The 108,888-nt window shown below is 33.1% G+C and carries 154 protein-coding genes, 1 tRNA gene and 1 pseudogene (1 of these 156 only partly in view); 22 read left to right on the forward strand and 134 right to left on the reverse strand.

The window, feature by feature from the left end; translation table 11 throughout:
- Positions 1 to 41: 41 nt before the first annotated feature.
- From IJE64_RS07290 to IJE64_RS07475, 38 genes are all read right to left on the reverse strand, one after another.
- Positions 42 to 449 carry a hypothetical protein gene (locus IJE64_RS07290; protein ID WP_292784132.1) on the reverse strand — a complete coding sequence of 136 codons (408 nt, stop codon included), beginning with the start codon at positions 447 to 449 and terminating at the stop codon, positions 42 to 44.
- A gap of 4 nt (positions 450 to 453) precedes the next feature.
- On the reverse strand, positions 454 to 1,542 hold the full coding sequence (locus IJE64_RS07295) for a hypothetical protein (RefSeq protein WP_292784134.1): 1,089 nt from the start codon (positions 1,540 to 1,542) through the stop codon (positions 454 to 456).
- 100 nt (positions 1,543 to 1,642) lie between these two features.
- Positions 1,643 to 1,891, reverse strand: coding sequence for a hypothetical protein (locus IJE64_RS07300; RefSeq protein ID WP_292784137.1), 249 nt, complete (start codon positions 1,889 to 1,891; stop codon positions 1,643 to 1,645).
- Entirely contained in the window at positions 1,888 to 2,502 is a 615-nt protein-coding gene (locus tag IJE64_RS07305) for a hypothetical protein (RefSeq protein WP_292784140.1), read from the reverse strand. Before IJE64_RS07305 ends, IJE64_RS07300 begins: the two co-directional genes overlap by 4 nt.
- A 25-nt stretch (positions 2,503 to 2,527) precedes the next feature.
- Entirely contained in the window at positions 2,528 to 2,944 is a 417-nt protein-coding gene (locus IJE64_RS07310) for an HK97-gp10 family putative phage morphogenesis protein (protein ID WP_292784143.1), read from the reverse strand.
- Between the two features lies 1 nt (position 2,945).
- Positions 2,946 to 3,287, reverse strand: coding sequence for a hypothetical protein (locus IJE64_RS07315; protein ID WP_292784145.1), 342 nt, complete (start codon positions 3,285 to 3,287; stop codon positions 2,946 to 2,948).
- Positions 3,288 to 3,290: 3 nt separating this feature from the next.
- Positions 3,291 to 3,863, reverse strand: a complete 573-nt coding sequence (locus tag IJE64_RS07320) for a hypothetical protein (RefSeq protein ID WP_292784147.1) — start codon at positions 3,861 to 3,863, stop codon at positions 3,291 to 3,293.
- A 61-nt stretch (positions 3,864 to 3,924) separates the two neighbouring features.
- On the reverse strand, positions 3,925 to 4,317 hold the full coding sequence (locus IJE64_RS07325; protein ID WP_292784148.1) for a hypothetical protein: 393 nt from the start codon (positions 4,315 to 4,317) through the stop codon (positions 3,925 to 3,927).
- 43 nt (positions 4,318 to 4,360) lie between these two features.
- A complete protein-coding gene (locus IJE64_RS07330; protein ID WP_292784150.1) occupies positions 4,361 to 5,443 on the reverse strand; it encodes a hypothetical protein in 1,083 nt (360 codons plus the stop codon).
- A gap of 97 nt (positions 5,444 to 5,540) precedes the next feature.
- Positions 5,541 to 6,749, reverse strand: coding sequence for a hypothetical protein (locus IJE64_RS07335; protein WP_292784152.1), 1,209 nt, complete (start codon positions 6,747 to 6,749; stop codon positions 5,541 to 5,543).
- Between the two features lie 1,034 nt (positions 6,750 to 7,783).
- Complete coding sequence (locus IJE64_RS07340) at positions 7,784 to 8,053, reverse strand: hypothetical protein (protein ID WP_292784154.1); 270 nt, start codon at positions 8,051 to 8,053, stop codon at positions 7,784 to 7,786.
- A gap of 56 nt (positions 8,054 to 8,109) precedes the next feature.
- On the reverse strand, positions 8,110 to 10,917 hold the full coding sequence (locus tag IJE64_RS07345; protein WP_292784156.1) for a phage minor head protein: 2,808 nt from the start codon (positions 10,915 to 10,917) through the stop codon (positions 8,110 to 8,112).
- Entirely contained in the window at positions 10,914 to 12,248 is a 1,335-nt protein-coding gene (locus tag IJE64_RS07350; protein ID WP_292784158.1) for a phage portal protein, read from the reverse strand. Before IJE64_RS07350 ends, IJE64_RS07345 begins: the two co-directional genes overlap by 4 nt.
- A gap of 15 nt (positions 12,249 to 12,263) precedes the next feature.
- Complete coding sequence (locus IJE64_RS07355) at positions 12,264 to 13,577, reverse strand: PBSX family phage terminase large subunit (RefSeq protein ID WP_292784160.1); 1,314 nt, start codon at positions 13,575 to 13,577, stop codon at positions 12,264 to 12,266.
- Positions 13,564 to 13,971 carry a hypothetical protein gene (locus IJE64_RS07360; protein ID WP_292784162.1) on the reverse strand — a complete coding sequence of 136 codons (408 nt, stop codon included), beginning with the start codon at positions 13,969 to 13,971 and terminating at the stop codon, positions 13,564 to 13,566. The genes IJE64_RS07355 and IJE64_RS07360 overlap by 14 nt, the downstream gene beginning before the upstream one ends.
- Before the next feature lie 63 nt (positions 13,972 to 14,034).
- Positions 14,035 to 15,012 (reverse strand): DNA cytosine methyltransferase, encoded by a 978-nt coding sequence (locus IJE64_RS07365; RefSeq protein WP_292784165.1) that lies wholly within the window; start codon positions 15,010 to 15,012, stop codon positions 14,035 to 14,037.
- Positions 14,978 to 15,619 carry a ParB N-terminal domain-containing protein gene (locus IJE64_RS07370; RefSeq protein ID WP_292784168.1) on the reverse strand — a complete coding sequence of 214 codons (642 nt, stop codon included), beginning with the start codon at positions 15,617 to 15,619 and terminating at the stop codon, positions 14,978 to 14,980. Before IJE64_RS07370 ends, IJE64_RS07365 begins: the two co-directional genes overlap by 35 nt.
- Positions 15,620 to 15,731: 112 nt before the next feature.
- Positions 15,732 to 16,157, reverse strand: coding sequence for a hypothetical protein (locus tag IJE64_RS07375; RefSeq protein WP_292784171.1), 426 nt, complete (start codon positions 16,155 to 16,157; stop codon positions 15,732 to 15,734).
- 77 nt (positions 16,158 to 16,234) lie between these two features.
- Positions 16,235 to 16,555, reverse strand: a complete 321-nt coding sequence (locus tag IJE64_RS07380) for a hypothetical protein (RefSeq protein ID WP_292784174.1) — start codon at positions 16,553 to 16,555, stop codon at positions 16,235 to 16,237.
- A 224-nt stretch (positions 16,556 to 16,779) separates the two neighbouring features.
- Positions 16,780 to 16,980 carry a hypothetical protein gene (locus IJE64_RS07385; protein ID WP_292784176.1) on the reverse strand — a complete coding sequence of 67 codons (201 nt, stop codon included), beginning with the start codon at positions 16,978 to 16,980 and terminating at the stop codon, positions 16,780 to 16,782.
- Positions 16,981 to 17,100: 120 nt separating this feature from the next.
- The gene (locus IJE64_RS07390; protein WP_292784180.1) at positions 17,101 to 17,394 is read right to left on the reverse strand and encodes a hypothetical protein; all 294 of its coding nucleotides are present in this window, start codon (positions 17,392 to 17,394) and stop codon (positions 17,101 to 17,103) included.
- A complete protein-coding gene (locus IJE64_RS07395) occupies positions 17,387 to 17,737 on the reverse strand; it encodes a hypothetical protein (RefSeq protein ID WP_292784183.1) in 351 nt (116 codons plus the stop codon). Before IJE64_RS07395 ends, IJE64_RS07390 begins: the two co-directional genes overlap by 8 nt.
- Complete coding sequence (locus IJE64_RS07400; protein WP_292784184.1) at positions 17,734 to 18,225, reverse strand: hypothetical protein; 492 nt, start codon at positions 18,223 to 18,225, stop codon at positions 17,734 to 17,736. Before IJE64_RS07400 ends, IJE64_RS07395 begins: the two co-directional genes overlap by 4 nt.
- Positions 18,226 to 18,236: 11 nt before the next feature.
- Positions 18,237 to 18,869 carry a hypothetical protein gene (locus IJE64_RS07405; protein WP_292784186.1) on the reverse strand — a complete coding sequence of 211 codons (633 nt, stop codon included), beginning with the start codon at positions 18,867 to 18,869 and terminating at the stop codon, positions 18,237 to 18,239.
- Between the two features lies 1 nt (position 18,870).
- A complete protein-coding gene (locus IJE64_RS07410; protein WP_292784188.1) occupies positions 18,871 to 19,164 on the reverse strand; it encodes a hypothetical protein in 294 nt (97 codons plus the stop codon).
- 1 nt (position 19,165) lies between these two features.
- Positions 19,166 to 19,336 carry a hypothetical protein gene (locus tag IJE64_RS07415; protein WP_292784191.1) on the reverse strand — a complete coding sequence of 57 codons (171 nt, stop codon included), beginning with the start codon at positions 19,334 to 19,336 and terminating at the stop codon, positions 19,166 to 19,168.
- Positions 19,329 to 19,655 (reverse strand): ASCH domain-containing protein, encoded by a 327-nt coding sequence (locus IJE64_RS07420; protein WP_292784194.1) that lies wholly within the window; start codon positions 19,653 to 19,655, stop codon positions 19,329 to 19,331. Before IJE64_RS07420 ends, IJE64_RS07415 begins: the two co-directional genes overlap by 8 nt.
- A gap of 3 nt (positions 19,656 to 19,658) precedes the next feature.
- Positions 19,659 to 19,877, reverse strand: a complete 219-nt coding sequence (locus IJE64_RS07425; RefSeq protein ID WP_292784197.1) for a hypothetical protein — start codon at positions 19,875 to 19,877, stop codon at positions 19,659 to 19,661.
- A 1-nt stretch (position 19,878) separates the two neighbouring features.
- Positions 19,879 to 20,061: a hypothetical protein gene (locus IJE64_RS07430; RefSeq protein WP_292784200.1), complete on the reverse strand. Its 183-nt coding sequence runs from the start codon at positions 20,059 to 20,061 to the stop codon at positions 19,879 to 19,881.
- The gene (locus IJE64_RS07435; protein ID WP_292784205.1) at positions 20,058 to 20,195 is read right to left on the reverse strand and encodes a hypothetical protein; all 138 of its coding nucleotides are present in this window, start codon (positions 20,193 to 20,195) and stop codon (positions 20,058 to 20,060) included. Before IJE64_RS07435 ends, IJE64_RS07430 begins: the two co-directional genes overlap by 4 nt.
- Positions 20,196 to 20,300: 105 nt before the next feature.
- Positions 20,301 to 20,936 carry a DUF3310 domain-containing protein gene (locus IJE64_RS07440; RefSeq protein ID WP_292784207.1) on the reverse strand — a complete coding sequence of 212 codons (636 nt, stop codon included), beginning with the start codon at positions 20,934 to 20,936 and terminating at the stop codon, positions 20,301 to 20,303.
- The gene (locus tag IJE64_RS07445) at positions 20,926 to 21,264 is read right to left on the reverse strand and encodes a hypothetical protein (RefSeq protein WP_292784209.1); all 339 of its coding nucleotides are present in this window, start codon (positions 21,262 to 21,264) and stop codon (positions 20,926 to 20,928) included. Before IJE64_RS07445 ends, IJE64_RS07440 begins: the two co-directional genes overlap by 11 nt.
- Position 21,265: 1 nt before the next feature.
- Entirely contained in the window at positions 21,266 to 21,553 is a 288-nt protein-coding gene (locus tag IJE64_RS07450) for a hypothetical protein (RefSeq protein ID WP_292784211.1), read from the reverse strand.
- A 2-nt stretch (positions 21,554 to 21,555) separates the two neighbouring features.
- Positions 21,556 to 22,230 carry an ERCC4 domain-containing protein gene (locus tag IJE64_RS07455; RefSeq protein WP_292784215.1) on the reverse strand — a complete coding sequence of 225 codons (675 nt, stop codon included), beginning with the start codon at positions 22,228 to 22,230 and terminating at the stop codon, positions 21,556 to 21,558.
- 112 nt (positions 22,231 to 22,342) lie between these two features.
- Positions 22,343 to 23,080: a proliferating cell nuclear antigen (pcna) gene (pcn, locus tag IJE64_RS07460; RefSeq protein ID WP_292784218.1), complete on the reverse strand. Its 738-nt coding sequence runs from the start codon at positions 23,078 to 23,080 to the stop codon at positions 22,343 to 22,345.
- Positions 23,080 to 23,379 (reverse strand): hypothetical protein, encoded by a 300-nt coding sequence (locus IJE64_RS07465; RefSeq protein WP_292784221.1) that lies wholly within the window; start codon positions 23,377 to 23,379, stop codon positions 23,080 to 23,082. The genes pcn and IJE64_RS07465 overlap by 1 nt, the downstream gene beginning before the upstream one ends.
- Positions 23,380 to 23,393: 14 nt before the next feature.
- On the reverse strand, positions 23,394 to 23,738 hold the full coding sequence (locus IJE64_RS07470) for a hypothetical protein (protein WP_292784223.1): 345 nt from the start codon (positions 23,736 to 23,738) through the stop codon (positions 23,394 to 23,396).
- Positions 23,735 to 23,941: a hypothetical protein gene (locus IJE64_RS07475; RefSeq protein WP_292784226.1), complete on the reverse strand. Its 207-nt coding sequence runs from the start codon at positions 23,939 to 23,941 to the stop codon at positions 23,735 to 23,737. Before IJE64_RS07475 ends, IJE64_RS07470 begins: the two co-directional genes overlap by 4 nt.
- A gap of 51 nt (positions 23,942 to 23,992) precedes the next feature.
- Here IJE64_RS07475 and IJE64_RS07480 point away from each other — a divergent pair, with 51 nt between their 5' ends.
- Positions 23,993 to 25,030, forward strand: a complete 1,038-nt coding sequence (locus tag IJE64_RS07480) for a phage integrase N-terminal SAM-like domain-containing protein (RefSeq protein ID WP_292784229.1) — start codon at positions 23,993 to 23,995, stop codon at positions 25,028 to 25,030.
- Between the two features lie 191 nt (positions 25,031 to 25,221).
- On the opposite strand, the gene IJE64_RS07485 is transcribed toward IJE64_RS07480, so the two are convergent.
- Positions 25,222 to 25,812 (reverse strand): hypothetical protein, encoded by a 591-nt coding sequence (locus IJE64_RS07485; protein WP_292784232.1) that lies wholly within the window; start codon positions 25,810 to 25,812, stop codon positions 25,222 to 25,224.
- Between the two features lie 279 nt (positions 25,813 to 26,091).
- Here IJE64_RS07485 and IJE64_RS07490 point away from each other — a divergent pair, with 279 nt between their 5' ends.
- A complete protein-coding gene (locus IJE64_RS07490) occupies positions 26,092 to 26,226 on the forward strand; it encodes a hypothetical protein (protein WP_292784235.1) in 135 nt (44 codons plus the stop codon).
- Between the two features lie 371 nt (positions 26,227 to 26,597).
- Here the strand turns inward: IJE64_RS07490 and IJE64_RS07495 are convergent, their stop codons facing one another.
- From IJE64_RS07495 to IJE64_RS07800, 62 genes are all read right to left on the reverse strand, one after another.
- Positions 26,598 to 27,161: an AP2 domain-containing protein gene (locus IJE64_RS07495; RefSeq protein WP_292784240.1), complete on the reverse strand. Its 564-nt coding sequence runs from the start codon at positions 27,159 to 27,161 to the stop codon at positions 26,598 to 26,600.
- Positions 27,145 to 27,369: a hypothetical protein gene (locus tag IJE64_RS07500; RefSeq protein ID WP_292784241.1), complete on the reverse strand. Its 225-nt coding sequence runs from the start codon at positions 27,367 to 27,369 to the stop codon at positions 27,145 to 27,147. The genes IJE64_RS07495 and IJE64_RS07500 overlap by 17 nt, the downstream gene beginning before the upstream one ends.
- Positions 27,370 to 27,969, reverse strand: coding sequence for an HNH endonuclease (locus IJE64_RS07505; protein WP_292784243.1), 600 nt, complete (start codon positions 27,967 to 27,969; stop codon positions 27,370 to 27,372).
- Positions 27,966 to 28,586 (reverse strand): hypothetical protein, encoded by a 621-nt coding sequence (locus IJE64_RS07510; RefSeq protein ID WP_292784245.1) that lies wholly within the window; start codon positions 28,584 to 28,586, stop codon positions 27,966 to 27,968. The genes IJE64_RS07505 and IJE64_RS07510 overlap by 4 nt, the downstream gene beginning before the upstream one ends.
- Positions 28,587 to 28,591: 5 nt before the next feature.
- Positions 28,592 to 28,999 carry a hypothetical protein gene (locus tag IJE64_RS07515; protein WP_292784247.1) on the reverse strand — a complete coding sequence of 136 codons (408 nt, stop codon included), beginning with the start codon at positions 28,997 to 28,999 and terminating at the stop codon, positions 28,592 to 28,594.
- Positions 28,999 to 29,505, reverse strand: a complete 507-nt coding sequence (locus tag IJE64_RS07520; protein WP_292784250.1) for a DUF5662 family protein — start codon at positions 29,503 to 29,505, stop codon at positions 28,999 to 29,001. The genes IJE64_RS07515 and IJE64_RS07520 overlap by 1 nt, the downstream gene beginning before the upstream one ends.
- 56 nt (positions 29,506 to 29,561) lie before the next feature.
- A complete protein-coding gene (locus IJE64_RS07525; RefSeq protein WP_292784253.1) occupies positions 29,562 to 29,858 on the reverse strand; it encodes a hypothetical protein in 297 nt (98 codons plus the stop codon).
- 6 nt (positions 29,859 to 29,864) lie between these two features.
- Positions 29,865 to 30,206 (reverse strand): hypothetical protein, encoded by a 342-nt coding sequence (locus IJE64_RS07530; protein WP_292784256.1) that lies wholly within the window; start codon positions 30,204 to 30,206, stop codon positions 29,865 to 29,867.
- Positions 30,207 to 30,220: 14 nt separating this feature from the next.
- A complete protein-coding gene (locus IJE64_RS07535; protein WP_292784259.1) occupies positions 30,221 to 30,655 on the reverse strand; it encodes a hypothetical protein in 435 nt (144 codons plus the stop codon).
- Positions 30,645 to 30,866 carry a hypothetical protein gene (locus IJE64_RS07540; protein ID WP_292784262.1) on the reverse strand — a complete coding sequence of 74 codons (222 nt, stop codon included), beginning with the start codon at positions 30,864 to 30,866 and terminating at the stop codon, positions 30,645 to 30,647. Before IJE64_RS07540 ends, IJE64_RS07535 begins: the two co-directional genes overlap by 11 nt.
- A gap of 14 nt (positions 30,867 to 30,880) precedes the next feature.
- Positions 30,881 to 31,051 (reverse strand): hypothetical protein, encoded by a 171-nt coding sequence (locus IJE64_RS07545; protein WP_292784265.1) that lies wholly within the window; start codon positions 31,049 to 31,051, stop codon positions 30,881 to 30,883.
- Between the two features lie 180 nt (positions 31,052 to 31,231).
- Positions 31,232 to 31,366 carry a hypothetical protein gene (locus IJE64_RS07550; protein WP_292784268.1) on the reverse strand — a complete coding sequence of 45 codons (135 nt, stop codon included), beginning with the start codon at positions 31,364 to 31,366 and terminating at the stop codon, positions 31,232 to 31,234.
- Positions 31,363 to 31,695: a DUF4406 domain-containing protein gene (locus IJE64_RS07555; protein ID WP_292784271.1), complete on the reverse strand. Its 333-nt coding sequence runs from the start codon at positions 31,693 to 31,695 to the stop codon at positions 31,363 to 31,365. The genes IJE64_RS07550 and IJE64_RS07555 overlap by 4 nt, the downstream gene beginning before the upstream one ends.
- A complete protein-coding gene (locus IJE64_RS07560; RefSeq protein ID WP_292784273.1) occupies positions 31,692 to 32,060 on the reverse strand; it encodes a hypothetical protein in 369 nt (122 codons plus the stop codon). Before IJE64_RS07560 ends, IJE64_RS07555 begins: the two co-directional genes overlap by 4 nt.
- Positions 32,057 to 32,683, reverse strand: coding sequence for a hypothetical protein (locus IJE64_RS07565; RefSeq protein WP_292784275.1), 627 nt, complete (start codon positions 32,681 to 32,683; stop codon positions 32,057 to 32,059). Before IJE64_RS07565 ends, IJE64_RS07560 begins: the two co-directional genes overlap by 4 nt.
- Positions 32,676 to 32,945: a hypothetical protein gene (locus IJE64_RS07570; protein WP_292784277.1), complete on the reverse strand. Its 270-nt coding sequence runs from the start codon at positions 32,943 to 32,945 to the stop codon at positions 32,676 to 32,678. Before IJE64_RS07570 ends, IJE64_RS07565 begins: the two co-directional genes overlap by 8 nt.
- Positions 32,942 to 33,244: an HNH endonuclease gene (locus IJE64_RS07575; protein ID WP_292784280.1), complete on the reverse strand. Its 303-nt coding sequence runs from the start codon at positions 33,242 to 33,244 to the stop codon at positions 32,942 to 32,944. Before IJE64_RS07575 ends, IJE64_RS07570 begins: the two co-directional genes overlap by 4 nt.
- Complete coding sequence (locus tag IJE64_RS07580) at positions 33,241 to 33,423, reverse strand: hypothetical protein (RefSeq protein WP_292784283.1); 183 nt, start codon at positions 33,421 to 33,423, stop codon at positions 33,241 to 33,243. The genes IJE64_RS07575 and IJE64_RS07580 overlap by 4 nt, the downstream gene beginning before the upstream one ends.
- The gene (locus tag IJE64_RS07585) at positions 33,420 to 33,812 is read right to left on the reverse strand and encodes a hypothetical protein (protein ID WP_292784286.1); all 393 of its coding nucleotides are present in this window, start codon (positions 33,810 to 33,812) and stop codon (positions 33,420 to 33,422) included. The genes IJE64_RS07580 and IJE64_RS07585 overlap by 4 nt, the downstream gene beginning before the upstream one ends.
- Positions 33,813 to 33,830: 18 nt before the next feature.
- Positions 33,831 to 34,034 carry a hypothetical protein gene (locus tag IJE64_RS07590; protein ID WP_292784289.1) on the reverse strand — a complete coding sequence of 68 codons (204 nt, stop codon included), beginning with the start codon at positions 34,032 to 34,034 and terminating at the stop codon, positions 33,831 to 33,833.
- 5 nt (positions 34,035 to 34,039) lie between these two features.
- Positions 34,040 to 34,405, reverse strand: coding sequence for a hypothetical protein (locus IJE64_RS07595; RefSeq protein ID WP_292784292.1), 366 nt, complete (start codon positions 34,403 to 34,405; stop codon positions 34,040 to 34,042).
- A gap of 66 nt (positions 34,406 to 34,471) precedes the next feature.
- Positions 34,472 to 34,639, reverse strand: a complete 168-nt coding sequence (locus IJE64_RS07600; RefSeq protein WP_292784294.1) for a hypothetical protein — start codon at positions 34,637 to 34,639, stop codon at positions 34,472 to 34,474.
- Complete coding sequence (locus tag IJE64_RS07605) at positions 34,632 to 34,817, reverse strand: hypothetical protein (RefSeq protein ID WP_292784296.1); 186 nt, start codon at positions 34,815 to 34,817, stop codon at positions 34,632 to 34,634. Before IJE64_RS07605 ends, IJE64_RS07600 begins: the two co-directional genes overlap by 8 nt.
- Complete coding sequence (locus tag IJE64_RS07610) at positions 34,814 to 35,182, reverse strand: hypothetical protein (RefSeq protein WP_292784298.1); 369 nt, start codon at positions 35,180 to 35,182, stop codon at positions 34,814 to 34,816. Before IJE64_RS07610 ends, IJE64_RS07605 begins: the two co-directional genes overlap by 4 nt.
- Positions 35,179 to 35,478, reverse strand: coding sequence for a hypothetical protein (locus IJE64_RS07615; RefSeq protein WP_292784301.1), 300 nt, complete (start codon positions 35,476 to 35,478; stop codon positions 35,179 to 35,181). Before IJE64_RS07615 ends, IJE64_RS07610 begins: the two co-directional genes overlap by 4 nt.
- A complete protein-coding gene (locus IJE64_RS07620; RefSeq protein ID WP_292784304.1) occupies positions 35,475 to 36,029 on the reverse strand; it encodes a hypothetical protein in 555 nt (184 codons plus the stop codon). Before IJE64_RS07620 ends, IJE64_RS07615 begins: the two co-directional genes overlap by 4 nt.
- Positions 36,026 to 36,370: a DUF4314 domain-containing protein gene (locus tag IJE64_RS07625; protein ID WP_292784306.1), complete on the reverse strand. Its 345-nt coding sequence runs from the start codon at positions 36,368 to 36,370 to the stop codon at positions 36,026 to 36,028. The genes IJE64_RS07620 and IJE64_RS07625 overlap by 4 nt, the downstream gene beginning before the upstream one ends.
- Positions 36,367 to 36,744, reverse strand: a complete 378-nt coding sequence (locus IJE64_RS07630; protein ID WP_292784308.1) for a hypothetical protein — start codon at positions 36,742 to 36,744, stop codon at positions 36,367 to 36,369. Before IJE64_RS07630 ends, IJE64_RS07625 begins: the two co-directional genes overlap by 4 nt.
- Positions 36,741 to 37,220, reverse strand: coding sequence for a hypothetical protein (locus IJE64_RS07635; protein WP_292784311.1), 480 nt, complete (start codon positions 37,218 to 37,220; stop codon positions 36,741 to 36,743). The genes IJE64_RS07630 and IJE64_RS07635 overlap by 4 nt, the downstream gene beginning before the upstream one ends.
- Positions 37,213 to 37,371 carry a hypothetical protein gene (locus IJE64_RS07640; RefSeq protein WP_292784314.1) on the reverse strand — a complete coding sequence of 53 codons (159 nt, stop codon included), beginning with the start codon at positions 37,369 to 37,371 and terminating at the stop codon, positions 37,213 to 37,215. The genes IJE64_RS07635 and IJE64_RS07640 overlap by 8 nt, the downstream gene beginning before the upstream one ends.
- Positions 37,368 to 37,946: a hypothetical protein gene (locus IJE64_RS07645; protein ID WP_292784315.1), complete on the reverse strand. Its 579-nt coding sequence runs from the start codon at positions 37,944 to 37,946 to the stop codon at positions 37,368 to 37,370. Before IJE64_RS07645 ends, IJE64_RS07640 begins: the two co-directional genes overlap by 4 nt.
- On the reverse strand, positions 37,943 to 38,125 hold the full coding sequence (locus tag IJE64_RS07650; protein ID WP_292784317.1) for a hypothetical protein: 183 nt from the start codon (positions 38,123 to 38,125) through the stop codon (positions 37,943 to 37,945). The genes IJE64_RS07645 and IJE64_RS07650 overlap by 4 nt, the downstream gene beginning before the upstream one ends.
- A 3-nt stretch (positions 38,126 to 38,128) precedes the next feature.
- A complete protein-coding gene (locus IJE64_RS07655; RefSeq protein ID WP_292784319.1) occupies positions 38,129 to 38,386 on the reverse strand; it encodes a hypothetical protein in 258 nt (85 codons plus the stop codon).
- On the reverse strand, positions 38,383 to 38,625 hold the full coding sequence (locus IJE64_RS07660) for a hypothetical protein (RefSeq protein ID WP_292784321.1): 243 nt from the start codon (positions 38,623 to 38,625) through the stop codon (positions 38,383 to 38,385). The genes IJE64_RS07655 and IJE64_RS07660 overlap by 4 nt, the downstream gene beginning before the upstream one ends.
- Positions 38,626 to 38,631: 6 nt before the next feature.
- On the reverse strand, positions 38,632 to 39,480 hold the full coding sequence (locus IJE64_RS07665) for an HNH endonuclease (RefSeq protein ID WP_292784323.1): 849 nt from the start codon (positions 39,478 to 39,480) through the stop codon (positions 38,632 to 38,634).
- Positions 39,477 to 39,656 (reverse strand): hypothetical protein, encoded by a 180-nt coding sequence (locus IJE64_RS07670; RefSeq protein ID WP_292784325.1) that lies wholly within the window; start codon positions 39,654 to 39,656, stop codon positions 39,477 to 39,479. The genes IJE64_RS07665 and IJE64_RS07670 overlap by 4 nt, the downstream gene beginning before the upstream one ends.
- Positions 39,653 to 40,378, reverse strand: coding sequence for a thymidylate synthase (locus tag IJE64_RS07675; protein WP_292784327.1), 726 nt, complete (start codon positions 40,376 to 40,378; stop codon positions 39,653 to 39,655). The genes IJE64_RS07670 and IJE64_RS07675 overlap by 4 nt, the downstream gene beginning before the upstream one ends.
- Positions 40,375 to 40,560 carry a hypothetical protein gene (locus IJE64_RS07680; RefSeq protein ID WP_292784329.1) on the reverse strand — a complete coding sequence of 62 codons (186 nt, stop codon included), beginning with the start codon at positions 40,558 to 40,560 and terminating at the stop codon, positions 40,375 to 40,377. The genes IJE64_RS07675 and IJE64_RS07680 overlap by 4 nt, the downstream gene beginning before the upstream one ends.
- Positions 40,557 to 40,916 (reverse strand): hypothetical protein, encoded by a 360-nt coding sequence (locus IJE64_RS07685; protein WP_292784331.1) that lies wholly within the window; start codon positions 40,914 to 40,916, stop codon positions 40,557 to 40,559. The genes IJE64_RS07680 and IJE64_RS07685 overlap by 4 nt, the downstream gene beginning before the upstream one ends.
- A gap of 12 nt (positions 40,917 to 40,928) precedes the next feature.
- Complete coding sequence (locus IJE64_RS07690) at positions 40,929 to 41,249, reverse strand: hypothetical protein (RefSeq protein WP_292784333.1); 321 nt, start codon at positions 41,247 to 41,249, stop codon at positions 40,929 to 40,931.
- Positions 41,246 to 41,572 (reverse strand): transcriptional regulator, encoded by a 327-nt coding sequence (locus tag IJE64_RS07695; RefSeq protein ID WP_292784336.1) that lies wholly within the window; start codon positions 41,570 to 41,572, stop codon positions 41,246 to 41,248. Before IJE64_RS07695 ends, IJE64_RS07690 begins: the two co-directional genes overlap by 4 nt.
- Position 41,573: 1 nt before the next feature.
- Positions 41,574 to 41,924, reverse strand: a complete 351-nt coding sequence (locus tag IJE64_RS07700) for a hypothetical protein (protein WP_292784338.1) — start codon at positions 41,922 to 41,924, stop codon at positions 41,574 to 41,576.
- Positions 41,918 to 42,052 (reverse strand): hypothetical protein, encoded by a 135-nt coding sequence (locus tag IJE64_RS07705; protein ID WP_292784341.1) that lies wholly within the window; start codon positions 42,050 to 42,052, stop codon positions 41,918 to 41,920. Before IJE64_RS07705 ends, IJE64_RS07700 begins: the two co-directional genes overlap by 7 nt.
- A gap of 8 nt (positions 42,053 to 42,060) precedes the next feature.
- Positions 42,061 to 42,396: a hypothetical protein gene (locus tag IJE64_RS07710; RefSeq protein ID WP_292784343.1), complete on the reverse strand. Its 336-nt coding sequence runs from the start codon at positions 42,394 to 42,396 to the stop codon at positions 42,061 to 42,063.
- A gap of 4 nt (positions 42,397 to 42,400) precedes the next feature.
- Positions 42,401 to 43,000, reverse strand: coding sequence for a hypothetical protein (locus tag IJE64_RS07715; RefSeq protein ID WP_292784346.1), 600 nt, complete (start codon positions 42,998 to 43,000; stop codon positions 42,401 to 42,403).
- Between the two features lie 43 nt (positions 43,001 to 43,043).
- Positions 43,044 to 43,166 carry a hypothetical protein gene (locus IJE64_RS07720; protein WP_292784349.1) on the reverse strand — a complete coding sequence of 41 codons (123 nt, stop codon included), beginning with the start codon at positions 43,164 to 43,166 and terminating at the stop codon, positions 43,044 to 43,046.
- A complete protein-coding gene (locus IJE64_RS07725; RefSeq protein WP_292784352.1) occupies positions 43,163 to 43,417 on the reverse strand; it encodes a hypothetical protein in 255 nt (84 codons plus the stop codon). The genes IJE64_RS07720 and IJE64_RS07725 overlap by 4 nt, the downstream gene beginning before the upstream one ends.
- On the reverse strand, positions 43,414 to 43,752 hold the full coding sequence (locus tag IJE64_RS07730; protein WP_292784355.1) for a hypothetical protein: 339 nt from the start codon (positions 43,750 to 43,752) through the stop codon (positions 43,414 to 43,416). The genes IJE64_RS07725 and IJE64_RS07730 overlap by 4 nt, the downstream gene beginning before the upstream one ends.
- Positions 43,753 to 44,259: a hypothetical protein gene (locus tag IJE64_RS07735; protein ID WP_292784358.1), complete on the reverse strand. Its 507-nt coding sequence runs from the start codon at positions 44,257 to 44,259 to the stop codon at positions 43,753 to 43,755.
- Positions 44,260 to 46,101 carry a helicase C-terminal domain-containing protein gene (locus IJE64_RS07740; RefSeq protein ID WP_292784361.1) on the reverse strand — a complete coding sequence of 614 codons (1,842 nt, stop codon included), beginning with the start codon at positions 46,099 to 46,101 and terminating at the stop codon, positions 44,260 to 44,262.
- On the reverse strand, positions 46,070 to 46,591 hold the full coding sequence (locus tag IJE64_RS07745) for a type II toxin-antitoxin system CcdA family antitoxin (RefSeq protein WP_292784363.1): 522 nt from the start codon (positions 46,589 to 46,591) through the stop codon (positions 46,070 to 46,072). Before IJE64_RS07745 ends, IJE64_RS07740 begins: the two co-directional genes overlap by 32 nt.
- A gap of 228 nt (positions 46,592 to 46,819) precedes the next feature.
- Positions 46,820 to 48,802: a minichromosome maintenance protein MCM gene (locus IJE64_RS07750; RefSeq protein WP_292784365.1), complete on the reverse strand. Its 1,983-nt coding sequence runs from the start codon at positions 48,800 to 48,802 to the stop codon at positions 46,820 to 46,822.
- A gap of 13 nt (positions 48,803 to 48,815) precedes the next feature.
- Positions 48,816 to 49,754: a hypothetical protein gene (locus IJE64_RS07755; protein WP_292784368.1), complete on the reverse strand. Its 939-nt coding sequence runs from the start codon at positions 49,752 to 49,754 to the stop codon at positions 48,816 to 48,818.
- Between the two features lie 17 nt (positions 49,755 to 49,771).
- Positions 49,772 to 50,125, reverse strand: coding sequence for a hypothetical protein (locus tag IJE64_RS07760; RefSeq protein ID WP_292784371.1), 354 nt, complete (start codon positions 50,123 to 50,125; stop codon positions 49,772 to 49,774).
- A 3-nt stretch (positions 50,126 to 50,128) separates the two neighbouring features.
- Positions 50,129 to 50,485, reverse strand: coding sequence for a hypothetical protein (locus tag IJE64_RS07765; protein ID WP_292784374.1), 357 nt, complete (start codon positions 50,483 to 50,485; stop codon positions 50,129 to 50,131).
- Positions 50,486 to 50,489: 4 nt separating this feature from the next.
- Positions 50,490 to 50,663, reverse strand: coding sequence for a hypothetical protein (locus IJE64_RS07770; protein ID WP_292784377.1), 174 nt, complete (start codon positions 50,661 to 50,663; stop codon positions 50,490 to 50,492).
- Between the two features lie 4 nt (positions 50,664 to 50,667).
- Positions 50,668 to 50,880: a hypothetical protein gene (locus IJE64_RS07775; RefSeq protein WP_292784380.1), complete on the reverse strand. Its 213-nt coding sequence runs from the start codon at positions 50,878 to 50,880 to the stop codon at positions 50,668 to 50,670.
- Between the two features lie 2 nt (positions 50,881 to 50,882).
- Positions 50,883 to 51,083 carry a hypothetical protein gene (locus IJE64_RS07780; protein ID WP_292784383.1) on the reverse strand — a complete coding sequence of 67 codons (201 nt, stop codon included), beginning with the start codon at positions 51,081 to 51,083 and terminating at the stop codon, positions 50,883 to 50,885.
- Complete coding sequence (locus IJE64_RS07785) at positions 51,080 to 51,700, reverse strand: hypothetical protein (RefSeq protein WP_292784386.1); 621 nt, start codon at positions 51,698 to 51,700, stop codon at positions 51,080 to 51,082. Before IJE64_RS07785 ends, IJE64_RS07780 begins: the two co-directional genes overlap by 4 nt.
- Positions 51,700 to 51,876, reverse strand: coding sequence for a hypothetical protein (locus IJE64_RS07790; RefSeq protein WP_292784388.1), 177 nt, complete (start codon positions 51,874 to 51,876; stop codon positions 51,700 to 51,702). The genes IJE64_RS07785 and IJE64_RS07790 overlap by 1 nt, the downstream gene beginning before the upstream one ends.
- A 2-nt stretch (positions 51,877 to 51,878) precedes the next feature.
- Positions 51,879 to 52,295, reverse strand: a complete 417-nt coding sequence (locus IJE64_RS07795) for a hypothetical protein (protein ID WP_292784391.1) — start codon at positions 52,293 to 52,295, stop codon at positions 51,879 to 51,881.
- Positions 52,295 to 52,441 carry a hypothetical protein gene (locus IJE64_RS07800; RefSeq protein WP_292784394.1) on the reverse strand — a complete coding sequence of 49 codons (147 nt, stop codon included), beginning with the start codon at positions 52,439 to 52,441 and terminating at the stop codon, positions 52,295 to 52,297. Before IJE64_RS07800 ends, IJE64_RS07795 begins: the two co-directional genes overlap by 1 nt.
- 220 nt (positions 52,442 to 52,661) lie before the next feature.
- Between IJE64_RS07800 and IJE64_RS07805 the strand changes: the two genes are divergently transcribed.
- Positions 52,662 to 52,805 carry a hypothetical protein gene (locus IJE64_RS07805; protein WP_292784397.1) on the forward strand — a complete coding sequence of 48 codons (144 nt, stop codon included), beginning with the start codon at positions 52,662 to 52,664 and terminating at the stop codon, positions 52,803 to 52,805.
- A 633-nt stretch (positions 52,806 to 53,438) separates the two neighbouring features.
- On the opposite strand, the gene IJE64_RS07810 is transcribed toward IJE64_RS07805, so the two are convergent.
- The 11 genes from IJE64_RS07810 to IJE64_RS07860 form a co-directional block, all read right to left on the reverse strand.
- Positions 53,439 to 55,040, reverse strand: a complete 1,602-nt coding sequence (locus IJE64_RS07810; RefSeq protein WP_292784400.1) for a DUF4041 domain-containing protein — start codon at positions 55,038 to 55,040, stop codon at positions 53,439 to 53,441.
- 26 nt (positions 55,041 to 55,066) lie between these two features.
- Positions 55,067 to 55,219, reverse strand: coding sequence for a hypothetical protein (locus IJE64_RS07815; RefSeq protein ID WP_292784403.1), 153 nt, complete (start codon positions 55,217 to 55,219; stop codon positions 55,067 to 55,069).
- A gap of 16 nt (positions 55,220 to 55,235) precedes the next feature.
- Complete coding sequence (locus tag IJE64_RS07820; RefSeq protein WP_292784405.1) at positions 55,236 to 56,249, reverse strand: Ig-like domain-containing protein; 1,014 nt, start codon at positions 56,247 to 56,249, stop codon at positions 55,236 to 55,238.
- A 322-nt stretch (positions 56,250 to 56,571) separates the two neighbouring features.
- Positions 56,572 to 57,759, reverse strand: a complete 1,188-nt coding sequence (locus IJE64_RS07825; RefSeq protein WP_292784409.1) for a site-specific integrase — start codon at positions 57,757 to 57,759, stop codon at positions 56,572 to 56,574.
- 158 nt (positions 57,760 to 57,917) lie between these two features.
- A complete protein-coding gene (cysK, locus tag IJE64_RS07830) occupies positions 57,918 to 58,865 on the reverse strand; it encodes a cysteine synthase A (protein ID WP_292784412.1) in 948 nt (315 codons plus the stop codon).
- A 140-nt stretch (positions 58,866 to 59,005) separates the two neighbouring features.
- Positions 59,006 to 59,635 carry an endonuclease III gene (gene nth, locus IJE64_RS07835; protein WP_292784415.1) on the reverse strand — a complete coding sequence of 210 codons (630 nt, stop codon included), beginning with the start codon at positions 59,633 to 59,635 and terminating at the stop codon, positions 59,006 to 59,008.
- Positions 59,632 to 60,951 (reverse strand): 3-phosphoshikimate 1-carboxyvinyltransferase, encoded by a 1,320-nt coding sequence (gene aroA, locus IJE64_RS07840; RefSeq protein ID WP_292784418.1) that lies wholly within the window; start codon positions 60,949 to 60,951, stop codon positions 59,632 to 59,634. Before aroA ends, nth begins: the two co-directional genes overlap by 4 nt.
- Before the next feature lie 108 nt (positions 60,952 to 61,059).
- On the reverse strand, positions 61,060 to 63,195 hold the full coding sequence (locus tag IJE64_RS07845) for a GH3 auxin-responsive promoter family protein (protein WP_292784421.1): 2,136 nt from the start codon (positions 63,193 to 63,195) through the stop codon (positions 61,060 to 61,062).
- Between the two features lie 14 nt (positions 63,196 to 63,209).
- Positions 63,210 to 63,506: an STAS domain-containing protein gene (locus tag IJE64_RS07850; RefSeq protein ID WP_292784424.1), complete on the reverse strand. Its 297-nt coding sequence runs from the start codon at positions 63,504 to 63,506 to the stop codon at positions 63,210 to 63,212.
- A gap of 11 nt (positions 63,507 to 63,517) precedes the next feature.
- On the reverse strand, positions 63,518 to 65,269 hold the full coding sequence (locus tag IJE64_RS07855) for an MATE family efflux transporter (protein WP_292784427.1): 1,752 nt from the start codon (positions 65,267 to 65,269) through the stop codon (positions 63,518 to 63,520).
- 76 nt (positions 65,270 to 65,345) lie between these two features.
- Positions 65,346 to 67,208, reverse strand: a complete 1,863-nt coding sequence (locus IJE64_RS07860) for a sensor histidine kinase (protein ID WP_292784430.1) — start codon at positions 67,206 to 67,208, stop codon at positions 65,346 to 65,348.
- Between the two features lie 108 nt (positions 67,209 to 67,316).
- Here IJE64_RS07860 and IJE64_RS07865 point away from each other — a divergent pair, with 108 nt between their 5' ends.
- The 4 genes from IJE64_RS07865 (at position 67,317) to IJE64_RS07880 (ending at position 72,415) form a co-directional block, all read left to right on the forward strand.
- Positions 67,317 to 69,254 (forward strand): SpoIIE family protein phosphatase, encoded by a 1,938-nt coding sequence (locus IJE64_RS07865; protein ID WP_292784433.1) that lies wholly within the window; start codon positions 67,317 to 67,319, stop codon positions 69,252 to 69,254.
- Positions 69,244 to 71,112: a PP2C family protein-serine/threonine phosphatase gene (locus IJE64_RS07870; protein WP_292784436.1), complete on the forward strand. Its 1,869-nt coding sequence runs from the start codon at positions 69,244 to 69,246 to the stop codon at positions 71,110 to 71,112. The genes IJE64_RS07865 and IJE64_RS07870 overlap by 11 nt, the downstream gene beginning before the upstream one ends.
- A gap of 194 nt (positions 71,113 to 71,306) precedes the next feature.
- The gene (locus tag IJE64_RS07875) at positions 71,307 to 71,987 is read left to right on the forward strand and encodes a DUF4013 domain-containing protein (protein ID WP_292784439.1); all 681 of its coding nucleotides are present in this window, start codon (positions 71,307 to 71,309) and stop codon (positions 71,985 to 71,987) included.
- Between the two features lie 161 nt (positions 71,988 to 72,148).
- Positions 72,149 to 72,415 (forward strand): DapH/DapD/GlmU-related protein, encoded by a 267-nt coding sequence (locus IJE64_RS07880; protein ID WP_292784442.1) that lies wholly within the window; start codon positions 72,149 to 72,151, stop codon positions 72,413 to 72,415.
- 242 nt (positions 72,416 to 72,657) lie between these two features.
- On the opposite strand, the gene IJE64_RS07885 is transcribed toward IJE64_RS07880, so the two are convergent.
- The gene (locus tag IJE64_RS07885; RefSeq protein ID WP_292784445.1) at positions 72,658 to 75,372 is read right to left on the reverse strand and encodes a valine--tRNA ligase; all 2,715 of its coding nucleotides are present in this window, start codon (positions 75,370 to 75,372) and stop codon (positions 72,658 to 72,660) included.
- A gap of 166 nt (positions 75,373 to 75,538) precedes the next feature.
- Here IJE64_RS07885 and IJE64_RS07890 point away from each other — a divergent pair, with 166 nt between their 5' ends.
- Both IJE64_RS07890 and pheT read left to right on the forward strand, forming a co-directional pair.
- Entirely contained in the window at positions 75,539 to 75,895 is a 357-nt protein-coding gene (locus IJE64_RS07890; protein ID WP_292784448.1) for a hypothetical protein, read from the forward strand.
- Positions 75,896 to 75,917: 22 nt separating this feature from the next.
- The gene (gene pheT, locus IJE64_RS07895) at positions 75,918 to 77,576 is read left to right on the forward strand and encodes a phenylalanine--tRNA ligase subunit beta (protein ID WP_292784451.1); all 1,659 of its coding nucleotides are present in this window, start codon (positions 75,918 to 75,920) and stop codon (positions 77,574 to 77,576) included.
- Between the two features lie 17 nt (positions 77,577 to 77,593).
- Here the strand turns inward: pheT and IJE64_RS07900 are convergent, their stop codons facing one another.
- The 3 genes from IJE64_RS07900 to IJE64_RS07910 are packed head-to-tail and all read right to left on the reverse strand — an operon-like array spanning position 77,594 to position 79,943.
- On the reverse strand, positions 77,594 to 77,734 hold the full coding sequence (locus IJE64_RS07900) for a hypothetical protein (protein WP_292784455.1): 141 nt from the start codon (positions 77,732 to 77,734) through the stop codon (positions 77,594 to 77,596).
- Positions 77,735 to 78,139: a secondary thiamine-phosphate synthase enzyme YjbQ gene (locus IJE64_RS07905; RefSeq protein WP_292784458.1), complete on the reverse strand. Its 405-nt coding sequence runs from the start codon at positions 78,137 to 78,139 to the stop codon at positions 77,735 to 77,737.
- A gap of 52 nt (positions 78,140 to 78,191) precedes the next feature.
- Complete coding sequence (locus IJE64_RS07910) at positions 78,192 to 79,943, reverse strand: right-handed parallel beta-helix repeat-containing protein (protein WP_292784460.1); 1,752 nt, start codon at positions 79,941 to 79,943, stop codon at positions 78,192 to 78,194.
- Between the two features lie 382 nt (positions 79,944 to 80,325).
- On the opposite strand from IJE64_RS07910, the gene IJE64_RS07915 reads away from it, so the two are divergent.
- Positions 80,326 to 84,684, forward strand: a complete 4,359-nt coding sequence (locus IJE64_RS07915) for a right-handed parallel beta-helix repeat-containing protein (RefSeq protein WP_292784463.1) — start codon at positions 80,326 to 80,328, stop codon at positions 84,682 to 84,684.
- Between the two features lie 71 nt (positions 84,685 to 84,755).
- On the opposite strand, the gene IJE64_RS07920 is transcribed toward IJE64_RS07915, so the two are convergent.
- Genes IJE64_RS07920 through IJE64_RS07935 form a run of 4 tightly spaced genes read right to left on the reverse strand, consistent with a single transcriptional unit; the run spans position 84,756 to position 87,151 of the window.
- The gene (locus IJE64_RS07920) at positions 84,756 to 84,974 is read right to left on the reverse strand and encodes a hypothetical protein (protein WP_292784466.1); all 219 of its coding nucleotides are present in this window, start codon (positions 84,972 to 84,974) and stop codon (positions 84,756 to 84,758) included.
- A gap of 8 nt (positions 84,975 to 84,982) precedes the next feature.
- Positions 84,983 to 85,669: a ribose-5-phosphate isomerase RpiA gene (gene rpiA / locus IJE64_RS07925; RefSeq protein ID WP_292784469.1), complete on the reverse strand. Its 687-nt coding sequence runs from the start codon at positions 85,667 to 85,669 to the stop codon at positions 84,983 to 84,985.
- On the reverse strand, positions 85,670 to 86,107 hold the full coding sequence (locus tag IJE64_RS07930) for a UPF0179 family protein (protein WP_292784472.1): 438 nt from the start codon (positions 86,105 to 86,107) through the stop codon (positions 85,670 to 85,672).
- Positions 86,108 to 87,151, reverse strand: coding sequence for an NAD(P)-dependent glycerol-1-phosphate dehydrogenase (locus IJE64_RS07935; protein WP_292784474.1), 1,044 nt, complete (start codon positions 87,149 to 87,151; stop codon positions 86,108 to 86,110). It abuts the gene before it with no gap.
- A 125-nt stretch (positions 87,152 to 87,276) separates the two neighbouring features.
- Here IJE64_RS07935 and proS point away from each other — a divergent pair, with 125 nt between their 5' ends.
- The 4 genes from proS (at position 87,277) to IJE64_RS07955 (ending at position 91,134) form a co-directional block, all read left to right on the forward strand.
- A complete protein-coding gene (gene proS, locus IJE64_RS07940) occupies positions 87,277 to 88,680 on the forward strand; it encodes a proline--tRNA ligase (RefSeq protein ID WP_292784477.1) in 1,404 nt (467 codons plus the stop codon).
- A gap of 7 nt (positions 88,681 to 88,687) precedes the next feature.
- Positions 88,688 to 89,362 (forward strand): 2-phospho-L-lactate guanylyltransferase, encoded by a 675-nt coding sequence (gene cofC / locus IJE64_RS07945; RefSeq protein WP_292784479.1) that lies wholly within the window; start codon positions 88,688 to 88,690, stop codon positions 89,360 to 89,362.
- Complete coding sequence (gene thiD / locus IJE64_RS07950) at positions 89,363 to 90,097, forward strand: bifunctional hydroxymethylpyrimidine kinase/phosphomethylpyrimidine kinase (protein WP_292784482.1); 735 nt, start codon at positions 89,363 to 89,365, stop codon at positions 90,095 to 90,097. It abuts the gene before it with no gap.
- A 104-nt stretch (positions 90,098 to 90,201) separates the two neighbouring features.
- A complete protein-coding gene (locus tag IJE64_RS07955) occupies positions 90,202 to 91,134 on the forward strand; it encodes a CPBP family intramembrane glutamic endopeptidase (RefSeq protein WP_292784485.1) in 933 nt (310 codons plus the stop codon).
- Between the two features lie 42 nt (positions 91,135 to 91,176).
- On the opposite strand, the gene IJE64_RS07960 is transcribed toward IJE64_RS07955, so the two are convergent.
- The 4 genes from IJE64_RS07960 to IJE64_RS07975 all read right to left on the reverse strand — a co-directional run bounded on the left by IJE64_RS07960 (position 91,177) and on the right by IJE64_RS07975 (position 93,916).
- Positions 91,177 to 91,524, reverse strand: a complete 348-nt coding sequence (locus IJE64_RS07960; protein ID WP_292784488.1) for a carboxymuconolactone decarboxylase family protein — start codon at positions 91,522 to 91,524, stop codon at positions 91,177 to 91,179.
- Positions 91,525 to 91,749: 225 nt separating this feature from the next.
- Entirely contained in the window at positions 91,750 to 92,607 is an 858-nt protein-coding gene (locus tag IJE64_RS07965; protein WP_292784490.1) for an aldo/keto reductase, read from the reverse strand.
- A gap of 13 nt (positions 92,608 to 92,620) precedes the next feature.
- Positions 92,621 to 93,472, reverse strand: a complete 852-nt coding sequence (locus IJE64_RS07970) for an SDR family oxidoreductase (protein WP_292784492.1) — start codon at positions 93,470 to 93,472, stop codon at positions 92,621 to 92,623.
- 3 nt (positions 93,473 to 93,475) lie between these two features.
- Positions 93,476 to 93,916, reverse strand: coding sequence for a MarR family winged helix-turn-helix transcriptional regulator (locus IJE64_RS07975; protein WP_292784495.1), 441 nt, complete (start codon positions 93,914 to 93,916; stop codon positions 93,476 to 93,478).
- Between the two features lie 104 nt (positions 93,917 to 94,020).
- On the opposite strand from IJE64_RS07975, the gene IJE64_RS07980 reads away from it, so the two are divergent.
- Both IJE64_RS07980 and IJE64_RS07985 read left to right on the forward strand, forming a co-directional pair.
- Entirely contained in the window at positions 94,021 to 94,629 is a 609-nt protein-coding gene (locus tag IJE64_RS07980; protein ID WP_292784498.1) for a flavodoxin family protein, read from the forward strand.
- An 11-nt stretch (positions 94,630 to 94,640) separates the two neighbouring features.
- Complete coding sequence (locus IJE64_RS07985) at positions 94,641 to 95,186, forward strand: DapH/DapD/GlmU-related protein (RefSeq protein ID WP_292784500.1); 546 nt, start codon at positions 94,641 to 94,643, stop codon at positions 95,184 to 95,186.
- A gap of 306 nt (positions 95,187 to 95,492) precedes the next feature.
- On the opposite strand, the gene IJE64_RS07990 is transcribed toward IJE64_RS07985, so the two are convergent.
- The 7 genes from IJE64_RS07990 to IJE64_RS08020 all read right to left on the reverse strand — a co-directional run bounded on the left by IJE64_RS07990 (position 95,493) and on the right by IJE64_RS08020 (position 101,062).
- A complete protein-coding gene (locus IJE64_RS07990) occupies positions 95,493 to 96,254 on the reverse strand; it encodes an EFR1 family ferrodoxin (protein ID WP_292784502.1) in 762 nt (253 codons plus the stop codon).
- A gap of 31 nt (positions 96,255 to 96,285) precedes the next feature.
- Positions 96,286 to 97,062, reverse strand: a complete 777-nt coding sequence (locus tag IJE64_RS07995) for an MBL fold metallo-hydrolase (RefSeq protein WP_292784504.1) — start codon at positions 97,060 to 97,062, stop codon at positions 96,286 to 96,288.
- Positions 97,063 to 97,084: 22 nt separating this feature from the next.
- Complete coding sequence (locus tag IJE64_RS08000; RefSeq protein WP_292784506.1) at positions 97,085 to 97,564, reverse strand: bacterioferritin; 480 nt, start codon at positions 97,562 to 97,564, stop codon at positions 97,085 to 97,087.
- 81 nt (positions 97,565 to 97,645) lie between these two features.
- Complete coding sequence (locus IJE64_RS08005) at positions 97,646 to 98,092, reverse strand: MarR family transcriptional regulator (protein WP_292784509.1); 447 nt, start codon at positions 98,090 to 98,092, stop codon at positions 97,646 to 97,648.
- Between the two features lie 507 nt (positions 98,093 to 98,599).
- Positions 98,600 to 99,178 (reverse strand): zeta toxin family protein, encoded by a 579-nt coding sequence (locus tag IJE64_RS08010; RefSeq protein ID WP_292784512.1) that lies wholly within the window; start codon positions 99,176 to 99,178, stop codon positions 98,600 to 98,602.
- Positions 99,162 to 99,359: a hypothetical protein gene (locus IJE64_RS08015; RefSeq protein ID WP_058738427.1), complete on the reverse strand. Its 198-nt coding sequence runs from the start codon at positions 99,357 to 99,359 to the stop codon at positions 99,162 to 99,164. The genes IJE64_RS08010 and IJE64_RS08015 overlap by 17 nt, the downstream gene beginning before the upstream one ends.
- 332 nt (positions 99,360 to 99,691) lie before the next feature.
- Positions 99,692 to 101,062: an MFS transporter gene (locus IJE64_RS08020; protein ID WP_292784518.1), complete on the reverse strand. Its 1,371-nt coding sequence runs from the start codon at positions 101,060 to 101,062 to the stop codon at positions 99,692 to 99,694.
- A gap of 164 nt (positions 101,063 to 101,226) precedes the next feature.
- On the opposite strand from IJE64_RS08020, the gene IJE64_RS08025 reads away from it, so the two are divergent.
- The 5 genes and pseudogenes from IJE64_RS08025 (at position 101,227) to IJE64_RS08045 (ending at position 104,004) form a co-directional block, all read left to right on the forward strand.
- Positions 101,227 to 101,400 carry a hypothetical protein gene (locus IJE64_RS08025; protein ID WP_292784520.1) on the forward strand — a complete coding sequence of 58 codons (174 nt, stop codon included), beginning with the start codon at positions 101,227 to 101,229 and terminating at the stop codon, positions 101,398 to 101,400.
- Positions 101,401 to 102,211: 811 nt separating this feature from the next.
- Complete coding sequence (locus IJE64_RS08030; RefSeq protein WP_292784523.1) at positions 102,212 to 102,736, forward strand: GNAT family N-acetyltransferase; 525 nt, start codon at positions 102,212 to 102,214, stop codon at positions 102,734 to 102,736.
- Between the two features lie 219 nt (positions 102,737 to 102,955).
- Positions 102,956 to 103,483, forward strand: coding sequence for a DUF134 domain-containing protein (locus tag IJE64_RS08035; protein WP_292784526.1), 528 nt, complete (start codon positions 102,956 to 102,958; stop codon positions 103,481 to 103,483).
- A gap of 17 nt (positions 103,484 to 103,500) precedes the next feature.
- Positions 103,501 to 103,788, forward strand: a complete 288-nt coding sequence (locus tag IJE64_RS08040) for a DNA-binding protein (protein WP_292784529.1) — start codon at positions 103,501 to 103,503, stop codon at positions 103,786 to 103,788.
- Positions 103,789 to 103,825: 37 nt separating this feature from the next.
- Positions 103,826 to 104,004: pseudogene (locus tag IJE64_RS08045) on the forward strand (4Fe-4S dicluster domain-containing protein).
- 94 nt (positions 104,005 to 104,098) lie between these two features.
- Here IJE64_RS08045 and IJE64_RS08050 read toward each other — a convergent pair.
- Both IJE64_RS08050 and IJE64_RS08055 read right to left on the reverse strand, forming a co-directional pair.
- Positions 104,099 to 105,229 carry an acyltransferase gene (locus IJE64_RS08050; protein WP_292784532.1) on the reverse strand — a complete coding sequence of 377 codons (1,131 nt, stop codon included), beginning with the start codon at positions 105,227 to 105,229 and terminating at the stop codon, positions 104,099 to 104,101.
- A 171-nt stretch (positions 105,230 to 105,400) separates the two neighbouring features.
- Positions 105,401 to 105,472: transfer RNA gene (locus IJE64_RS08055), tRNA-Gln, on the reverse strand.
- Positions 105,473 to 105,858: 386 nt separating this feature from the next.
- Between IJE64_RS08055 and IJE64_RS08060 the strand changes: the two genes are divergently transcribed.
- A complete protein-coding gene (locus IJE64_RS08060; RefSeq protein ID WP_292784534.1) occupies positions 105,859 to 107,310 on the forward strand; it encodes an ATP-binding protein in 1,452 nt (483 codons plus the stop codon).
- A gap of 113 nt (positions 107,311 to 107,423) precedes the next feature.
- On the opposite strand, the gene IJE64_RS08065 is transcribed toward IJE64_RS08060, so the two are convergent.
- Positions 107,424 to 108,888 carry the 3' portion of an SAP domain-containing protein gene (locus IJE64_RS08065; protein WP_292784536.1) on the reverse strand. The gene runs 422 nt beyond the window's last position, so only the last 1,465 of its 1,887 coding nucleotides appear in the window; its start codon lies off the right edge, out of view; its stop codon occupies positions 107,424 to 107,426.

The following is a 108,888-nucleotide window of genomic DNA, read 5'->3' on the forward strand; positions in this document are numbered from 1 at the left end:
TAAATTTAAATTAAAAAAAAAGAAAAAAATTTTAAGCGGTTTTATTTAGGTTTTTCAACACCTAAAGCATTACCGCTACAATCAATAGTTGTACCATCATCCCCATGACTTTTATTTAACTCAGTAATTTTAGCATGAGTTAAAGTCAACACATGATTGAGTTTTCCACCTTTACCGAAATTATATAATTGTAATGGGAAAACTTTACCAGATAATTTATATTCTAAAAGTAGATCATAAAATTCTGGTTCAACACCAGATAATCCCCATTCAGCAGTGTTCTTTTTAGCAGCTCTGCGAACACCGTCTTCGCTATTGGTTACATACTTAACATCACCACCATCTTCTCCAAGGTCAACATTGTTTTCATTGGAAAGAATGGTTTCCCCGTCAAGTCTCATTTCAGCAAGGTCATATGAATTATTTGTTGGATCAACAGTTATTGCCATAGTATCATGCTCCTAAAGTTGTGTTAGGTGGTTTGATGTACAATTCAAAGTTAATTATTTCAGTAGCATTTACTGGTACAGCCACACCAATAACTTTTAATTCTATTGGATTGGATGCGGATTCTTCAACAAAAATTTGAGTACCATCCATCATGTAACCAGCAAGTATTTTTTCATTTACAAGATGGTCAAGGTCAGCTTGTAAATAAGATAAATTAACTTCGGTTTCATTCCTCTTTAATTGAGGATAAATAACTTCAAACGCATCACGTATTAATTGATCAACATTTCTTCTAGCATGTAATAAACAATCATTAGGTCTATTATCAGATGCTTTCGCAAAACTAGTACTTACCGCTAAATTGATTTTCGGATAAATATTTTTAGCTGGTTTTTCATCATGGTTAAAGATAATACCTGCATTCTGGATTGCATCTTCAACAGTGCTAGTTCTTTCTATGAAAGTGTTTGGTGCAACTGATCTGTAAGGTGCGTATCCTGGTTCTTCACTGTAATGTGTAGTGAAGATTCTTGCACAAGTTTTACCAAATTCATTATATAATCCGACTAATGCACATCTACTATCTTGAACATATTTAGCATTAGTAGCATTAGTTAATGATTTCAATTCATCCATAGTCATGCCATCTACACCAAAGTATAATATACGTGGACTTCCTCTTACTGCGTCAGCAGCAATAGCTGCTAATGCAGAATCAATAAGTGGAATAATTTGTGCTGCAGTATCATCTTTCTCAAAACCAACCAATACTTCAGCAGTTGCATCTCTTTTAATTTTAGCATTTGCAAAAGCAGTAGTGAAAGTAGCAGTAGTTAAAGTAGTTACAGCTTCATTACCGGAACCAGTTGTAGTTCTACCAGTTCCAAGGTCAATAACATAAACGTATGGAACTACAAGGTCACTACTTTCTTTTTGAACATTTTCTTCAAAGAATTTTTTTAAAAATGCAAGTAATGGATTAGTAGATGTATCAGTACCAATACCACCATTAGCCACAGTTTTACATGCTGCACTATAATTTCTAAAAGTCAAAATCCCTGAAGCTGGAGTGGAATTACCAGTAATTCCCATGATAACTGGAATTTCAGCACCATCCCCACCAACAGTTGGATCAGTACTAGTTTCAGAGTATTTTATTTTTGGAGTCTCAGTTAATGTAATTGTCATAGTTTTATGCTCCTAAAAAGTCTTTAACGATTTTATTTAACTCATCCATAGTAATGGAAGGAGTTAAGTCTTCAATACCATATTCTGCTTCTTCAGTACGGTATTGTTGTAATAATCCTGCTTTAGATAACGCACCAACAATCACAAAATTTTCTTCAGGATGTTGTTGCACAGCTTCAAAAAGAATTAACTTTTCTTTAGCTGCTTTAGCAGGAGTTTTATTAGAATTTTTTTCAGATTTTTTCTTAGTCATAATAAACCCTCATCAATTTTAATAGAATCAAATAATCTTCCCCCAATACGATAAAAACTATAATAATCCATCTCTAAACGGAAAATAGTTCGTAGTATTGGTTCCGATGGGTCTAATTCATCTAAATCAGTAACACTATTAATATGAAAACTTGGTTTCGGAATATTGTTAATTTCAAAAAAAGAATGATAGTTTATTAGGTTAGGACATTTACTTTTGTTAGCCCTACTGTTTTGTGAAGTTAACGCTTCACAACATTCATCGGTTACACTACAATGATTAGAATCAAATTCAAAATTAGAACAAGTCGTATAATGATTTTCTTCAGCTTGATTAATACGAAGATAAATAGCATCAATCAAAGATTGTCTTTCTTCTTCAGTATTACACCAAACATTAATCCAAACACTAGCATTATACAGTTTCCTAGAATATTGGATGTTATCAATTTCAACATATTGTCTGCGTTGAAAAGATTCATCTGCAGTTTGAACAGTAACACAAGGAGTTAAATCATTTGGAATAAAACGGCTTCCTGCAAAAATTTTACTGTTATCAACAGGCAGATAATTTCGTAATAAATCGATGAATGCTTTTTCAAGCACATGCATACAAAAAAGAATAATTAATTTTTTTTTAATCTAGTACATCCATAGACTGTAATTCTTCCAGTAAATAATCTTTCAATCTAGGAGCAGCTTTACGTGCAGTACGTGTAACAAATGGATTAGCGGACATTTTACTTGTACCAAATTGTACAAATCCCCAATATAAAACACCATTACTCCGTGCATTACTCCTTAATTCTCCAATACATTTACTAGGTTTTCTTCTATGAATGCTTCGTTGCAAATTACCTGTAGGTTTATATGGAGGATTAGACATTGACATGGAATGTCCAGGTCTTGGAACTTCACGTTTAATAATGTTCTCAGCATCAGCCAGCACATGATCTATACTACGGTCCAATGCATCCTCATAATTAGAACCATTCTTCAATCCTAATTTTTTATAATAAGAATCAGAGAATTCAACTTTCAATGATAAACCCATATTATTCTCCTCTGGAATCATTCCTTAATTTTTGCAACAATACTTCTTTATGTGGTAATAATCCATGATTCCAATTTTCTGGTGTGCCTATAATTTCATATTTAATATTATTAACAACAACCATGTCAGAGTCGTGGATTTCTGTATTTTCATCTAAAATTAATTTATAAGTGTCAGTTAATATTTTACCAAATTCTTTTAAACTGGATGTTGTAGTTAATGGTGAGAAATTCCCTTTGACTGTTTCACGAAGAGTATATTCGTTTTTTGGTCCGTGGAAATCATAATCATCTTCACTGTAAGTGTATAATTCGATTTCTTCATTGGGGAAAAACACAGGCATAATCTACACCAACCATCTTATGCGTGCTGAACTGTAACTTGATTTCAATCCATCAATTCTTGCATAAATCCGATTCCCTAAGCTATTGCTTGTATCATAACTTATGCTTTGTTCAGATTCATGTATACTGGATATTTCACCATTAGTTGTATCCATTGCGGTGAATCCATATAATACCATATCAGATATTAACGGATTGATTTTAGATGAAATAACTTCATCAGAAAGTTTGTTAATATATTCAATAACCAACAAACCAGTATGGATACCATTAAGATAAAATATACCAGAGTTTTCATCAAGGACATAATCATCATCAGTTAATTCAACACCACCAATTTTAAAAGAAGTTACTTTACATACAGGATACCAATCTGATTCAAAGGTGTCATGATTGAAATTTTTAATGATCTGTTTTCTGTTTACTGGTTTAACTGGCAAACCGGTTAATGCAGTGATTTCATTAACTTTCAAATCAATTATGCTTTGTAATTTCTGACAATCCGGCATATCAGAATCAGATATCCCTTGTAATTCTAAATTAGTTTTCAATTGTTCAGGAGTAATTATTGTCAAAATCTAATTCCTCCTTTTCAGGTTATTTTAATCAAAAATAAAAAAATAAAAAAATATATTTTTATCCGTCACCGTTTCCTGCCCGTGGATCAGTTAAACTATTTGCAGTTAAAATTTCTCCAATGTAAGTTACGATATCTGCAACATCATACACCAAAGTATCCTGAGTTTCACCATCACCAACAGCAGCTTTCAAATCAGCAACATCTTTCAATATTCCACCGGCATCATCACCAGAGGCAGCGCCAATAGCAGATTCAATATCTGCTACATCTTTTGCAAGACCACCTGCATGTTCACCAGTAGCAGCACCAACAGCAGTTTCTAATGCTTCAACTTTACCCGCAATAGTGGAATCCCCAGCAGCGGTTGCATCAATTTCAGCAGCAAGAATATCAAAACGGTCTTCTTTACTACCTTTTTGTTTTAAAGATAAATCATTAAATCTAGTCATAATAAATCACAACCCTTAAAAAAAAAATTAAGAAGTGCAAAATCTATGAGTTAGATTTTGCAGTTTTGGTATAAGGTAAAACAATAGTATCGGTGTCTCTGTGGATTTTAGCATCCACATTAGCAACAACAGCAACTCTGTATCCGAGGATGTTGATATCCCATTGGTTGAGTATTTCTGGGTCGTGTAACATACCGAATGCAACATTGGAAGGTTCACCAATGAAAGCATATCTTAAATCAGTTACATTGGAACCATTGCCTTTAGGTAAGCCAGTGGTGGTATCAAATTTCATGGTACCCCATGCGTGACGGGTTTCTCTGAGGATGTTATCTTGTTTAACTTCCATACCCATTACCATAGGGATTTTACCATCTTTCAAGGTAACGTCACCAAATTCAGATTCACGAGCTGCAATGTCTTTAACGATTTTACTGTACATTTGAGGAGGTACAACAGCGTTAGCGTTTTTCATGTTACCGTCTTGGTCAATGTACACTTCGATTGCATTGCATAATGCTTCCAATGCAGTATTGGAATATGCTAATGGTGCGAAACCTGCAGCTGGATTAGTTGCATCTGCAGCAATAGCTTTTGCTTGAGCTAATAATCCATTGTTAGTTGCAAAACCAGTTGCTTCACCAGTTTGAGTAGTTACAGTTGAGTCAGCGAAAACACCGAATCTTTCTACAGCAGGACCAGTTTGTTCACCAACATAACTAGTGTAGATTGACAAGAATTCTTCATCAGCAATGTTTTCTAATAAGAAGTTTCTGCTGATGCTGGTCATAGCTTGTAAAGGTACAGCTAATAATTGTTTCCTGGTGAATTTAGGTACGGTTTCGTTAGATGTTATGTCGGTACTTGCACCAGTAGTGGTGTCTCTTTGTGCATCGAAATCGAGGTTGATTTCAAGATCATCTAAATCGTACATTAATGATTTCATGGTTATTACACGGGATTGTTTTAAAAGTTCAGGTTCTTTTTGAACAGGGGTGTAGAAATCATTTTCAAATTCAGGTTCAGCCCAAGCAGGGTTTAATTTACCATTTGCATCGAATGCTCCGTCAGCAAATTTCACATTAAAGTTTTGTTCATTTAAAATTCTTTCTTCTAAAGATATCATAAAAATTATCTCCTAAAAAAATTTTTTTATATATAAAAAAGCGGGAATAGTTTAAAAAAAAATTTAACTAAAACTATTTTGAAAATTTAAAAATTAATTAGATGTAATCTAAGTTTCTACCGTACATATCACGTTTGATTTCATCATCAGCGGATTTTTCTTCTAATTTACGGGTAGATTTTTTAGATTGTTCTTTTCTGAATTGGTCATATTTTGACATGAAGGATTTACTGTTCATTTGTTTGACGAGTTCATCATGGATTTTTTCATCCATTGATTTTTCATCAATCTCTTCTTCTTCATCTTCAGTAGTTTCTTCTTCAAGTTCAGATTCGTCTTTTTCTTCTTCTTCGAGTTCACCGTTTTCAGGTTCGCTTATTCCTGGTTCTGTTTTGACTTCTTCTTCTTCAGTTTCAATGACTTCAGATTCGTCTTTGCATTCTTCTTTGACAGGAAGTTCTTTTTCATCAACAGTTTCATCAGCAGCTTCTTCTTGAACAGTTTGTGTAGCTTTGAATTCTGCAATTAATCTTTCTGTGATTTCTTCGGCAGTTTTACTTGCAACATCGCTAGCTATTGTTTCAAGTTCTGGTTTAAGATTGTCGATTATGCGAGGTTCTAATTCTGCGGTGACCTCGTTTAACAAATCTTTTACTTGATTTAATTGTGTGTCAGATAAACCAGCATCGTCAATGTCTTTGTCTTCTACTGGTTCTTCTGGAATTTTTTCTTCAATTTTATCATTGTCTTTGTTTTCCATTGTTTCACCATCATCATTTGTTATCGCATGATAACATGCACCAGTCAAACAGTTGCTGGCTATCAAATTTTGGCTTTTGTACTCGACAGTACCGTAGGTGTCCCAGTTCATTGGGATATAGGTTAGAGTAATGTCTTTCAAGTCGTAATCAACAATTAATAGGCCTTCGGGTACTCTTTGTTTCTTAGGGAATCCGCTTATGCTGAAACCAAAGTTCATGCCTATGTCGAGGCGTTCTTTTATTCCTTTTGCATATTCTGATAGGATTTTTCCTTTGATCCAGAGTTGGTTATCGTCCACCCATGCTTCGATAACTGCTCCTATTCCACCTTCGTAGTGCCGGTTGTGGTCTCTGTATATGTTGATTCCAACGGCTTGTTTTGCTAATGATTCTAAAACTTCTGGTGATACGATTTCATTAGCATAGTCTTTGTTGGTGGTGGATGCAACACCTATTATTGTTAATGTTCCATCGTCGTTCATGTCGTAGGATTTTGATTCGATGGGTAATCCATAGACACGATATTCTAAAGCTTCGGTTGTCATTTTGTATCACAAAAAATGTTTTTTTTAAATTTGGAGTGTTCTTTTCACTAGCTTAAAAGTGAATTAAAAAATGAGGTAGGGATTTCTAAGCGTAGCTAAGATGGGTTAAATTACTTCATTTTTTTAAAGAACATGTGAATTGAAAAAAAATAATAATATTGATTTTAAAGGAGGTGAAAAAGGATTAATAAAAGAAAAATTGAGAGAGATAAAAAATTTTCATTATTAATCCTTTTTAGGACTGCATACGTAGATTTTATATACAGGACGTGAAAGAGTGAAGGAGGATATGTGATATGATTCCCGTTAATCCTTATGATGAGAATTAGTGAGTGAAAAGGATTATTGTGTTTTTTCTCATATCATGTTCCTCCTTCTCTGATTTTTTCATAGGTTTTGTCGCAAAAGACGCAGAAAGCAGAGTCGCAGTTTTGTAGATATGTGGGGGAAAATATGAGGATAGTTTTATGACATAACGTTTTATCCCCTGTATGTTTGGTCAAACAAAGAGTGAGGAAACTCTATTTATTTTTGGTTGACATTTAGTGTAAATGTCGTTCGATGTTAGAAATTGCGTACATTGAATAGTTTAGCCACTTGTTCAGGTGGAATCATTTTAAGGTAGCGAAATGACTTTGAACTTATGATTTAGATTATTTTATTATTTAGAGATGGGCAGTTTTTTGATAATGGAGAAACTGCTTTTTTCAAGGGTCTAAAAAACTCCAATTCGTACTTTTATATCCTTTAAAATTTCGGAGATTATATTTTTGCATATTTTTAAAAATGGTTTTTTATTTGACAGAAGAATATTTTTTTTTTACACCATTTTTTTTGTTGTGATGATTTGAGGGTTTGAACCTCATGTTTTTTGTAATCATCATATGATATTTTGTTGGTGGTTTGAAACAATTGTAACTTTGTAAATTATTTTTTACATTAGTGGTAGTCTATTAAAAAAGGCCACAATCCTTCACTCAAAGATCATGACCTCAAAAATAAACTAATGCAGAATAAAAGAATTAAAAACAAGATTAAGTAACACTAATTTGAATACCATCCTTATCATAACCCCCACCTTTACCAGGTAAACCTGGAGCAGGAGAAACAGTATACCACAGAGCCTCATCAGCAGTTTCACTAATAAGAAGCTCATGCAAATCATCTTCAAAACGATAAAAAGTATCATCCTCAAACTTCTCAGTAGAATAAGAATCATAACTTCCTTCTACTTCAATATTAAGAATATTATCAGATAGTTTAAGGAATAAACCAAATTTATCAAGTAAATCTTTAACAAGCATGGTAATTCTCCAATTGATACTTATTAATAGGTTATACACAATCACTATATATACTTTTAGATATAAGTGAAATCAGTTGGCTTAAGACTTCTCCATTTTTCAACTGCCCAATTGTAGGTAATCCAGTGAAGTTTAATCCACTCATCCCAATAAACCATATCATACCCATAAGGATTAACTTTCCTTTGCATGGTAGCTTGAGACTTATCAGATAAATCATCCATTGCAGCCATCGAACCAGTTTCAGCCCAATTCTCAGAGATATCTATATTACGCCAACCATCACCATACCAGGAACAATGCTCAACAGGATAACCATTATCACGTAACCATTTCTCTTCTTTCTTAACAATCTCTTTCCACTCTTTAGTGGAACAGATTCCATATTCACGGCGGTTTAATCTTTCACGTGCATCCCATACTTCAGCACTAGAATATTTCTGAGGATTCTTAACTGCATCAATCAATTCTTTTTTAATTAAACTGAAATCAAGACAATGACTCATTTCATGATACATGGTTTGTCTAACATTACCCCTTTCGGTTTGAATTCTGTTAAATGAATTAGGCAATATCCTAACTCGCTTATCAGTATATCTAGTATAACCTAAAGTACGTCGTTTATTCTCATTAACAAAGTCAATTCCCCTTGTTGCGAATTTAAAAATCTCTGGGGCTTCTTTATACATCTTAATGATTTCTTTCAAATCATAAGTACATTTACCGGAGTTGGTATTATCAATATATTTTTTAGCTCCAGTATTCTTTGTGAAATAAACATCAAAAGTAATTTCAACATCATGATTAATTGTCTTACCAGTCTTAGTATCAGTATAAGTTAAGTGATCTGTAAACTTCTGAGTTGGCCTACCTTTACCATCAACACCACGCTCATAATCCAATCCATAATATGCTGCAACATCTTCAGGAGTTTTCAAGTTATCATAATTCAATTCAGATGTTGGTTTGGATTGTTTAGTCTTAGGTTGACTATTAGTTTTTCTTTTACGAGGTTCTTTATAATCTTCACGATATCCTCTGCGGATACTGAATCCACGGTCAACCCATTCACGAGTATTGAATTCTTTAAGTAAGGTATCACCATAAGTTTTATCATATAACTCTTTTAACTGTTTATCATCAAGTTTGTTCTGTGATTTGGCTTCAATAACTTTCTTGGTAGCAGCTAATTCAGCTTTTTTAAATACCACATCAACTTCATATTGGCCATGATTAACAGTATGTAAATCTAATTTTTCTGGAGTTCGAATATACCATAATTCTTTATCAGAAACAATTATATGATCTCCACCAGATAATGCTCTTGAATATTTTATATCAGTTTCACTAGGGAATGTTTGACCCTCACTATTGGATATGGTTCGGATGCTGTTGAAAGGTTTATCAACATAATAATCTCGGAATTGGATGACTCCTTGTTTTCCTCTGATTTCTTTACCGATTAATTCTCCAGTTTCTGGATTGAATTCATATCCATATCTGTTTTTGTTTTTGACTTTTTTACTGGACCATTTCAGGACTTCATCTAAAGCTTCATCTGTTAATGGTAAGTCTTTTTTCAAGTCAGATACTTTTTCATCATATTTGACTTCAGGTAAAGGTTCCGGTTCCGGTTTAGGTTCATCCGGTTTATGTTTACCAATCGGCTTTTCCTTTTTAGGTTTAGGAGCTGGTTTAGGTTTTGGATGTGCATCATTACCTAAAGCTTTCTTTTTCAATTCATTGAATTTCTTTTTAAGAAAAGCTAAACGTTTCTGATGTTTAGCTATTTCCTCTGCAGGAGCATTAGGATTATTCTTCAACCATTCTTCCTGTTTAGGAATATTACGTTTATAATTCTCATACTTCTCACGTTCACCCGGACGCAAATTTTTCATCAACTGTTCCCGTGTAGGTTCAGGTAAACCATCTTCAGCAAACCTAATCTCAGCAGAAGTAGGAGTTAAATTAATAATCGGCGGATTATCCGGAGCATCCTGTTTAGTTTCCCAAACAGTTAAATAAGTACATCTACAAAACGGATGAAATGGAGGAAAATGTCCACCTTTAATAAGTTTAACAATATCATGAACTTTTTCTCTTTTAAGTAAACCTGGTGAAAAAACACGAGGTTCATCATTATTAAACTTATAAGCATACTCAAGACAAGTAGTGCAAACATCATCATCTTCAGCAGTTAAAAGTTTAACCTGAGTATAACCCTCATTAACATAAGACTGCAACATACCAGTATTCTGCATACGACTGGTTTCAGTTTTAGCTATCATTGTAGCTCTTTGACGTGCAGAAAATGGTGAACCATCTAAACGTGTAACACCGGCTTTAGTTAATGTTCTGGATAAGTTATATGGGTTTTCACCAGTAATAATCCCTTGTAAGATTTTATATTTAACAGTGGAATGTAAATCATTAGTTAAATTTTTAATTAAATCAAAATTATAATCTTTAGCTAAGCGGATAGCTTGAATATCCGCATCAGTATAACGGATAGTTTCTCGGATATTATTGTATCCTCTTTTTTTACCAGCATCGTATATTGCATCTAATAAGTCATCTACTTTCTCATAATGATTATCAAATATAGTATCCCATGCATCTTCTAAGGCATCGAAGATTTCTTTTTCAATATCAGCATCTTTCAGGAATAATTGATGGGCTTCTTCACTATCTAACCAGTCAATACTTGCACCTAAATCAGTGTCGATTAGATCAGAAATCATTTGATAGAATTGTTTTGCATGATTATCTTCCATGCTTTTACTGTCAAATAATTCCCATAAATCCAACTCATTTATTAATAGTTGATTTGTTAATGCGTGACTATCAGTAGTAAGAGTGGTCATTTGTATTCATTCCTTATTCTTTCCATGAGTAAAGCTTTCTGTAAATTCTTATTTTCTAATTTTAAGCTTTTTTGCTCTGTATTGAATAGTTGGTTGACACCGGCTTGGCCGTATCCTAATGGTTCGTTACCCCAATCAACTGGGTCCCATCCATAAGTCTTACGGATTTCATTTACAGTACGTATTCCATCACGTATCTGGGTTGATTCAATGTTGGCACGTTTCAATTCATCTTCAATATCCATTTCATTGAATTCAAAGACTTCATCAAAACCATTACTGCCTAATGCCTTGTTGAATGCAGATTCATAAAACTTGGCCTTGGCGTTCATGACATTTTTGAATTGTTCTTTTTGAGCTTCACCATTACCGCTTCCGAGATTGGCGGTTTCGATTACACCAATCATTGCAGGTGGAACACGGAATAAACTGATTATCATGTCACGGCACATATTCATCATATTAACATAATCCATATCCTTATTATTCACATTAGCAGATTGGTAAGATGCTCCTTTAACGGCTAGCATTCCACCATGCTTATTCACTTGTGATTGGATCATAGCTTGTAAACGTAACAGTTCAGCATTGAATTCATCATTATTAATATCCTTATCAAAGGATAATATTGCGGTTGGATCAATACCCTCATTCTCCATGAGCTTCTGATTATAATCCAATCCAAGCCACATCATCAATAATGGTTTTTGGATTTTCTCCAATTTAGATTCACCAAATTTAGATTCACGGAAATTAATGCTTGGTTCGTAGATATGGATTAATTCTTCAGGTTCATATCTGATATTTGGTTTGTTCCTGAAACCATACTGGTCAGTATCATCAAACCATCTAAGCAAGCTTGCAGGGACATATTGTAATCCGTTTATGATATGGTAATTGTTATGGTCGTAATCGAATTCTTCATAGTTGACTTCAATGAAAGTGTCTCCAACTAATTCGAATGAGTTTACGATTTGTTTAATGAATACTGGGAATGTTAAACTTGATTGATTAGCTTCTGGGCTATTGAATAAATTTGTAAGGTATCTTACATTATTTACATTAACATGAAATTCATCAGGGTTGTTTATTTTAAATCCATTAATCAGGAATGTGTCGCTGATTGCGTTTACACAACTGTAGACATATGGATTGTCTTGAGCTTGTTTGAAGAAACCATAATGTCCAGCTGTTTTATTTACTGTATTAAATAAGAAATGATAATCACGGACATATTGTTGGAATAAACTATCCGTGTATGGTTTTCGGAGTACTGGCATTACAGCATTCCTGAATTTGGATTTTATATTCATGCGAAAATTATCTAACATAAAAATGATTCTCCTTTAAAAGTAGATTACACCTAATGGTGTTGCAGGGGTTGTTATATTAGCTGGACCATATAGTCCGCCTCTCCACATGTCGGGGCAGTGGTCGTTTATTTTTAATGGTTTGTCTTCACCACGTTGTTGGGCTCTTTTATCCCAACTGTAAGTCTGTGCTTGGCTTATGCTATTGACACAGTCTTGATGTATTAAGAATTTATTGTTAGCTATTAAGTCTTGGGTTTTCTTAATATCTTCATATGTATCTGGTACATAGGTTTTGATTTTGATTTTAACTCGACTGTCTTTTTGACAAGCCGTTTTTAATGATGCTGCGTCGTGTGGTAGGTAGATGCTATTGTTTTCGTTTAATTGGTATTTGTCTTGTAATCTGACAATATCATCGACCCTTTCAGAGTCTGATTGTGCTACTCCAATATCTTCTTTATCGTAGTAGGTTTCCTCGAGTAAGTAATAGGTGTTGCCTTGATTGAGGTCTCTGTGTATGCCCATTACTCCGAAGGTTGTGACTGTACTGACTCCGTAGTCGCAGCATAAGTTAATCTCATGAATTTTTTGAGTTTCTGGGAATTCATCTTTCAAGTAATTCCATGTGAAAACATTTGCTTTGGTGTCGAACATGTCATAGATTGCTCCTTCGGCAATAACCCATTCACCGAGAATGTTTCTTTTGTAGAAGACTTCACTTTTCTGATTAACACGTTTCAATTCTTCCACATATTCCGGTGGTAAGTTTGGATTATCATCCAAGAGGAACTTCCATGTCTTGACAGTTCCGGCTTTTAATAATTCATGGTCGTTAATGTAATTAGTGAAAATATAATGATAAGGACTGTCTGGGTTGGTATTCCAGAACATTTTTGCACCGGTATCACTGCAACGTGATACGGCCATCTCTACTGCGGATTGTGGACATCTTGCTATCTCATCAGCATACCATCCACCAACACTCATTCCTGCGATGACGTCTACGGCTTTCTCATCATTGAATCCCATGCAATAGCATATTTTATCTTCAATGTATAATTCACCGTCATATTCTTTATATTCATGTGGAATATCTTCGGTGTTCATCATTGCAAGTAATGGATTGATAACATTCCTTTTCAATGATTTTGAAGTTTTTCCACTTATCAAAAATTCATGGGATTTTGATTCAGCTAAGAATGTTAACCATCTTGCATTGCAGGTGATTGTTTTTCCGGACCTTACTGATCCATGAGCAATGTTAATCCAAGCATCTGAGTTTTCAAGAAAATTTATGGCTGTTCTTCCGAATTCACCATATTCGAAATAATTCTTAGTTGGTCTCATATTCTCGCCTATGCTTCTCTTTACTTGCAGATATGGCATCAGCAAGACCAGTTAAACCTTTGTGAGTAACATCGGCTTCGATTTTATCTCGTTTTCCATACAAGTTTGGATGTCTTCTTTCAAGCATCCATGCTGCAGCTTGCCAATGTTCCATACTGGCGCTTGTTATTACTTGCTCAAAATTATGCAATGCTTTTGCTTTTGCTTTATCAACACATTCTTTGAACTTAACAAACTTGGTTCGACCTTTAGCATTCTCTGCTCTGTCAATCCAATTGTAATAAGTTTTTTCAGATATACCTACGTATCCACATGCACCAAGAATACTATCCCCATTCTCAATTGCCTCACAAAACTTCTCTTGCAATTCTGGAGTTAATTTAGTCTTAGCCATAAGGATTACCCTCCTCTTTTTTTTAATACTGTAATAACTGAAAATAATAAAAAAAAAATAAAGTTAAATTTTCTCCAAGACATTCACTCGGATATGCTCTGCAATGGCCCTCATCAAGTTAGGTGGTACACTATTACCAATACGTTCTTTGACTTGATTATCCGAACCAATCCAATTGAATTCATTATCCTCATATGTGAAAGATTGCAATATGCTTAACTCTTTAACATCTAATTCACGATTCTCTTTATAGTGAACTAATTGAGGTTTACGTGTAATGGTTGGACATGGCCTATTCGGTAATAATCTGTAAATATCCCTGGTCTTAGTTGGGAAGTTAGGAACATCACCACTCTTTTGACCTGGACGTAAATATCTTGCATATCTTGTGATGCTTGAATTATTAGGTTTAATCTTACCCTCCAAATGTCCAATACTCTGTTTACAGGTTATTGGTTTATTTTGAGGTTTCGGATGTGACGCCGGTATGCCCAAATCTTTACGAACACCAATGAATATCATCCTCTGCCGACTAGTTGGACAATTATAATATTGGGCATTCATCAGTTTGGCCCTGACATCATAACCTGAGTTTTTCAATTCATGTAGGATGTCTTTGAAGATGATCTTCATATTACCTTTAACCATACCAGAAACATTTTCCATCACGAATGTCTTTGGATATAATCCACGTAATAATCGGACGTATTCATGGTATAGTTGGTTTTTGGTATCGCAGAAGTCACGGGCTCCAGCAGTACTGAATCCTTGACATGGTGGTGACCCGTCGAAGAGGTCTAGTTCTCCTGGTATTAATCCAGTTATGTCAAGGACTTTTTCAACACTTAACTTATGGATGTCACCATAATAGATTGGTGTATTTGGGAAGTTCTTTTGATAAGTTGCTACGGCATGTGTATCCATTTCAACTGCTAACAGGACATCATATCCTGCTAGTTTATATCCATATGATGAGCCTCCGCATCCGCTAAATGTTGATATAACCTTAGGTTTCGGAGTAGTCTTGTTTTGGGATTTCATACCCACACCTTGGACAAGTGACTGTTTCAATACCGTCAGCTATGGATTCATCGTATTCTGGTTCGTCTTCAGGGATTATCATATTTGTGTCTAAGTTGATATCCTCTTCAGTAGTTGTGGAGGTTTCTTCAACAGTAGCCTTTTCATTTAATCCTTGGAAGCCAAGAATATCTTCATTGTTGAATCCTGTTATGTTTGTGTTGAATCCTGATTCAGTTAAATCATTGAATATTTGGACGAGTTTGTTTCCATCGAATGTTCCCTGTACCTTGGTATTGTTTAATACTAGGTTGAGGGCTTTTTCCATGTCTTCTGAATCTAATGTGATGTCATTGTCTGGGAATACCCATCCGTATGAATCATTTAACTTCAATAAGTTTAGTTCAGCATATAAATCATTGTCGAGGAGGTATTGTTCCCATAATATTTGGAATCTTTGATGTCCTCCGATTATTTGATTTTCATTTTGCAGATTAATTAGTATTGGTTCAACTATTCCAAAGTTATCAATACTATTTTTTAATCTTGTTTTTTCATCATCTGTGATTGTTCTAGGGTTGTATCCTGCTGGGGATATATCAATGATTTTTATTTTTTCTATTTGCATTTTAGTTGTCCTCCGATTAAAATATCGATATATACCAAACCCTTATTTTCATTAAATCATGATTTAATGAGTATGAAAAAAATGTTAGAAAAAAATAATAAAAAATGGATTTTTATTTGATTAAGTTAAAGTAAATATTTGAGATGATTGTTATTGCTGTGAAGGCTAAGCCTATGATTACTAGTCGGATGTTTGTCCGTTTTTCATTAGCTTTTTCTTTTTCTTCAGCTTGTTTTTTAACAGATTCCTTATAATCTTTAAATTCTTCTTTTTGCTGTTCGATTAATTGTTCTTGTAAAGCAATTTGGGTTTCCATTGCTTTTAATCGTAGTTCTAATTCTTTATCATCTGTTTTTGATTGGATTATTACTTGATTAACATCATCTGATAGTTTATCTACTTTATCGGTTAGTTTATCTATTTTGTCATTCACTTCATCTATCCTTTGTTCTTTGAATCTTGAACGTTCCGACAATCTTTCGATTTCACGGGATTGTCCTTGTATTTGTTCTTCGTGCAGGCATTCATGATTTGGCATGTTCATCACCTGCTTTGGAGATTAGTTTTTCATATTCTCCGGCTGGGTCAATGTCTTCGATGATGTTTTCATTAGGTTTAACAGTTTTCATTTTCATCACCAACTACCGGATCAGCATCATATGTTAATATTTCATTTTCATTGATAGTTGGATCAACATCATTTTCGAATTCATTTTTATAATCTTCAATTGCTTTTTGTTCAGCTACAACGACACGATGGTCTTCAGTTTTTTGTGCTAGAATCCATGTTGCAATTCCTACAATGACTGGTATTGTCCAAACATATTCTTCTGGTATGATTTGTGTTAATCCATCTTTTCCGAGACTTACTATTATCATAGCTATGAATGCTATTGCTGTTGCTATTTTACTTTTATATTTGAAAGATTCAACCATGGTTAATCACTTTAGTTTAGTTTTTTTTCATGAAAAAAAATGAGTTTGAATTTTAAGAGTGGGAGAGTAAATAGCTGATTTAAATGTGGCAGTAAAAAAATACTATTATTGAAATTCGAAAAAGCAAAGTATATGATGTATCTAGAAACGAAAAAAAATTTTTATTTTATTTTTACTCTCCAACTCTTTTTTTTTGAGGTAATTAAATGATAAGAATAAATATATTATATGATTAGTAACCCGTAGGGTAAGTCGAATTTGATTCCTGCTGCATAGTTGTAACTAGCACGGGTGATTAGTCCGCATTTGGTACAGTATTCGTAGCTGCGGTCTTCACTTCTTACTATTGTTAGTGTCTTGCATTCAGGGCATTTGTCTGTATTTTCGACTTCTTCGATTTCTTCATCGATTTCTTCTTTACACATGTAAATCAGAATTTTTTTTGGTTTTCATCTATATATTAGTATGTTAGCCGTTCCTCATGACATGGATTATATGCCTATACGGGTAGGTGTATTATAGTGTTGTTAAAAATTAATTTATATTTATTTATCTATTATTGCAATGTATGTATGGTCTTCTTTCACTTCAATGATTAATTTGTAAAAGATATAGAACCAACCGGTTATGTTTATTCGGATTTCATCTATGATTATTGGCTTTAAATTGAAATTTTCCAAGTGTTTTTCATATAATCTCCCGTCATGATATACTTTTATTCCGGTCTCACCTAAACTGGGTAAATCGATTGTTAACTTTTTCTCCTTATCTTTTATGGTTACCTCTGCATGTCCATCATTCAATTCTGTACTTATTTCCTGTAAACTTATTTTAATCATAGTAGGCCTCCTCATATTCTATGGAGTAGAAGAAATTTTCACTATAATTGATAGTGTATTCGTTTTCGTGTAATTTGAAGATGATTTTATCTGGTTTAATAGCTATTTCTTTTAATTCATTTAAATGGAATGTGATGTCTTTTCTTTTTCGGCATCCTGGTAGTCCTGGTATGTCTTGCCATTCGTTATTTGTACATGTTAATTCAGCCTCATATATTGTGCCGGTTTGACTATAATATTCGGTTAATGTGTTTATTAGACTGTATACTTCAGGGACGGGTTTAATGTCCTCATCCATATATAGTAATGGTGGAGTTAATGTTATTCCTTTATATTTTATCATCTTTTTCCCTCACGTATTAGCATGTCATGGTTGTCTTTTGTATGTTGTCTTGGTATGATTGGTATGCGGTGCATGACTTTTAATGTTAATCTGCAGATGATTAATTCAAAGACATGATCTGTTAATCCGTATTTTTTTGTGATGCGGTATCTTTCCAATCTTATTTCTGGGGTGTCGATTTTTTTGAGGAAGAACATGAATGCTAATATGATGCATTCTTCTGATGCTCGACGATGGAAATATTGGAAGTCATTGTTGAAGTCATCTATGAAGTATCGGATTAGCTTTTTTTGGTTGGGTGTGAATATTAATGTCTTTGCTTCGAGTAATAGTTCATCGAATATTAAGTGTCTGTTTTTCCTTTTTTCTTCTCTTTTTCGTTTCCGGTTATGTTCGGTGCTTCTTATTTCTCCTTTTACATAATTGCTTTCATATGATGAATTGTTTTCATATAAGTCTAATAGGTAGTAAATGTCTCTGTCACTCATTATTTTACCTCTTAGTTTATGTTGCAGGTGTAGTTTATTTCTTTTATTTCCCCTGTTGATTTTATACTGTATATTTCCATGTGGTCATTGCAGGTTGTGTTATGTGCTGCACAGGCTTTTATTGCATTTTGGACTAGGAATATTTCAACTGGATGGGTGTCTTTTTTCATTGCTGTGTATAGGCTGCCTAATGCTATGTCTCTTGGTGTTCCAGTTGCATAGTATGGGGTGTTGATTTCGATTATTCCGAGATTATATTCGACTAGGAATAATTGGTTTTTATATGCGATTAATAGTTCCCATTCAACCCCTTCTTGACCGTAGTTATAGCTTTTGATGAAGTTATAGCTTCTTAAGTGCTGGTCTAGTTTTGGTATGAATGTTTTATATAAGTATTCTTTGAATGTGTCTTTGGAGTCTTTTACGGGTGCTTTGAATGTTTTGAGTAATTCAAATAAACTGTATAATCCGCTAAATGCTATTAGGAATTTTTCATGAGTTATTTCTTTATAAGATTCAACTATTATTTCTTTTATTAATATTTTTGAGGAATCTTCGGAGACTATTGTATCTCCTTCGATTACTCGTTTATCGGTTCCGATGATTATTTTTTCATCTGTTTTTACGGCTACTATTATTGTCATGTTAATCTTTGATGTTTAGTTGAGTTCGTATTTGACTGTTTAATCTGTGCATTGTTTCAATAGCTAATTGGTGGCATGCTTCTTCGTTGAATATCTCGTTTGGGTATATTTCAATAAATGGGGCGTCTTGGAATCTCAGTGTTTGGATGGGACCCTCATCATCTAATTCGATTTTCAGGTCTTCGTATATTTGGCGTATTAATTTTTCTCCATCTACATTAAGTGTTACGGTGTCTTTTGTTATTTTTTCTATGTCTATGCATTCTTTTATTTTAACTGAATCAAGGAATACCATTCTATAACTCTCCTATGCATCTTCTTTTAGCTTTTACTCCTAATTTAACATAATTTGTTTCATCGGGGTTTTCTGCTATTACTTCATTAATTATTCTTTCAATTTCTTTCTTGTCCGCACAACGGTAACTGTCCCAGCATGTGCGGACATACCAATGTACTTTTTCATGCAATGTCATCAACTACTTTAAATTGAATATAATAAATTCGTGTGAGATTATCTAAAGTGGGATATATGTCTAATAGTTCGGATTTTAATTCTTTAAGTGATTTGTATCCTTCTTTTTTTGCATCTTCATCGTTTAAGTATTTGAATTGCTTGTAACCGGAGTGAGTTATTTGGATAAAGCATTCATTTTCACTTCCGGGGAAGATTGCTTTTACGATTTCTCCATCTTTGAATTTTTTATTATGTTTTCTGATGGTCTGTGTTTTTATTCCAGATATGATATCTGCGTAGTATTTTTTGTTGAATTTTAATAATTCGTACATTGTTTATTGTCTCCTTTTTTCATAGTATTGGCATGCGGGGTCATTGAATTTTACTTTTAATGTTGGAAGAAAATGTGTTTCTTCTGCGGAGTCTGGTTGGGGTTCCGGTTCGGGGTTTCTTCCGTATAGTTCATCTGCTTTTTCACAGTAATGGTGGAATTCTCCATCTTGTGTTGTTTCGCTTCTTATGCGGTGTTTGCATTTTCCGCAAATGTTTACCATATTATTTTTCCTCCTTTAATGATAGTTTATGATCCATAAAGCAGTAATCATAGGGACATATGCAATTATCATTGGTTCCTATGTAGTATCTGCAGAATGGGTAAAGATATTTTACTGTGCGTTTTCTTTCATCTGTTTCGGCGGATAAGTGTTCCTGTATTTGCACTGGTTGTTTGCATTTCATTTTAAATCATCTTCATTCTTTGTTTGACATTGTTCTTCATAAGCATCAACAATATATTTAATTTTATCAAACATTCCCTGATTTAATCCCGTAAGTATTTCCAGTAGTTCATTGCTTTCGATTTCAATTTTCAAATTAACGCACTCTCCCTGTTACTAATGTATAAATAAAATCATGAACGACTAATGCTATTAGGCATGCTCCAAAGCATATGCAACCTAAATAAAATGATAACCAAGTCATTCTTTAACCTCCTTATCTTCAATGTTATCCTGGGTTTCAAGTGCTTCTCTGAATATTCTTTTGGATTCTTGGACTACGGGGTTGTTATTGTTAGTAGTCATTTCATCTTCGTATAATCTTTTCAAATGACCGCAGTAGTCAATTGCTTTAACCATATCTTCAGAAGCATTATGTTTATGCCCCGCTCTTGTAACATATTTGATTATGTTTCCTTTGATGAATCCTATTGTTTCTTCACGTGATAGTAATCCTTTTTTGAATGCTTCCAATGGACTTAATCCATTGCCAGCATAATAGTCCGGTTCAGCTAATCTTACAGTTGGTTCATTTTTAGGTGTTTTTGTTGCTTCAAGTTGTTTTATATTCATTGGTATGTCTTCCATATTATCATCCTTATCAAGTACATCTTTTAAAATAACTAAATCTTCATCAAGATTTGAATGTCTATTCTGGATTGTTTTTTGTTTTAATTGTTCTAATTCTTCTCCTTCTAATGATTCTCCAGGGTGTTCTTTAATCCATTCTTCAAACATGCTCACAGTATCAACACCCGTGTCGCAGCCATTCTGATTTAATATTTCAGCGAATAATATACGGCCTAATTCTTCATCTTTTAACATTTCATTCAACATTATGTAAATCCTCCCGTTTTGTTGAATATACTTCTTCAACAACAGTTTTTACAATATCATGATTTAGTCTTCCAGCGTAACGGTTTAAACAATCCATTACTTCTTTCACTTCCCTTGTTGTGTCATATTCGGGTTTGAAATTGTTACGGTCATTTATTAATTCACATATTGCATTGGCATTTTCTTCTGTTAAACAGATTATACTATCAGGGGCTATTTCTCTCATTTCAGATGTAGGATGATTCGTTATTAAATATATTGGTCCGGTTCTTGAGAGATTTGTCCCATATACTGGTTCAACAAAATAATCACCATTCAATCCTCTCATTTTATATGTCCCCTAAATCGATGATGTCTTCTGCATTGATTACACAATATTCTAAGATATGTTTGTAATCAAAGAATGCGTGACTGTTGTTTTCCTGTTTGATTTCCAACCATTCTTTTTCAAAATGGATATGGGTTACTTTTTTCAAATAGAATATGGTGTTATTGTCTCTGTAGTTTAATTGTAGACTTAACACGTAATCATCATAATTTTCTAATTTTTCGATGCTTTCCTTGATTTTATTTGCAATATTCGGAGCATCGAATAGAGATGTGGTTATTTTTATCATAGTTATCTTCGTCCTCTTTTTATTGAATTTGTTACTATCCTTGCGGTTTCATTGCCTATGCCTTTGACTTTTTGCATGTCATTATAATCTAGTTCGAATAAGCTTTCTAAATCGAATAAGTCGAAGTTGTCGACTAATAGTTCTGCGGTGTTGTCGCTGATGTGTTTGATGTTCATTAACCAGTTGAATGCAGGGTTGTCTGTTTTTGTTTCTAGTCTTTTGATTATGTGTTTATTGTCTAGGCATTTTCTGGCCTGTGCCCGCATATATATGAATGCTTGTTTTTCATAATCGGCTTGGATTACTGTTGTATAGGTGTTTAATCTTGCTATTGCTCCTATGTATTGGTCTTCATCGAAGTATCCTTGTTTCCATCCGCTATGTACTAATTTGTTGAAGTATGCTCTTCTTTGGCGGTCTGTAGATACGACTACTACGAAATGGTATTTGAAGTTCACAGATTGGTTTACTGCTTGATTGAATACTCTGCGATTTTTAACGGATTTTACAAAGTCATCTAATCGTTTATATTCAAAGACGCAATGTTTGTTGATGATGTAATCTCCGATGTCAAGGTGTTTTATTCTGACTGTGTCTCCTTGTTCTTCGAAGTATTCTGTAGCTTTTTCGATACGTGATTGTTTTTCACGGTCATCGATTGTTACTGTGAATCCCATTCTCGCAACACCTTGTCTAATTGTTTTTGGAATACTTCAGAGGCAATTAATATGCCTGTGAAGATTCCAATTGCTAATACAAATATATAGTTCATTAAAATGGTTAACATGATTAATCTGTTTCTTCTAATCTTGGTGCAAGAAGATATGTTAATCTTCCGTCGCCGGTTATTAGTTCGAATGTTATTTTTAATGGCATGTCATTTCCAAGGGATACTGTGACTTCTTTGCTGAATTTGCTTGCTCTCATTATATCAGATACCTTTTCGGTGTTGAACATTGCTTGGCATGTTTCTTGGATATTTTCACCATGGATGTATTTGACTTCACCGTCTCCGAATGTTCCTTGGGTATGTATTTTGAAATAGTCCTGGTCTATTGTGAATAATATTTTATCACTGAATAATTGCATGTCATTTAATGCATCTTTCAGTAAGTCTGAAGGCATCTTTATATTGATTGGATGGTCAATCTGTGGAGGTACTGCGGTTTCATATTCATCATCTATGAATCGGATATTGAATTTCCTTGTAGCATCACCATCAAATATTATAATAAGATTATTCTCATCTACACTAAGTCGCAGAATATCATTGGTTTTTCCATGTTTTAATATTTGTAAAAATTCAGTTGCATCAATACTTATCTTTTCAGGCACGTCACATTGGTATTCATCAAAGAGATCAACATCCAAATCCATACTTACGAATGTGATATGTGATCTGTCTAATGCTCTTAATCTTATGCCTTCATTATCTGCGGTTAAGGTTACTTCATCTATTATCTTTGCAATTGATTCAAATGCTGTTTTGAATATATTATTATTAGTTAATGTTGCTTTAAAAGTCATTATATCTTCCTCATTGACTTAGGACTGGTTTTATAAACTTCTTTGTGAATCCTGTCCCACATTTCATGTTCTTTTCTTAATCTTTCTTCCCTATTTGGAACGATTACTGCACCTACAATAAAACTTAAATCAATTAAACAACCATCACTCTTGATGATGTTGAATTCCTCATTCTTCACTTCATGGTCAGGTTCGATAATTAATTGAGCATTGAAATTATCCACATTTGGCAATAATTGAACAGCCTTATTCTCTGCACGTGCTTCTTGGATTAAATGATATAATACTGTCTGCTCCAAAATATCCCCTTTTTTTATTCTTTTTCTTTCATATTATGAGTAGTGAATAAATATTTAGTGCGGATTTGCGTATTATCCTCTAAATGATTTTCAACGATTGTGCGATTATTAATTACTAAAGTTAAATTAAACACATCACAAAATCCACCTATCTGTTCAAGGTTAAATAAGTCCCCGTTGCAATCTAATTGAATGACTCCGGAATCTTCAAATCTTATAGTGAAATCATCATTTCCGCCTACAGTTTCCAAGTATTCTTTCATTGCTTCCTCAATTTTTAAATTTAATTCAAGCATTTTACTACGATAATCATGATGTCTTTTTATGATCTTATGCCAAGTCTTATTGGTGGTAGTCATTCTTTCACTTCCTTTTCATCTTTGTAGATATCATCTATAGGAACATCTTCGAATTGTTCTAACCATTCTTTTTCTTCTTCATTCAATATGGCCATGTCCGCTGCATATTTGTTTTCTAATTTTTCTTTAGCTTCCTCGTATGCGTTTGTTATGGTGGCTTTTTGGTTCCGTATAATCCTTAAGTTTTCGTTAGCTGAATTCATGATTTTTATATCTATAACTGATTTGATACTTTTGTAACAAATGTAATAGTTATGTTAGATAATAGATTTTTCAAGAAGTTTTGTCGTGAACGAAATATTCGTGAGAGTACTGCAAATGGTTATGAATCTGCCTTGAAGCATTATTTGAAGTTCCATAAAAAAAGTTTGGAAGATTTGATGGAGGAAGCCAAATCTGATGAATTGGAGAGGGTGCCTTTGAAGGATAGAAGGATTAAGAAACGTTTGTTGAATTATCGTAGTTATTTGTTGAAGGGTAATTGTTCTCCTAATACTGTGAAGACTTATTTTACTAAGGTTAAGACTTTTTATATTCATTTTGATATTGAGATTCCGCATTTGCCTGATGCGAAGTATAATAAGTTGTATGAGACTAATTATTTGGATTTGCCTACTAAGGAGCATATTCGTAAAGCTTGTGATAGTGTGCCTGTTGATTTGAAGGCGGTTATACTTTTCATGTCGAGTTCGGGAACTGCCAAGGCCGAGACTTTGAGTCTTAAGGTAGATCAGTTTGTTCAAGGAACTGCTCAGTATCATAATGGTGGATCATTAGAGCATGTTCTGGAGACTTTGTCTCATAAAAGGAATGTGATTCCAACTTTCTATTTGAAAAGGATTAAGACGGATAAGTATTATTATACTTTCTGTTCACCGGAGGCGACTAGGTATATTGTGAAATATTTGATGACTCGTAAGGATTTAAAATTAGATGATAAGTTGTTTGATTTTACCGCTGCGAAATTATTGAATAAGTTTCAGGAAATTAATGACCGCATGGGTTGGGGTTTCAAAGGTAAATATCGTTTCTTCCGTGCCCATACATTAAGGAAGTTTCATGCCAGTAATATTGGTTTGGCAGCAGAATATATTGATGAGTTGCAGGGTCGGTCTAAGAATTATGTTCATGAGACTTATATTAAAACGAATCCGAATAAGTTAAAGAATATTTATAAGTCTGCTATGCATAATGTAATGATTTATAACTCGGATGAGGTTGAAGTGGCTAATCAGGAGTTTACTATTGTGATTAATGTTTTTTTGGCTGGTAAGGAGTATAATATTTTATAGTGAAAAATAATGGTAGGAGCAGGACTTGAACCTGCGAAGCTACTAAAGCAATAGGCCCTAAACCTATCGTGTTTGACCATCTCTCCACCATCCTACCATGAAAAATATAAAATTAAAAAATAACTTTTAAAATAGTTTGGTTTGAACTGTTTGAGGTTTATTATAATCCCCTATGATATTTATCTTCAATTTCACCATAATTTAGTTTGGCCACTATCTCCAATTGGTTTATAATCTGATTTAACTTTCTCAGATTTACGTTTCCAATGCTCATACAATTCACCACTCTTTTCAAGATCAAATAATACATCTTGAAAATCTAACTGTATGCTTTCACTATATAACTCGACATATTCTCCCCAATTCCAGAATACATCCTCATAACTAATATTATGAAGTTTTGCTAATGCTTTGATGATTTCTTTTTTAATATCATAAGTTTCACTCTTTGATGCGTATCTCATGCCCCGAACAGGTTTAGTTAATAGCAGGGGTTCATCTAAATTTAAAGGTTGACTAATATAATAAACATAATATAAATCATCAGGATTTCCTTTATCATATTTCTTTTTTCCAATTATTCTTTTTTCAATAGGGTCAAAACTTTTCAATGGTTTGTAACTACTATAAGTGAATAATCCAATTGCTTCAACTTTATTATCATTAGTTACAGTTGCCATTGCTTTATACATTGAATATGTTACTCCTTTTCGGATATATGCTGTGTAACCATTCATTCGCTTGAATAATAATATTCTTTCTGAAAATCCTTTAACTGTCATAAATAATCATTTCAACAAAAATTTTTTATTAAAAAAGCAATAAGTAATATGCATTGGGTCTCTCACCTCCAATGCATTTATTGCTTTACCATTCTTGGAAAACAAAAATTGTTTTCAAGGGCGAATGGATTTTTTATCTCCCTCAGGAGACCTCTCTCTCAAAAAGCCCTTTTTTATAGACTTTATTCTAGTGTTACCCTTGTTCTGACAAACAATAGTAACCTGTGTTGCCACTTTTGGAATTAGTTCGGGACTTCTAATTCGACGACAAGTGGACTTTTGTTGTCCTTAGACAACAACCACAAAAGGATGGCCGTCGGTCTAACCAACAATCCATCAAGTGTGGGATTTTTCATAGCAATTGGATTTTGGAAAATAACAGGATTAAACTGCATATCTTCCATAAGATTATAGGGAGATCAATCACCTCTCCCCATTAATTGCAGTATTGCCCAGAATTGCAGTGGGACATTCAATCAATCAATGATTACTGCTTACTGAAATCTAATGAATTAAAACATAAGATTTCCATCTAATAAATCAGAACATTAAGTCCTGATTTAGATATGATATTCACTGGGAGATGAATACGCTAAGCGTGTTTACCCTCCCTGTTTTTATTAGAGGCAATTAAACATGTAATTGTTTTAATTACCATATGAAAAGGTAATAACTAATAGTTACTACCTTCAAATTGAAACATCGAATTCAATTCATGTTTTCTGAATTTATAACGTTAGTCAAGCTATGGGTTTAAACCATATACTTGCCATATGACAAGATTATTAAATCAAAGTGGCTTGTTCTTTATTTTCCAACCATTTTAGATATTTACGATGATGTTTACTTTCAACATCAATCTCCCGATTATCTTTATGTAATGCTAAAACATAAGCATGATATGCTTCTTCTTCAGTGTTGAATGTTCCAATATGTTTTTGTAAATATGTGTCCTTATGTCCTTTAGACATAACACATACCCATTTCTTAGTTTTCTTATTATAGAACACCCCAGGATATTCACTTGATCTTTCATCATGTCTGTTTTGACAATTGACTGTTTGAGTTACTTGTCTTAGGTTACATAATCGGTTATCGTTACGGATTCCGTTTATGTGGTCGATTACTTTCTTTGCATCTTTTTTAAATAATGTGTGCAAGTATCTTTGTCTACCGTAAATGTATTGGCTGGTTACTGCATATCCTCTTTGATGTATCCACCAATTGTTATTTTCAACAAAGAACTTATTACCATTACAGTATTGGAATTCTACTTTATTTCCTAATTTATTATATCTTTCATAAGTGTAGAATTCACATTTGATACAATGTTTACATAATGTCTTCATCAATATCATCTGCTAAACATTCAAGACTAATTTTCAAGTTTAATTTTTCATTTTTGTAAATGAATCCATATCCTACACTAACTTCAGGGAGTCTTCGGTGAGGCATATCAAATTCACTCATTAACCATCCCAAATTGCCTAATTGATTTGCAATTGGTTCACTTTGTTTCTTTAAAATATTTTCAATAATAACTTCTAAATCTTCCATTTAAAACACATCCAATGTTACTTGTTGTTGTTCACCTTTCCATTTCAGATAATCTTTAAAAGATTCTGTTTCAGTATTGACTTCCCTACCCAATTCTTTTAACAATTTGAGATAATAATCAAATGCTTCATATTCTGTTTTAAATCCTTGTTTTGATATTTGCTGGTGTTCAGGATGATTACGTTTATGTTTTCTTGCAACACACATCCAGCATTCTTCATGTCGATTCCAATAAACTCCTGGGAACTTGGAGGTAACTCTCTTATGTTTCCATAAAATATTATTTTGACTATTCTCACTTGGACTTATCTCTCTTAACATTCTCAAGCGATTATCCGTCCGGTCCCCATTTATGTGATCTATTATCATGTTTTCATCTTTTTTGAATAGAGTATGATAAAAAATCTTATGCCCATTTATTAATCCTGTAGAATAAGCATAACCATCTTTTTGGATGTACCATTCGCTTAATTTGACTTCCCCTGCTCCACCTTTACAGTATTGAAAGCATTGTAAATTTCCATTACGATCGAATCTGATATATTCAAAATCCTCACATTTATCACAATATTTACATAAAGTCTTTGTTGGTCTTTTCATAATATCCCACTATTTTTAGCTATAAAATAATCATTCCTCGCATTGTTTTTTTCAAAAGTTCCTTGGAGTTTTATTCCATCCATAAAAGAATATTCATCGAAGTCTACACAATCAACCATTAATTCCCAATCCCCATTATACTTAATACATAATTCTTTAACAGCTTTCGCTTCTTCTAATGTTTTATAACATCCAAAATATTCGTTCTTTCCATTGCAGTAATGAAACACTTCGTAACTTCCATGTTTGTTTAAATGAATGCCTGCATTTGGATTTCTACAATATTTGTAATTGCTGCTCCATCCTTTTTTGTCCAATAAATCGCGATGATTAATAGCATCTTTTAAATTAAGAAAATGGCCATAATATCTTGTTTTACCTTTTATTTTACGAGTTATCATATATGTTCCATTCTTTGTTTTGTGAATGTAACGATGAGAATTTAATTTACTTATTGATCTCTCCCAATTAGTTTCATCTAATATGTCTCTCATACAAAATGCTTCGATTAATGTTCTAGCATATCCAAAGTATTTCTTTTTACCGTTGATTGTTTTTTCTAATTGGAATCCTTCTTTATGTCGTGAGATATTTTCAGTTCCAGGAATAGTTCTCATTTTAATCAATTCAATACTGTTTCTACTAGTTTAACATTATCTAAATTAATACCTTTAGCCACTGGAGGATTACAAGTCTTATCCTTCTCAAATTCATCCTTATCATAAATCAAAATCCAATTATCCTTAAATGAACATACATCGTCTTTCTTAACAGTATAAGTAGAGTTATTCATAAAAATGAATTGAGTATCATGTTTTTTATGATTCATAATTAACGTGTCGAAGATTGTATGGTTTCGTAGGAACAATCCATTTTCCAGTTCCATTAAACATTGCAAGTAATTACGATATCTCATCACTAACTTCCTATCAGGTTCTGCTGTATTCATTATATCGTGAAGTGTCTTTTCATAATCATGGATTTTAGTTTCGATTAATTGCATTATTGAATCGTCGGTGATACCATTCATTATTGTTCCTCCTTTAAATCTTCTGCATTTGACACTTCAACGATATCATCCAGTAATTTCACAGTATTATAATAAGCTCTAATAAGAATAGATGGGTCGCTTAAATTCAAGTATTCAGGTGTTACTCTTCCAAATCTTCCTTTGCCCGCCATTACACAATCTGATATCATTTCAAAAATGTCGATTAATGTTACGTCTAATGGGCAATCTGCGTTTAAGTGATGTCTTTCTTCGTAGATGTGTCTTTGATACCATGGTCTTTTTTTGAAGTCTTCATCGGTGTGTTCGCTTAGAACATCTTCAGCATATTCATCAAAGTAGGACATTTTTGTGAAGTCATGTTTTAATCCGGCTTCGTGGAGTTTTTTGCCGAAGTAGTCCATTGCTTTTTGAACATCAGATATGTGTTCGACTGTTGCTTCGTATAGTTTTTCTTTGGTTATATCATTAGGGGCTGTTCTGCTGTCAGCGTAAGAAGTATTTTTGATTATTATTTTACTAGTCATGTTAATAATTATGGTGGTGGTTTGATACTATTGTAACAAAAAAAATAGAAAATGAATTAAAACCAGTTACCCTCCTCACCATCTCTGCGAGTTCCGGTTTTAACATTATTGGTATTGAATACTATTAGTTTTTCATTTAATAATTTAAAACCATAGTTTTCAACTAAATAATTTGCAATTTCAATAGCATATGCATAATAGTGACCTAATGAGTCTTCATGTTTTAATTGTTCATATGCTTCTTTACATAATTTATCAAATTCTTCTTTAGTGAATTTTTTATCATGAAATATTGGACAGAATTGACTATCTTCCCACTCATAATAAGTTATCATATAACAGTATAACGGCATAATTAATCATTCCTCTATTTTATTTAATTCACATTCATTTTTAGCACATATGGGTAACCATAATCCATATTTAGAATGCATTGGATTGAATGGGTGTAGGCAATAGCTTTGAACACCTAAACCTTCTTCATGTCTTCTCATTCGATGTTCACATGTGATCCATTCTGGCATACAGTAATCTTTTTTGATTTCAATTTTTGGTTTTAGTATTTCTGATTGTCCTTTGAATCTGAATATTTCAAGAACGAATTTTTTAGCTTTTAACTCATATAATTCCTTATCTGTTATAGCTGCTTTTTCTAATATTTTTTTATGTTTAAATACAGGATTTTCTAATAAGTTTCCCATTTAAAATCACGTCCTTAATCACATTGCCAAGAATCATTGCAGATATGGATTGTTTTATATGGTCTAAAATAGGACATTACTTCTCCATCCCAACTATTAACAAAAATATCTTTATGTGAAAAACATTTGAAAACATTATGGGTTGCTAATCTCATTAGTATATAATAAACCATTGCTTTGGTATATTTTCTAATGTCCCTGTTCCTTAAATCTTCATTGAAATCAAATCCACTTTTATATGCTATATACCAATCTTCATGTTTTGGTATGTGTTTTTTGAATAATTCAATTATGTCAAATAAATTTAATGCTTTCCCAACGACCACATCTGTAGCATATTTATCATTCATTATGGTTACTGGATTACCCCCATCTAATCTTGCGATGCATCTTATTCCATGTTTTCCCCAAGCGGAATGCGGGTAGTACTTTGAAACTCTAATTTTCATTTTTTCTTAACTCTCCTTTTAATTTTCTGATTTTTTTGATTAGTATTGATCTGCTTCCACAGTCTTGACATACTTTCACGCTTTCAAATTCATTGTCTTTTTCTAATTCTAATTTTCCTCCGCAATCATTACATTTTAAGTTTGCCCATTGTTGTTCCTGCATTAATGTTTTACCCCATCTTCTTTCAGATAAAAATATATTTTCAGACATATTACTCCTAACTCCTATCTTAATATTATGCAATCAATTACACGGCCGTTTTTGTCTTTAAATTCTAATACAGGTATTTCAGTACCTTTTAATTTATCGCATTCTACTGTAATGTCTTCTTTATTATGCCCATCAAGTAGTGCATCGGTACATACAAGTTTAGTCATGAATACTGGATATTTCATTTTTATAACCCTCATTTTATATTATGCAGCAATCTCATTTCTACAGTACTTAGTTTTATTTTTTGTTCTTCGAAATATGGGCAGTCATTTTCGTATAAATATACGTCGAATCCTTCACTACACCATAAACCCGTATCTGAGCTTTTTACGTGTTCACATGATTCACATGACTTCATCCTATCAACTCTTTTTTTTGATATCTTGTTCGGGGCATTTACTCATTCGGCATGCTTCCTGATGTAATGTACAGGCACCTATTCCCCATGTTACATACTCGTAATATTTGCAATCCATCCACAAAGGTTGGTTAATCATTCACATAACTCCTTTTTGATATCGTCAAGATATATGATTGGAACATTGTATGCTTTTGCGATTTCATGTTCTAATTTGCAGCCCCTACTATTCTCCCAACCATGACCCATAGCTAACATGTCTGCTTGGCTCATAAAGAATATTGATTCACTAAAACATTCTAGTTCTGATTTTTCTGTATGATCTTCAACGATTGATGACATTATGTCATAGGTTGCTTCTCCGTAATAGTCGAATATTAGGTTTGCCATTTCATTAGTGTCTTTGTCGATTTCAGTTTTTGTTTTTCCTTTCATTGGTCTGCTTAACATGATTTTTAGTTTGCTCATTCTTTCACGTCCTTTTTGAATATTTCTTCTTTGAATTCTTCTAATGCTAGTTTTTTAAGATAGTTATGTTTGCTTCCACAACCACATGCGCATATTTCATATTCTTCTGATTTGGTTTCATATTCACATATTTTACCATTTAGTTTTGCTTTGATGTCTATGTAGTTGTCGATTTGTTCTTGTTGTTTTTCCAACAGTTCGGCTTGTCTGTTGATGCGTTCTTCTAGTTTTTTGATTTTATCTTCTTTATTGTTTAGTGTTTCAATGATTATTTCTGCTTGTCCTGCTGAATGGGCGTATGCTAAGTGTTTTCCATTGTCTAGTATTTCCCAGTCATCTTCTTTTTGAGTATATCTTTTAGTCATTTTATCAAATCCCTTACTGGACTTTTATCTGAAATATGGTCATTAAATGCTTCAACAAGTCTTGTTAATGCTTGTTTTAATATTGCATTATCTTCTTTTAAATCTTCATTTTCTTCATGTAATTTTCTATATTTTTTAGATAAATCATATTCATTTACTTCTGAATAAAATAAATCCTCTAATGCTTTTTTAACTTCTTCATTTGAACAGTTATCTATAAATTCTTTAATTGTAAGTATTCGATTATTGATTTCTTCATTCCTGATTTCACTTAATCGTTTGTATCTTGCTTTTTGTTTTTTTAACTGCTCATTCTCTTTTTCCAGTCTTACACAATCTGCTTTAAAATCAATTGCATGGTCACGATGGTCTTGGCAAATTGATTTTAACTGTTCATTCTCTTTTTGTAGTTTAATGTAGCCCTCTTCAAGACTTGCAGATTTAGTTTTATAATAATCTCTGTCCTCTTCCATATCCAACAATTTTCGCTCACAGATATTCAATTGTGCTTCTTTTTTCAATTGAACACTATCAGTCTGCTCTTCTGTTTTCACAATACTTATAACATCGCTTACTGTTGTTTTCTTTGTAGGTTCTTGCTCCCATACTTCACATTTAGTCATTCCAATCACCTTTTATCTCATTTTGTAATTCTTGTAACACATTAATAGCAAATCTGATATTGTGCATTTCACAAAAACCATGTTTCTGCCCAAATTCATATTTGTCCTCTAATTCATCAATTTTATCATCAATCCAACAATATATACTACATAATTGTTCTTCTTTTTTATTCAGTTCATTGAGAATGCCTTTTCTGTCTAATGTTTCACCATTACTCCAATTAAAAACAGCACATTTTCCATCTAAAAGTGAATAAGTCATTCCACATCACCTGTCAATTTTCTAATTGTTGTCCTCAAATTACGAATCTGGTTATGTAATTTCCCATTCTCCTTTTTCAATTTCGGACAATAATTTTTCCAGTAATCCACAGTAAACTCCAATAAAGTTTTGAAACTTATATTGTAATGATATTTCTGATGATAATTGTGATGGCAAGTGTTACATATTGTAATCAGATTTTCTGTGCTACTATGTAATTCATCATACTTGTTTGTATGAAGAATATGGTGCTTTTCAAGATTTGATTTCCCTCCACAAACACAACATTTTTCACTCATTCCTCATCACCACCTAACTCTTTTACTAATCCTACTAATCTCCAAAGTAATCCGAAATAATCTAAATGGCAAGTTAAGAAATCCCCTACCTCATTAATAAATATAAGTAAACTTGTTGTTTCTGATAAAAATACTGGATTAAACATATTTATTCTATAATTCAAACAAAATTCAGTCATTCCACATCACCTATATTCTTCATTCTATTATAAGCAGTTGTACTACCACTATGAGGAAGAACTGAATCAATAACCTCAAAAAGATAATCTCTTTGTTTTTTTAGAATATCATTATCCTTTCGTAATCTATCAATTTCCTTTCTTCGTGCTTCGGCATTTTGCCCCCAATACAATGCATCTTGTTTTAACTGCCCAATCTCCTCTGTTAATTCGTTCAATTTATTAACAATTGATTTAATATTCTCATCAGATGTAGAATAGACATAAAATAAATTAGACTCATCTAAATCATCACTGGGATTATTGTCAATTTCATAAAGTTTTAACTCTTTATCTCCTAACATATGTTCGATTACAAACGAATTAAATATAAATCGGTTTTCAGTCATTTAATCCACTCCTCATTTTTAAACCATCCAATCCGGTATTTTTTCAATGTAATCAGTTACATCTTCTTCTTTAATACCCAGTTCATCTAACCTTTTGTTTATCGCACGATATTCTTCTGCGTATTCTTTCCATAATGGATTGCTTTGATTTCTCATAATATTAACAAGCATGTAGAAGATTATGTCTACTTTGCGATTGTATAGGTTCTCTTTTTCAGTCATTATTTTCAACCTCCTTTGGCAGTGAATTTTACATTTTCAAACTTGATGTTATCCCTGTATATTTCTTCAATATCTTTATCAGTAATGGGTTTTCCATTATAAGTTAATTGTAATCCTTCATTGTTATATTTATAAACAAGCATGTCCATTACTTTATCAGAGATATGAACCTCTGTGATACTTCCTTTATTATAAACAAATGGTATTCTGAGTTTTAGGTTATCTAATTTTAGAATGTAATGATCCTTCTTTTTTTCATAACTTGCTTTCATGATTAAATCCCCATATTTAAAATGGTTTGTATTGTGTTGTTTCAAATCCACAATCTCGGCATTTCTTTTTCCATACGTTTGTTCTGAGTTTTGAATCATACCATTGATCTATTGTAACATTTTTACTATTGCAATTAAAACATTTCGTTTGTTTATACATTGTTTTTAAATCCTCCAATTTACTAAATGTCCTAACTTCTTATTGATATACTCATCAGAATAACCTAACCTTCTTAACTCTTCTATTTTCCCATTAATCCATTTACCCTCCATAATATCATCAAGCAATGGTTTGTGAATGCTCTTCTTAAGATGGCCAGTATCTTCAATCATTTTTTTCTAATCCCCCATTATCTCTCTTGTATTTAGCTATTTGAACATCATATTCTAATCTAATAATATTTTCTTGTAATCTATGACACTCGTTACCGTAATGTTCTTTTACTAATGCTATACCTAATATGAAACCAAAGATTCCACCAAAAATTAAACTTATACCATTAACAATCATTCTACAGCCCCTTCCAATACATATTTCTTCAAAACCCATTCAACAAAATCATCAATAGGAATAATCAAACTCCAATCATCATACCATGTAGGATAAGCAAACTGGATATTCTCTTCCTTCAGGAATTGTGTTACCATATCCCATTCATGTTCCAATATTTGAAGATAATCTTCCTCTTCAGCATCATAACTGAAAGACAATATTAACCAGTCATTATTAGCATCAATCCCAATTTTAACCCCCACAGGTAAGATATACTTCTTAAAAACTTCTAATGCACCGCTGAAGTCTCTTTTAAAATTAATATAATGAACATAACCTTCCATTACATCTCTTTTGAAAATCAATTTAGTTTTCTCCATCATTCAAACCACCTCGGCAACTCAATCCCTAAAACATCTAAAACTTCATCAGCCATCTCACGATTAAACAGATGTTGATATTTCATTAAAATATCCCATACTGCTTGGAAGAAAATAAGGTCAGATTCTTTTAATTCTTTAATTTCATCTTGTTGGTTATTTAGCAGGTTGACAATATTTTCAATTTGTTTTTTTGTTATATCGTCTGATAAAAACCAGGCAATGTCTTTTCCATTATATGAAATATCAATAATAGTATCATCTACTTCATCAATATGGGATGTAAATTGCTTAGTCATTCTTTCACCTCTTTGCCCATTAATTCTAGCATGTCTCTTGCCTTGTTAAGATAATATCCCTCGCATTGATTTGGGTCTGCTTGTATTTCATTCAACACATTCATAAAATCATCTAATACTTTTATAGCATTCTTATTCTTTAATTTCAGTAATTGATTTTGTTTAGATAATTTATTTAATCTCTCAACTACTCCTAATGGGGTTAATATTAGTTTGTCTTCTTTAATTGAATGTAATGCAAAGTTTCCCCAATGTCCATGTAATGAGTAATTTTCATAATTGTCTATTCTGTTTAAATCAAATAATGCGCTTCTTGTTATTTTTTCTAACTTGTCAATTTTCCATTGTTGTTCATTCATGATGTTAATCATTTTAAAAACATTCAATGCATCTTGCTCTTTATTATCCCATACGGGGTTTAATGTTTGGAATTTGATGTTATTTTTGTCTATTCTGTTGGTGTATCGTGGTTCTTGTTTTGGTGTGTATGTGCAGAATGGTTGCATGTAATATTCACATTCTCCACACTCATGATTGCAAACTTCGCTCATGTTTCCACCTCAAAATCTTCACAGGAATCATTTCTCGCATCCACTTGCTTATTATTTAACCTACATACAAAAGTTTTACCATAACCAAAATTCTGACAATTCCTACATCGCTTATTATAACCTATTTTATTAAACTTGTCTTTACCTGGAACTACTGCAAGACTACCGTTATAATTAAACCAATCAATATGAAGTTGACCTATACCATCCACAGACCAGACTTCCCCCAGTTCTCCATTTGGTACAGGTGTTGGATCATCCATATAGATTAACTGTATCACAGTTCCTGGAGGATATTTTTCACGAATTTTTTTCACTTCTTCTTTAGTGGGCCAGTTCATAATAAATCACCATTGTATTCTCCAAGTTCACGTAATTTCTTTTTCAATTCAAAGTTCTCTTTTTCGAATTTGTGGATATATTGACTTGCTTCATCAGGATTTAAACATAAATCTGAAAGTTCTTTTTCAATATCTTTTATGTCTAACATTCCTCGGAATACTAATTGTTGTAATTTTATTGTTAGGAAACGATTTTCCATTCTTAAGTGTCTGTTTACTGCTTTTAATTCAATTGAATGTTCAACATCTCTTTTTGTAATCATTGCTTCACGATATAATTGATTTAACAGAAAAGGCACTTCATCTAATGAGTAATGTCTTTCTGTATAGTTATCTCTGATTGTTTCACCTGCTTTCGTATATCTTTCACTCATTCTTGAGCCTCCTCTGCGATTCTTTCATAAAAATCAACGATTAAATGTTCTTGACCTACGTCATGTAGTAATTCTTCCAGGACATTTATTTTTTCTTCAAACATGTCACCAAGCACTAGGTTGTCTTGTTGGTGTTTTTGTTTGAAATATTTCTCCAGTAATGTGAGGATTGCATTGCAGAATAAGTCTTCAATGTCTTGGCTTTGTTGCCATAAGTCATTCATGAAATCTGCTAATTCTTCTGCATCTTCAACAGTTTCAAAATACCATTCTGGGAATTTTTCTAATTCATCAACAACTAATACTTTGACGTCATTGCCGTCTTCCCATTTTGCTTTGAATCTTTTATTATCATATTTTTTTGCTAAATGGTTTAATTCGTAATCTTCACATTCGTTAGGGTCTTCGCAACAAGATAGGACTGTATTATAGTAACAATACTTGCATTTTTCAGTTCTTTCAATCCTTTTAATCATTGTGAGTCTCTCCTTTTGCTATTTCGATTTCTTTTTGTAGTCTGTTTCTTTCGCCGATTAAACTGATGATTGTTTGCATGAATAGGATGTCTTCATTTTCAAATTCTAGGACAAAGCGGTTTTTGTCTTTAACTCCGTAGATTCCAATCATTTTTCCACTCCTTGTCTGAAATCTTTTTTACTGAACCTGTAATGTGCATGTTGGAATACTGAGTTGCCTATCCAATCAGTTTTTAAGGTAGGCATATAATAGCCGAATTTATCGCAGAATTCCATTATCAGTTTTGGTGGGATTGGATGTTCGTATCTACCTCTGACTTTCACAACATCCTGATCCACATCAAATTCTATCATGTCAGCATGGCCTTGGAAGAATTCCTGTATTTTTTCTTCATATTTTTTGATGTCTTTTTCGTATCGTTCTTTTGATTTGTAGAGTTGGTAATGCCAGTTTTGATATTTGGTTGTTTCTTCGTTGGCTTCTAATACTCTGAATTCAGATAATAGTTTTTCAATGTCTACACCTAACATTTCAGCCATTCCTATTTTATCCATTTCATCTGGTATTTTTAGGATGGTTACACGAACATAGGCATGCATTAATTGATTGCTTATTTCAACTGCGTAATAGTCATCTGGTTCTCCATCGTTTGCTAGTCTTCCGAGGTACATGCTGTATAGGAATGCTATGAATGATTTGTCATCTGTTACTTCACTTAGTTTCATTCAGAGTCCTCCAATGGAATTGCAATCAATGTTTTTTTAAATCCATTTTCTTTTAAGTGTTCAAATGCTTCTGATGATTCTTTTATGCTTTGAGCAAAATCATCGAACATTACTCTTGTAAGATATGAACAGACACGACTCATTATTTCTGTTACTTCTTTGTCGTCTTCTTTAAACATACGCTAATCCCTCCAGTTTTGAAGTTCTTCTCCTTTGTAACTGATTTCAAGTTCAGGATAATCTTGTTTCAATTTCTTTAAATGTATAACTGCTAACATTTCCGCTTCATAGTCATAAGATTTGCTTAGATTACTTAATTTCCATCCATAGTAATTATCTAAAATGAATTCACGAACTGCGAGTAATCCTAATAAGATTACAGTAATTGTTCCAATTATGCAGATTACTGCACCTACTCCCATTAATATTTCAGAGATCATTCTTCATCAACTCCCTCTTCTTCTAATTCGATGGGATATTCAACTTTGTTGATGATTCTAACTTGACCGTCAGGTTCAACTAATTCAAATCCAAATGGTATTGCATAACAATCTTTGAATTCTTTTTGGATTGCTTTGCCTAATCTTTGAGTTATTTCATCAATATTTTTTGAGAGACCTATGCCGTCTTTGTCAGGTAGTCTTATGACTACACCATATAATATATCATAATCACTCATGCTAAATCATCCCCTAAGTTCTTTTAATTTATTTTCATCGTGTTTCAAATCAGTACGATTATGTTTTTCGAGATTACATTGAGAACAAAGACATTGAAGATTAGATTCTTCATTCGTTCCCCCTTTACTAACCGGTTTAATATGGTCTAAATGTAATGAAACACCATCATCAATTGTTTTACCACAGATTTGACAAGTATAATTATCTCTCATAAAAACATTCTGCCGAACTACTCCAGAGATTGGTTTCCGTTTAGGTTTTACTTTTTTAGAATGGACTTTATTATTAAAAATAGCATTGTCATGTAATGGATTTTTTTCCCAAGTTTTTGGAACATCCAATCTTTCCCATTCTTCAGAGAAGATTATTTTGCATTTAAAATTATGAAATGAATCATTAGATTTAACTTTGATTCCTCCACTAGTAATATAATCTAAAATAGCTCCATAAATTTTCCTTATTCTTCCTTTACAATAGGTATATTCCCCATTTAGATTTTTTAAGGTGCACACCATTTCCATTATAGCAAATTCAATGCTATCATATATAGTGAAATGTACTGGAACATTAGTTATCATTTGAGAATCGTTTTTAGGTTTATTATCCCAATAATAATGTTCATCAATATTCAAATCATTTAAAATAGCAGTTAATTCATCATTTTTTTGTGCTTCATTAACATACATATTAACATAATAATTTAATTCTCTTTCAAAATCTTCTGTCCTGAATAATGGCAGTTTACTGTTCATTGTATCTTCTAAACAATAAACTTCATGTTTTCCATACTTCTTTGTTGCTTTGAATTTATTAGTGCAATTCCCAAATTCATCAATGATAAAAGTATCACTCATTTTTCCACCTCTTTAAAAATGCTTCCAATTGGAGCAAAACATTCCACATAAGCAGGCATTATATCATCTTCGAATTCTCCCCAATTGGTGCATTCCATTTCCTTTTCATCATACCAGTCACAATCTTTATGTTGTTTATCTGGTAAGCAATGAAGATCATCTGCATTTATCTTCATAATCCCACGACTTTTTTAGCTGCAGGCATATCAGTTTCATAAATATGCAAACTGCTGCAATTGTAGTAAATCCCTTTAAAGATTAGTCCTCGATAAGTTTCCCTTAATTTATCCACTAAATATAATCCAATATGATTGATGAATAACATATTAGAGGGCCATGCTCCGTAACAATCATTTGACCTGAAGATGATTGTTAATGTTAATTCATTGTTTCGGATTAATGCTTGAATCCAATTTAAGCAAGGGATGTGTTCTTCAATGCAATCTAACCCCACATTATATAATGTTGCTACTGCCCTGTTACTTCCGGAATTTTCTTCTAATCTTTCAATCATTGTTTGTAATTGATTGTATTCTCCAATTTCACCAGTAACTTTATCAACAGTAACGTAATCCATTAATCTTTGAGGATATGTGTAAATAAAGCTAGATTCATTTTCTGTATCTATTCCAGTTATCATTGCTGGGTCATTAAGTGATGCTACATAGTCATGTAATGCTTCTCCACTCATGGGATAATCTTTAATGTCATATGCTCCTTTTTTAATTCCTTTCAGGAATTCATCAGGATGTATGTATATTGGGGTTTGCAGGAATTGGTTTGGTATGAATTCATGCACTCCAATTATCTCACGGATTGGACTATCGTCTTTTGTGTGTTCATGGCCTTTTGTAATGACCTCTTTCAATAATTTTTTCCAGATTGTTTCAAGACTCATTTTCTAACCTCTTTTAATGTTAATGTTCGACCGCCGATTAAACCGAGAATTAAAAACATTAACCACATGGCCATTGCTGTGAAACCATTATTTGTAATGGTCCAATCAATGGAATAGGATAATATTGTTGTAATTACCCAGAATATGAATATCCCAAGGTATAGTTTGTCATAATCGTTCATGATTTCACCTCATAGAATCGGTGTTCATTTTTACCTGGTATACGGTTAACACCTAATTTTTTACAGATACTGTCAACTTTATTCTGCTTCCAACCAGTTACTATTAATTCATCACGGACTAATTGCGCATCCTTTAATGTAGAGTAAATCCCATAATAGTAAGTTGACTTGAGTATTTTCTTTTTAATGTAATAGTTTGCTCCTCTTTTTTCAATGTATTTACATTTAGGGTCGCATCTTATTTCATCAGGATATTCCTTATCAAATAAAGTTTTGAGATTAGTTTCATGTTTGATTAAGCATTCTTCTAATCCCATACCATTTCGTAAGTCTTCTGTGATTTCTTGTGGAATCATAAAATCTCCCTTTTATATTAGATTTGATAGTTCCTGAAATGATTCAGCTATATTGATAAGATTATAGCTGCAATCTTTATGATCCATACAGAATTCTTTTGCTAACTCTTCATCAATTACATAAGCAATATGTTTGGAGTTAGATTTGATTTCATATACTTCAAGTTTCTCTGATTTTAGATTGCGGATGATTTTATTCTTTTGATTTAAGATACGAGATAAAGTATTAGCTGCTTCTTCTGCAGGACAATAAAATGTCCTGTCATGTTCACTATCCACGATAATGTAATGATGATTGTTTTCAAGTTCCGGCCAATATTCCCCAGTACTCATTTCATTTCCACCTCCCCGAGATCATTTAATTCTGTTCTGGTTTTTCCTTTAATTGTAGGAATTAAACTTATTATTTCACATCCTAAAGGAGTAATCTGATATACTCTGCCTTTGTGTGCTTCTTCATTAATACAAACGATTAGGTCATGAGTTTTTAATTCCTTTAAGGTTTTGCTAATATGATTGCTTCGAACATGGCATTTTTCAGCAATATATTTTGGAATCATAGTTCCATTTTCATTTAAAACTGTTAATGCTTTTTCACGATATGTTGATGTGATAACATATGCTGCTAAGCTTAACTTTTCTTCTTTACTTATCATTTTATACTCCGATTACATCTCCAAATTCTACGATTTGTTCTAAATCCCAATTACATGCTATGCAGATGTCTCTTTCATCTCTTGCTTTTTGTAAATCTTTGAAAGTTCCGAAATAATTTAATACTCCACTTATTCTTTTGCGGACAATATAAGAGCCTTCTTGTTCACAGATATATCGATTGTCTCTGTTTCTGAAATGTGGATTTACCATCCACTTTTTACCCATATAGTAGGCCCTGTATAGTTTGGCTTCTTCAAGTGTGTTGAAGCTTCCCCAGTATAATAGTACTCCTCCGATTCGTTTGCGGATTTCATATTTCCCATTTTTATTTTTGTAAATGTATCTCACCATTCAATCCCCTCACATGTTACTGTGATTATTGGTATTTCAACACCGTCTTCCATGAGCTTTTTACGTGTTGGTCTTGGCAGTTTTTCTGGCATTAAGTCCGCTACATTAACATAAAAATCAGGATTCATAATCAACCTCACTTTTTTTCTCTGAAGTGGAATTTCCAAACATGTTTCACATTATATTCAATACGGGAGACTTCTTCACCAGTTATTGGAGTTAATACTTCCTGATGGTTTATTCTGATACATTTAACTTGGAATGTTTCTTCAAAGTCACGTAAGTGTTTTTCAAATGCCATTGTGGTTGTGATTGTGAAGTGATCCATTGTTAATGTGTCGATTAAGTCAATTGGTTGCATTAACATTAATCCTTCATGTTCACTGAACCATTCCTGTACTGCTGTTTTAAATGCTAAGTCTTTGCTTAGCAAGTTACTTTTTGCGTCTAAATATTCGCTATATAAACTCATCTAATCACCTTTTCCATTTTTTAAATCTTACTCGGTCTCCAATGCTTAGGAATTGGACAAATCCGGTTTCACGGTCATTGCGGACAGAGTCATGTAATCTTTCGTAAACCTCTTCAGTAACAGTTAGACTTGTATTGTTTGGACTGGCTTCTTTTAAAGCATCATAGAAACTTGTGCTGACACACATGCTGTCTGTGAAATCATTGTTGATTGTTAAGTCAAGTCTTACTGTTTCCCAACTGTTGTGTCTTTGGAATTCCACTACTGCAAGGTCATCGTATCTGAGGTCATTGTAGTTTTTCCAAGTGTTAGGTTCGTAGGTGTAAATCCATTTTTCTTTGAATCCATCACCGTAATTGTTAGCTGTTTTGATAACTTCTTTCCTAATTGAATTTAATTTACATTGAAAGAGTTTACAGAAGTAATCATGCCATTTACTAGTCCAAGTATTCTCTCCTTGAACTTCTACTTCCAAATAGAAATTATACTGATGATAAGCAGGTACAGGGTTAACCCAGATGTTAATCATTTCAGGTTCACCGTTTTCTTTTTCCCAAAATTGTCTTTCAAAATCTTGGAGATCATCAGTTAATAATTTAATCATTTTGTTTAATTGGATAAAATGACTCATAGAAAATCCCTTTTTTTTATCTTTTGTGATGCATGTAGCAGCATCCAGTATCTTCAACAAGTTCGTCAAATAATGTGCATTCATTTTGCCATTTATGCTTGCAATTAAAGCAAGAATCGGATTCTTCTTTAGATTTCATTGTTTCACAAACTCCAAATGGATTTTATCCCTCACAGTATGTAATTCACAACTGACAGTTTTGTCTTTTTCAAGTTTAAATCGAAGTCTGCATAATGCTTCGATTACATCACTAAAATATGCTCTAGGGAATGAAACATGAGCATAATCATCAATTTTCCCATCATTAACTATTTCAAACATATGTGGGATGATTGACCTAACATCCCCTTGACTGGTTTGCTGAAATGTTTTCTCATAAATACATCTCATTGTTTCATCTCCAATTGTAACACGTACTTCTCAAAACTAATACGATTATCAATTAACTCCAAATCCTTACGAATGAGACTAGTGTTCTGTTTAGCCAATTCATAATCATTGGTTAAATCAGGATACTTTTCATCAATATATGCTTGAATCTGTTTCTCAGTAGGAGCTTTAGATAACTCATATTCCTCTTTAACCTTGTCAGGATTTAATTTAACTTTATTACTTTTGTGAAGTAATTCTAATTTCAATGATGTTTCACTATTGATTGCATCTTTTAATTCCTTGATTTTAGCTTCTTTTTCATCTAATAATTTATCAAAATTTGTTACAGGCATTTATATCACTCCATATAAGTGTAATGAATTCACGATTGCAAATATGAATAATAATATAGTAACGCACATGAAGATGGTTAAAATAGTATCCCCATATCTGTAATGGAATGAATCTTCAATTTTCATCTGCATAATCTCATGACAAATTTCAACTTTTTCATGTAATGTTTTCGCTTGATCCCTTGTGATGACTTCACGATATTCGTCTGGTGCATCATGGCCCAATTGGACAACTAGTTCAATCGGTGCATTTTCCATGTATTGTTTTGCATCATGAGCAAATACCATGAAACTTTTGCAGCCTAATCCTCCAAAGAGATATTCATGATTTTCATCAAGATTCTTTTCAGGGGATAATAATATTACTGCTTCTTCATCTGTTGTGGGATTATAGCTCATTACTCCATAGTATCCAGTATTGAATTTAACTAGTTTGAAGTGTAGTTCTTTGTCCATTTCTTCTGTTTTGATTACTTTGTAATCCTCTGGAGAATATTCAATTTCCATTTATTTTGCCTCCGCTCTTGGAACTCTACGTACACGTCTAACCCTTCTAACCTCTTTTTTAGGAACATATCCTTCAACTGCTTCCAGGAAATATTCATTAAACAGATAACTATAATCATTGAGTAATCTGTCAAAATCAGAATCTAATACATAAGTGGTGCAGTAATCATCTTTGTCACGTATACCTCGACCGTATGCTTGCATTAGTGGCATCACGGTTTGATAGATGTACCAGACATTATCGTATCTTTTACGGATATTGACTTGTGCTCCGCTTAGGTTTGGGAATGGCATTTTGAAGATTATTTGGAATCTGCATTTATCTCCTTTGAAGTCTACACCGTCTTTGATTCCTGCTCCGATTAGGACCATATTGTTTTCATCATCTTCGAAGTCTTGGATTGCTTGTTCACGGCCTTTACCATATGCAATCTTAAACCATCTGCGTGTGTAGTTGGCTAATTCGTTTCTGATATACCATGCTTGTTCATTACTGGATACATGGATTACTCCTTTCTCATCCTTATGGTCCTCAAGGATATCATAGATTTTAATTAAGGCATCTTCGTTTTTCCAATTAGGAATATTCAATTCACGATTGAATCCACTCATACTTCCAGCATAATCACGGATGATTGGTCGGTTTTCAATTGGGAATGGTGATTTCTGGTAGATGTAATAGGTTTCTTTTGGATCAATACCTAACCAGTTGCAGAACTTATCTTTAGACCCGAGGGTTCCGGTCATGAATAGTCTTGTTTCACCGAAATGGAATAATGATTCTCCATAATCTGCTATTGTTAATGGTTTGAATTCAACAGTTAATCCTTTGACTTTCTGATTGGATATGTATGAATGGTCTTCAAGGATAGCTTTCTTTGTTGGTAATTCAATAATCCATTTCTCTTCTTTAAGAGATTTGATGAGATTGTCATATTTTTCAATATCTTTGGTGTAGTTTTTAACTACATCATCATTTTCCAATAGTTGTTTTAAAACAAGGCTGTTGCTTATTTCACCATATTCATTTTTGATATAATTGTTCCGTCTTGCATTGATAGTTTCAATTAGTTTATTGCAAACTCCAATCCAATATTTTGGTTCGCTTATATCTTTTAGTTTCAATCCGTGTTCGGTGATTCCATCGAAGATGTCGAATTCATAATCACGGTATATTGTTTTCCTGTTAAGGTTGACTGTGATTAATTGCATGATCTTCTTTTCAAGATTATGTGCTTCGTCAAGGATTAGTAAATCTCGTTCAGGTAATATTTGTGCATAGTTTCCTGCGATGTATAGGTAATCGTAGTTGCTGATTACATTTTCTCCTTTTAGTGCTTCTTTTAATGCTGCAATGTATGGGCAGACTGAGTAAACTGCTGGGGCTTTACTTTCGTCTTTTTTACCGCATAGGTTGATGAGTGTTGGTTTTTGTGGTTTGGCGTATTGGTTGGGATTGTTGTTGTAGTCTTTTAGTGCTTGATTATAGTTTCTCATCATGGTATTGTTTTCTTCTTTGATGTGACAATTATCACAGCAACCTTTAAAATTACAATGGTAATTTCCACGACCTTTTATTTCCTTGACCATATATTCAAAATCATGAATGTATTGATGAAGTAATTGATTAGTCATGGTGACTATGTAACTGTTGTCCACAAAGTTTGCTATTGTTGTTGCAATAGCTGACTTACCAGTACCTGTACCTGCTTCCAGGATAATGTTTTTGTAACCATTTTCCATTGCAGTTAATATTTCAAGGATAATTTTTTCCTGTTCTGGTCTTGGGTCATATCCTAGTAGACTCCATTTATCCCATAACTTTTTTGAGTAGTTCTTCAATTTCCTCATCCTCTTCTGTGTCTATGTAAGGCAGGAAGTTTTCTTCTATGTATTTCCAGTTGTCGAAGATGTATGCTTTTGTTTTGTCTTTTGCATATTCGAACATGCAGTCTTCCATTACTAGTTCGAGTTCTTTTTGGGTTAGGTTTAGGACTTTGCATGCGTTTTCCATGTTGTGTGGTTGGTATCTTTGTGTGAATTTGTAGTCTTTCCAGATACTTAGCCATGCCATGGTTTTGTTTTCTTCGTGTACTTTTTCGATGTGTTTGTTTTCGTAGTCTACATTCATTAGTAAGTGAATGTTGAGTTTTGCACGATGGAAGTCTTCCCATGCTTTTCTTAGTTCTTCGCCTCTTTGTTCATCGTTTTCTGTTGTGAATTGAAAATATGCAATGAAACATCCTTCAACAAATTTGCTTATGTTGGGGATGTGTTCTTTTGCGAGTTTCAATATTTCTTCATCGATTGAAATCGTAATTTTTTCTTTCATTGTTTTTCACCACCTTTTGCAGTTTTATTACATTTTTGTATTGTAAGTATTACTCGATTATGAGAGTAATACTTTTTTTAAAATAGAGTAATACAATTTTGAAGGAATATCCCTCAAAAAAAGTGTCACCCCCTAATACGACTCATACTACATACGACCTAGTAGTATGATTTATACATACAAGTCGTATGTCGTATGATTCCGGAAATTCTCCTTAGCAATAAATTTTCAGAACCCTTTTTCTACATTCTTCCTTGCTTCATTCATAATGTCATCCAAATCACACTTCAATTCATGACACCTCAAACCCATTTCACGCCTCACATCAACAAGAATATCTTCATAAAACATTTCATCCCTATCAATCAATACCTTAATCATATCCTCTGCTTCTTTCACCAATTTGATTTCATTATTACTCCAAACATGCTCCAACTCACCAGCAGTCTCAGGAGTCAAACCAATACTCTCAAGACTTGCACCATAAATACGAAGAGCATCCTTTGCATCATCAACAGTAGCCACCTCACGCAATTCTGTCTTAGCACGAGCAATAGTCAACCTTTCAATAGCTTTCAAGTCACGAGCAGTAATCGGTTTAGCACTATCATCTCTAGCAGCAGCACGTCTAGTATTAACATAAAAATCAACAAGCAACTTTTGAGCAGATTGATCTAAAACTGGGAAACACTCCATCTTAGCATAAGTGATATACTTCTTGAATAACTCTTCATCAAGGACATCAACATCCTTCATGAAACTTTCCTTATTCAATAAACTTGTTGCTAACATACGGTCCTTTTCTTCATCAATAGTATCCTCTAATGCGAACACTAAATCGAACCTAGACAAGTTACTTTCCGGAATGTCAATTTGTTCTTTGATGGTTTTGAACTTATTAAACCTTGAATATTTAGGATTTGCAACAGCCAATATGCTTGTACGTGCAGTCATTGTCTGAACAAGATTGGCCTTAGCAGAACTAACGCTTAACTGTTCCATCGGTTCATTCAATGACTTCTGAGTATGAGGACTCAACTTATCGTACTCATCAACACACAACAGACCAGTATCGGCCAGTACAACAGCTCCCGCCTCAAGTGTCCATGTACCTGTGAGCTCATCCTTCACAGCAGAAACAGTAAGCCCTGCTTGTGAAGTTGATGTCCCACCAATACTCATGATTTTAGGAACACGTTTTTTCAATGCAGATATTATTTGACTTTTACCAATCCCTGGATCACCAATCAGGAGAACATGAATTGTCCACCTATCCATACTATCAGATTTAAAATTATCATCCAAAGGACGATTACCCTCAAACAATTGCAACAATAACCCCTCTTTCACATTTTGATATCCGTAAATTTCCGGTGCTAATGTATCAACAAGTTTCTGATAGATACCCTCACTTTGAGATAATTCTCTGATTTTTTCTTTATCAGATTCAGTAATCCGATAGTCTTCGAAAGCATCGTCAACCGGTGCTATATTGTGCAAGTTAATAATGAATTCAAAATCATTTTTATTTGGACTTACACGTTCGACACTAAAGACTCCAAGAATATCGCAGACATCACCAGCCTTAAGATTATGCTGTGGACTGGCAAGGTAATCCTGCATATACCCTTTGAACTCTCTAGTATTCCCTCCTTGACGAAACTCCAAAGGTTCTTCTAATTTCACATATCGTATATTATGATATGTTGATGATTCAGGAACCATATCGAAATTTCTTCCACCACATGAGGGGCATAAACTTGGCATTACCACTTGAGTAGAATCAGCAGTATCAATATAATGCATCATACCACAACCCCTGCAAATAAATGCTGCTTGTTTCAATGCAGGAATCGGATCAGTAATGGTTTTAATCATAGCTTTTGTGATGATTAATTCACCATTATATGTAGTGTCCAAGTCATGCAATAGGACATTTGGGGGTATTTCCACTAATTTCAAAGTAATGTAATTACGTTCTGTTCTTCCATTGTTGATACGATTTTCAACATATTTCATGAACATTTCATAATTATCTGTTAAGAATTCTTTCCCAGTTTCACGTTTGTAATATTCATTGAGTAAAGGATAATCTATGTTTATTCTTGTTGGCTTGTTCTCGGTTTTAGCCAATTGTAATTGCTCATGATATTTACTGAGCACATATCTGAAGAATAATTTTTTTTCTTCAAGGTTATCGTCTTTACTCAACTTGTAACATCTCCTAATCTAATAATAGGGAATTTGCTTCATCATATTCTTCAAGAGTGATATTTCCTAAATCAAACATTTTAAATACTTCATCAACCACACCAGATTTAGTGACAGCTTCTTCTGTTTCACGTATTCTAGATACGGCCTTTTTGATTGTAGCATTTTTATCTGCTAATTCTTTAAGGGAAGATGGTGCTTTTGAAGATGAGTCAGTTGTTTTTTCATCTTCATTTTGAACTACCTCTGCAACTGTTTCAATTACATCTTCCTCTTTTGTTTGTCTTCTGCGTCTACGAGTTTTTTTACCATTAGATGAAGATGATGTTGTTTCTGAATTAGAAGATTCATTATTTGCAGCGGAATCATTGGCGGTTCTTGAAGTTCTTTGGACTTTTTTAGGTTCTTCCATTTCTTCAGCTGAAACTTCTCCGGCACCTATCAAATCAGCAATTGCTCTGTTCTTTGCACGACTATGTGCGGTGGATGGGACATCATGTTCTGCATTACTGAATCTACCTCTTAATTCAAAATGAGATGGAGTTTCAGTATCAGCTGGATTTTTCCCAGAAGCTTTATAACGTATCTTATCGAAAATGCTACAAACTCCTACACCTTCTGCACTACGTCTATTAGGTAGTGTACAACGTACTCTGTATCTCGCTCTTATGATTTGATTAACATCATCGTATTCTAATTGTTCATTAACAATTTCATCACTGATACGGAACGCTGTTGCGAGTTTACGCCATGCAGATTTTTTCTTGAAATCCTTATTCGCAATGGTTTGATAATCTTCTGGAGTGAGTAATGCTTTGATTGCTTCCTGATAATTATTCATATAAGCAGCTGCACCTTCGATATCCACAAGGTCAAACTGTTCAGTTTGGCCTGGAATAATTGCAGCTGTGGATTCTTCCACAGCTACTAATTCACCACTTTCATTATCCATAAACTATCACCACAGGTTTATTCATAACTTGTTGCTCTAGCAGGGTCTTTTTTAACTGCATAGATGTTTGTTGGAGAACGGTCAGGTTGTGCTTCTAACTGTTTTTCAGTTGGTGGGATTTGGTCCACAAATTCAACATTAATGTATTCTCCAATTTTCAATTTAGGGATAAAGCTTCTGAGTTGTGCATGTGCAGGTAAAGTGGTTGTAATTAAATTACCTTCTGCATCATCTCCAAGGTCAAGAACAATACGGTCATTGTTCCATTGATCTTTCACAATTTCAAAAACATTTCCTTCAATATTATCCCCGATTTTTTCAGGGTTCCAGTATTTATCTGCTGCTACAGGTTCTACTTCTTCCCAAGCCATTTTTTATTCCTCCATTAAAACTTTGTTTTCTTCAATTTTTTCGTTGATTACATGAGTATTTGGGTCAAATACTGTGTAACAATAATATTCTAAAAATACATCTTCAGGCAATTCATCATCAAGAGGAGACAATCTGCCTCCTTTAATTAGTACTTTTAACAATGAATCTCCTGGTCTTAATTGCACATGTTCTGGATTGTAATCCACACCTATGATTTTAGATAGGTTTGGTTTATCAATACATGAATGTGCAACTTCAGCGTATTTTTTAAATTGTTCTTCGTCGATTTGATGTATATCGACGAGTAGATGGTCAGGCATGAACATATTCTCTGACCATGAGCTTGAAATAAAAATCATATATTCACCATCCTATTACTTGATCCATTACTAATTTGTCTTGGCCTTCGAGGTTTGCAGTTTTTTCTGCTAATCTTTCATCGAAGGTTTTTCCATCGTCGGGATTGTTTTCATCCCAGCATGATTCTATTAATTTGGTCATGTCTTCGCATGACTTTTTGAAACTTTCATTTACCATAAAATTATGCTCCTATAATGTATCCTTCAATAACATTATTGTTGGTTACTTGTGTGATTGGTAACCAGCAATTATCTGTAACTTCTTCAATTACTTCATGGGCATTGCCAAGAGTAACGTTGCCTATTGAAATTCCTTGTCTTTCAATATATTTGCATGTGGAGTAAGTGTCTGCAATAGCATCCCTGCTTACATCTTCAATGTCTAAAACTTTCAATTTTAAACCCCACTTGCAATGAAGTTCCTCATTCCACCACTATCAACAGCAGCGTGACCAGTTAGGGCAAAGACTAATATTCCTATTAAAAATAAAGTAAATCCTATTCCGAGGATGACTGCTGATGGATGTAAGAATATCCAATCAACGTTGATGGATGTATTTTTGGTTTCGACTTTGCCTAATCTTGCAGGTTCTCTCATACTTCCACCTCTTCTTTACAGTATGAGAACATGAATAAGTTGTTATGGATTGATTTGCAGATTGCATAATCTCCCACTTGAACCCGTTCACATTTAAGATTTGCTTTCCTTACAGGTTCGATTCCCCTTACTGTTTTTACAAAGACTGCGTCTTCTATTCTTACAACAGGCAACCATTGTACGTGTTCATGTTCTTCAATGAACATTGGATTTTCTAGGATTTCATAGATTAACCCATGTGTGGTTAGGTTATGTTCTTGGAGGAATGCTATTCCTCCGTCGTCTTGGGAATCAAGGAAACTGTATGCTTTGCGGGTTGCATAGTATTCATCAAGACTACCATTTATGATGGCTTCGTCTTTGTGGATTTCCCATTGTAGACTGTGAAGTTTATCAACGAGGTTGATGAAATCTTCTTTGATGTCTTTTAATCTTGGATCATCTAAGTCTACTTGACTCATAACCCAGAACTTTTGTCCAGGTAATGGTAACTCTAATCGTTTTTGGAAGATTGACATGTAATCGTCGTATCTTCTTTCGAGTACTCTTAGAGTTGCTCTTTTGTTTTGGAGTTCTGAGTCTGTGACTACATCTAAAAAATTAGTTGAAGATGACATTAGAAATCCTCTCCTTTGACTATTCCCCAGTATGTTTCAATTGGAGCATCAGTATGTTTCCTTGCAGAAGCAATTGCTTCATCAGGAGTTTCACCTTCACCAATGCAAAAGTTATCTTCATCTGTTACTGTCCAATCTCCACAGTTTCCAGATAAAAAAAGTTTTTGGGAGGACATACTTATTCATCCTCCATGTATGATCCCATTGCAGATACCAGTTCGGATTCATGTTGTTCAGTAGCGGTTTCTGCTACAAGGAATTCACGTAACTCTTCATCGGTAGGTTCCATGGTGTAACCTAGAAAATGTATATTGTCATCAAAGAGTTTGGTGACTTTCATGCCAGCAAGTTCAGCGAGCATTGCCATGAATACTTCAGTGTCTTCCTCGGCATTGTCAGGTTTTTCAGGTACACAGAGTCTAGTGAAACCAGCATATGAATCTTCGATGTCGATTGGTGCATTGCTTATTTTTCTTGCAGCTTTGATTGCATCTGGTATTTCATAAGCTGCACCAATTGTTTGGTCGTGTTCATCAACAACATGGAATTTGCTGTCTTCTTTGAATTTTAAAAATAGTTTGCTTGGTGCTGCCATTAGACATCACCTTCTTCTTTAAAAGTAGCTTTTAACTCATCGTATTTTACTGCTTTTTCAAATACTCTGAGTAAGTATTCTTCGTCTCCGATGGCGTGGCCATCTATGCAGAGTTTCTTATTTCTTATTTCTAACAACGCTTTCACGTCTCCCTTTATCTTTGTAGAAGAAATGTTTTTTTCATGTCCGCCAAAACATGAGAAAATGTTCTTCTTGATTAAACATTGTACTTTGCAGTATATAAAGTTTACTATATTACTTTCTTTACTGTTTACTGTAAATAAATAATTATAAATAACTTTAAATAAGATTATCAACAAATATAACACATAGAAAGTTACTAAAAAAGAACGGAGGAAACACATTATGTCTAATGAAGTTAAATTAGTTGTTGAAGTTCCAAAAGATTTAAGAACTGAAATAAACATCATTGCCAAGAGGCGAGACACAACTGTCAAGAAAATAGTTAATGATCTTCTTGAAGATTTTGTACGTGAAAATAAGGAATAATTGTTATAATATTTTATTATTTTTTTAATAAAATTATAGTTTTAAAAATTGGCGATAGCTTCCGCTAATGTTTTAAAACTTCGCATTCCATCTGCGACTAATTTAAAATTTTGTATAATCTTATCAAAAGACATACAAAAATTTAAATAGCATTTTAACCATATATAATAAATGGTTACAAAGATACTTTCACGTCTCCCGTGGACTATTTTTAGTAACCGGCAGTATGGGATGTGAGAGGTGCGCCAACACCGTCGACCACATCCCTATATTGCGAATGTTACAATTATAATATCTATTTTTTCAAATATTTATAATCTTGTTTTACAATATATTTTATGAAATTATATTGTAAATTCCATCATCAGTGACATGGTGATCTACTTTTAGTGAGAATGTTTTTCTTGATGGTTAATTATAGTATAATGAATTGAATATATAAACTTTTTTATTTAATTTATTAGACAATTGTTCAATATTATTAATAAAAAAATAGTTAACTGTATAGTGAAAATTGGAAAAACACATGGGGTAAAGATTTAAAAAATCCCCTGAAAAATAGCAAAATGTACAAAAAAAAAACAAGCACAAAAAATAATGAAAAAATAATTAAAAAATAAAAAATAGGAAAAATTATACACCCATCAATTTTTCCTTTTTCAAAGTATCATAATACTCCTCCGCATCAGGATGCTCAACAAAACTATGAACCTGACCTTTATTCTCCTCCACAATCTGTTTAACATCATCAATACTAATACGGAAAAACTCCTTCCTCATATTAACCTTATTAACTCGCTTATCATCAAACCTCTCATGCAACTCAGATTCCAAATCATAAGCATTCTTACTAAAGATGAACACATGAGTATCAAAACGGAAAGGAACAGAAGCTGAAGATAATTCTCTGATTCTGTCTTCAGGATTGTCACGACGGGTTACACCAATCTTGAAAACATCCTCCCCAAAGCTACCAATATTACTGATAATATACACGTAACCTGCTCCAGGTTTTTCTTTCCATTCATTAATCTTTTTAACTTCCTCATTATTTTTATCCAATGCTGCTTGAAGTTTAGCAATTTCAGCTTCAAGTTTCGCTTTTTCATCTGCAGCTGCTTGAGCCAACTGTGCTTTAACTTCTTCTATTTCAGAGTTAATAGTTTCATTCTCTCTTTCAAATTTCTTCTTTTCTCTTTCTAATTCTTTTTGAAGTTTTTTCTCTTCTCTTTCACGTTCTCTAGCTTCACGCAATTCTTCTTTTTCCTCTTCTTTTTTGACTTCATATTCATAAGCAATATGTAATTCATCAATTTTTAAATTCAAATATCCTTTAGTTAATTCAACATTTTCCCTTTCATATAATTTATTTAAACTAGTGAAGGTTTTATTTATGCGATTCTCAATGCTGTCAATATTTGAATGTTTTACTTTGCTTATAAGGACTGTTGTTTCATTATTGAAACTACGAAGTATTTGTTTAATATTAGCATTTGTTAATGCTCTTCCTTTTGCTTCACTTCCATTGATTGTCCATGTTTTTGAAGCAATTGCAGCTGTTTTGTCTTTTATCATTTGTTTTTGTTGTTTTCGTACTGCATCTAATCTTTCTTTATAGTCAACTGCATGGATGAAATTATAACGTGGTTCATATAATCCATACTCCTGCATTTCAAGATCATCTTCAGCTCTTACTAAATCATTCTTAACTTCTTTTAATTCTTTTTTAGTTTTCAATAATTCCTTTTCAGTTTTTTCAATTTCTTTATTTAGATAATCTTGTTTTGCTTTTAATTTGGATTCATATTCACTGTCAAGATTATTTAATTGAGTTTCTTTTTCTGAAATAAGTTTATCTAAATCAGTATCTCTTTTTGCAAGTTTTTCATCTACTTCGGCAATTTTTTCTTTTTCAAGTTGATCTAGTTTTTCATTAATGTGGTCTAGTTCATCTTGTTTTTCTTTTAATTCTTTGTTAAGATTTTCCTCTTTTTGTTTAAGTTCATTGTCTAATTTTTCTTTTGCTTCTTTTTCTTTTTCTGCTAATGTTTTTTCAATATTGTTTAATGCATATTGTTTTTGAGCAATGTTAATGTCTATACCTTGTTCCATATTGTTTAAGGTTTTATTTGTTAAATAAACTCCTATAAATATTAATGGAACTCCAATAATTGCTCCAACTAAGGTTAGAGAAATTGCCCCACCAACAATAATGAGAATTAATCCTTTATCCATAATATCCTAAACTCCTCATTATATAATTATTTCAAAATAATTCTTTTTTCGGGAACATCAACAATAAAACATTCCGTACCATACGGTACATTATCTAAACTAAAATAAAGCATATATTCATCTGGAATGTCTTTGGTTAATTCACGAAATTCTTTCATAGAGACTTTACTTTCATTCATAAGAAGTATGCTCCTTTTAATATATTGTTACTGTCTTAACACTTATTGGACCATAAGAACTCCATACTTCCAAGTATGCTTTGTTATAACCTGGGTCATTACCGTCTGCACCATAAGCGGACAAACTCATTTTCACAGGATATTTTCCTTTAATATATTTTCCAGTTTTAACTGTGATTGTTTTATAATAACCATTGTTCTTAGCTTTTTTAATACTGTTGATTTGACTTAATGTGAATTTTCCAGTATATTTGCCAATAGTAAATTTAACTGGTTGAACGGTTATTTTACTTGAAGCACTAACATCATATTTTGAATTTCCAGAAGTAACAGTTACTTTATGAGTGCCTGCTTTTAAATTCTTTGTACTTAGACTTGCAATTCCATTAGTATTAGTTTTCACTGTATATGTTTTATAGGAATTACCAGTGTAAACTTTGAATTTTAATTTTAAATTTTTAATTGGTTTGTTTTTAGAATCTTTTACAGTTACTTTGAAATAATTACTTCCTTGATATGGGACAGTAACGCTTGGTGCATTAACATTAGTATTAGTAGATGAAACTGAAGGAGTATTTGTATTTGAAGATGCTCCTGTGCCTTTTATTGTAATCTTAACAGTTTTCCAATTCCAACAATTATTATAATTAACATTAATAATAGCTTCATCTAATGTTACATCAGAAGGTTTGAATTTAACAACACATAATCCATTATCATCAGAAAATCCTTCTTTAGAAGGAATCTTTGAATTAATATTAAATGAGTAACTTGCCCCTTTTATTGGTTTATTAGTTGTGGAGTTATAAATTTTAAATTCATATTTAACATTAGCAGTACCATAAGTATAAGTGGCTGAGTTGGCTATGATGTTAATGTCATCTGAAGTTCCATCACTTAATGTCGTACTTTGTTCTTGATTCTCAATACTTACAATATCATCAGTTGTATTCTCTGCTGCTGAAACAGAACTTATTGAAGTTATGAATATTAATGATATTAAAAGTATTAATAATATCTTTTTGTTCATAATATTTATTCCCCTATATTGTATATTTGATGTTAATATGTTTGTAATAAATATTATTTAAAAATAGTAGTAAGAAAAAATAAGGAAAAAAATATTTTTTAGAATTAACATGAAATAATGTTCCCCCTAAAAAAATAAGATATGATTTAAATAATCAGTTTAGAGTGTGTTGGGAAAATCATGAACAATTTAATTGAGGAGAACTATTAATCCATGCAATACATTCTGTAAATTTCTGGTCTTGAGTTTTACATTGGAACCATTTTTCTATAAAAAAATGATTCCCATAATACTATATGTATTTCATCTGACCCCATTGTAACTATTCACTAATAGCATCAAGAATATTTCTACGTGAAAGTGGCTCTTGGTCTATATCGGCTAATCTTTTTTCAATACTAGATAACCTGTGTTCCATATTTTCAACTTCCACTTCTTTTTTCTTCAACTTATTTTCCAACTCTTGATATTCTGGACTCTTCAAATCAATATTATTAATCTTTGATTCAATAAGTAAACATTGGAAATGTTCAACATATTTCTTCAACAATATTGTTGGATCATCCAGGAAATATGCTGCACGAGTTGAAGATTTGGTCCGACCTTGCAATGCATCAATATCTGATTCACTCATACCAGATTTCTTCAAATGATTGGAATGAAATTTCCTCATCATGTGACTACGGAACCTGTTGAACCCATCACTAGCTTGACCCATATTGAATTGGTCATTGCATCTGTAGAATGCAACTGGAAGATAGTTCTCTGCTTTGTTGAATAATTTATCCTCATCAGTTAAGTCAATTAACTTAACTTCGCCATCTTCTGTTGTGTGAATCCTATCGGTCAACAAGTATTCAACAATTTTAGACACAGCTTCAGGAGTACAAAATGTATAGTAATACTTGTTTGTTTTTTCCCTTTTGAGTTTAAAAGTAGGAATAACATTCTCCATATCTTTTAAGACGTGCAATGCTTCTACAATGTCATCTTTTTTATGGAAGGGATATGTTGCTTTTTTAAATTGACCAATGGTCATTTCAATTGTTTCTTTTCTTGCACAACCTGAACTTGTCATAAAGACCAGGACTGCTTGGAACCATAATGGTGAAACGTGCATGATTTTTGATATTTCTTCATGAGTTGGAAGTTCATCAAAAGTTGGGTCACCTGGTTTGTTGAAGCTTCGGCTATTTGGTTTGGTAAGGTCTCCGATTTCAATTTCATAATATTTATACACGGATTTTACTTCAACGAAATATTGTTGTGCGGTGTTTTTCCGGTATTTCTGTATTAGATGGGAACGGTAGTTTAATAGTCTTTTTTTGAGTTTTCTTCGTTTCCATATAATATTATTGTCTTCTTCTGTCTCTGCTTCTTCAATGAGTTCTTGCATTGTTTTTCCACAGAATTTAGAGTAGTGGTTTATTGACCTGATGTATGATTCTTGGGTTTTTGGACTGTGTCCTTTGACAATGAAGAAATCTTGAAGAAATTCTTTATTGTTCATGTTCATAATTTCTATCTCTCATTTCTATTTTAGTATTGAGAGAGAGCATTTGAAAAGTAATATCATATTTCAGGTCATATGGTATATATAGTCTATGAAATATGATAATCGTGTAATTGTTTATCATATTCATAGTAATATAGTATAAATAGTTATTCTTATTCAAATAACCAATCTACAGAGAGATATCTCTCACCATTGTCAGGTAAGATAGCTATTATTCTTTTACCTTTATTTTCTTCTTTTTTAGCCAAATCCAATGCAGCCCAAGTTGCAGCTCCTGATGATATACCTGAAAATATACCTTCTTTTTTAGCAAGGGCAAGCAAAGTGTTTCCTGCATCTTCATTTGCAACAGGAATGATTTCATCGATTACATCACCATCATAAATTGATGGAACAAATCCTGCACCAATACCTTGGATTTTGTGAGGTCCCTTTTCACCTTTACCTAATGTTTGTGAGTCTTTAGGTTCAACAGCAACAATCTTAACGCCTGGAACTTCTTCTTTCAATACTTTACCGATTCCAGTAATTGTTCCTCCAGTGCCCACACCTCCGATAACAATGTCAACTTTGCCTTCAGTGTCTCTTAAGATTTCTTGAGCAGTAGTTTCTGAGTGGATTTTTACATTGGCAGGGTTATCGAATTGACCTAAAATAATGGAATCAGGTGTTTCTTCATTAAGTTCATTGGCTTTTGCAATAGCTCCTCCCATTCCATCTGCGCCAGGAGTCAAAACAAGCTCTGCACCTAAAACACTTAAGAATTTTCTCCTCTCAATTGACATGGTGTCCGGCATGGTTAATATTAATTTATAACCTTTAGCGGCCGCTGCAAATGCAAGTCCAATACCAGTGTTTCCACTAGTTGGCTCTATAATTGTAGCGCCAGGCTTCAGCAAACCTTTCTCTTCTGCATCTTCAATCATTGCAACTGCAACTCTGTCTTTGACACTTCCTGTTGGGTTGAATGATTCTATTTTTACATCCACTTCTGCTTCTAAACCTTCAGTTAAATTATTTAATCTTACGATTGGAGTATTTCCGATAGCATCAGTGATGCTTTCTAATACCCCTCTTTTTAATTCTGGAATATTTGCCATAATTTATTTCTCCTATATTATTAATTGTTTTTAATGGTATATTAAAAGGGTTATCTTTAGAGTCAATATAACATTTGTTATAATAACTATTGTTATATAACAATGTTTTACTTTATAAATGTTTTGGTATAACTAAAAAATTAAATGTTTTCCTTAAAATAATCGCAGATTTCAGTGCAAGGACAAATTTCACATTGAGGGGAAATAGGTTTGCAGATATTCTGACCGAATTGCACCATTAAATCATTCAATTTAATCCACAAATCCTCAGGAGCAATCTTGCACAGTTCCACTTCTGTCTCTTCAGGATCTTTCGTATCTACCAAGCCCATACGATTTGATATTCTGTGAACATGAGTATCTACCGGAATTGCAGGAAGTTCAAAAGCAAACACCATGACACAATTTGCGGTTTTACGGCCAACACCCGGAAGCTTAACAAGCTCTTCAACAGTATCCGGAACTTCACCGCCATATTGGTCAATTAAAATCTGTGAAACTTCAACAATCCTGCCTGCTTTCACATTATAGAAACCGGCAGGTTTAATTAATTCCTTGATATCGTCAATTGGAGCTTCAACAATCTCATACATATCTTTATATTTGTTGAATAAGTTTGCAGTAGCCTGGTCTGTATTTTCATCCCTTGTCCTTTGAGATAAAATTGTCCTAATCAATACCTGATAGGGATCATGGTCCAGGAATGTTCTTATCTCAAAAGTATTATCCAGTTGATTAACAAGTTCAATAACACGCTCTTCTTTATTCACTCTACCAACTCCAATTCAAAGCCCAATTCAGCCATTGACTCAATAAAGTTTGGAAATGACACATCAAACACTTCACCATTTGTAATTTCAATGTCATGCCTTAAGCCTATCAGTGAAAATGCCATAGCCAGCCTATGGTCTCCGTGTGAGTCAACAACACCCGAACCAACACCGCCAGTTATGCTCATTCCATCTTCTCTTTCAGTTAATTTACAGCCCAGTTTTTCAAGTTCCCTGCAAGTCGTATCAATCCTATCTGTCTCTTTAACTCTTGCATGAGCAACTCCCGTGATATTAGTTGTACCCTCAGCCAAAGCTGCAAGAACCGCAACGGTTATTAATAAATCAGGAGCATTGGACAAATCCACATCAATAGCTTTTAGCTTGCCATCAGATCCGATTTCAACATAATCTTCGCCACGGATGATCTTAGCCCCCATTTGCTGCAGAATATCTAAAATTACTTTATCTCCTTGCTTTGAATTTCTAAATAGATTTTTAATTTTGGCTCTGCCACCATTAATGGCTATTAGAGCTAAAAGGTAGGATGCTGAGGAGTAATCACCTTCAACAGTATAGTCACAAGCAATGTAGGGCTGTTTTGTAACCTTAAACTCATCAATTCTGCAACTTTGATGCTCCTTATCACAGGTTTCGTGCTTTAGATAGTACCCTTTTAGTGTTTTAACCCCAAATTTTCTCATAATATCCAAAGTCATATTCACATAGGGCCTTGATTTGAATTCAGGCAACACATATAATGTAACGCCGTGCTCTGAAAGTGGGGAAGATATCAAAATAGATGAAATGAACTGTGAGCTGACATTCCCATAAATGTTGGTCTCACCACCAATATACCCCGATTTGATTAATATTGGTGCTTTTTCATTATCATTTAACGATTCCGTTTCGATTCCTAAAGGTTGCAGCGCCCCCATTAGCAATCCCATCGGACGGGTTTTAAGAGAATCATCGCCGGTTAAAATCACTTCATTGTCACTCAAGGCGGAAACTGAAGTCATCAACCTCAAGGTAGTTCCAGAATTAGCCAAATCAATTGGACCTTTTTGACCATTATGGAGTTTGCCGCCAGTACCCACGACTTCCAAATAATCTTCAGTTCTATTAATTTGCGCCCCCAAAGCTTTGCAAACTCTTATTGAAGCCAATGTATCTTCAGAATATAGAACATCATATAATCTTGATGTGCCCTTTGCCAAAGATGCTAAAATAACGGCCCTGTGAGAATAACTTTTAGATGGTGGCGCTTTAACAACCCCTCCAATCTCTGAAATATTTTTTACCCTAAGATTCATTTTAACCAACCAAAAAGATATGATACTAGCTATATCTCTCCAAACTTCAAATATAAACTTTAATTTTTTAAATTGATGAATTCAATCATCCTTTGAATTATAAGACAACTAAAATACTTTTTCAATAGTTAGAATATTATGATTATTCTCATATCTATAATCAATTCCATCTGCATTCTTTCGAACTATTGTTAAGCCTAATCCTCCAATATCTCTTTGATCTGCTTCGAGAGTTAAATCAGGACCTACCTTATTTAATGGATTAAACTCTACTCCTTCATCTATAAAATTCATTACTATCCTCAGAGGGTCTTTTAAAAGTCCATATTGGATTTTTATTTCTCCCTCTTTTTCATATGCATAATTACAAATATTTACAAACAGTTCTTCAATAATTAACTCCAATTTTAATTTAGATTTTATTGAAACCCCTTTATCCTCAAGGAATTCTTCAATTTTCAATAAAAGTAAATCTAAATCATCTGTATTGGATTTTAAAATAATTTCTTCCATATTTAAACCATCGGTCTGATTTAATTCGTCATCTCTTAAAACATTAAAGAAACTTATATCGTGTTCATCTCTTAAGATTCTAGGAGGTTTGACTTGAGCAGGAGAAGTTCCTCTAGCAACCATTAATTCTTTATAGAGCAAATATGTTTCTGGTTGCACGAAATAGAGCTCTGTTTTTCCAATTATGCTTTTTTCAATTTTATTACGTAAAACAGAATCTGTTGCACAGAAATTCTCATTCAATTTTTCCTGAATGATTTCTCTCGTTACATCTTCCGGCAAATCCTCAACTTCCATTAAATAAACATATTTCATAGGCAATGAGTCATAATCAACATAAACTGAAAAATCTATTAAATCGAAACCGAAATCTTTTTCTGTTTTATATGCTGCTGCTCTTAGGTGTTCTCCGTTAACTTTCTCACCAGCCAAACATAAACATTGGTCCAGCCTGTATAAAAATTCTATCATTGGAGTGTTATTATATCTTCCAGTACAACGAACGACATCTTTCATCCGGTAACGATAAAATCCGGACAGATTAGTTGTGATGATTTCATAATCCTTTCCTTCTTCTAATTTATCCATAGTCACTATTTTACTGTAGTCACCATTAGCATCCACTGGTAAAAATTCATAAAACATGCTGTCAGGTATTAGGACAGCATCAGGATTGTTTAATTCTGTAAAAAGTGAAAATATGCCTTCAGATGCAGTCAATCCAACTAATGCAAAATTAAAGTCAGGAGCTGTAAACTCTTTAATTTTCTCAAGATAATTAATAAATCCCCCCGATCCGCATCCTATAAGAAGCGACATTCTTGGCCAAATTTTAGGAATAATAGGCTCATCAAAACCTTCTTCAAATATTTTTCTAAGTTCCCCTGCTCTTTCCGGCATCGGTTCTATTTTTCCAAGCAAACTTTCACGAACCTCACTAGGCATTTTTATGGATTCATCAATTGTGCCATTTTCAATATCATTGACTAATAGTTCCCAATTGCCTTTAATGTAACGTAGAAATTCTAAAAACAAACTGACAAAACTAGTTATTGTAAATGAAATGTCAGGATTGACTAATGCAAAACGTACATGAATATACCGAATATTAGTTCCAGCACTAGGAATTAAAGCTTCAATGGGTGATGTGGTAACCTCAGAGATCATATCGCCAAAAACATCCATTATTTTACCAGAAATAGAGCCATAAGTATCTCCAGAAGGTAATTTGGACATAGAAAGTTCAGTTAAATTTAAAAATGGATATTTGATCCAGTCCAAACCAACTTTTTCAGCAAACAAATTAAATAGATAAGCATAATTATATTTCATATTGATTTCTTGATTAAGAGAGGTGGTAGGTATCCTTTTAGGGTTTCCCATTGTACCTGAAGATTTTGCATAATGAATTACATCATAGGATGTTAATAAATTCTTTTCCCCCTTTTCAGTCATTCTATAAATGTAATCAGCATAACTATCATAATCAGTTATAGGAACCTTATTTTGATAGTCTTCAATGCTTTTAATGTTTGCAAAATCATATTTTTGCCCATACTCGGTATCTTCATTATCCTTAATAATCTTCATTAACAAAGCAGTATTATATTTCATAGGACTCTGTGTCATGACCTCTAATGATTTACGAACATCATTTCCCTGTGAAATAAAATTTAAATAAAATTGTTCCGAAAAGGATAATTCAGAAATATCAATATCACTCAAATCCATGATTCAACCTCAAACTATTCAAAAGTCAATATGTCTACAAATCCTGTTGATTCAAATACCTCCATCACAATATCCTGAACATTAGTTACTTTCATAGACCCCTGTTTGTTCATTGTTTTTTGAGCAGATAAAATTATTCGAAGCCCCGCACTTGAAATATAAATTAGATCAGATAAATCAAAAGTTAACTCTTCGACATCATTTAAATCGTTTTCAAGCACTTCTTTAAGTTTGGGAGCATTTTTTGAATTTAATCTACCGGTTAGTTTAATCTCTAATTTTTTTCCGTCTTTGTGTTTTTCTATATCCATAAATTCACCAATTACATTTTAGGAATAACAATCTTATTATTATTTAGTTTAACATTATAATTATAGTTATGTTCTATATCCTTTGAAAAGTTTTTGATAATTTTAATCCCCATGTCTTCTTTTTTCTGGAAATCTTTTTCAATGTCAAAAGGAACACCATTATCCTGGAAATAAATAATTACCTCATCAGTATTTTTATAAAGAATCCTAATATTTAGATATTTATCTTTCTTAGATTTATATGCATAGGAAAAGATTGCTGTACCCATTTCCTCAAGAATTAGTTGTATTTTCAATTTAATTTCATCATCCAAATCATCGTCCACTAAATTTTGGTCAATATTTTCAACAACATCTAACAACTCCTCTTCAGATTCAACATATACCGCATAAGTATCTTCACTAGGAAACAGATTTTCATCCATTATTACAAAATCACTTAAGGATTTGGGGAATTTTTTAGTTTTTAATTTAATTAAGAAAGGTATACTAAGCAAAGTAACAAGTTCACATAATACAAAACTTATCCAAATGCCATCACCCCCCATTAGAAATGAAAATATGATTGCAAATGCTGATAAAAATAAGAAACTATGGGCAAAACTTATATAATTTGCAATTTTTAACTGCTGTGTCGCATTATAAAAGTTTAATAAAATGAAACATAATCCTGAAAACGGTAGAGACCAGGCAAATATTCTAAGACCTCTTACTGATACATCATATACCTCTGGATTTTTTCCAAACATATAAACAAAATAAGGAGCGAAAATAAACAGAATTATGGCAATTATAAAAATAATGAGTAATGCATATTTAATTGATATTCCTAATAATTGTTCCAATTGGGTTTTATCTTTCTCACCATAAAATAATCCTCCCAATGCCAGGGTAGTTGATCCGATTCCAACACCTACACTGCAAAGTAATAAATAAACATTTGACTGTATAGAAAGAGCACCTAAAAATATTAATCCGCCAACCATCACTCCCAAATAATTTGTAATTATAGTACGAAGCATATTATAAATTTGATTTAAAGCATTTGGAAGTCCTGATCTGATTATTTGAGACAATTCCATTTTAAATTCTAAATTTCTTTGGAATTTATATGTGCTTTTTTTTGAAAGAAAATGAGCCAATAAGAATAGTACAGTAATTATGGTACTTAATGCAGTTGCCAGTCCCACACCAAAAATATCCATTTTTAATACCATTACAAATACCAAATTTAAAATCAGATTTAATAAAAACAATGATAAACCCGCATAAAGACCTAATGATGGATATCCGTCGATTCTTGAATAATTTATAAAAATATATAGAAACATCAATGGCAAAATTACTAAAAAGAATCCCTTCATCAATGATACTGTTGCATTAAATGATTCACCAGAAGCTCCAAATATTTGCGCAACATTTGATGTAAAGAGCAATAATAGAACGGTTAAAACTACTCCAATAATTGCTGCGACAATGCATACTACTGTGAAATTGTTATTCACTCTTTTTTCATCAGCCATATTATTAGATGCAACAATAGAACCCCCATATGCGAATATATACCCTATTGCCAAATTAGCATAAATGATAGGCAATGTCAAGCCGAATGCTGCAAGACCAACTTTACCAAAAAAGTTACCAATAATTACCCCATTTAGAATAACTACTAAAATAGTGCATACAGCAGCAATTACAGCCCCCAAAATATAATCTTTAAAAAAGGAATTTAATAATTTATTATCGTTACTTAATAAATTCATAATTTTACCAGCATAAAATATTAAACATCATCTTAAATCAATTTAATTTTTTGATTTTGAAATGTTTGAATTTCGATTAATGAATTGTATGCTCCATTTCAATAGGGAAAACTAATTCATATACAGTTCCGTTATCATTTTTCATTGAAGTAATTGTTCCATCCAACTGTTTTGTTAAGCTTTTTATTATTTCACATCCGATGGTGTCTGTAACGTCCTTTGAATCTTTAATCCAAATCCCTATTTCTTCAAATGTTAAAATAGCAGTATCCTTATCCGACATTGTTACTTTTTTAGTTATCTTTTTGTTTTGTGTCGTTTCATCCGGAAATGCGTTTCTTATAGCAATCATTGTTAGCTCATCAATGATTAGGAGTAATGGAGTTACAACTTCAATTGATAAGTTTATATCTTCATCCACATAGGTTTTAAACTCGATTTCCATAGGGGATTGAACTAAATTTCTTGTGCTAATATCCTGATTACTTAAACAATCATCTAAATTAATATTATTAAAATCTGGAGAATTGTATGTTTTTTCATGGAGCAATGCAAGGGAAGTTAAACGTGTTTGCATATGTTCAATAACTAACTCCGGACAATTTCTATAAGCCCGTTTTTCAAGATTTAAAAAACTATTAATAATTTGCAGATTATTCTTCACTCTGTGATGCAATTCCTTAATTAATACTAGTTGTCGTTCATTGGATTCAATCAATTGTTCTTTTTTCTGCATCTCTTCGGTGACGTCTGTTAAAAATCCAAGACTATGCACATTATTATTATATTCAAATCTTTCAATATACACATTAACAATCTTTATATTCTGAGGGTCCCCGTCGACTTTATATGTCAATGTTTCGTCAACCTTAGTTATGTCACCATCAGCTAGCTTTTTAATTTCATTAACAACTTCTTTCTCAACAATATTATTTAAGATTTCACGGGAATGAACATATTCCCCATAATCCTTTTCAATCAAATTATAAAAGCCTTTGGAGAAATTATATAGTTTTTTGTTCAAAGGTTCGATTAACCAAGCTAATTTCATGCTGCTTTTAGAACCATCCAATAAAAAATCAATAGGTTCACTGCTTTCATTATGTCTCTGCGTAAGGACATTAATCCAACCTTGACGAATGAAAACCCCATTATCATCAAAATAAGAATAAACCGTAACTTCAATGAGTTTTAAAATACCTTCCTCATCCACAATCCGAATAACTTCATCAGATTGTGAAGTTTCTTTGTTTGCGACATTTAAAATTTTATCAACTTTATATTTATCCTCTGGAATAGCTAAATCTAAAACAATATTGTGGTGCTCATCAGATTCTTCTTTAGAGCGATTGATGATATTATATATTCCTTGAGACCAAGTATATTTTCCATTTACTTTATAATAACTGCCAGTTTGCGAAAGATTTTCCATTATGCTGTTTTGGTTTTCATCCAAAGTTTTATCAACAATGCCGGGATTACTTGTTGTTCCATCAACATTCTCAACTATTATAAATACGCTTTCCATACAAAATACTATTTTTACAGTATTTTTCTTAATGAATTCATCTTGATCATAATATAGAAACCTTATTTTTTTTGTAGTGTGGTTTGTATAAACTTCAAATAGATAATCGTACAAAATATCAAAAATTAATGGTGAAGTCTTACTTAATAGTCTGCCTTTTGCATCTTCTTGTGAGATATTGCATGTCTCAAGAATATTGCTGCTTAAACTCTGGATAATGAAATCTTTTCCATTTTCATGCGGAATAAATATATGAACATCTTCTGAAATATTATTTATGAATTCCTGAATTGGATTATCTTCAATATCAAATTCCTGGGGTGCCAAATTAAAAAAATCCGTTACAGTAGCATTAAAAATTCGAATTTCATAAACATCTTCCAAATTCAGATATTCCTTTTCAATATTCATCAAATCCCGCCTTCCAATTTCATGATAACTTTTGATAATACCATGCTTTCTTAAACAAAATTATATATGGAATATGTATATATATAATATTTGTTAAAAATAGTACTAATGGTAGCCTCTAGAATTAAAAAATTATTTACCAAAAAATGGTTTGTTCTTCTTTTCACATTTACTGTTGAATTGATATTTAATTATCTTTTTGAAGTTCAACATATAGGTGGCTATTACATATATGCAGATATTGCTCTTGGCCCAATATTTGGTTTAATGTTTGGTCCAATCGGTGCTTTAGGTTTTGCATTAGGAACATTAGCCGGAGAACTACTTGAAGGAATAGGACTACCTGCTCCTTTAATCGATTTTGTAATCACATTCTTTATTTCAGTGCTAACCTATAGATTATGGTATACTACATTCAATAAAGGAAAAAAAGATACTCCTAGATTTAATTCAACTTACAATATTATTAAATTTTTATCAATAACAATACTGATTTCAATCGTGTATTTCTCATTTTTAGTTATCTCTTTTTCACTTTTCCATAATTTAAACTATTCATATTCTATTTCAGATGTGGACTTTAATGTGCCTTACATGTTAAACATTATCACGTTTACGATAATATTTGGATTATTGCTGATTAGTTCTTTTAATATCCTCAAAATACCTTTAAAAACTCCCAAAAAAAGGATTTCAAAAATCAACATTAATCAAAATTATCTTTTAATCATACTTTTAATATGTGTAGGTTATTTCCTATTTAAGGAATTTATCATGAATATTACATCCATAAGGCATTTCTTCATGCTTGTTACAATAATTACTTCAATACTATTATATTTCAATACTTTCGATGTGAAAGTTGAACCAACAAAGGACAATTATTCAATTATTGAGGAAATGATATTGATTTTCTTAGCTATCATAACTTTGACAATAGTATTGAACTTTAACTATTTCAGTACGTTAATTTTATCATATGTTCCTGAAATAGATCCATCATATCAGATTTTAATCATTCTTTCATTCACAAGCGTGTTCATATTATTAGTTTCATTAATCTATATCCGATTCGTTGAAAGAACAATAACTAATCCGCTTTATGACATGATAAATACTGCAGATAATTACTTTAAAACTAAAAATAAAATTGAATCAGTTCATAAATTAAAGAAATACATAACAAATGATGATAGTATTGGATTGTTAGCTAACTCATTTGTAACATTATATGATAAAATTAGAACTAATCTAAATCAACTCCAAATAACAACTTCTGAAAAAGAAAAATTCGAAACAGAGTTTGATGTGGCAAGCCGTATACAATCAAATATGCTGCCAAAAAATTTCGATGAATTGGCAAAAAATGAATCATTCGAAATCTATGCAAATATGAAACCTGCAAGAGAAGTTGGAGGAGACTTTTATGATTATTTCAAAATCGATGAAGACAATGTATATTTTGTCATCGGAGATGTAAGCGGTAAAGGAATTCCATCAACATTATTCATGGTTAAAACAATGTATTTAATTGAAAACCATGCAAAATTCAATGAGGATTTATCACAAGCGATTGAAAAAGTAAATAATTTAGCTTATGAAAGAAATGACGAAGAATTATTTGTAACAATCTGGCTTGGAAAATTAAACTTAAAAACTGGAAAATTATCCTATGTTAATGCTGGGCACAATCAACCATTGATTAAACATGATTCCAATAATTTTGAATACTTGAAAACCCATCCAAATTTAGTCATAGGTGGAATGGAAGGAATCCAGTATAACGAACATGAAATTAATTTAAATGCTGGAGATATGATATTTTTATATACTGATGGAGTTACAGAAGCGAATGATAATTATAAGGAATTTTATGGTAAAAATCGTTTAAAAGAAACAATCAATGAAAATAAAAATAAAAAATTAAACGATATAATAAACGAAATTACCAAAGACATTGATAAATTTTGCAATAACAGCGAACAATATGACGATATAACAATGCTAATTATCAAGTATAACGGGTGGGTAGAAAATGAATGCTAAAGAACTTTTCAAATCACCAAAATTTATCGTATTAATATCCATGGCGATAAATATAATACTTATCCTAATCGGAGATATCTGGTTTGATAATAATTATATTCATTTAGAATTATCCGCTTTACTTATATTGAGTTTATTATTAGGCCCCTATGCAATATTAGGATTCAGCATAGTTGAACTTCTATACTGGATTTTAGTCTTGGGCATGAATGATGTAACAGTTATCATACTAAGTTTATCATCCATATTTGTATTAGGGATAATGCCTTGGAAATTATGGTACATGACAAAATCTAAAAGAGGTTTTGAAATACCTAATATGAACAGTTTTTACAGCTTTGCTAAAATAATTATTATTGTATTATTCATGATTTTGCAAGCATACATATTCTCTAATCAAATATTCAATGAAACTTTCGGATTAAACCTTGAAACTTTTTACATGATTTTTATATTAGGATTAATCCTGCTACTATTGGGTATGGGAGTATTTGGAATACTAAATATTGCAGTATATACTCCAAAACAAATTAAAAAAGTTATGCCAGATCGATTATATGATTTAGCATTGGTAATTGCAATAATTCTTTCCATAGCCACATTGAATAATCCAAATAATCTTTGTTTATTTTTAATTTTAATATTGTACGCAATATTTTTAATTAAACCACTTAACAAAGATGTTTTTAAAATAAACAATATTCAGAAACTTACAATATTCTATAAGGCATTTATTTCAATATTCATTATTTTAATAATAATCCCTACATTCCTGTTATTATCATTAACAGGACTTGGAATTTACGAACATGGAAATACATCTGAATTTTTAAATTATTTGGTTCTTTTATCAGGGTTCTTCTTGGCAATTCTAATACCTTTAGTTATTTACATGTACTTTTTGGAAAAACAAGTTATAAACCCAATCAATCAATTATCTGCATATCTATTTGAAGAGATAAATGATGATGATGTTGATTTAGATAATCTAGTTAATAATTTAAATTCCATTACCGTAAATAATGAAATAAAATCATTATCCGAATCCATGCTCAATATGGAAAAAGAATTTGTGGATTACCGTGAAAATTTGTTGGATGTAACTAAAGAAAAAGAAAGATATGAAACAGAACTCAAATTAGCTCATGAAATCCAATATGCAATGAATCCAACCGATTTCGAAAAATTCAATGAAAATAATAATCTGAGTCTTTGGGGATTCATGAAATCTGCACATGCTGTTGGTGGAGACTTTTATGATTATTTCAAAATCGACGAAGAAAATATAGGATTTGTAATAGGTGACGTTAGTGGAAAAGGAGTGCCAACTACATTAATCCTAGTAAAAACTATGACCTTAATCAGGGATTATGCTACATATTATTCAGATTTATCCGATGTATTATACGAAGTTAATAACGAACTTTGTAAAGACAATGTGAAAGAATTGTTTGTTGGTTGTTTACTTGGAAAACTTAATATAAAAACAGGAGAATTATGTTATGTTAATGCAGGACATAGAAAACCATTAATTAGACAAAATGATGGTGATTTTGAATATTTAAATGAAAAACCAGGATTGCTTTTAGCCGGAATGGAAAATATAGATTATAAAAAGCATACCATTCATTTAAAACCTAATGATACATTATTTTTATATACAGATGGAGTAACCTATGCAAACGATGGGAATAATAGACATTATGGAGAAAGAAATCTGCAGAAAATATTAAATCAAAATAAGGATAATGAATTAAACATTATCATAAAATCCATTGAAGATGATATCAACAAGTTCTGTAACAATAAAGAATTATCTGATGATATAGCAATGCTTATCATTAAAATGAAAGAATAAAATAATCCTAAGGATCCATTCTATGCCAAAAAGATATATAACTTATCTTTTTTCAAACAACAATCAACATACCATATAATAAATAACCAAATTTTATAAACTCAAAATTATAAATATTATTAAAAATATAGCTATCTTAAAACAAAATTAAAAGTTTAAATGAACTTAATTAATAATTATTTTTTTGATTTAATATGAAAGTATTCTACAATAGCATTAAAGATGCAGTAAGATATGGTCTAGCCGATAAGCTTGCAATCTTAGTAATTGGAGGGATAATGTTTTTAACTGCATTGGACCATAGGTTTTTTGATATACCATTCCATTATTCCAGCATATTAATGTTAATCGTTGTGGGTTATGGTTCGTTCATCTCATGGTATGCGATTAATGGCCAGGACAAACATCCGAGGCTCAATAACATTAAAAAAATGGCATGGGAAGGATTTAAAAAGTCTTGTATTATAGTGGCCTATTCCATATTTCTAACATACATAGGACATTATGGAAAAGAATTCCTATCAAGTGGAAATTATTTGTTTGGCATAATCTTAACTGTCCTTTTCCTTCTAATCTATTTAATGCTGATTGGAGGATTATTCAATAGATATCTAAACAATGGAAAGTTTTTAAAAGCATTCGACCTCGTGGAAATTATTAAATTATTGTTAAGTTTCGACACTAGAAACTTTATTAGGGTTTTAATTGCAGTTGTCATTTCACAAACATTTACAGTTTCCGTTTTTATTAAAATTATCCCCGAAATACCAAGTCTGGAGTTGTTACTTACATTCGCATTCTTCTTTTTAGCACCATTCCTGTACATGGCAAACAAAAGGTTAGTCGGGCTTCAAGTCAGAAACTTATTACACTAGCCATCATTTGACTTCTTTAATTTCAAGTTCAACAATTATTATTTTTAGATACTCATCAAATACATTTTTAACATTATTGTGCAAGAATTCTCCGGCTTCTTTAAAGCAGGAGAGGTTCAACAATTTTAGATGTTAAAGAGGTATATATCGGAGATAATGTTATGATTGGTCCGAACACATTAATTACAACAGTTGGCCATCCTTTAACACCTAAAGGTCGCCGTGACCATTTAGCGCAGGCAACTGAAATCAGAATCGGCAATGACGTTTGGTTAGGAGGGAACGTGACAGTTCTTCCTGGAGTTACAATCGGAAATAATGTTGTTGTAGGGGCTGGCGCTGTAGTGACAAAAGACATTCCGGACAATTCACTGGTCTTGGGCGTTCCGGCACGTGTCGTGCGTGAACTGGAAAATGACATTGAGTAGGAGATGAGACAAAACTCAAAACAGAACCCCACATGGACTTTTACTAAAAAGAAGGTTTTGACATCACAAGATCAAGTCCAACATACACAAAATTAATAAAAATCTCATCTCCAATAGCTATTTTTTGCATAAGAAGTATATATACTTTTAAAAGCCATAATGCAATATTTATTTTAGTTTAAAATATTTTAAAGAGATTTCAATCTTTATTTTGGATTAAAAAAAGAAAATTTGAGAAGTAATTATCTAATTACTTCCACAATCATGTCCAAGTTTTCTGATTGTAAGATATCCACTTTCTTACCGGATGCTCCTACAATCTCCTTTTTGATATTCAGCATGCTTTCAGGAACTACAATCTCGCCAATTGTCAACTCATGATTTTCCTCTAAGACAGAACCTATTTCATCAATGTCTGTTGATTTTAAATATCCGATGATTTTACCCGCATCTCCCTTGAATTTAGGTCCGATTTGGGACATGTCCGGTTCGACTTCAATGATTTTTTCGTGAACTTCAGGTTTTCCGGAACTGATGGCCAAGTCGTTGATTTTTAAAGTTCCTTTAATGTCATCATTGAATTGTTTGAATATTTCAACTAAAGAATCATCAGATGTATATACATTTACTTCTGCAAGTTCTGCATTTAATGGGATTTTGGAAGCTGATTTGAATCTTCTTACCTCATCAATCAACTCGACAGTAGTTTCCCCTTTAGTTTCCACATCTTCACTGATTAATTCTTCATGCACTTCAGGCCATAAAGTTGTATGAATTGATTCATCGTCAAAGTATTGGTAAACTTCTTCAGTGAAGAACGGTGCGATAGGAGCCAATAACTTTAAGGATGTCTCCACTACTGTTTTTAATGTGTATTTTGCAGCGCGTCTTGATTCGTCTGAAACATCTGTGTATAATCTGTATTTTACAGCTTCAATGTATTCATCACAAAAATCATGCCAGAAGAACCTTTCGATTGATGTGATTGTTTCTGCAAAGTTATATTCTGCAAATGCTTGATCGACAGTGACGTTGAGATTGTTTAATTTAGATAGAATCCACATGTCAATTGGTCCCAAATTATCTTTTACATCATCATATGTAACTTCCTCATCAAAGATTTGCATGCTAATAAATCTGAATGCATTCCAGAATTTTCTGAGGAACCTGAATCCATGTTTGATATCCTTCCAGTCAAATATCACATCTGAGCCAGGAACACTGTTAGCGGCCCAAGTCCTTAGAGGGTCAGCACCATACTTTTCAATGACCTCTTCGGGTCCAACTACAAACTCAGGTCTGGATTTGCTCATTTTGTTTCCATCTTCGCCGAACACCATACCGTTGATTACAATATCATCGAATGGTTTTTGACCTGTTAAGGCTAAACATCGAAGGGTTGTATAAAATGCCCATGTACGGATAATATCGTGCCCTTGTGGACGGATATTTGATGGGAAATGATTAACATAATCTTCATCAGGCCATCCTGCAATGGATAAAGGTGAGATTGATGAATCCATCCAAGTGTCCAATACATCCACTTCAGGTATGAACTCCTCACATCCGCATTCACATGCATGCTTTGGTTTATCTACAGTCGGATCGATTGGTAAATCTTCTACATCAGGTATAATAACCTTTCCACAGTCTTTACAGTACCATACTGGAATTGGGGTTGCAAATATTCTTTGCCTTGAGATGCACCAGTCCCATTCCATGGAATCCGCCCAGTTTTCCATACGGGATTTCATGTGTTCAGGCACCCATTTCATCTCATCTGCAGCGACCTTGGTCTTTTCAATCAAGTCTCTTACCGCTACAAACCATTGTTCTTTAAGAAGAATTTCAACAGGAGTTTTACATCTCCAGCATTGTCCAACATTCTGGTCAACCTGTTCCTGTTTTAATAGGTAACCTTCCGCATCCAGATCTTCGATTGTCTGTTTTTTACAGCTTTGCAAGTCCATTCCTTCATATCTTCCGGCAGCGGCAGTCAATGTACCTGCATCATCAATGACATCAATGACTTCAAGGTCATATTTTTGAACCCAGCTTACGTCAGTTTTATCCCCAAAGGTACAAATCATTACTGCTCCTGTACCGAATTCAGGGTCTACCTCTTCATCTGCAATGATTTTTACCTTTTGATGTGATAAAGGCACTTCCACATATTTGCCTAAAAGATGTGCGTATCTTTCATCATCAGGGTGAATTACAACTGCCACACATGCGGACATCAATTCCGGACGGGTGGTTGCAATCAAAATACCTTCATCTTTAGGGTCAGCCTGTTTTCCTGATTCCTGTGAAGACACAATATCTTCATATGAATCTTCAACAGCCGGCGGGAAATTAACATAGTTTAAGAATGTAATATTGTCTGAGTATTCAACCTCTGCAAAAGCGATAGCTGTCTGACAGCGAGGACACCAGTTTACAGGGTGTTTTCCCTGATAGATCAATCCATCCTCATACATTTTCAAAAATGAATATTGGGTTCTTCTCATGTACTCCGGATTCATTGTTACAAACTCGCGAGTCCAATCCTGTGAATAACCCATTGCCTTCATATCTGCCTTCATGCTTGCAATGTTTTTAGTTGTTAAATCAATACAGTATTGCCTGAATTGCGCCCTTGAAACATCATTTTTTTTAATGTTGTGAGTTTCTTCAACTTTAACTTCAGTTGGAAGACCATGGCAGTCCCATCCCTGTGGGAATAAGACATCAAATCCTTTTTGTCTTCTGTATCTTGCATTCATATCAATGTAAACCCAATTCAAGACGTGACCTAAGTGAATTGCGCCTGTTGGGTATGGTGGGGGAGTGTCAATAACATATCTAGGACGGGAACCATCCCCAATATATTTGTAGACGTTTTCATCTTCCCATTTCTGCTCCCATTCTTTTTCTTTCTTAAAATCATAGTCTTTAGGAATTTCTTTTTTTGACATATATTTTCTCCTAAAATAATTAAGTAAAAATAATATTATTAATTTATGTCCGTTATTATTTAAAAAAGTAATTATAAAACATGAAAAAATATCTATAATAGATAAGTATATTATATTAAACAAATAGAATAATAACATTATCAATCTATAAAAGGACTGTGTAAATATGGAATTATTATGGTTTTATATTGCTGTTGTATTAGCTATAAGCGATGTACTGCACACACAATTAATGTGGAAGATATTAAATAATTTCTACATTATTTTAGGTGGCATAATCCAGCAAACTACAAAGACTACCTGGCAAACATGGCTTGCACATGAAACAATGGAAGCAGGATTTCATTTTATAGTTTTGTCAATAGTCTTCTTAAATCCGATAATAGGAATTCTAGCAGCCCTAATTCATTTTGCAATTGATGTGACCCATACTATATTAATACGAGATATGGGCGAATTAGAACATAGAGCTCTGCACTTCGTTATTGAGTCTCTATTTTTCATGTTAATATATGGATTATAAAAATAAGGAATGGAGTTATTAAATGCCAGTAATAACATTTAAATATCAGGATTTAAAAGATTTAGGAATAGATATGGAAAAAGATGAGCTAATAGACACCTTGCCAATGATGTCTAGTGATATTGAAGACTTTGACGATGAGGAAATCAAAGTGGAATTCTTCCCAAACAGACCCGACAACTTATCTGTTGAAGGAGTAGCTAGATCTTTTAAAGGATTCATCGGCCATGAAATTGGTTTTCCAGACTATAAAGTTGAAGAATCTGGAGAATATGTTGAAGTAGATGCTGATGTTGCCAAAATAAGACCCTACATAGGATTTGCAAAAATTGATAATGTGGATTTTACTGGAGATAAACTCAAATATGTAATGGATTTCCAAGAAAACCTTCACTGGGTTATTGGAAGAGACAGAAAAAAGGTGGCCATCGGTATTCACAATGCAGACGTTGTGGAAGGACCATTTAAATATATTGCAACTCCAAAAGATGCCAATGCGTTTGTTCCTTTAGAAAAAGACTTTGAAATGACTCCTGATGAAATCCTAACCAAGCATGACAAGGGAGTTGACTATGCTCATTTAATTCAGGATTTCGACAAGTATCCATTGATTTTAGACAAAGACGATAATGTCTTATCCATGCCGCCGATCATCAACGGTGAGCTGACAAAACTTAAAGAGGACACCAAAAACATTATTGTTGATGTTACCGGAACTGACGAGAGAGCAGTAAATCAGGCATTGAATATAATCTGCTGTTCATTTGCCGAAGTGGGAGGACAAATAAAAAGCATGGAAGTCAGATATGTTGACAAAAACATAAAAACCCCTGATTTGACCCCTCAGGAACAACTTGTACATGTAAATACTGCAAATGAATTGATTGGAGGAACCAGCCTTACTGCAGAAGACATTAAGGAATTGCTCCTAAAAGCACGTTTCGATGCCGAAATCATTAGCGATAATGAAGTAAACGCAATCATACCTGCCTACAGAGTGGACATATTGCATGAGGTCGATGTTGTTGAAAACATCGCAGTCCAATATCACATCAACAGTGTTGAAGCCAAATTGCCAGACATCAACACCGTTGCTTATGAGAATAACTGGTTTAAAGCGGAAAGCACAATCCGTGAAGTAATGATTGGTTTAGGTTTTCAGGAAGTAATGAGCCTGATGCTTACAAATGAAGAAGCACATTACGAAAAAATGAACCAGACAGAAGAAAACCATGTTCAGGTTGCAAGACCGATAACAATTGACAGGACCATGATTAGAACCAGCTTGATTAACAGCTTAATGGAATTTTTAGAAGACAACAAACATGAAGATCTGCCGCAAAAAATCTTCGAGATTGGTGATGTTTTGTATTTGGATGATTCTAAAGAAAACAAAGTGAAAACATCCAAAAAACTAGCTGCATTAATCTGCCACTCCACAGCTAATTTCACTGAAATAAAATCTGTCATGACAAGCGTTTTAACCAACTTAGGTTATTCAATGGAAATAACTGACAGTTCAAATAAGACCTTTATTGAAGGAAGGGTTGCTGACGTTACCGGCATGGCTCAAAAAGGCATGATTAAAGGATTCTTCGGTGAAGTGTCACCAGAAGTAATTACCAATTTCACTTTAGAGTATCCTGTAATCGCATTTGAAATAGAATTCATTAACAAATGAATTCACTAATTCTTTTTTTAATACCACAATTTTCTCATTTGAGTTTCAATATCCGAGAAATTATTTGATGCCGGAGAAGCATCATAATTATTTAAAACAACTATCAGAATTAATAGAATTATTATGATAGCTATTAAAATTATTGTCCATTTCTTCAATTATTCACCAACCATTGTCAAAGTTACAGTTCTTTTGTGTCTTGGTCCATCTAATTCGATGAAAAAAACTGATTGCCATGTGCCCAAATCCAATTTGTTGTTTTTTATTGGCAAGCACTCGCTTGATGAAAGTAAAAAAGACTTTAAATGTGAACGGGCATTGTTGTCAATCCTGTCATGCTGATAGCTGAACTTGTCCAAAACCAGATTATCCATCATGAACTCCAAATCATTCAATAATCCTTTTTCATTCTCGTTTACAACAATTGCTGATGTGGAATGTTTTGAAAAAATGGAGATGATTCCCTCATCGATATCAATCAAATCGTTGATTTGTGATGTGATGTCAATGATTTCAAAGTTTTTTGAAGTGTTGATTTTTATAGAATTAGTTTTAACTGTCATCAATAATACTTTGATTTTAAAATATATATAAATAAAAAAAGAAAGGAAAATTTTATTCGAATTTATTTTTACGCCTGTATCCATATATGATACAGCCCAATAATGCAAGAATACTTAAAATAACAACACCTGAAGTATTGTCTACTTCTTTGGATATTGGAGTTTCAGGGACCACTTCATAAGATTTGGATCCTTCGCCAGAACCTTCACTTGAAGAGCCTGCATTAACGTCACCTCGTGACATTGCATTGTTCCCGCTATCAGATGAATCTGAGGAAATTACATCAGAACTATTGGTTCCGTATTTGCCTGAGTTTTCACCATTGGAAATATGTGAACTTGATGATGTTCCATTTACAACATTTCCATGTCCATTGCCAGAACCCCCAACATCATCCCCGTTTGTATTTTGCTCTTGAGAGTGTTGGCTAGATGAACCCTCTCCCTGTGAGTTCTGATTTTCAGATGCCTGACTTGGCTTTACATATTTTTCAGAACCGGAAGATACAGTTCTTTCTATTACATTCTGGATTCTGTCCCCAACAGTTATTTTAACATTTTGTTCAGTGTTTGGTTCAATGTCCTCTGATTGGATTCTTGCAATGCCGTCTTCATCCATTCTTGCAGTATACTTATTTCCATTTACCTCAACATCCCCCAAATCAAATGCTGGTGCATCGGTAATGGGATTTCCGTTTTCATCCTGTAGCTGAATTCCAATTCCGTTTTGAATTGTAATTGCATCAAGCTTCAGGATTTTTGCAAATAGCATCGGGCAAACAAATGTATCTTCATTATCGGTTGAATCGAACCAGTTCTGGTCTAATGAAAATACTTCATTTGCTGGATTGTTTTTAGCTTGAAACTGTTCATTATGAACCAATGCATTATCCTTTACAAGTAATTTTGTTTTGCCTTTAGACCTAAATTGGTCTCCAAACAATAATCCATTACCTGATTCATCAGGCCCTAACTCACAATTAGGGTCACGACGGTTATGGGATAATGTATTTGCAATCATAACATCATTGGTTGATTCTGCATTTACAAAAATACCGTTTGTATTATTGTGGATTGTATTATGCTTAATTGAATTTCCAGATGAAATGCCATACATGGAAATTCCATTAAAACCATTGTGATGGATTTCGTTTCTTAAAATGCTGCAATTATAAAGATTGAAAGTTTCAATACCTGATCGTCCATTTCTCCAAATGGTATTTTTTGAAATTTCACTTTCCTTGACATTCTGGAGTTGAACACCATTTTCACTGGCTTGTGAAATTTTATTATTACTTAGATTGATTTTCTGTGAGTTTTTAACTAAAACAGAGTTAATTCCTCCAGTAATAACATTGTTTTTAACTGTAACATCTGTTGTTCCATCAACAATTATTGCATTATCGCTGTTTTGTGCTTTTATAGTAATTCCTGATAGAATACTACCAGCACTATTAGACGTAAAGTAAAATCCGAAGGTTTTGCTTATTCCTAAGCTCTTAGCTTTCTCAGTTACTTGATCATATACATTAACAACACTTTTTTGTTCAGATATGATGTTTAACTTTTTATCAACCACCAATGAGATGTTATTATACTCTTCGCTAGTGAACTTGAACGTATCCCCATCATTAGCATTATCAAACATGCTTTGAATGTTCTCATTCGATAAGTCAGAGGTCACCTCATATTCATTATTCGATTGAGAATCATCAACTTGAGATGCATCGCTAGCATAAGCAGTTGAAATAAGGAATAAACTAATTATAAATATCAAAAAAAGATTAACAACCTTTTTATTCATTTAATCCCCCTACGAAATCTACCTATAACCAATACGATTAAATTAAATTTTACGATTTTTACTTAGCAAATTTTAATGAAAATTGAATTCACATCAATAAAAATTTTTGGCTTAAACTTTTGATTTTTATTAAAATATTATGTCCATATTACAAAATTTCATATTGATTATTATAATAATTTTAACAAAAAATATTATATAAACTTTATTGTAAAAGAAGTCTAAAAATCCTTTAAAATCATTAAAACATATATTAACATTGTTATATTTTAATTTATACTTTCAATTTAAATAATATAAAATATACAATATAATATGGGTTACTTATCGACTAATTAATAAGTAACTTATACTGTAATTTAAATTTAAATTGAGGTTAAACATGAATAATAAGAGGTTAATATTGTCATTATTATTAGTCTTTGTTGTTTTATTGAGCTCAAGCGTAGTATTTGCTGAAGATACTGCAAATGCAGACGATGTGCAACAAGTTAATAATATCGACACTATAGGAAAAACCGTTGTTCAGGATGAGCAACTATCTTCACAACATACCGTTAAATCTGGATCAACAGGTGCAGACATCCAGGCTACACTTAACAGTATGAAGGACGGAGACGTTTTAAATCTTGAAAATGGAACTTATACTGACGTATGTATCTATGTTAACAAAAGCATCACTATCAACGGTAATGGTGCAACATTAATTGGATTTGACAATCCTTCAAAAGATACTACACCTAGTATAATCACAAACACTACAGCAGACGGAGGATATGCAATAGGCAATTTAGCAACATTATATGTCGTTAAAGCAAATAATGTAACCTTAACCGGTTTAAACATTGTTGCTGGAGCAAACAGTAGTTCCAGTACAGCAGGACCTGCATATTCCAATGCACTCGTTTATGTAGAATCATCAAATAATTTAGTTTTAAAAGACAACATTCTTGACGGGTCATCCTGGGGTCTTTACCTAAGATTCTCACATGACGCTCAAATTGTTGATAACATAGTTAAAAATCAAGCAGTTACTGGAATCTTAAGTTTCGGATCTGCCAGAGGACAAATTGAAAGAAACAAAGTCATAAATGCTATTAACCATGGTATTGACGTAAGACACGGAACCGGACCTAACGTGCAAGTTATCAACAACACTGTAATCGGTTCCAAAGAAGGTATTTACTTAATGCACTCTCAAGGACACACCGCAAATTACAACACTTTGATTAACTGTACAATCAGTTCCATAAGCTGTTACGGTTCTTCAAACATCAAATTATACAACAATACCATGCAAAAATCAAGAATCGGTATTTTACTCGGTGGAGGATACAGCAACATTGATGTAGGTCCAAACACCTACCAATTAAACAACTTGCCATACCCACCAACATTCGTATACTACATCGCTGAAGGCAAATCTGACTTCCAAAGTGCCACTAACATAATGGGAACCCACAGCGACATTGCTGACTGTCCTGTTTATGTTGAATACAAAGAAATCCCAACCCCTGCAGCCATTAACATTGATTACAGTATCATCTTAAATGCTACTGGAAAGATATTCAATGTTCCTGCAGATGCTACTGGTGCAGACATCCAAGCTATTATTGATGGCATGGCTGATGGAGATACCTTAAACTTCGCTGAAAATGCAGTATACAAAGACATTTCAATCTACACTGACAAAAACATTAAAATATTCGGTAACAATGCAACCTTAATCGGATACGACAATGTTAACATAGCTAATGTCCCTTCAAAAGTAACTGCATTAACCAACGAAAGCGGATACGCTATTTCTGACCGTGCCGTATTATATGTATTGAATAATACTGATGCTGTTGTAGCTGGATTGAATATTGTTGCACAATACCCTGGATACGAACCACTCGCTACTGTTGCACCTACAAACATAAACTACAAAACTGCGGGAATCCGTACACAAAACAGTAAAAAAATAACAATCACAGATTGTACTGTTGACGGTGCTTCATGGGGTATTTACATGGAATACTCCGCAAATGCGGTCGTAACCAACAATAAAATATCTAACCAATACACTACAGGTATCCTAAACTTCGGTACTGGAAACAGTATTCTTGCAAACAACACAATTAAAAATGCTGTAAACCACGGTATTGACGTAAGACACGGAACCGGACCTAATGTAACCGTATTCAACAACACAATCAGCGGTTCCAAAGAAGGAATCTACTTAATGCATTCCAAAGGCCACACAGTATATGGAAACACCATTACTGATGCTAAAATCAGTGCTATTACCTGTTATGGATCTGGAAATGAAAAAATATTCAACAACAGCCTTGCAGGAAGCAGAATCGGCATCTTACTCGGCGGAGGATACTACAATGTGACCATTGGTGAAAATACATACAGTTTAGACAGCTTACCATTCCCACCTACATTCGTTACCTACCTTGCTAAAGTTGAAACAAAATATGATTCAACTGCAAAAGCAATAGGCGTTTACAGTGATAAAAATGCTGTTGAAATGGAAGCATCCAACATTGCTCAAATCAATGGCACATTTGACTTTACTGTAACATTAACTGATGCAAGAGGACCAACAACAAACCAAATCATTGTTGTTTCACTAAATAATGAAACTTACACAGCTAACACCAACAGCGAAGGTATTGCAACAATTCCTATGACCTTAGCTGAAGGAAGCTATGTTGCTGAAGTCAATTACAGTGGAACTGACAATTACAAACCGGCAACTACAACTGCAACCATTAACATTGCAACTAACATCAAAACTCCAGCAAACAACACTGCTGAAGGCATTCAAGCTGCTGTTGATGATGCAGTTGCAGGAGATATTGTTGATTTAAGCATTTATGAAAGTTACGATATCGCAAGCACTACTATTAATGTAAATGGTAAAGACAATATTACCATCAGAGGAAACGGTAAAACCACTTTAACAGGTACTGGTAATGGAAACGGATTCATATATGTTGAAAACAGCAAAGCCGTTACTATTGAAGGAATTAGATTCATTGACAACAACCCTAAAAACAACCTTACTTACAATGGTACTGTTGCTGGTTGGGGTGTACAGTTCAATGGTCAGGATGCTGCCGGCGGCGTAGTCGACAACTGTTACTTCAAAGACTTCAACCAAGCTGTAGTTGTCAAATCATGTAACAACATCACTGTTAAAAACAGCGAGTTCTACGGCGGTTACGCAACAAAACTCGTAAACGACCCAACTGTTAACAAAGAACAAGGTTCCAAAGTCATTTCCGTTGGAGGATCATTCTACACCACAATTGAAAACAATGTATTTGACGGAGTAATGTTGGATGCAATTTCCATCGCACAAGCTAGTGGTGACGCAAAAATCATTGGAAACACATTCAAAAACAATGTATATTCCATTTTCTTCGGAGGAGCATCAACCGAGGGTACCTACATTACTGGCAACACATTCATTAACTGTGGTAGTTTCCAAGAAGGAGACATTTACTGGGACGAATTCCCTGTAATCAGTATTCAAAAAGCAGCTAGTGGAGTTTACATTGACAACAACACTTTCGAAGTAATTAACAACAACTGGTTAATCGCTGCTGAACAGGGTAATGCAGCTCACGGATACCCAAGTACCCTTGGAGACATCAACGTGACCAACAACAAAGTCGTTAAATATGATGAAAGTGTAAATGCACGTACTGTAACTTTATTGCACATTCTATGCAGAAACGGAGAATTAAACCCATATGCAGAAATTGCCGTAACCGGCAACACCTATGTTGCTGGAGTAAGACCTTTAATTGTATGGAGTAATGACTGGGGAAGTGAAGACAAATCACCATCCGACATAGTAATTCCTGCAGCTGACCCTGTGCAAACCCAAATAGCTATTACTGACGTAGCACAAAACGGAACTGTTACAGCAGTCTTAAAAGACATCAACGGTAAAGGTTTAGCATCCGAAGACGTATCTTACACCATTAATGGTGCAAATGCAACAACTGTTAAAACCGATAAAAACGGTGCTATTGCAGTTGTCGGTAATGCAAATGATGAAATCGCCATTAACTTTGCAGCATCAGCTAAATTCGCTGCAAGCAGCGCTACAGTCACATTACCAAACACCACTGTTACTAAAACAGAATATGTAAACGTAACAGTTTACGTAGAAGTAACACGTAACGATACATCAATCATTACAAATGATGTAACTGTTAATGCTCTTGATAAAGGCGAAGTAAAATTAACTTTAGTTAACCTTGCTACTAATGCACCTATTGCAGATGCACCAGTAACCTTCTACATTGGTGAAAATAGTGGAGTATTATATACTGATGAAAATGGTACTGCTTCATATTCATTTATTCCTGAGGCAGCAGGTACTTACAACCTTAATTTAGTTTACTTAGGCGATAATGCAACTAAAGCTAGTACTGCCACTTCCATAATTAAAGTTAACAAGTTAGCAACTACTTTGACTCATCCTAATTACAACTACAAAGTCAAAGGTACTAAAAAAGTATACATTACTTTAAAAGCTAACAATAAAGTGGTTAAAGGTAAAAAAATAACTTTAACAATAAGTGGTAAAACCTACACTGCAACTACTTCCTCAAGTGGTAAAGCTGTATTTACTGTAAAATTAACTAAAAAAGGTACTTACTCATACACTGCTAAATTCGCTGGTGACAAAACATATAAAGCAAAAACAGTAACTGGTAAAGTAATTGTTAAATAAAGAGATTTAAAAAATCTCTTTTTATTTTCTTTTTTTAAATCAAAATAATCTTAGAAAAAAAGTAGAAGAAATTAATATGAATTTCTCTTATTATATGCAATATATATTATGAATACTCCAACCAAAATCAAGACTATTTGTGGAAATATTGCAAAAAGTATTGCTGGAATAACACCTAATTCCGCTAAAAGCCATAAAACACCATAAATTACAATTAAAACTCCAAATAAAATTGCAATCTTATAAGCTAGCTCTCTAAAATCTGGAAACATCAAATTTGGAATTGGCATATTATCACCTATAATTCTTTAGTCCCTTCTTCAGTTCCAACAATGACCTTATCAACCATCTGTGAGAAAATTCCGTTTTCGACTACCCCCGGAATGGAATTTAAATCAATTTCCAAATGTGACGGGGAATCGATTTTATCAAACTTGGCATCAATTACAAAGTTGCCATTGTCAGTTATTACCGGACCGTCCTTTCTTTGGGCCATTCTTATCTCACATTTTGCACCCATGTCCTCAAGAGCTTGTATGACCATTCTAGATGCATCAGGAAGCACTTCAACAGGAACTGGGAAATTACCTAATTCATTTACACATTTTGACTCATCAACTATGACAATGAATTCCTCAGCAGCATAATCCACAATCTTTTCCTTTGTATGGGCCGCTCCGCCACCTTTGATTAAGTTAAATTCCTGATCCACTTCATCAGCGCCATCCACAGACAAGTCAATGTCATGCTCTTCCAAAGTAGTAATTGGAATATTCCATTTTTTAGCTATTAACAATGACTGAAATGATGTCGGTATTCCTTTTACGTTAATTCCTTCATCACGAATTCTCATGCCTACCTTTTCTATGAAGAAATGGGTTGTTGAACCTGTACCCAGTCCCAAAACCATTCCATCTTCCACATACTCGGCAGCTTTGTAACCTGCATTTTTTTTACTAGAATTATTGCTGCTAGCATCTTTCATTTATATCACAAACCCCAAAGTAAGTTTATTAAGTTTATAACCTTTCTTGCATTCATCCCTATGTTTTCCAATGTTTTTCAATACAATGCATTTGTCATTTTCCTGTAAACCTTCCGGGAAACATAAATCATGGAACTCGCAAGTTTCATCGCAATCCGGAGCATTGAATGTGAATGTTGAGCCTTCAAATATGTTTTTTGAAGTGGTCAGCAAATCAATTTGGGCCCTGTCAACTTCAACAGGAACGACAGCTTCTCCCGCATGAATCGGACACTTTTGCTCATTATCCTTGACTTCATTAATCACATATTTTCTATTTTTCTCTAAATTCCCGACACAGGATGATTTAAATCTGCAGTCTTCACATGCTTCAGCAGGACCTAAAAAAACAAATTCCTGACCTTCCTTTGCCAAATCTTTACCAATTAATGTAATCATCTAAATCACCTCTGTTTTATGTGCTAACTCATAGGCCGCATCTCGACAAATTCCATTATCTCCTAAAATTGTGTATCTTTCAGGCCTGATTTCATGAGCCATCATCAGCGCTTCAATAACATCATCTTCAGCCACTCCAATTTCAGCTGCAGTGGTTGGAGCCTGTACTGCTTTTAGGGCATCCCTAATAGCTTTCCAGTCCCCTCCATGAAGATACATCATCATTATTGTTCCAATACCGCATTGCTCCCCATGTAGTGCTGGTTTTTCTAAAATTTTATCCAATGCATGTGAGAACAGGTGTTCGGAACCGCTGGCAGGCCTTGATGAACCTGCAATGCTTATGGCCATTCCCCCACTGAATAGCGATTTCATAACTATGCGGGCGCTAGGCTCAAGGTTAGGTTTGATATTCGCTATATTATCAGTAATCAAATGAGCAGACATTATGGACAATGCTGCTGCCGATTCGCTGAATGATTCATTTTTTAATCTGTGCGCTAACTCCCAATCCTTGATTGCTGTGAAGTTAGCTATCAAATCAGCACAACCCGCAGCCAATAGCCTAAATGGAGATTGTGCAAGGATTTCAGAATCGGCAATGACTGCAATCGGTGAGTGTGCAGTGGCAGATATGGAAGTATTAGGATTCTTAATTGATGCCATAGGAGATACAATTCCATCATGTGAAGCGGTTGTTGGCATAGACACAAAATATACGCCCTGATTAAATGAAGATAATTTAGCTACATCAATAACTTTCCCTCCGCCAATACCTAAAACAGTAGTGTCCGGCGTAATTAATTCTTCAACCTCAGATATTGATTCTTCAGATGCTTTGTCAACTTTAATTACATCATAGTCAATATCATTGCTTTCCAAACTTTCAATTGCAGGAACTGCACCTACATCATATGTATGTGAACCTGTAACAATTAAAATCTTTTTATCTAAATGCAGAGATTTACAAATTTCACCGGTGTCCTTGATAATACCCGGATCGATGTAAACTTCACGAGGCATTTGTATTTTCCTATTACTCATAATATCTCCTAAATTAAATTATACATTAATATATATGTATAAAATAATTATAAATAACTTTCTTTGAATATATTTAATACTTATTAAAAACAGATATTTTAACATTATAAAATTAATTAGGTGATATGGTGGAAAATTTTGATGAATGGTTTCATGATATTTTAGAAAATGCGAATATTACTGATTCAAGATACCCTATTAAGGGAATGGCAGTATGGATGCCATACGGTTTTCAAATAAGAAAACACTCAATGAACATTATAAAAGAATTATTGGATAAAGATCATGAAGAAGTTTTATTCCCAATGCTTGTTCCAGAAACTGAGCTTGCAAAAGAAGGAATCCATGTGAAAGGATTTGAAGATGAAGTGTACTGGGTTACAAAAGGCGGGCAGACTGAATTAAATGAGAAATTAGCTTTAAGGCCAACCAGTGAAACTGCAATTTATCCGATGTATGCTTTATGGATTAGAACCCACATCGACCTTCCCATCAAATACTATCAAATCGTGAATACATTCAGATATGAAACTAAACACACCAGACCATTAATAAGAGTGCGAGAAATCACAACATTTAAAGAAGCGCATACTGCTCATGCAACTAAAGAGGAGTCTGACGAACAGATTCAAGAATTCATTGCAATCTATAAAGAATTTTTTGATGATTTGGGAATCCCATACCTGATATCCAAAAGGCCGGAATGGGACAAGTTCCCAGGAGCAGACTACACCATGGCATTTGATGTCATCATGCCTAACGGCAAAACGTTGCAGATTGGTACAATCCACAATCTAGGCCAAACATTCGCAAAGACATTCGACATTACCTTTGAAGATAAGGACGGTGAACACAAACTAGTTTATCAAACATGTGCTGGAGTATCCGACAGGGTAATAGCTTCCGTGATTGGAGTTCATGGAGATGAAAAGGGTTTACGCTTACCGCCAAAAGTATCACCAAACCAAGTCACAATAATTCCAATCTTGTTTAAAAAAGGAAAAGAAGAAGTTTTAGGCAAATGTGCAGAAATCAAAGAACAGTTAGAAGCTGCAGGCCTTAGGGTCAATATTGATGATAGGGACATTAGGCCTGGTAAGAAATTCAATGATTGGGAGTTAAAAGGAACTCCGTTAAAGCTTGAACTTGGACCTAGAGACTTGGAAAACAACATTACAATTGCAATGAGAAGAGATGAAGGGGAAAAAATCGAACTTGCCCTTGATGACACACTAGCCGAAAATGTTATTGAGCTGTTAAACAGATTAGGAGAGAACTTATCTTCAATTGCATGGGATTTCCAAAAGCAACATGTCAAGTTCACAGAGAACATGGATGAAATTCCAGAGCTTGTTGAAGCTGGAAACGTCGTCAAGTTCTACTGGTGCGGTGACGAAGAAATCGGAAAAGAGATTGAAGAGCAAACAGGCTATGACATTTTAGGCATTCAGGAAGAGGTATCCGAAGGCAAATGCATAGCAAGCGACAACGATGCCAACTACATTGCTTTAATAGCTAAAACTTATTAGTGATATTATGGATGATATTTACGCTATAATTCCAGTTACAAAATTTAAAAATGCTAAAACTAGATTGTCCCCATTTCTTACAGAAGACGAACGGGAAAAACTCCTGAAAGTCATGCTTAAGGATGTAACCGATACCTTAAAGAAACATGTGGACAAAATCTTCATCATCAGCAGGGACGAAGAGGTATTGAGTTATGCGGAAAGCTTAAACTTAAATACCATACTTGAAGATGAAAAATCCAACTTAAATAAGGCTCTAAAACAGGCCATGAAATTCTGCAAGGGAAAAGCAAGGAAAATCATCATTGTTCCATCTGATGTTCCGCTGATTGGAAAGACTAATATCCAAATGTTGATTGACGCATCCAAAAGCCTGGACTTTATTATTGTTCCTGCTAAAGGAGGCGGAACAAACATGATAATAATGAAGCCCATGGCAATACACACAAGATTTGAAGGATTTAGCTATAGGGAGCATGTGAAAGCTGCAGAGAGGAAAAAACTAAATCCACAGGTTCATGATTCATTTTTTATGGCTCTTGATGTGAATACTGCTGAAGATTTAGGGGAAATAATGATTCATGGCGAAAAAACCCATACCAGAAAATACCTAAAAGAGCTGAAAGTCAATGTAGAACCTCATCGAGGAAGTGAACGTCTAAAGGTTACACGGGCTGATTAGATGATTGTAATGTCCATTGCAGGCGTTGACCCTTCAGGCGGTGCGGGAGTTTTTGCAGATTTGAAAACATTCCAGGCCATTGGCGCTTACGGAACTGGAGTAGTTACAGCCCTTACCGCACAAAACCCCTACAAATTCTTTTCAACACAACCCGTTTCCCCAAAATACATAGAAGAGCAGATTGATTCTGTAATGGATTCTTATGAAGTTGAATTTATTAAGACGGGAATGCTATATTCGCCAGAAATTATCAAATTAGTTTCAAAAAAGGTAAAACAATACAATCTTAAAGCGGTTGTCGACCCTGTCATGGTTGCAACTTCCGGCGGAAACTTAACCCAACAGGATTTGGCAGAAGCTTTAAATAAATATCTGCTTCCAGAATGCATTTTAACAACACCCAACATTACCGAAGCAGAAAAACTTACCGGTTTGGATATTAAAACAAAAGAGGATGCAATTAAAGCATGTGAAAAAATTAAATGCAACAGCATCATTACAGGTGGCCATCTGGATGGAATAAACACCATTAACATTGACGGTGAAATTACAATAAGGAAACATGAACTAATCAAAACAGACAATTTACATGGTACCGGTTGCAATCTATCTTCCGCTATTGTGGCATATCTTGCAAAGGGAAACAATTTAGAAAATTCAATATTGAAATCACTTGATTATGTTTATGAAAGCATCGAAAATGGAAATTATGGAACACTAATAGCCAAACTATAATTATTTTAAATCCCTGATTTTACACTAAAAACCCCCATATGCAATTTATTAAAGATATAAATAAATACTATAAAAAATGAAATATTGATAAAAAAGGTGAAACATTGAATATCCATAAAAAATTTTTCTCAAGAATAGGATTCAGTTATTTGATATTCGGATTATTCATATTACTGGTTACAGTCGTTGTAATGAACTCTGCGGGATCGATAAACTCCAACCTGCTTAACAATATTAATTTCACGACAATATTATCTGCAATTTGTAACTATGTATTGCCGTTTCCAGCCCTGTACTTTCTGCTGAAAAAAATTGACACCCGACCAATAGAAAAGAAAAATCTAAGCATTGCAACATTCCTAAAATACATTGCAATTACATTAACATTGATGTGGATAGGCAACATTATCGGATTGATTGTAACCGCAGAAATTGGTTTTGTATTGCAGACAGATGTTTCAAATCCTGTCGAAAATCTAATTACCAATTCAGATATCTGGATGAACCTACTCTTAATAAGCATTATTGCACCTATCTTTGAAGAGATATTCTTTAGAAAACTTCTGATTGACAGAACCATAAAATATGGGGCAAAAATTTCAATATTACTGTCAGCAATACTATTCGGTTTTTTCCATGGAAACCTAAACCAGTTCTTTTATACATTCTTAATGGGCGGATTTTTCGCTTATGTCTATATTAAAACAGGTAAAGTAATCTATACTATAGGACTGCACATTGCAGTTAACCTACTTGGGTCTGTAATCAGTGTGCTTGTAGTGGCAAGCGCAGAAAATCTAATTGCCGGAACCTACGCCCCATTAGATATGGCCATCATACTGGCTTATTTGATATTTCTCATCACAGCAATGATTATTGGAATAGTGAGCCTCTACAAATTCAAAAAATCAAAATTAGATGAAACAAAAACAGAAATTCCTTTGGAAAATCCTTTAAAGACCGCGATTTTAAACCCGGGAATGATTTTTTTCATGCTGTTTTTCGCTTTCCAAATGGCATGCCAAATAATAGCTTGAAAATGGCGCTTAATTAAAAAAAGTTAAAAATGAACGAAGAAATTATTCTTCGTTTTCATCTTCTTCCATTGATGCTACGACACTGTTTAAGATTTGAAGTGATTTGGAAAATGCTGGCATACCTGATGTCAACAATACGACTCTTAAAACATCCACGATTTCTTCTTTGGTAATGCCCAATACTTCAATTGCACTTCTAATTTGTTTTTTAGTGGCTCTTGGATCTGCACGGGAAGCAGTGATACCAATTGCAATTAGCTTTTGAGTTTTATAATCTAAGACATTGCCATCCCATACAGTATCGTTAATGTCAGATACCAACTCATATAAATCAGGATATTCATCTTTTAGTTCTCTGATACCTTTACCGTAATATACATCTCCTTTCATAAAAATACCTCAATTATTTTAATTAATACTATTTTACTTTTTTAAATTATATATAAATAGCTATTAAATTAAAAATTACACCACATGCCTTAAATTCTTTAAGTTATTTAAACTTCTTGACAGCATTGATTTTTCAAATAGAATTTCAAAACCAAATTTAATCAAAAAAAGTCATTGGCAATTCGAATTATGGTGAATAAGTGATGGTTATATGACTTTTAGTGTTTAATCGTTTGCGTGTACATCAAATGCTGAAAGCAGCATTTCACCCACACCTTCGGCATCAGGGTCATGGCTTCCCCTGCCGGTGTCAAGCGCTCTGATATTATCCATCTCATCATCATTAATCTTGAAATCGAATATGTCCATGTTGGATTTTATGTGTTCGTCCTTTGTGGATTTCGGAAATACGATTATTCCTTCCTGGTTTTCAAACCTTAAGATGACCTGCCCTGCATTTTTATCGTATTTATCTGCAATATCGGTAATTACCGGATTTGTTAAAAGATCATGCCTTCCTTGACCTAGTGGCCCCCATGATTCAAGTTTAACATCATCCTTGGCCATTATTTCACGGATCTCCTTTTGCTGGAAGTATGGATTGAATTCCACCTGATTAACAGAAGGCAAAGTATCAAAGTCCGGCACAAACCGGTTCCATAGTTTCGCAGTCATGTTGCTTACTCCTATTGATTTGATTTTTCCTTCATCCTTTGCTTCCTCCAACGCTCTCCAGGCTTCATCAACTGCACCGTAAGGCTGGTGCAGCAAATATAAATCCATATAATCTGTCTGAAGCTTTTTTAAAGACAAGTCAATTGCTTTTTTGGCATCTTCATACTTGTAATCCTGAAGCCACATCTTGGAGGTTATCCAGACATCTTCACGGTCAATTTCACTGTCCTGAACGGCACTGCCCACTTCCTCTTCGTTGAAGTATGCAGCAGCCGTGTCGATGTGTCTTACTCCGAATTCCAGTGCTTTTGAAACAGCATTGTATGTGCTTCCGTCAGCAGGAATCAGGAATGTTCCAAAACCTATTGAAGGTATTTCATTACCGTCATTTAATTTGAAAGATTTCATATCATTATCCTCCTTATTCAACCTGCAGAGAATATCTTCCGCTGTTTATTGCGGCTATCACTCCTCCGTCAATCAACAAATCGATTCCTGTTATGAATGATGACTGGTCACTTAAGAGAAATTCTGCAGCCCTTGCTATTTCTTCAGGTGTTCCGACCCTTCTTGCAGGAGATGAATTTATCATTTCCTGATAACCTTCACCTGCTGCTTCAAACTCATCATATGCAAGTGGAGTTACGATGATTCCGGGACTGATTGTGTTGATTCTTGCTCTTCTGTCACCCCAGGTTGTTGCGGCAGCTGTTCTCACCCTCAGATGATTTGCCCTTTTGGCAACGATGTATGCTGCACCGGAATTGACCATAGCATCGTTTTTGATAAAGTCAATGTTTTTAAGCTCATCAGTTGGCGCCATCGCTATTTCATTTTCAACTTCCGGAGGCAAATTCATCATGTAACCTGTCTGGCTTGAGATGATAAGACCTGATCCGCCTTCTGCGATGTAGTCTGCAAATACGTCAATGGTTTCAGCAGTTGCAACCAAATCCAGATTGATGATATGTTCGGGACTTGCCTGATTAGGTGAGGCACCCGCAGTATTAATGAAATGTTTTAAAGTTCCCAATTCTGATGCCCTTCTGGCAAATGCTTCAACGGAACTTTTATCCATCGCATCTACAACCTGTGTTTCTACGATGTATCCTTCATATCTTAGCTCTTTGGCTCTACTTTCAAGATTGTCTTCACTTATGTCTCCCAGAAATATCAGTTTGCCAGCACCTATTCTTTTAACTATTGCTGTTCCCATGCTTCCTGCACCTAAAAGTGCAATCACTTCCTTGTTTGTGTTCAAATCAAATTCCATAATCTAATCCTCCTTACTTATGATTTTAAATAGAATGTTTTTTAGAGTTGTTATCTCATCATCTGTTAAATCGGATGTTACGTCCTTTTCCCAGTCGTCTATGACTTTGATAAGTTCATCTGTCTTTTCAATTCCTTTTTCGGTTAACTTGACAATTTTTTTCCGCCTGTTATTGGGATCCTCCTCTCGTTTGATATATCCATTGTCTTCGAATTTGCGAAGAAGTTTTGCAATGTATGCTCCGCTTACATTGAATACATCCACCAAGTCATGCTGGGTCGTTATGTCGTCGAATCTTATCCTTAAAAGAACTGACAGTTCTTTGATTGTCATGTCATTGTCCTTTAGGACACTGCTGAAAAATGATCCGTAATTTGAAATGATTTCTTCAACGTAATGGTAAAAGAATATCTTTTCCGGATTGTCACTGTAAATCATAATCATCTAAAAATTACTTTTATATTACCTACTATAAATACCTAACCATAGTTAACAATTAACTATATATAATAATTAATCATAATTATATATTAAAGGATGAGGATAACATGAAAGTATTGTTGGTGAACGGAAGCCCTAACAGGGAAGGCTGCACCTACGTGGCATTGAATCAGATTAAAGAAACATTAAAAAACGAAGGCATCGGTTCAGAAATATACAGAATAGGGCACAAGGACATCAGAGGATGTATAGACTGCAGAAAATGCAGTGAATTTGGAAAATGCATATATGATGATGAAGTGAACAGTTTTGTTGAAATGGCCAAGGAATATGACGGATACATATTTGGAGGACCTGTGTACTATGGAACTGTAAATCCCACATTGACCAACTTCATGACACGAGTTTTCTTCTCATCATTTTTCGGAGGAAAAAGAATATTCCGATTGAAGCCTGCAGCAGCAGTTGCAAGTGCCAGAAGAGCAGGGACAATGACTGCCATCGATACAATAAACAGATTCTTCACATGGGCGGAAATGCCAATAATAAGCTCAACATACTGGAACGTGATATATGGAACAAAAGCAGAAGAGGCACTGAATGATCATGAGGGATTGCTTACAATGAAAAACCTTGCAAGAAACATGGCATGGTTTTTAAAGATAAAACAGCTAAGCATTGAGGAAGGAATTCCACTTCCAGAACACCTTAGATAGGAGATGATTAAATGGATTATGAAATAGTAGACATTAGAGAAATGACCCCCGAGGAAATGAGTGATGCAATCAAAATGAATGAGACTGTATTTAAAATCAATCACACAATGCCGAATAGTGAAGAATACGATAATCTTTTAAAGGAACTGTTTGGTGACAATTTAGGCGAGAACAGCCGTATAATTGCACCCATTGCAGGCGCTGCATTTGACCACATGAAAATTGGCAACAATGTTTTCATCAATTCCAATTCCCTTTTGATGGCACGTGGCGGAATAACAATCGAAGATGACGTGATGCTTGCTGCCAATGTCCAGCTACTTTCAAACAACCACGACGAATATGATCGGCAGGTTTTGCTGTGCAAACCAATCCACATCAAAAAGGGAGCATGGATTGGAGCAGGAGCAAGTATTCTTCCAGGAGTTACAATCGGCAAATATGCAATTGTTGGAGCGGGAGCTATTGTTACAAAAGATGTGGGCGACTATGAAGTGGCAGTAGGCATTCCGGCTAAAATAGTTAAAACACTGGACAAGGACAAATTCAAAAGATAGATGATGCTATAATTCTCATAATAACCATTCATAATATTTGAAGGGCAATTGAAAAATATTTAATTAGTATAAGTGTAAAAAAAGTAGTGTAGAGAGAAAAGGTATACAACTATCGCATGAGTGTTCATAAAATAACCTCAATTAATTTAATTAATACTATTTTACTTTTTAAATTATATATAAATAGCTATTTTGGAAGCTACAAAAAATAGGAATTAATAGATAATGGTGAAATATATATTAACAATATTGTCATTAATGTGTAGATATTAAAAACTAGAATTCTACTTTTATCATGAAGGTAATTTATACTCTTTGCCAGTTGCTTTTAATTATCTCGGAAAGTTTAATGTTTGGATTTCTGTATCTCTCATTTGGATTGGCTTCATCATTTATTGTTAGTGTATGTGTTTTGCAATGGTGGATGCAGCCTAAACAGAAATCACATGTATCTCCAAAATAAGGCTTTTCATCAATAAGTTCAATATTTCCTCTTGGACATACTTTAGTGCATACTTCACACCCACTGCAGTCTTCTCCAACTTGGATGTGATATTTTTCAGTCATTGTAGTTTCCAATACAACTTCAATATTCTCAACATCCGTAAAAAGTTCCTTATCCAAAATATATTCCTTTTTGGCAAGAATGTCATCCTTGATTTTTTCAATCTCATCAATGATGTTTAAATCTTTTTTCAATTCGATTTCATCAGCCATGTCAAACACAGGAAGGAAATTATCAACCATTAACACTGAATTTGTGTAGTTAACATTAATGCCCCTTTTGTTGAATGTTTCCTTCATTATTCGAAGAGCATTCTGATCGCCGTCTCTTCCATAGGATGTTATCAAAAACAAATAGTCAGTTTTGATGTTGACCTTTTCAACAAATTCCCTAATCAGTTTCGGGGAAGTTGCAAAAAAAACTGGAAAGATGATTCCTACAGCATCATCTTCAATGTTAAATTCATTGGCTTTCACAAGTTGAGGAATGCTGATTAAATCCCCTCCAAAGTGTTTTGCAATGAATAGATTATTTCCGGTTGAGGTATAATACAATATTTTCATTTTTAATCAAAAAAGAATTTAAAGAAAGCATTTATTCGGGATAAATACTTTCCGGTTGGTTATCTAAATCTATAATATATTTGTTTTCAAGGTTTTCAGGACCTAATGGAGTGTGTGTTGACAGATACACTGTAGGATTGTTTTTGATGAATTCACGTACATTGTCTAATGTTTCCCTTGCCTTTTCGATGTCTTCAAAAACTATGGACAGCTTGTTTGCATAGAGTGCTTCATCAGTATATGTTATATCTCCATGAATCATGTAGAATAAATCATCATCTTCCACAATAACTATGCTGTTTCCGGTAGTGTGGCCTATTGCCTGAATAAGATATACTCCGTCAACAATTTTTTCGGCTTTTGGGAAATTCTTATAAATGGTTTCATAATCAACTGTTATGATGTTGTCGCCATCAAGTTTTAACTCTTCTGCTTCTGTTTTTGACAGGTATATTTTAGCATTCGGAAATTTTGACAATTCACCGGAATGGTCCGGATGTTTGTGTGTTAAAAGAATTCTTGATACATCTTCCACTTTGTAACCTAATTTTTCCAATGCTTCCACATAACTGCTTATTAGCTCCCCATTGTAGATTGGAGTTGAATCATCAGGTTCGGGAATAGCCAATCCTTCAGGAATTCCAGTATCTACAAGAATTATTTCATCTCCTGTATCAATCAGATAATTTTGAATGCTTGCCCGATATTTAATGGATGCATCGAAATTTTCCATTCCCTCTTCACCGCCAAAAGCAAAGGCCTGATTCATGAATCCATTTTTAAATGTTTTAACAGCTTTAATCTCCATTTTCCCCACCTAATAAATAAGTTTATTCAGCAGCTGGACCGTTGATTAACAATTGTGTCAGATAGTTTTGTTTTCCAATCATTTTGCATAGGTCTAATTGCTGTTCGCTCCAGTACATGTCTTCCTCTTCATCCTTGAGATATACTTTCATCAAATCATAAGTGGTTGCATCAAAGATTCCGGAATCCATTACTTCGTTTAAAAATGCAATTCCCTCAACTGATACGTTATAGTCATATTCTATGAACTCAACAATGTCTGTGTATATAGGTTTTGCTTCCTGTGCTTCCTGTTTGATTTCTCCACCCAAATCGAGGATTCTGTCCATGAACTGTTCTACGAAATCCATTTCTTCGGTTGCATGTGCAATATATTTGTCTCCTAGGGACGGAAATCCTAATCCTGCAAATATTTTAGCTTGAATTCTGTGTCCAAATGAATTTGCAGACAATCCAGTTACAATAGCTTGCAATACTTCAATAGTTTTTTCTTTGTCAGCCATGATTTTCACCTTTTAAGTAATAATCTACTTAAGTATCTTAAGTATAATATTATTTTTTGGTTCATGAATATTTAAGTTTTATCAGTATTCCGCTGCACCTTCACAAAAGACATATAGCATTTCTTTGAATTTCATTTTGTCTTCATCAGAGTAATCTTTAAAAATTTCTGATTCCCCTTCATTAATCATGTTTAAAAGAAAATTAAAAATGGACTCACCTTCATCAGTTAAACTAAGAGATTTTTTACCATTATCATCTTTTAAAAATTCGCGTTTAACATAACCACTTTTTTCCAGTCTTTTAACGATTTGAGCAACATTAGCTTCTGAAACATAAAGCAGAACTGCCAATTCCTTTTGGGATATGTTTTCATGATAGAAAATATTTGAGAGATAAGTGAAATCCCTGGGAGTGATATCCTTGAAATTCTCTTTTAAGAAATTGTCGTGAAGCACATTAATGTAGTTAATGAAATAAAAAAAGGGAGTGCTCTTCAAACGATCATCATCAAAATTTAAACTAGCCATACAACTCACCTCACAGTGATTAATAATATGTAGCTAGAAATTTATAAAAATATCTTCAGTTATATAAACAATAGCCGATTATGGCAATTAAAAATATTTAATTATTATAAATCTTAAAAAAAGTATTGTAGAGATGAAAGTACCACAACTATCGCATGAGTTTTCATATAATAACCTCAATTAATATTAATTAATACTATTTTACTTTTTTAAATTATATATAAATAGCTATTTTTAATTGATTCAATATTATCCATGATTTTTTTATCTTGGGATGTATACTTCATTTTATTTGCAGAAAGTAAAGATTAATTATTTGTAAAAATATGATAAAAATTGCAAATATACAAACATTTATATACTTACTAAAAGGAAGTCATCGAAAAATTGTATAGTTACTATTTATCTGGATTTTAGTAATTAAAAATTTCATTTATAAAGTAAGTGTATTTTTAAAATTTTATTTACAAATGGTAACTAGAAGAATAATTGCATATTTACCAAATACTAATTTTCATATTCTTTTATTCCAGTGAGTTTTTCAATATCTGAATAACTCCAATATTTATTCTCCCAATGATAATACACATCTTTTCTTTTCTTGAATATTCTAAATGGAACATTAGTATTGTCATAAATATGGACAATATCACAAATTTCAACCAAATCAGGAATTAAATTAAGCGCTTTTTCATATCTTGATTTGATTTTATCTTCAGGAACTCCATGACCACCCATGGATTCCCGCATTCTTACTCTTGCGATATTTATTTCATAATCATCTGTGAGAACATAGATGCATCTTAAAAAGTATCCTTTTTCTTTAGCCTTATGAAGTAACTTCAGATTTCTATCTGTAGAAAGCACTGTTTCAAATGTGAAATCTTCACCTTTTTCCAGCATTGATTTTCTGAGTTCTTCAGCTTTTTGTGCAGCCTCCAAATCACTGCATAAACTTGATTTTTTAATATCGTCAGCATTGATATAAACACCTACAGTTTTTGCCATACGTGTTATTGTGGTTTTGCCACTGCCATTAGGACCTGCAAAAACCATAACTTCAGGAAGCCTACTTTTCTGAGACATAAACTCTCCTTCCATCAGGATACTCTAAATAAGCACGTTTATTTTCATCATCATAACCAGCAATAGGAAGTCCTTTAATCTTACATATATCCTGATCAATTTTAATAGATGCTTTAAATCTTTCCGTAAGTTCTTCATCAGAAATTCCATATGTAGAATCTAATTCATTTTCTTCAACCAAAACAAATCCTCCTTATCACTAATTGTAATATAAAGTATCAACTTCATTAATAATAAATATTTTTGAAGTGAGAGTTAATGCAAAATACACTCATCTTTTCTTGAATGTTAAGTATAGTAATATTCAAAACGTGAATGGAAAAATAGGTTTATTTAAAGATTTTAGAAAAGAATATGAAAAGGAATATTCTCCTAATATTGTTGATGATTTTATAATTTTTTTAAAAAATGTTATAATCTTTTTTAATCAGATTTTTCCTAAATTTTCCAATTCCTGAAAATTCATCTGGCTTTACGTGGTGATGGAGTTTGATTGAATCACACATAGACAATTCAGGCAACATATGGATTTTTAATTTTATTAAATAGCAATAAGATTATTGAGGATATCCCTAAAAATATAACTATTGCCAGCATGATTTTGGATGAGATTATAAACAAAGGAATGTTACTTTCAAGAGTATTTGAAGTTCCTAAAACAAAACCGCAAGTTATGGAAAACAATGAAAGACTTATACTTTTTCCAACATCTTTGCTTGTGGACAACATTGTTGATGCATCAGACAAGTCCTTTTGCTCCACAAGTGTTAATACAAATCGATTGTTTGGTGATGAGAACAAACCGTGCCCGATTCCCTGAAGGACACATGCAATTAAAAGAACATAAACAGGCACACAGTCCATGAAAAACAGCAGCACCACATTAACTAAAATGAACGTTAAAGCAATGGATGAAATTGTACGCTCATCACTTTTATCAGAGAGTTTTCCAGCGAATGATGAAACAAACACTACTGCAATAGGTGTTGCAAGTAAAAACAGTCCTGTTAAACGAGCATCATATCCTAAAGCATTTTGTAAATAGAAATTCAATATATAAGATGCTATAAATGTCATAAAATACATTACAAATGCAGAATAATTACCTAAAAGATATTTGAAATTTTTTAAAAGCATTAAATTGTATACTGGATGTTTTTTATTCTTTTCAACTTTTAAAAATATGAATAAAAAGACGAGGCTCAGTATCAATATAAAGAAATTGCCGTCATCCAATCTGACAACACCATACAAAAATAATCCCATAAAAATAAAATAAATAATTGAACCTAGCTTGTCTATTTCATTAATGTCATCAGTATACCATTCCTTACCCAAATTAATCAATATTAATAGAGTAATGACATAAATTGGGATTAATATCATGAAAACCGCTCTCCAAGACAAGTAATAAACAACCAATCCCGATACGGTATTGGATAAGCACAAACCTACATATCCGCAAGACCCCATTATTCCCATGGCATAACCCAGCTTGTCTGAAGGAAGCTGTATCGTAACAATGACATACATGGCTCCATTAATGACCGCAGTTGCAACTCCCTGAATAATTCGAGAAATCAAAAGGGAGGCAATATCTGTTGAAAAAGCCGAAAGCAATAACCCTACAATCATTAATACAATACTATATTTAAGGTATCTTCCAATTCCATGTTTTGAAACAAATTTTCCCAGCGGCAGCATTAACGACACGGACGTTACTAAAAAAACCAAATTGATAGCATTTACCATTTCAACATTTAAACTTAAATCTGATGCTATTGTAGGGAGTGCTACCGTAACCATATTGGCTATGAATTGAACGCAAAATAACAGTAAGCATCCAAGAATCATAACCCTTTTGTCTTCAACTTCTTTTTTCATACGATATAAAAATATATTGATTTTATTGATATTAAAATATTCATTACTTTTAACCACCATTATGAATATAATAAATCATGATTTTTCATGTGCCTTGACAGACCGGACAAATTCAGCAGGATTAAGGACAACTTCATCGGAAAGGCAATTTTTTCATTAATCCTATGCGGTTACGGAATGTAGTTCTCACACGTGATTGCTGTAAAAGAGCTGTCCTACCACAATCCAGAATCCAGCCTGCTCTTCCCATTGACATTGTGCTGATAGTATTTTTAAGCTGGCTTCTGCCATACCTTATGAGTAAAGTCCCTTATCTTAAAACTGTCAGTGAGGTTTAATTCCACCATTAGTAATCATTATTCCGTTTTATCAACTTCGGTTTTAAATTACTAACTGAAATGAACATTTAAATCCCGAGACATTAACTTTTTAAACATTTTACGCTTATCAAACGTCAACCGCCAAAAATTGACCTCTTTTGCAATTAAAAAAAAACAAATTCATCTGAAAGAGAGAAAATTCAGACCACAATGTATTATAAAATATAGTAATGTATGACATGTACTAAAAAATTTAGTACATACAAAAAAACAGAGATGAAAAAGATTAAAATAGCATAAGTTCTAAAGTGAGGTAAATAGCACAACTATCACATGAACTTTCATATAACTCCTCTCCGAAATAATTTTAACTAATTAATGATTTAATTTTTAAGTTATATATAATTAATAGCTATTTTTAATTAACAAATATCAAATGGTGATGTGGCTCAACTATCTCAGAAAAAATCCACTCATCGAATAAAAATTAACTAACAATGAACTATAAAAAAAATTTTTAAAAGAGATTTGAAAAATTTAAAAGTAGTAAAAGAAAAAAACAATGTCCCCAACATGAAACATGCTTGAGTAGGTAGACATTGAATTAATCCAATTATTCAAAATTTAGAATTTAAGTACCCAAAAATGGATTTTAAACTCTTAATGAACATTATTAAAGAAATTATATATAAAGTTTGTTATTTTTTAATTTATAAATGTAGAAAGTGTCGATTAGAGCTCAACAAACCCAAATATGACCTTTTAAAGTTATCGCTAAACAATAGTTCCAATATTCGAAGATTTCTACAGTTTAAAGGAGAAATCAATTATGGCATTGATTAAATTACAGGAAAAAGATTCTACAGAATTTAAAAGATTAATGCAGGAATCATTTCAATTAGGTTATGAAGAAGTCATCGGCAAATGTAAAGAGTTGATATTACCTGAAAAAGACATCGATGAATGCTTAAACAGAAAAAACATCTATGCGTATCTTCTTAAAAATAATGAGGAAATACTTGGCGGTGCAATTGTAGAAATTAATGAAAAGACACAGACCAACCAATTGGATTTCTTATTTGTAAATGTTCACAGTCAAAATGCAGGAATTGGACAAAAAATCTGGAGAGAAATAGAAAATCTATATCCCAATACGAAAATATGGAAAACCTACACACCATACTTTGACAAAAGGAATATTCATTTCTATGTAAACAGACTGGGATTTCATATAGTAGAATTCTACAACGAAAAACATCCCGACAAGAATTGGGATGAAAACCATCCTATGGAAGATCAGGAAATGTTTGAATTTGAAAAGATTATGGGTAATAGACATACATATATACGCTGAAAACCGATTAAATTTTGATATCCTTACAGTTAATGTTAGAAACGTTTCATTAAAACCATGTCCTTGAACTTATTTTGATTCTAATAATGGTCAGAATCAATAATGATGGTGAATATAACTCCACCCACAACTTTCGGATTTTACTCGTAAGGAACACATTTATATAATAGTTATGAATTTGTATTCATAATACCTGAAGGTACATTTGGGGAGAATAGTATGGTAAGACCTAAACGAATGAGAAGAGTAGTTACATGTCACAAACATGAGTTGCACCGGAATCGAAAACCGATTGAATTATCAGTAGATGAGTTTGAAGCTATCCGATTTAAAGATTATCATGATATAAAGCAAACTGAGGCTGCTGAATTTATGGAAATTTCACAGTCAACATTTCACAGAATCCTGAATTCTGCAAGACATAAATTGGCTACCTCTTTAATTGAAGGCCGACCAATAGTTGTTGTAAAAGGTGATACAATGATTAATCCGAACAAATATTTATGCGAAGATTGTGGTTTCCAATGGTCAAATCCAGAAAAGAAATATGAAGAATGCCCTGATTGCAAATCAACAAACATTCGCAAATTAAACGCAAACAACAGAAGAAATCAAATGTCAAATGATACATGCAGTTGCCCTAACTGCGGTTACACTGAGCCAAAGATTAGAGGCATTCCATGCAGAACCAAAACATGCCCTGAATGCGGTTCACCACTACAGGGAAGAGGATTATGCAATATTTAAATAGGAGATGAATTAAAATGACTGACAATCTGGAATATATATGCAAAGAATGCGACTTCAATTGGATAACATTAAACGGCGAACATAAAATGTGTCCTAAATGCCACAGCGAAACAATAGAATACGTTGGAAAAGTCGAAGGATTGGATGTCGATTCCATATTGAATCACAACAAAAGGATGGGAGGATGCTGCGAATCTGCCCGTGGAAGAGGTCCAATGACATGTGGAAAACCATATCCCGACCACCATGACCCTAATATCCCACATAACCCTAAAAAATGCTGTGGACACAGAGTATACTAAAAAATACTCATCTTTAATTATTTTGGAGGTTAAAAAAATGGCTGACATTACAATAGACACCAGCAATGTGATGATTTCGGAGACTGTACAGACGTCTGCCCAATGGAAGTTCTGATTCTTAAAGACGGCAAATTAACCATCAATGAACCTGATGAATGCAGTTACTGCGAAACCTGTGTAGACATATGTCCCAACGAATGCATCACAATCAAATGAAAATTCAAATCATTCCTTTTATCATCATATTTTTTTAATCATATGATAATGAGAAATCCGAAAAAAAAATAAAAAAAATGATGATTTGCATCATTTAACTATTTGAATTTAAATACTTATCAAATTTCAAGTATATATTCTCTTCAAATTGTGCAAATCTCTTTTTAACTTTTAATTTTCTGAATAATAACTCTCTTATCCAATCAACTAAACCACAAACAACAAATATTCCTGCTCCAATAAGAATGACACTTATAAACAATGAAATTGGATCCATGTGAGCTATAAATTCAAATTTTTTATCAAAGAAGAAATGTGCAAGTGACATGTTATTGTGTATAAGATAGACTCCAAAACAGACCGGAGTAAAGAATTCTATAACAGATATGACGGCTGATTTAGTAATATTCATTTTTTTAAAGAAACAGAATAATGCAATACCTCCAATGAAATATAATGGAGATAAATAACAATTAAATGAATATAAGTTAAATCCAGGTTCTATTAAACCGGATACATCAAGCACATACCTCAATATCCAGGATATTAAAAAACATGCAACATAAATCAAAAGCCATTTGTAATTTTTAAACATTTTAAATATCTCATATTTATGTATAAGGCCGCCAGTGTAATATAACACTAAAAACCATAAAACACTGTATCCCTGATTAAGAGTAAATGCCATATCCTGATTTAAAATTGCAGGCAACAGTGAAAATATAATGAATAAACTTAAAAATACTGACAAATCCTGTTTTTTAGTAAAATGTTTCAATCCTAAGTTTATAAACGGTGAAAGCAAAAACATTCCAACATATGCTGTGAAGAACCAATATCTACTAAATTGAGCTTTAGTAAAAAATGTAGGAATAATTGCTTTCCAATATTGTTCCAAACCAATTTCATTAGGAAATATAAATTTCAACGCGATTATAATAATTATGGAATAAAATAAAACCTCCGCCCATAGCGTTAATAAACGATAATATCTGGTCTCTTTACCATAATAGACATAACCTGTTATCAAAACAAAACAATTAACAGCAACCAACAGTATTGACTCTAATAACCATGCCGATTCATATTGTAGTGAAAGCGGTACAGTAGCACCAATTACGCCTCCCTGACCCAATATATGAACCATAGGCACCATCAACATGGATACAACCCTAAGCAGGTCTATTCCATAATCCCTTTTAGTAACACTTATATTAATACTCATAGTTCATCCCTCATAGATTTTAAAAAAAATATGTACAGAATAACAATCCTTAATAAAATATTATTTTCATAATCATTAAATTTATTGTTTATCCATAGAAGATTGAGCATTTGCTTCATGTCAGATTGGGACTGAAAAAAATGAAAAGATTAAAAAAAATTAGATAATTAAGAGTCCCGAACGGAGTCGAACCGCTGTCTCTGGGTCCAGGGCCCAGAAGGATTGCCACTACCCTACGGGATTATACCATTATTTTTAGAAATCATCATATATAAATCATGAATTCTAAAAAAAGTAGTGTAGAGAGAACAAAAGTTATACAACTATCGCATGAGTTTTCATGTAATAACCTCAATTATTTTAATTAATACTATTTTACTTTTTTAAATTATATATAAATAGCTATTTAATTAATTTAAAAAAACATCAACATTACCATCAATTCTTAAAATTTATATACTTACAAATGGAAAATAAGTCGTCTTTATTTTTTCACTATACTCCATTTGACTTATTTCTCCCTATCCTTTTTCTTATATATTTGGTCAGTTAACTGACCACACATTTATATACTATGCAGTCAAATATTTAACCAACAATGAGAATAAGTTCATGTGATGTGGTTTTATATGTATGAAAAAGAAGAAATTATTGAGGATTATATCAGAGAAGAATTATTTGATGTCCCTAACATTTTAAATAATGAATTGTCTTTAAACGGCATGAATTTCCAATTAAGAAAGGAATTTAATTTTATTAAAAGACATGTTGATGAGTTTCTAGAAAAAACAACCAATAACAGATATTTTGCACTTCCTGGTTTAAGAGGCGTAGGTAAAACAACACTACTGTATCAGACATATGAATATTTATACAAATCCAAAAATGTCAATCCTAACCAGATACTATTCATATCATGCGAAAACTTAAATGATATTGTTGATTTTAAAATCATTGATGTTGTAAAACAGTTCCTAAGCACTTATCACAACACTACCTTAAGACGATTAGACAAAAAGATTTTCCTGCTTATTGATGAGTCACAATATGACAAGAACTGGGCATTATCAGGTAAGCTAATATTCGATAAGACAAAAAACATTTTCATGATTTTTACAGGTTCGTCAGCCCTCAACCTCGAATATGATGCCAACTCAACAAGAAGACTGCTTAAGCAAAATATAACTCCACTGAACTATAATCAACATCTGAAACTAAAATATGGCTATGATGCAGCTGACGTTTCCACTTCCCTTAAAAAACTAATTTTTGAGGGTGATGTTGGTGATGCAATCACAACCGAACATGCTATCAATCAGGACTTGATTAATCTTGAAAACTACTCTACAACTGACTGGGATGAATATCTAAAATACGGCGGATTTCCAACTGCACTCTTTGAAGACAACCACAATATAATATGCAAAAACATCACAGACATGATTAAAAAAGTCATTTCACACGACATGGGAACCATCTCCTCCATAACCTCAGATAGCCAGACACACGCCAATCGTTTATTGAGGTTTTTGGCTCTTCAAAAACCTGGAGACATTTCACAGGAAAAGATGGGATCTTATCTTGGAACATCCAAAGGCAACATCCGAAATATCCTGGACATATTGAAAAAAACTCAACTGATATTTCACTGCGAACCTCATATTGCATCCGCTAAAAGGTCCATTAAATCATGGGAGTATTTCTTTGCAACATCAAGCATCAAACATATCTTAACATCATCAATCGGGAATCTTAATTCAAATAAGAAAGCATATCTTGGAGTCCTTCTTGAAAATCTTGTTGCATCAACCTTATTCTACTTAAGCCATGAAGATGGAAACTTTTTTAAATTGTATTATGATCCAGAAAGTGATGGCAATGTTGACTTTATTATCCAAAGGGAATTTCAAAGTCCAATTCCAATAGAAGTAAGTATGGGTAAAAAAACCAAAAAACAAGTTTCTTCTGCTATTGAACGTTATAATGCGAATTATGGTATTATAATATCAAATACAACAAAAACTATTAAAAAAAAGGACAATGTTATCTATTTGCCTCCTAAAACATTTTCCTTTTTATAATTTATTTTTTTTAACCTTAAAAAAGTAGCCCATACATAAGTAATAAAATTCTATCATTCTCATTTTTAAGCCATAGTTATGGTGAGTGAAAAATTCTTTAAGGGGATTTGAATTCACCTAGTATCTTTAAAGAAATCATTTCCTGCTTTTGAAATCATCTCATGTGCCATAATACAATCAGCAACATATATGGAATTATTTTCCTTTTCAGCTAGTTTTAAATGTTCTTGGAGATAATTAAAGACGAGTTCTATGAATTCACCATCATTGTTGTCCAAATATTTCACAAAGTCATTGAAATCAAATTTTTCCAAGAATGTATCATAAAAATCAATCCATTGGTTCCGCTGTAGAAATTCCTCACCGTCTAGGGTTACTATTGCTTTATCTAATCTGAAATCATCCAGAGGAATCTGATTTTCAGCTATCCTGTCAATGAGTTCCTGTTTTTTACCAGAAATTTTCAGATTGTTTTTTCTTAAAATATTTTTCAAATCCTTGATTGTCAATGAGTCATGAGCGAATTCATCCCAGTTATCATAATTAACTTCATCACTGATTAAGTCCTGCATAAACAGTTGTGATTCTACTGCATGCGGAGTCATTGATCCTTTCATTCCCGCTACTGCCATTGCAATCTTTAAGCTATTATGTTTTTTAAGTGACTTTAAGATTCTGAAGACATAAATGTCGTGGCTTATCGGATAGTCCTTTCCATAATATGTGTCATCAAGCTTGTATTTCTCATCATTAGACCCCCACATCATCTCGGCGACAGGATATGGTGAGTCAAGATTCAACCCAAGAGAATTTAAATCCAAATGCTCTCCATCAGGCAACAGCAATTCAGTTTCATCATAATCATCGGCCAGCTCAAGAAATCTGTTGGAAAACTCTTCATCATTATTCATGGCATTAACTATTAAGTTTTCAAATTCGCTTTCATCATCTGAGAGTATGGCATTGAAAATACTGGCACCCAACTCTTCATTAGCTCCTATCACATCAAAGAATTCTTTCATAATCTGCATATCTTCCCCATCAGCTTCAGGTGAATCTAAAAATTCCTGAAATCCTTCAAATAATATTGAATCAGACATTTCACCAAGAAGCAGAGCAGTTAATCTCTCATCGACATCATCATCTGTTATTTCTCCGGCTTCATATTCTGTGATTAATTGCTGTTTGATTTCCAAAGCCCTGTCATGAGATACTATTTCATTGTCAACTATTCCCTGCATAAACTCTGATAATCCTTCACCTTCACCGACAATTACATCATAACCCCATTTTTCCTGAGGCAGTTCCTCTTTCAATTCCAGTATCAGTTTTTCAAATTCGCTTTGATATTTAAAGAATAATTCGACAATATCTTTGAAATATTCTTCAGTCAGTTCCTTTCTCTCACCATACTTTCTTAAATCGTTTTCAAGCATATAGTGATAGATTACCTCTCCTGCATCAACAAGAATGGTTGAACAGATTCCCAAGTCATAATAATTAGACAACGGCAGCTCATGGGATATTTCTTCTCTTTTGTTGGATTTCACATCCCAGTCATTGAAATAAAAATCTATC

Origin of the sequence: Methanobrevibacter sp., assembly GCF_017409525.1 — an archaeon.
GTDB lineage: Archaea > Methanobacteriota > Methanobacteria > Methanobacteriales > Methanobacteriaceae > Methanocatella.

What these genes read in the sequence shown, in the direction of transcription:
- IJE64_RS07290 (WP_292784132.1), bottom strand. Translation starts at nt 449, where the DNA reads ATGGCAATAACTGTTGATCCAACAAATAATTCATATGACCTTGCTGAA.
- IJE64_RS07295 (WP_292784134.1), bottom strand. Translation starts at nt 1,542, where the DNA reads ATGGGAATTACTGGTAATTCCACTCCAGCTTCAGGGATTTTGACTTTT.
- IJE64_RS07300 (WP_292784137.1), bottom strand. Translation starts at nt 1,891, where the DNA reads ATGACTAAGAAAAAATCTGAAAAAAATTCTAATAAAACTCCTGCTAAA.
- IJE64_RS07305 (WP_292784140.1), bottom strand. Translation starts at nt 2,502, where the DNA reads ATGCATGTGCTTGAAAAAGCATTCATCGATTTATTACGAAATTATCTG.
- IJE64_RS07310 (WP_292784143.1), bottom strand. Translation starts at nt 2,944, where the DNA reads ATGGGTTTATCATTGAAAGTTGAATTCTCTGATTCTTATTATAAAAAA.
- IJE64_RS07315 (WP_292784145.1), bottom strand. Translation starts at nt 3,287, where the DNA reads ATGCCTGTGTTTTTCCCCAATGAAGAAATCGAATTATACACTTACAGT.
- IJE64_RS07325 (WP_292784148.1), bottom strand. Translation starts at nt 4,317, where the DNA reads ATGACTAGATTTAATGATTTATCTTTAAAACAAAAAGGTAGTAAAGAA.
- IJE64_RS07330 (WP_292784150.1), bottom strand. Translation starts at nt 5,443, where the DNA reads ATGATATCTTTAGAAGAAAGAATTTTAAATGAACAAAACTTTAATGTG.
- IJE64_RS07335 (WP_292784152.1), bottom strand. Translation starts at nt 6,749, where the DNA reads ATGACAACCGAAGCTTTAGAATATCGTGTCTATGGATTACCCATCGAA.
- IJE64_RS07340 (WP_292784154.1), bottom strand. Translation starts at nt 8,053, where the DNA reads ATGCTTGTTAAAGATTTACTTGATAAATTTGGTTTATTCCTTAAACTA.
- IJE64_RS07345 (WP_292784156.1), bottom strand. Translation starts at nt 10,917, where the DNA reads ATGACCACTCTTACTACTGATAGTCACGCATTAACAAATCAACTATTA.
- IJE64_RS07350 (WP_292784158.1), bottom strand. Translation starts at nt 12,248, where the DNA reads ATGTTAGATAATTTTCGCATGAATATAAAATCCAAATTCAGGAATGCT.
- IJE64_RS07355 (WP_292784160.1), bottom strand. Translation starts at nt 13,577, where the DNA reads ATGAGACCAACTAAGAATTATTTCGAATATGGTGAATTCGGAAGAACA.
- IJE64_RS07360 (WP_292784162.1), bottom strand. Translation starts at nt 13,971, where the DNA reads ATGGCTAAGACTAAATTAACTCCAGAATTGCAAGAGAAGTTTTGTGAG.
- IJE64_RS07365 (WP_292784165.1), bottom strand. Translation starts at nt 15,012, where the DNA reads ATGAAATCCCAAAACAAGACTACTCCGAAACCTAAGGTTATATCAACA.
- IJE64_RS07370 (WP_292784168.1), bottom strand. Translation starts at nt 15,619, where the DNA reads ATGCAAATAGAAAAAATAAAAATCATTGATATATCCCCAGCAGGATAC.
- IJE64_RS07375 (WP_292784171.1), bottom strand. Translation starts at nt 16,157, where the DNA reads ATGCCAAATCATGAATGCCTGCACGAAGAACAAATACAAGGACAATCC.
- IJE64_RS07380 (WP_292784174.1), bottom strand. Translation starts at nt 16,555, where the DNA reads ATGGTTGAATCTTTCAAATATAAAAGTAAAATAGCAACAGCAATAGCA.
- IJE64_RS07385 (WP_292784176.1), bottom strand. Translation starts at nt 16,980, where the DNA reads ATGTGTAAAGAAGAAATCGATGAAGAAATCGAAGAAGTCGAAAATACA.
- IJE64_RS07390 (WP_292784180.1), bottom strand. Translation starts at nt 17,394, where the DNA reads ATGATTAAAATAAGTTTACAGGAAATAAGTACAGAATTGAATGATGGA.
- IJE64_RS07395 (WP_292784183.1), bottom strand. Translation starts at nt 17,737, where the DNA reads ATGATAAAATATAAAGGAATAACATTAACTCCACCATTACTATATATG.
- IJE64_RS07400 (WP_292784184.1), bottom strand. Translation starts at nt 18,225, where the DNA reads ATGAGTGACAGAGACATTTACTACCTATTAGACTTATATGAAAACAAT.
- IJE64_RS07405 (WP_292784186.1), bottom strand. Translation starts at nt 18,869, where the DNA reads ATGACAATAATAGTAGCCGTAAAAACAGATGAAAAAATAATCATCGGA.
- IJE64_RS07410 (WP_292784188.1), bottom strand. Translation starts at nt 19,164, where the DNA reads ATGGTATTCCTTGATTCAGTTAAAATAAAAGAATGCATAGACATAGAA.
- IJE64_RS07420 (WP_292784194.1), bottom strand. Translation starts at nt 19,655, where the DNA reads ATGTACGAATTATTAAAATTCAACAAAAAATACTACGCAGATATCATA.
- IJE64_RS07425 (WP_292784197.1), bottom strand. Translation starts at nt 19,877, where the DNA reads ATGGTAAACATTTGCGGAAAATGCAAACACCGCATAAGAAGCGAAACA.
- IJE64_RS07430 (WP_292784200.1), bottom strand. Translation starts at nt 20,061, where the DNA reads ATGAAATGCAAACAACCAGTGCAAATACAGGAACACTTATCCGCCGAA.
- IJE64_RS07440 (WP_292784207.1), bottom strand. Translation starts at nt 20,936, where the DNA reads ATGTTGAATGAAATGTTAAAAGATGAAGAATTAGGCCGTATATTATTC.
- IJE64_RS07445 (WP_292784209.1), bottom strand. Translation starts at nt 21,264, where the DNA reads ATGAGAGGATTGAATGGTGATTATTTTGTTGAACCAGTATATGGGACA.
- IJE64_RS07450 (WP_292784211.1), bottom strand. Translation starts at nt 21,553, where the DNA reads ATGATAAAAATAACCACATCTCTATTCGATGCTCCGAATATTGCAAAT.
- IJE64_RS07455 (WP_292784215.1), bottom strand. Translation starts at nt 22,230, where the DNA reads ATGGGATTCACAGTAACAATCGATGACCGTGAAAAACAATCACGTATC.
- pcn (WP_292784218.1), bottom strand. Translation starts at nt 23,080, where the DNA reads ATGACTTTTAAAGCAACATTAACTAATAATAATATATTCAAAACAGCA.
- IJE64_RS07470 (WP_292784223.1), bottom strand. Translation starts at nt 23,738, where the DNA reads ATGACTACCACCAATAAGACTTGGCATAAGATCATAAAAAGACATCAT.
- IJE64_RS07475 (WP_292784226.1), bottom strand. Translation starts at nt 23,941, where the DNA reads ATGAATTCAGCTAACGAAAACTTAAGGATTATACGGAACCAAAAAGCC.
- IJE64_RS07480 (WP_292784229.1), top strand. Translation starts at nt 23,993, where the DNA reads ATGTTAGATAATAGATTTTTCAAGAAGTTTTGTCGTGAACGAAATATT.
- IJE64_RS07485 (WP_292784232.1), bottom strand. Translation starts at nt 25,812, where the DNA reads ATGACAGTTAAAGGATTTTCAGAAAGAATATTATTATTCAAGCGAATG.
- IJE64_RS07495 (WP_292784240.1), bottom strand. Translation starts at nt 27,161, where the DNA reads ATGAAGACATTATGTAAACATTGTATCAAATGTGAATTCTACACTTAT.
- IJE64_RS07500 (WP_292784241.1), bottom strand. Translation starts at nt 27,369, where the DNA reads ATGGAAGATTTAGAAGTTATTATTGAAAATATTTTAAAGAAACAAAGT.
- IJE64_RS07505 (WP_292784243.1), bottom strand. Translation starts at nt 27,969, where the DNA reads ATGAAAAGACCAACAAAGACTTTATGTAAATATTGTGATAAATGTGAG.
- IJE64_RS07510 (WP_292784245.1), bottom strand. Translation starts at nt 28,586, where the DNA reads ATGAGAACTATTCCTGGAACTGAAAATATCTCACGACATAAAGAAGGA.
- IJE64_RS07515 (WP_292784247.1), bottom strand. Translation starts at nt 28,999, where the DNA reads ATGAATGGTATCACCGACGATTCAATAATGCAATTAATCGAAACTAAA.
- IJE64_RS07520 (WP_292784250.1), bottom strand. Translation starts at nt 29,505, where the DNA reads ATGACTAGTAAAATAATAATCAAAAATACTTCTTACGCTGACAGCAGA.
- IJE64_RS07525 (WP_292784253.1), bottom strand. Translation starts at nt 29,858, where the DNA reads ATGCCGTTATACTGTTATATGATAACTTATTATGAGTGGGAAGATAGT.
- IJE64_RS07530 (WP_292784256.1), bottom strand. Translation starts at nt 30,206, where the DNA reads ATGGGAAACTTATTAGAAAATCCTGTATTTAAACATAAAAAAATATTA.
- IJE64_RS07535 (WP_292784259.1), bottom strand. Translation starts at nt 30,655, where the DNA reads ATGAAAATTAGAGTTTCAAAGTACTACCCGCATTCCGCTTGGGGAAAA.
- IJE64_RS07540 (WP_292784262.1), bottom strand. Translation starts at nt 30,866, where the DNA reads ATGTCTGAAAATATATTTTTATCTGAAAGAAGATGGGGTAAAACATTA.
- IJE64_RS07545 (WP_292784265.1), bottom strand. Translation starts at nt 31,051, where the DNA reads ATGAAATATCCAGTATTCATGACTAAACTTGTATGTACCGATGCACTA.
- IJE64_RS07550 (WP_292784268.1), bottom strand. Translation starts at nt 31,366, where the DNA reads ATGATTAACCAACCTTTGTGGATGGATTGCAAATATTACGAGTATGTA.
- IJE64_RS07555 (WP_292784271.1), bottom strand. Translation starts at nt 31,695, where the DNA reads ATGAGCAAACTAAAAATCATGTTAAGCAGACCAATGAAAGGAAAAACA.
- IJE64_RS07560 (WP_292784273.1), bottom strand. Translation starts at nt 32,060, where the DNA reads ATGACTAAAAGATATACTCAAAAAGAAGATGACTGGGAAATACTAGAC.
- IJE64_RS07565 (WP_292784275.1), bottom strand. Translation starts at nt 32,683, where the DNA reads ATGACTAAATGTGAAGTATGGGAGCAAGAACCTACAAAGAAAACAACA.
- IJE64_RS07570 (WP_292784277.1), bottom strand. Translation starts at nt 32,945, where the DNA reads ATGACTTATTCACTTTTAGATGGAAAATGTGCTGTTTTTAATTGGAGT.
- IJE64_RS07575 (WP_292784280.1), bottom strand. Translation starts at nt 33,244, where the DNA reads ATGAGTGAAAAATGTTGTGTTTGTGGAGGGAAATCAAATCTTGAAAAG.
- IJE64_RS07580 (WP_292784283.1), bottom strand. Translation starts at nt 33,423, where the DNA reads ATGACTGAATTTTGTTTGAATTATAGAATAAATATGTTTAATCCAGTA.
- IJE64_RS07585 (WP_292784286.1), bottom strand. Translation starts at nt 33,812, where the DNA reads ATGACTGAAAACCGATTTATATTTAATTCGTTTGTAATCGAACATATG.
- IJE64_RS07590 (WP_292784289.1), bottom strand. Translation starts at nt 34,034, where the DNA reads ATGACTGAAAAAGAGAACCTATACAATCGCAAAGTAGACATAATCTTC.
- IJE64_RS07595 (WP_292784292.1), bottom strand. Translation starts at nt 34,405, where the DNA reads ATGATTCAAAACTCAGAACAAACGTATGGAAAAAGAAATGCCGAGATT.
- IJE64_RS07600 (WP_292784294.1), bottom strand. Translation starts at nt 34,639, where the DNA reads ATGATTGAAGATACTGGCCATCTTAAGAAGAGCATTCACAAACCATTG.
- IJE64_RS07605 (WP_292784296.1), bottom strand. Translation starts at nt 34,817, where the DNA reads ATGATTGTTAATGGTATAAGTTTAATTTTTGGTGGAATCTTTGGTTTC.
- IJE64_RS07610 (WP_292784298.1), bottom strand. Translation starts at nt 35,182, where the DNA reads ATGATGGAGAAAACTAAATTGATTTTCAAAAGAGATGTAATGGAAGGT.
- IJE64_RS07615 (WP_292784301.1), bottom strand. Translation starts at nt 35,478, where the DNA reads ATGACTAAGCAATTTACATCCCATATTGATGAAGTAGATGATACTATT.
- IJE64_RS07620 (WP_292784304.1), bottom strand. Translation starts at nt 36,029, where the DNA reads ATGAGCGAAGTTTGCAATCATGAGTGTGGAGAATGTGAATATTACATG.
- IJE64_RS07625 (WP_292784306.1), bottom strand. Translation starts at nt 36,370, where the DNA reads ATGAACTGGCCCACTAAAGAAGAAGTGAAAAAAATTCGTGAAAAATAT.
- IJE64_RS07630 (WP_292784308.1), bottom strand. Translation starts at nt 36,744, where the DNA reads ATGAGTGAAAGATATACGAAAGCAGGTGAAACAATCAGAGATAACTAT.
- IJE64_RS07635 (WP_292784311.1), bottom strand. Translation starts at nt 37,220, where the DNA reads ATGATTAAAAGGATTGAAAGAACTGAAAAATGCAAGTATTGTTACTAT.
- IJE64_RS07640 (WP_292784314.1), bottom strand. Translation starts at nt 37,371, where the DNA reads ATGATTGGAATCTACGGAGTTAAAGACAAAAACCGCTTTGTCCTAGAA.
- IJE64_RS07645 (WP_292784315.1), bottom strand. Translation starts at nt 37,946, where the DNA reads ATGAAACTAAGTGAAGTAACAGATGACAAATCATTCATAGCATTCCTA.
- IJE64_RS07650 (WP_292784317.1), bottom strand. Translation starts at nt 38,125, where the DNA reads ATGTTTAAAGAAGACGACAAAGAAGTAACAGAAATAATGAGTCGTGTC.
- IJE64_RS07655 (WP_292784319.1), bottom strand. Translation starts at nt 38,386, where the DNA reads ATGATCTCTGAAATATTAATGGGAGTAGGTGCAGTAATCTGCATAATT.
- IJE64_RS07660 (WP_292784321.1), bottom strand. Translation starts at nt 38,625, where the DNA reads ATGAGTGATTATGATATATTATATGGTGTAGTCATAAGACTACCTGAC.
- IJE64_RS07665 (WP_292784323.1), bottom strand. Translation starts at nt 39,480, where the DNA reads ATGAGTGATACTTTTATCATTGATGAATTTGGGAATTGCACTAATAAA.
- IJE64_RS07670 (WP_292784325.1), bottom strand. Translation starts at nt 39,656, where the DNA reads ATGAAGATAAATGCAGATGATCTTCATTGCTTACCAGATAAACAACAT.
- IJE64_RS07675 (WP_292784327.1), bottom strand. Translation starts at nt 40,378, where the DNA reads ATGAGTCTTGAAACAATCTGGAAAAAATTATTGAAAGAGGTCATTACA.
- IJE64_RS07680 (WP_292784329.1), bottom strand. Translation starts at nt 40,560, where the DNA reads ATGAACGATTATGACAAACTATACCTTGGGATATTCATATTCTGGGTA.
- IJE64_RS07685 (WP_292784331.1), bottom strand. Translation starts at nt 40,916, where the DNA reads ATGATTCCACAAGAAATCACAGAAGACTTACGAAATGGTATGGGATTA.
- IJE64_RS07690 (WP_292784333.1), bottom strand. Translation starts at nt 41,249, where the DNA reads ATGAGTACTGGGGAATATTGGCCGGAACTTGAAAACAATCATCATTAC.
- IJE64_RS07695 (WP_292784336.1), bottom strand. Translation starts at nt 41,572, where the DNA reads ATGATAAGTAAAGAAGAAAAGTTAAGCTTAGCAGCATATGTTATCACA.
- IJE64_RS07700 (WP_292784338.1), bottom strand. Translation starts at nt 41,924, where the DNA reads ATGGTGAGATACATTTACAAAAATAAAAATGGGAAATATGAAATCCGC.
- IJE64_RS07705 (WP_292784341.1), bottom strand. Translation starts at nt 42,052, where the DNA reads ATGAATCCTGATTTTTATGTTAATGTAGCGGACTTAATGCCAGAAAAA.
- IJE64_RS07710 (WP_292784343.1), bottom strand. Translation starts at nt 42,396, where the DNA reads ATGAGTTTATATAGCGAATATTTAGACGCAAAAAGTAACTTGCTAAGC.
- IJE64_RS07715 (WP_292784346.1), bottom strand. Translation starts at nt 43,000, where the DNA reads ATGATTAAATTATTAACTGATGATCTCCAAGATTTTGAAAGACAATTT.
- IJE64_RS07720 (WP_292784349.1), bottom strand. Translation starts at nt 43,166, where the DNA reads ATGAAATCTAAAGAAGAATCCGATTCTTGCTTTAATTGCAAGCATAAA.
- IJE64_RS07725 (WP_292784352.1), bottom strand. Translation starts at nt 43,417, where the DNA reads ATGAGATGTATTTATGAGAAAACATTTCAGCAAACCAGTCAAGGGGAT.
- IJE64_RS07730 (WP_292784355.1), bottom strand. Translation starts at nt 43,752, where the DNA reads ATGCCTGTAACAAATTTTGATAAATTATTAGATGAAAAAGAAGCTAAA.
- IJE64_RS07735 (WP_292784358.1), bottom strand. Translation starts at nt 44,259, where the DNA reads ATGGAAATTGAATATTCTCCAGAGGATTACAAAGTAATCAAAACAGAA.
- IJE64_RS07745 (WP_292784363.1), bottom strand. Translation starts at nt 46,591, where the DNA reads ATGAAAGAAAAAATTACGATTTCAATCGATGAAGAAATATTGAAACTC.
- IJE64_RS07755 (WP_292784368.1), bottom strand. Translation starts at nt 49,754, where the DNA reads ATGGATAATGAAAGTGGTGAATTAGTAGCTGTGGAAGAATCCACAGCT.
- IJE64_RS07760 (WP_292784371.1), bottom strand. Translation starts at nt 50,125, where the DNA reads ATGGCTTGGGAAGAAGTAGAACCTGTAGCAGCAGATAAATACTGGAAC.
- IJE64_RS07765 (WP_292784374.1), bottom strand. Translation starts at nt 50,485, where the DNA reads ATGATTTTTATTTCAAGCTCATGGTCAGAGAATATGTTCATGCCTGAC.
- IJE64_RS07770 (WP_292784377.1), bottom strand. Translation starts at nt 50,663, where the DNA reads ATGGTAAATGAAAGTTTCAAAAAGTCATGCGAAGACATGACCAAATTA.
- IJE64_RS07780 (WP_292784383.1), bottom strand. Translation starts at nt 51,083, where the DNA reads ATGAGAGAACCTGCAAGATTAGGCAAAGTCGAAACCAAAAATACATCC.
- IJE64_RS07785 (WP_292784386.1), bottom strand. Translation starts at nt 51,700, where the DNA reads ATGTCATCTTCAACTAATTTTTTAGATGTAGTCACAGACTCAGAACTC.
- IJE64_RS07790 (WP_292784388.1), bottom strand. Translation starts at nt 51,876, where the DNA reads ATGTCCTCCCAAAAACTTTTTTTATCTGGAAACTGTGGAGATTGGACA.
- IJE64_RS07795 (WP_292784391.1), bottom strand. Translation starts at nt 52,295, where the DNA reads ATGGCAGCACCAAGCAAACTATTTTTAAAATTCAAAGAAGACAGCAAA.
- IJE64_RS07805 (WP_292784397.1), top strand. Translation starts at nt 52,662, where the DNA reads ATGTCTAATGAAGTTAAATTAGTTGTTGAAGTTCCAAAAGATTTAAGA.
- IJE64_RS07810 (WP_292784400.1), bottom strand. Translation starts at nt 55,040, where the DNA reads ATGGATAAAGGATTAATTCTCATTATTGTTGGTGGGGCAATTTCTCTA.
- IJE64_RS07815 (WP_292784403.1), bottom strand. Translation starts at nt 55,219, where the DNA reads ATGAATGAAAGTAAAGTCTCTATGAAAGAATTTCGTGAATTAACCAAA.
- IJE64_RS07820 (WP_292784405.1), bottom strand. Translation starts at nt 56,249, where the DNA reads ATGAACAAAAAGATATTATTAATACTTTTAATATCATTAATATTCATA.
- IJE64_RS07825 (WP_292784409.1), bottom strand. Translation starts at nt 57,759, where the DNA reads ATGAACAATAAAGAATTTCTTCAAGATTTCTTCATTGTCAAAGGACAC.
- cysK (WP_292784412.1), bottom strand. Translation starts at nt 58,865, where the DNA reads ATGGCAAATATTCCAGAATTAAAAAGAGGGGTATTAGAAAGCATCACT.
- aroA (WP_292784418.1), bottom strand. Translation starts at nt 60,951, where the DNA reads ATGAATCTTAGGGTAAAAAATATTTCAGAGATTGGAGGGGTTGTTAAA.
- IJE64_RS07845 (WP_292784421.1), bottom strand. Translation starts at nt 63,195, where the DNA reads ATGGATTTGAGTGATATTGATATTTCTGAATTATCCTTTTCGGAACAA.
- IJE64_RS07850 (WP_292784424.1), bottom strand. Translation starts at nt 63,506, where the DNA reads ATGGATATAGAAAAACACAAAGACGGAAAAAAATTAGAGATTAAACTA.
- IJE64_RS07855 (WP_292784427.1), bottom strand. Translation starts at nt 65,269, where the DNA reads ATGAATTTATTAAGTAACGATAATAAATTATTAAATTCCTTTTTTAAA.
- IJE64_RS07860 (WP_292784430.1), bottom strand. Translation starts at nt 67,208, where the DNA reads ATGAATATTGAAAAGGAATATCTGAATTTGGAAGATGTTTATGAAATT.
- IJE64_RS07865 (WP_292784433.1), top strand. Translation starts at nt 67,317, where the DNA reads ATGGTAGCCTCTAGAATTAAAAAATTATTTACCAAAAAATGGTTTGTT.
- IJE64_RS07870 (WP_292784436.1), top strand. Translation starts at nt 69,244, where the DNA reads ATGAATGCTAAAGAACTTTTCAAATCACCAAAATTTATCGTATTAATA.
- IJE64_RS07875 (WP_292784439.1), top strand. Translation starts at nt 71,307, where the DNA reads ATGAAAGTATTCTACAATAGCATTAAAGATGCAGTAAGATATGGTCTA.
- IJE64_RS07880 (WP_292784442.1), top strand. Translation starts at nt 72,149, where the DNA reads ATGATTGGTCCGAACACATTAATTACAACAGTTGGCCATCCTTTAACA.
- IJE64_RS07885 (WP_292784445.1), bottom strand. Translation starts at nt 75,372, where the DNA reads ATGTCAAAAAAAGAAATTCCTAAAGACTATGATTTTAAGAAAGAAAAA.
- IJE64_RS07890 (WP_292784448.1), top strand. Translation starts at nt 75,539, where the DNA reads ATGGAATTATTATGGTTTTATATTGCTGTTGTATTAGCTATAAGCGAT.
- pheT (WP_292784451.1), top strand. Translation starts at nt 75,918, where the DNA reads ATGCCAGTAATAACATTTAAATATCAGGATTTAAAAGATTTAGGAATA.
- IJE64_RS07905 (WP_292784458.1), bottom strand. Translation starts at nt 78,139, where the DNA reads ATGACAGTTAAAACTAATTCTATAAAAATCAACACTTCAAAAAACTTT.
- IJE64_RS07910 (WP_292784460.1), bottom strand. Translation starts at nt 79,943, where the DNA reads ATGAATAAAAAGGTTGTTAATCTTTTTTTGATATTTATAATTAGTTTA.
- IJE64_RS07915 (WP_292784463.1), top strand. Translation starts at nt 80,326, where the DNA reads ATGAATAATAAGAGGTTAATATTGTCATTATTATTAGTCTTTGTTGTT.
- IJE64_RS07920 (WP_292784466.1), bottom strand. Translation starts at nt 84,974, where the DNA reads ATGCCAATTCCAAATTTGATGTTTCCAGATTTTAGAGAGCTAGCTTAT.
- rpiA (WP_292784469.1), bottom strand. Translation starts at nt 85,669, where the DNA reads ATGAAAGATGCTAGCAGCAATAATTCTAGTAAAAAAAATGCAGGTTAC.
- IJE64_RS07930 (WP_292784472.1), bottom strand. Translation starts at nt 86,107, where the DNA reads ATGATTACATTAATTGGTAAAGATTTGGCAAAGGAAGGTCAGGAATTT.
- IJE64_RS07935 (WP_292784474.1), bottom strand. Translation starts at nt 87,151, where the DNA reads ATGAGTAATAGGAAAATACAAATGCCTCGTGAAGTTTACATCGATCCG.
- proS (WP_292784477.1), top strand. Translation starts at nt 87,277, where the DNA reads ATGGTGGAAAATTTTGATGAATGGTTTCATGATATTTTAGAAAATGCG.
- cofC (WP_292784479.1), top strand. Translation starts at nt 88,688, where the DNA reads ATGGATGATATTTACGCTATAATTCCAGTTACAAAATTTAAAAATGCT.
- thiD (WP_292784482.1), top strand. Translation starts at nt 89,363, where the DNA reads ATGATTGTAATGTCCATTGCAGGCGTTGACCCTTCAGGCGGTGCGGGA.
- IJE64_RS07960 (WP_292784488.1), bottom strand. Translation starts at nt 91,524, where the DNA reads ATGAAAGGAGATGTATATTACGGTAAAGGTATCAGAGAACTAAAAGAT.
- IJE64_RS07965 (WP_292784490.1), bottom strand. Translation starts at nt 92,607, where the DNA reads ATGAAATCTTTCAAATTAAATGACGGTAATGAAATACCTTCAATAGGT.
- IJE64_RS07970 (WP_292784492.1), bottom strand. Translation starts at nt 93,472, where the DNA reads ATGGAATTTGATTTGAACACAAACAAGGAAGTGATTGCACTTTTAGGT.
- IJE64_RS07975 (WP_292784495.1), bottom strand. Translation starts at nt 93,916, where the DNA reads ATGATTATGATTTACAGTGACAATCCGGAAAAGATATTCTTTTACCAT.
- IJE64_RS07980 (WP_292784498.1), top strand. Translation starts at nt 94,021, where the DNA reads ATGAAAGTATTGTTGGTGAACGGAAGCCCTAACAGGGAAGGCTGCACC.
- IJE64_RS07985 (WP_292784500.1), top strand. Translation starts at nt 94,641, where the DNA reads ATGGATTATGAAATAGTAGACATTAGAGAAATGACCCCCGAGGAAATG.
- IJE64_RS07990 (WP_292784502.1), bottom strand. Translation starts at nt 96,254, where the DNA reads ATGAAAATATTGTATTATACCTCAACCGGAAATAATCTATTCATTGCA.
- IJE64_RS07995 (WP_292784504.1), bottom strand. Translation starts at nt 97,062, where the DNA reads ATGGAGATTAAAGCTGTTAAAACATTTAAAAATGGATTCATGAATCAG.
- IJE64_RS08000 (WP_292784506.1), bottom strand. Translation starts at nt 97,564, where the DNA reads ATGGCTGACAAAGAAAAAACTATTGAAGTATTGCAAGCTATTGTAACT.
- IJE64_RS08005 (WP_292784509.1), bottom strand. Translation starts at nt 98,092, where the DNA reads ATGGCTAGTTTAAATTTTGATGATGATCGTTTGAAGAGCACTCCCTTT.
- IJE64_RS08010 (WP_292784512.1), bottom strand. Translation starts at nt 99,178, where the DNA reads ATGTCTCAGAAAAGTAGGCTTCCTGAAGTTATGGTTTTTGCAGGTCCT.
- IJE64_RS08020 (WP_292784518.1), bottom strand. Translation starts at nt 101,062, where the DNA reads ATGAAAAAAGAAGTTGAAGACAAAAGGGTTATGATTCTTGGATGCTTA.
- IJE64_RS08025 (WP_292784520.1), top strand. Translation starts at nt 101,227, where the DNA reads ATGCGGTTACGGAATGTAGTTCTCACACGTGATTGCTGTAAAAGAGCT.
- IJE64_RS08030 (WP_292784523.1), top strand. Translation starts at nt 102,212, where the DNA reads ATGGCATTGATTAAATTACAGGAAAAAGATTCTACAGAATTTAAAAGA.
- IJE64_RS08035 (WP_292784526.1), top strand. Translation starts at nt 102,956, where the DNA reads ATGGTAAGACCTAAACGAATGAGAAGAGTAGTTACATGTCACAAACAT.
- IJE64_RS08040 (WP_292784529.1), top strand. Translation starts at nt 103,501, where the DNA reads ATGACTGACAATCTGGAATATATATGCAAAGAATGCGACTTCAATTGG.
- IJE64_RS08050 (WP_292784532.1), bottom strand. Translation starts at nt 105,229, where the DNA reads ATGAGTATTAATATAAGTGTTACTAAAAGGGATTATGGAATAGACCTG.
- IJE64_RS08060 (WP_292784534.1), top strand. Translation starts at nt 105,859, where the DNA reads ATGTATGAAAAAGAAGAAATTATTGAGGATTATATCAGAGAAGAATTA.